This window comes from Oceanobacillus saliphilus, assembly GCF_023522835.1.
Taxonomy (GTDB): domain Bacteria; phylum Bacillota; class Bacilli; order Bacillales; family Amphibacillaceae; genus Oceanobacillus; species Oceanobacillus saliphilus.
This window is the reverse complement of sequence record NZ_JALCZU010000003.1, coordinates 1-115,343: the sequence shown is the minus strand read 5'-3', so window position 1 is coordinate 115,343 and position 115,343 is coordinate 1. Positions and strand designations below refer to the sequence as shown.

Here is a 115,343-nt window from a genome sequence, read left to right as displayed (position 1 = left end):
ATTTCACATCGAAATCACAACTGGAACAGCAAATTCAGTTACAGGACTACTCGGTTTCAAATCGGGGATTACGTCCAAACCTTGTTGGTACACCAGAGCAGATTGCTAAACGAATTTTGGAATTTGAAGAAGCAGGTGTTGATCAACTGCTTTTGCAATGTTCGCCACAGCTGGAGGAATTGGAACGTTTCTCAAAGCATGTCATGCCAAAAGTGGAAGAATTACGGAAAACTGCAACAAACATTTAACGAGGAGTGGTATTTATGAGTAAGATTTACGTCATACACGAAAACGAAGAATGGTCCAAGCATTTATTTAATCGTCTGGAGGAGCTGAACCTGCCTTATGAAGATTGGTATGTTGAAAATGGAATAGTCGATTTAGCTTCTGTTCCACCGGAGGGGATTTTCTACAACCGGATGAGTGCTTCGTCGCATACAAGAGGGCATCGTTTTTCACCAGAGTTAACAAATGCAATTCTTGCATGGCTGGAGCATCATGGCAGAACCGTGATTAACGGTTCACGAGCCTTGCAGCTTGAAGTAAGTAAGGTGCTTCAGTATTTGGAGTTGGAGAAATATGGGGTTCAGACGCCGAAAACGGTTGCGGCAGTCGGCAAAGATGAAATTTTGAAAGCTGCACAAAGATTCGAGGGAAGGAAGTTTATAACGAAGCATAATCGAGCTGGTAAGGGACTAGGGGTACAGCTGTTTAACTCTGCAACTGCACTAAAGAACTATGTAGAGGGAGACAGTTTTGAGGAACCTGTTGATGGGGTAACATTGCTCCAAGATTATATTGAATCACCGAATTCGTTCATCACACGTTGTGAATTCGTTGGAGGGAAATTTGTTTATGCGGTTCGGGTCGATACTTCTGAAGGTTTTGAATTATGCCCGGCAGATGCTTGCGCGATTGATGATCAGTTCTGTCCTGTCGGGGAAGAAAGCTCAAAACCGGCAAAATTCGAAGTCAGAGAAGGCTTTGATCATCCGGTTCTACAAAAGTACGAACGTGTTCTTGCCGAAAATGATATTCAAATTGCAGGTATTGAATTCATTGAGGATAAAGACGGCACTATATTTACGTATGATATTAATACAAACACCAACTACAATAGTGAAGCAGAAGCAAAAAGTGGGAAATACGGTATGCTCGAGATTGCCAAATTTTTAGGAAAAGAGCTTGAAAAATTAAGTGAGATTGTTCAAGTATAAGTGAGAAAGTGAAAATGAATGAAACCCCCTTCCTAATCAGGAAGGGGGTTTAACATTTTCTACATACGTGCAACTATAATTTTTGTCCATAATATTTGTCCAATGAAAATCCGCGTCCGAGAATTTCCGATGCATTGATAAATATGACGAACGATGCCGGTGCTTCTTTTTGCAGAATTTTTTTCAGCTGAACTGCCTCTGGCTGAGATGTTACACAAAGGATCATTGTTTTATCGAGATTCGAATAGCCTCCTACAGAACGTACCTTCGTCAATCCACGATCAATCCCATTATGGATCAGCGACTGAATTTTTTCCTCTTCTTCGGTAATGATTAATATGAGTTTTGTAGCCGAAGTCCGCAATTGAACAAAATCAATCGCTTTACCGGAAATGTAAATGGCCATTAATGCGAACAAAGTCAGTTCCAGATTAAAGACAATAATGGATGCAGTCACAACAAGTCCATCCACGATAAATTGGGAATAGCCGCTGGAGATCCCTGTGAATTTCTTTACAATTTGTGCGATTGCTGCCGTTCCGCCGGTAGAGCCATTACCTTTATAAACGATTCCAAGTCCTGCGCCAAGTAAGATTCCCCCATACAAAGCACCAAGGAAGGGGTTTGTAACTGTTAGCGGGATATCTGCGGAGAGAAAGATAATGAATGGAACCCAAAATGTACCGATCAATGTTTTGAAACTGAATTCTTTACCTAAAGCGATCCATCCAATGAAAAAGATTGGTATATTAAAAAGGAATTGGATGAGTGCCGGGCTTAATGCGTACACTTCAAACAGGATCGTACTGACCCCTGAAATGCCGCCTGCAGCCAGTCTTGCTGGTAGGAAAAATATATTATAGGATAAACCGACAAGTGTGGCACCTACAAGGATATAGATATATTCTGATGCAGTTTTATTGCGGATAATTTTATTCATGGTGTATTTCCTTTCAGTGTAAAGGTGCATCTTATACTTTATCACTGAGCAGGTTAGGAGTAAATAGCTGCTTGGTTATTGTGTATGTAGATAAAAATAAAAGCATGGATTTTAATAAAAAAATCCATGCATATAGAAGTCTATACGGTTACTCTTAGTTCTTCCTTTTCCATGATTTTTGCTGTTACTTTTTCTGTAAGATCCTTTCCAATCTTGGGTACGACTGTTTTTAAAAGTGGGTTCATCATTGGACCCATCATCCCTTTAACAGTTAAATTCAAACAGCCAGTAATTTTTGTTTTCTGATCGCTTAGCTCTGTTGCCAGGAAGTAACCATTTCCAACACATGTTTTATTTAAACTGCTTAGGTTGAAACGCACGTTTGAAGGTTCCATCCATTCGGTAATGTTTACTTTTAAATTTACCGTTCTATTCATAATTCCTATGTCACCATGTAATTTCCAAATGGATTCTGTACTGCTAAGAATTTCATGATCTGCATATCCTGGGATAAGGACAGCCCAATTATTCATGTCACTGATAAAATTCCAAATTTTATTTATAGAAATGTCCAGTTCCATATGATGGATGCTTTGCGCCATTATAAGTTTCTCCTCCTTATGTATCTTCTCTTGATAATTTTCATGCAAGGTTACTATATGTTAGAAAATAATTCTTTAGAACTTGTCTTTCCGATTTGAATAAAAAAACAAAACCTACAGATGATAAGTTGGAACAGAAATGATTCTGTTCCAATACACCGAGGAGTGATCTGAATGGCTGATAACAATCGAAATCAGTTGTTGGTGCCAGGTGCGGAAAATGCAGTGGACAAGATGAAAGAAGAGATTGCAAATGAATTTAATGTAGAACTTGGAGCTGACACAACTGCACGTGAAAACGGATCGGTGGGTGGCGAAATGGTCAAAAGAATGATTAAAATCGCCGAAGAAAGTATGGCAAACGGAAACAATCACTAGAGCAAGATGATATGGATACCTTCAAAGTGACTTTTACCGCTTTGGAGGTATCTTTTTAGGTTCTTTTCGTAATGTTTGTTGCTTTAAATACGACTTAACTTCTTTTTTGTTAAAAAAGCTAATAATTGAAAATAGCTTCTCAGACAACCGCTTCACTGCGCTTTTCGCGGGCGGCTGGTGAGCCAACTTGCGCTAAGGCGCTGCGCTGTCTCACCGATGCCTCTGCTCCCGCAGAAGTCTCCGTGAATTCCCCAGAGCTGGTTAGAAGGTTACTCAACTAATATCCATACAATAGCTGAAATATCGTCACATAGCTTCACCAGTACGGATAAGCAGCAGGCGGTGACTCCTCGCATATAAACCAATTTTCTTACGGAGATGTAAAAGCGAGTAAATTATTTTTCAGCGATGATGCTAAAGCAGTTCTCCTAAGGCGTGTGCATCCGCCACAGTCATCGAGGAACCCTGAAAAGGCCTTTGTAGCTTGTTATAAAAATGCTGTATGCAATCAAAGATAAATTCAAAAGTTTGGGCTTGTTCTTGCACAGATTTTTCATTTTCTTTTTGAAATAATTTCCAAACCAGCCGCTCGCGGGATGCCAAGTGTATACGGGCTGCTGTTGCCCAACAAACACTCTTCCATAACCAGCACTTCAGATCTAACAACGATAGCGGTTACGTCGCATTTTACAGATTCTGTACTAATAAAACAAAGAAACCCGACATAATCGCCGGGTTTCTGAATTATTTAACTTTTACTGCTTTCTTTGCTTCCACTTCTTCCACCCAACCAAATGGATCTTCTACTTTTCCGTATTGGATGCCTGTAATCGTATCATAAATCTTTTGGGAAATTTCGCCAGTTTTGCCATTATTGATGACCATATCTTTGCCTTCCCATGTCAATTGACCAATTGGAGAGATAACTGCTGCCGTCCCTGAACCGAAAGCTTCTTCTAACGTTCCGTCCTCATAAGCCTGGTTTAATTCTTCCATGGAAATTCTACGTTCTGAAACCGGTACATTCCAATGTTTCAAAAGCTCGATAACCGAACTTCTTGTTACTCCGGCAAGAATACTTCCATTCAACATTGGAGTCACAACTTCTCCGTTGATTTTGAAGAATACGTTCATGCTTCCAACTTCTTCGATATATTTCTTTTCAACACCGTCCAGCCAAAGAACCTGTGAAAACCCTTCTGCCGCAACCAATTCCTGTGCTTTTAGGCTTGCTGCGTAGTTACCGCCCGTTTTTGCTTCACCTGTTCCACCTTTTACCGTACGTACGTAATGATTTTCAACAGCAATTTTAACTGGGTTGATTCCCTCTTTGTAATATGCGCCAACAGGTGATAGAATTACAATTAATTTATAATGGCGCGCAGGCGCAACACCAATATATGGTTCGGTTGAAATAATGAACGGGCGGATATACAGTGATGTTCCATCTGCATCGGGTACCCATTCTTTCTCAACGGAAATTAATTGTTTGATTGCCTTTAATACGAATTCTTCATCAACAGGTGGTATAACAAGGCGATCATTAGACAGATTCAGGCGCTCCAAATTTTTTCTTGGTCTGAATAACTGAATATCTCCGTCTGCCGTACGGAAAGCCTTTAGTCCTTCGAAAACAGATTGACCATAATGGAAAACCATTGCAGATGGATCAATTGTAAGAGGTTGATATGGTACAATGCTCGCATTATGCCACCCTAAAGGATCAGAATAATCCATTACAAACATATGGTCCGTGAATGACCTGCCAAAAATGAGTTGATCTGATTTAGGTTTTTCTTTTTTAGTTTCGCTTAGTTGTACGCGAATAGTTTGTTCTGCCATATCAATTATCTCCTTGTGTATGTTAATAAATTTTCTATTAATCATAAGGTATATTTCATATTTACGCAAGACTTAATTTTTAATTAATTTTGTTAAATTAATATTACAGTAGTATGCTAGTAAGGGAAAATAAGTGTGGGGGAGTTGGAAAAATGATAAAAGCAGTCTTTTTTGATTTAGACGACACATTGCTTTGGGATGAAAAAAGTGTAAAAAACGCTTTTGAGAACACATGTAAAATCGCTGCAGGAAAATATGGGTTGGACCCGGATGAACTGGAAAAAAGCGTTAGGGAAAATGCCAGGAAGATATATGCTTCGTATGATACATATGAATTTACAAAAATGATAGGTATTAATCCTTTTGAGGGGTTATGGGCTAATTTCCTGGATGAAGGTGAAGCGTTTGGAAAATTAAAGGAAATCGCTCCGGAATATCGGATAAAAGCCTGGACAGCAGGCTTAAAAGATATCGGTATCGATGATCCGAAGTTTGGAGCGGAACTGGCAGAAACGTTTCCACGTGAACGGAAAAAAACAGCACTATTATTTGAAGACGCATTAGAGGTGCTGGATGAACTAAAAGGCAAGTATCGGTTGTTGATGCTGACAAATGGGTCACCTGATCTGCAAAATACCAAGCTTGATTTAACCCCGGAGCTCGTCCCTTATTTTGAACAAATCGTAATTTCGGGTGATTTTGGAAAAGGTAAACCTGACCCAACAATTTTTGAACATGCACTGGAACTGCTCTCATTAAAAAATCATGAAGTTATCATGGTTGGGGATAATCTCCATACAGACATACTAGGAGCGGAACGTGCAGGAATTGCATCTGTTTGGATTAATCGCCAGCAAAAAGAGAGTGGAAAACCGATACCGACATATGAGATTTCAAGCTTGCAGGAGCTACTCCCGATTATTGAAAGTCATCCATGAAATAAAGCACACCGTCCATGTTGGGCGGTGTGCTTCTAACGTTCGTTCTACAGGTCAATCGCTGTAACTTCTTTAATTTCATCCAGATTTTTTAATTCCTCCATCGCTTCTTTTTCCAGATGCTTATCAATTGTTAGTATCATGATGGCATTGCCTCCAACATCGGAGCGGTCCACCTGCATTGTCGCAATGTTAATATTATGCTTTGCGATTGTACTACCCATCCGTCCGATTACACCGGGCTGGTCGATATGCTGAATGACTACCATATGTCCTTGGGGCGTAACGTCCACACGATATTCATCCACTTTAACAAGTCTTGGTCCAAAACCGTTCAATAATGTACCGGAAACCTTTCTGGTCCCAGATTTGCTTTTAACGACTACGGTAATCAAATTCGTAAACCCTTTTGTGGAAGATGTTTTGCTTTCTTTAACCTTGATCCCTTTTTTATCCGCCAAATACAATGCATTCACATCATTGACATGACTTCCAAGATAGCGCTTGAGAATTCCCTTCACCGTATTTCTTGTTAATGGGGCCACTTCAATATCTGACAGGTCTCCAGAATAGGTGATGCTCACTTCTTCAGCGACTTCGTTTGTCAGGTCAATGAGGAATGTACCAAGCTTTTCTGCAAGATGGAAGTATGGTTCAATTTTATGCATAATTTCACTTGGAACAGATGGAAGATTAACTGGATTTTTGACGACATCGCCATTCAAAAAGCTAATTACATCATGACTCACATCGACAGCTACGATTTCCTGTGCCTCGATGGTGCTGGCACCCAAATGTGGCGTCGCGACGACTTGCTCCAATTCAAGCAATTTATGATCAATAAACGGTTCTTCCTCAAAAACATCGAGTGCAGCTCCTGCAACTTTTCCCGAAACAATAGCATCGTATAATGCATCTTCATCAATGATTCCACCACGCGCACAGTTAATGATCTGGACACCATCTTTCATGATTTCGAAAGATTGGGCATTGATCATATGTCTCGTTTCTTTCATAAGTGGTGTATGTACCGTTATGAAATCGGCTTTCTTTAAGACCTCTTCAAGTGTTCCATAGCCAATTCCCATTTGTTCTGCTTTCTCTTCTGTCAAAAATGGATCATAAGCAATTACATTCATTCGCTGGCCTTTAGCTCGTGCAGCCACCTCCGCTCCGATTCTTCCAAGACCTACAATACCCAATGTCTTATTTTTTATCTCGACACCAACATATTTTTTTCTGTCCCACTTGCGGTTTTTCAATGCATGGAAAGCCTGTGGTATATTCCTTGATAAAGCCATAATCATTGCCATCGTGTGCTCTGCGGCTGAATTGGTATTGCCATTCGGAGCATTTACAACAATAATGCCATTTTCAGTAGCAGCTTCCAGGTCTATATTGTCAACACCGACTCCAGCCCGACCAATTATTTTTAAATTGGTAGCTTTCGTGATCAAATCCCTGGTTACCTGTGTTTGACTGCGAACAATCCATGCATCAAAATCAGCAATTCGCTCTTCCAGTTCAATTGGACTTAAATTCGTTTCGATCACAATATTGATATTTTCCGTGTCGCGTAATGGCTGAATCCCTTCTTCGCTCAAGGGGTCACTGATTAGTACATGATAAGCCATGATTTATGCCTCCTTCGAATACTAACTCTCCTATGCAGTTAACGATAAGTAGTAATCTCCATTTGATATTCAATATAGCAATATCATAAATGTTGTCAATATATTTTGTAAAATTAAAATTGCAGTTGAAATATAGATTTTGCAGGAACATGATGTGTATCAATTAATAGTTTTGTTAGAAATTGATTGAAGTATTAAAAAATTAGCCTTATAATAGTGCGAAAGAAAGGTGGTTTTCTGTATGAGTAAAGATTTACGTATAAAAAGTAATGCATTTGACGGAACGATGAGAGCTCCAAACCGTGCGATGCTTCGGGCTGTTGGTGTATCGGATGAAGATTTCACGAAGCCGATGATTGGTGTTGCAAGCACTTGGGCAGAGGTAACTCCATGTAATATACATATTAATGACCTGGCTGTTAGTGCCAAAGGCGGCGTCAGGGAAGCTGGAGGAGTACCGCTCATTTTCAACACCATTACGGTATCGGACGGAATTTCCATGGGAACTCAAGGGATGAGATATTCCCTTCCCAGTCGTGATTTAATTGCCGATTCCATTGAAACTGTAGTTGGTGCGGAAAATCTGGATGGTCTTGTTGCAATTGGCGGATGTGATAAAAATATTCCTGGCTGTATGATCGCGATTGCCAATTCAAAAGTGCCGGCTGTATTCATATACGGAGGAACAATTGCTCCTGGTTCACATCGCGGAAAAGATATTGACATCGTATCTGTATTTGAAGGGGTAGGCCAACATAATGCAGGTGCTGTTGATGATGACGAATTAAGAGCAATCGAATGCAGTGCTTGTCCAGGAGCAGGCGCATGCGGTGGAATGTACACGGCTAATACAATGGCATCTGCTGTCGAAGCAATGGGTATGAGTCTTCCGGGAAGTTCTTCCAATCCAGCAGAATCAGCAGAAAAAGCTGAAGATGTAAAAGCTGCAGGTGAAGCAGTCTATAAAATGCTGGAAAATGATATTTATCCGAAAGACATTATGACAAAAGAAGCGTTTGAGAATGCAATTACTGTGGTTATGGCACTTGGTGGATCGACAAATGCAATCCTTCACCTGCTTGCCATTGCACATGCAATGGAGGTTGATTTGTCCATTGATGACTTCAATCGCATCCAGGAAAAAGTACCGCACTTGGCTGATTTAAAACCGAGTGGCCGTTTTGTTATGCAGGACTTGCATCGTGTAGGTGGTGTACAGGCAGTAATGAAACTTTTACTTGAAAATGGTTACCTTCATGGAGATTGTCTGACAGTAACAGGAAAGACTGTCGCTGAGAATCTTGCAGAAGCACCAGGCCTGAAAGAAGAACAGCAGGTTATCATGCCTTTTGGTAATCCAAAACGTAAGGATGGTCCGTTAATCGTGCTGAAGGGGAACCTTTCTCCAACAGGTGCAGTTGCGAAGCTTTCTGGCGTAAAAGTAAAACGACATACTGGTCCGGCACGTGTATTCAATACCGAAGCGGATGCGACTGCTGCTGTTATGGCGAATGAAATTAACGAAGGTGATGTAATTGTTATTCGTTATGTAGGTCCAAAAGGTGGACCGGGAATGCCAGAGATGCTTTCTATTTCAGGGATTCTTGTAGGAAAAGGGATGGATGAGTCTGTTGCATTGCTGACTGATGGCAGATTCTCCGGTGGGACCCATGGTTTAGTTGTGGGTCACATTTCTCCGGAAGCGCAGGATGGCGGCCCTATTGCGCTCTTGCAAGAAGGAGATCAAGTTACAATTGACTCAGAGAAAAGAGAAATTACGATGGATGTGTCCGACGAAGAGCTGGAAAACAGACGAAAAGAATGGGTTGCACCGCCATTGTATACAAAAGGTGTGCTTGGAAAATATGCACATAATGTTTCCTGTTCATCAAAAGGTGCAGTTACAGATTATTTAAACAAATAAAGATATTGCGAGCTCCAGTTTAAAAGCTGGAGCTTTTTTTAGTAACTAAGGTATCCGCCCAAAAGGCTTGGCGTATACCAAGTTTTTTAACAAAAAATTAATAAAATCTTTATCCGGAACATACCAAGGATGTAAACGCATTCAATAAGTTTAATTTTATGGAATTATTAATAAATTTCTAAAAACCTATTGACTCTTTTTCAAAAAAGTTATATGATTATCCGCAATATCAGAAATGATTCAAGACACTTACTTTTCTGATTAGATGGCTAACAATAACTCTTAAAATGTTGAAAATGAAATATAACTAACTCGATGACGGGAAAAAAGGAACATGTAACGTGTACTCACAGAGAGCTGGGGTTGCTGGAAGCCCAGAAGTACATATTGTTCCGACATCTTCCCTGAGTGCCCTTTTGAACGGAGGAAACTCCCATTAGATTTGGCCGGGTGCATTTTTGTACCTGTTATCAATAAAGGCTGCTTGTCAGCCTGCCAAGGTAGTATTCGCGAGGATGCTACGAACATGGGTGGTACCGTGAAAAGAGGACTCTTTTCTCCCCAATAATTCTGATGTAATGCAGATTATGGGGAGAGAAGGGTCCTTTTTTATATGCTGGGAAGAATACAATACTTTCTTAACCTCATAAGTGCAACTTAAGACATTCACACAAAAGGTTTGCGAACACCGAATTTTAAAAACTAAGATTTGAGGAGGTAGCAGTAGTGAAAGTTGATGCTAGTCATGAAGTGGAAGTAAAGGGGAAATTGGTAACAGGTGCTGACTTATTAATTAAAACGTTGATTGATGCTAATGTTGACACAGTATTTGGATATCCTGGTGGAGCTGTTTTACCAATTTATGATGCATTATATCGCAATGATACGCCATTTGAGCATGTGCTTTCCCGTCATGAACAGGGATCGATTCATGCTGCTGAAGGATATGCACGTGTTACTGGGAAACCTGGAGTCGTTATAGCAACATCAGGTCCAGGAGCAACTAATCTGATAACCGGTATTACAGATGCGATGATGGATTCATTACCACTCGTGATTTTCACGGGTCAGGTTGCAAAAAATGTAATTGGAACAGATGCTTTTCAGGAAGCAGATGTCATGGGGATAACAACACCAATTACAAAGTACAATTATCAGGTGAATGAGATTGCTGACTTGCCAAGAATTGTAAAAGAGGCATTCCATATTGCGACTACAGGGCGTCCAGGACCAGTTGTTGTCGATATTCCAAAAAATATTTCAGCAAATATAACACTGGATGATTATGAAGATGATTTTTATTTGCCAGGCTATCAGCCAACCATTAACCCTAATCCATTACAAATTATCAAACTCGCAGAAGCTTTAAGTCGCGCGGAGCGTCCACTGCTACTAGCGGGTGCTGGAACACTCTTCGCTGATGCTGCACAGGAACTAAAGGAATTTGCAGAAGCGTACCAGTTACCTGTAACGAATACGTTGCTCGGACTTGGAAGTTTTCCTGGTTCAAATGAACTTTCGTTGGGGATGGCAGGGATGCATGGAACGTATGCAGCGAATATGGCAATTTATGAATGTGATCTGCTGATTAATATAGGTGCAAGATTTGATGACCGGTTAACCGGAAACTTAAACCATTTTGCTCCTAACGCTAAAATAGCACATATCGATATTGATCCAGCTGAAATCGGGAAAAATATCGAGACACACATTCCGGTCGTTGCAGATGCAAAGAAAGCTCTTTTGGGCTTACTGAAAGCAAAGATAGAGATGCAGGATCATAAGGAATGGATGGATAAACTGCAGCATAATAAAAAGGATTATCCTTTGTGGTATGAACGGTCAGATACACTATTATCCCCTCAGTGGCTCATTGAGCAAGTGTACAACGTTTCGAAGGGTGAAGCGGTAGTAACAACGGATGTCGGACAGCATCAAATGTGGGCTGCGCAATTTTACACGTTTGATAAACCGAATAATTGGGTGACATCAGGAGGATTGGGAACAATGGGATTTGGTTTCCCAGCAGCTATCGGAGCCCAGCTCGGACGACCGGATGATTTAGTAATATCTATCGTAGGTGATGGCGGATTTCAAATGACGCTGCAGGAACTATCCATTGTGAAACAACGAAATCTTCCTGTTAAAATCATTATCGTCAACAATGAAGCTCTAGGAATGGTGAGACAATGGCAGGAAAGTTTTTATGAAGAGAGATATTCAGAATCACTATTATCAGAAAACCCTGATTTCGTGAAATTGGCTGAAAGTTATGGTGTTCGAGGAGTCAGAGTCGATAAGGAAGCAGAAGTTATCCAGACTTTGGAAGACATTTTTGCATATGACGGACCGGTCGTAGCTGATTTCAGGGTGGTACGGAACACATGCGTCTACCCAATGATTGCACCAGGGAAAGGAATTCAAGAGATGGTCGGGGTGAAGAAATGAGACGAATTATAATTGCAACTGTTCAGGATCGCGGAGGGGTTCTAAACCGAATTACCGGAATGCTCCATAAACGTCAGTTCAATATTGAAAGTATTTCGGTTGGTGCTTCAGAAGTAGAAGGTGTTTCCAAAATGACCTTTGTAGTCGAAATTAGTGATCGTCAAAAGCTAGAACAACTTACGAAGCAATTAAACAAGCAGATTGATGTGCTGAAGGTGTCCGATATAACGGATAAGGCGATGGTGGCAAGAGAACTGGCATTAATAAAAGTGGTGGCAACCGGCCATACGCGGAGTGAAATCCAGGGTATCATCGCACCGTTTCGTTCATCCGTCATTGACGTAAGCAAGGACAGCATGACGATTCAGGTCACCGGTCGTCCCGATAAAGTGGACGCACTGATTAGCTTGCTCAGACCTTATGGGATTAAGGAATTGACTAAAACCGGGGTGACTGCATTCCTGAGAGGACAGCAGCCGGATCAGGTAACAGAAATTAATTCAATGACCATCTAAAAATTCGTAAGCGAAAGCGTGTTATGGACCAGACGCCGCATTATGAGTTCTTAAACAAAAATCATACTAACTAATAATTGGAGAGGGAGATTTAAAATGGCTAAAGTACTTTATGAAAAAGATATTCAAAAAGAGGTATTGGAAGGTAAAAAAATTGCAGTAGTAGGATATGGATCACAAGGTCATGCACATGCACTGAACCTTCGTGAGAGCGGATATGATGTCGTTGTTGGGTTAAGAGCAGGGAAATCCCAGCAAAAAGCAGAAGAGGATGGTTTTGAAGTATACTCCGTAGCAGAGGCAGCAAAACAGGCTGATATTGTGATGATTCTTTTACCGGATGAAATGCAGCCAAAAGTTTACGAAGAAAGTATAAAGGATAATTTAGAAGCTGGAAACGCACTTGTTTTTGCACATGGATTTAACATTCATTTCAACCAAGTTGTACCACCATCAGACGTTGATGTATTCCTTGTTGCTCCAAAAGGACCGGGGCATCTTGTGAGAAGAACGTTTGAAGAGGGTGCAGGGGTACCGGCATTATATGGAGTTTATCAGGATGTTACAGGTAAAGCGAAAGAAATTGCCTTGGCATATGCACAAGGAATTGGTGCAGCAAGAGCAGGCGTCTTGGAAACATCATTCCAGGAAGAGACTGAAACCGATTTGTTCGGAGAGCAGGCAGTACTTTGCGGAGGTGTAACAAGCCTTATCAAAGCAGGTTTTGAAACATTGACAGAAGCGGGATATCAGCCTGAGGTTGCTTATTTCGAATGTATGCATGAAATGAAGCTAATTGTTGACCTTCTTTATGAAGGTGGCCTTGAAAATATGCGTTATTCCATCTCGGATACTGCACAATGGGGCGACTTCGTTTCAGGTCCGCGTGTAGTTGATGAAGATACAAAAGCAAGAATGAAAGATGTATTGACTGATATTCAGGATGGGAAGTTTGCCAAAGGATGGATCCTTGAAAATCAGGCTGGTCGTCCACAATTCAATGCAATTAATAATAGAGAAAATAAACATCAGATTGAAACTGTTGGAAGGGAGCTCCGTGAGTTAATGCCTTTTGTTAAACAGCCAGTAAAATCCAAGCAGAAGGATGTGAAACAACATGTCAAAAATTAAGATTTTTGATACGACACTTCGGGACGGGGAACAATCACCAGGGGTTAACCTGAATAAATTGGAAAAACTTGAAATCGCCAAACAGCTTGAGCGGTTTGGGGTTGACAGGATGGAAGCGGGATTCCCGGCTTCCTCCCAAGGTGATTTTGAAGCAGTTAAAGCAATCGCTGATACCATTAAAAACACTTCTATCATCGGGCTGGCAAGAACAATTAAATCGGATATCGATATAGCCTGGGATGCATTAAAAGGTGCAGAAAAGCCTGCCATTCATATATTTGTGGCAACATCTCCAATTCATATGACGTACAAATTGAAAAAAACACCTGAAGAAGTTATAGAGACAGCGGTAAGCATGGTCTCTTATGCGAAACAGAAATTTACCGATATCGAATGGTCTGCAGAAGATGCAACAAGATCGGATTGGGACTTCCTAGCCCAAATCATTGAAAAAGTAATTGATGCAGGGGCAACTGTCATTAATCTGCCTGATACAGTTGGCTATACAACACCGGCTGAGTACGGAAGATTATTCCGATATATCAAAGAAAATGTACCAAATATCGATCGTGTAGCACTTTCATGTCACTGTCATGATGATCTTGGAATGGCGGTAGCGAATTCGATTGCAGCAGTGGAAAATGGTGCAACACAAGTGGAAGGGACGATTAATGGGATTGGGGAGCGTGCAGGAAATGCTGCTCTCGAAGAAGTTGCGGTCGCATTGAAAATAAGATCTGACTATTATCCGTATGAGACTGGGCTTAAATTAAATGAAATCAAACGAACGAGTGACCTTGTTGCGAAATTGACAGGAATGTATGTGCAGGCCAATAAAGCAATTATTGGTAGAAATGCTTTCGCACATGAATCAGGTATCCATCAGGATGGAGTACTGAAAAATGCCGAAACCTATGAAATTATTACACCTGAATTGGTAGGGGTAACTTCCAACACGTTATTCCTAGGAAAACATTCTGGTCGTCATGCTTTCAAAGATAAGGTGAAGGAATTCGGTGTCGATCTGACAGAGAGTGAAGTGAAGGCAGCCTTTGATCAGTTCAAGAAATTAACCGACCATAAGAAAGAAGTCACGGATGATGATCTGTATACGATTGTCATGGAAATTAAAACCGATTCTTCTACTGTAAATAAATATCACTTGGAAAATTTCCAAGTACAATACGGAACCGAAAATGTTCCTACGGCTACAGTAGTTTTAACAACCCCGGAAGGAAAGACAGTAACAAATTCCTGTCCAGGTCAAGGTAGTGTCGAAGCATTGTATAAAACGATTGATAGTTTGATAGAAGAAAAAATTAATCTAGTAGATTATCAGCTGAATTCAGTTGGTGGTGGCCAAGATGCGCTTGCCGAGTCACATGTACAGTTAATTGTAAATGAAGAAACAGTAAATGGCAGAGGTTCAGCACAGGATGTTTTACAGGCATCTGCAAATGCATTTATAAATGCAGTCAATCGATATATGATTAAGACGAAAACAATAAACAAAAAAGAATTGGTGATTGAGTCCTGATTAATCACCAAGTGTAAGATTAGATTAGGAGGGACCCCAGCTATGGATAAGCAAATCATTCTTCTTCCTGGTGACGGAATCGGAAGAGAAATAATGGAATCTGCAAGACTTGTATTAACAGCAATAGCAGCGGAGTACAATCATCATTTTACGTTTCATGAACATGCAATTGGTGGGGATGCCATTGATAGGTATGGCGTCCCATTACCTGAGGATACAGTTAATGCCTGTCAAAACGCAGATGCTGTTTTGCTTGGTGCAGTTGGCGGACCGAAATGGGATTCCATTCCTGTACACTTACGACCGGAAAAAGGGCTGCTAGGTATCCGGAAATCACTTGGACTATTCGCGAATTTACGACCTGTAAAAGGATTTGCTCCTCTGCTCCATGCTTCTCCGTTAAAGGAAGAAGTCATAAAGGATAGCGACATTATGATTATCCGTGAGTTGACTGGTGGCCTTTACTTTGGCCGGCCGAGTGAACGCCGGGAAAACGGAAATGCGGTAGTTGATACGCTCTATTACCACAGAGAAGAAATGGAGCGAATTATTGATAAAGGTTTTCAAAGTGCACGGATTAGAAAAAAACATTTGACTTCTGTTGATAAAGCGAATGTTTTGGAATCAAGCAGAATGTGGCGTGAAATAGTCAATGAAAAGGCAAAAGAATATCCAGATGTGAAAGTGGAACATCTGTTGGTTGATGCTGCTGCAATGAAACTAATTACGCAACCGAGTAAATTTGATGTCATTGTAACTGAAAATCTGTTTGGTGACATTTTAAGTGATGAAGCATCCGTATTAACAGGATCATTGGGCATGCTTCCATCTGCAAGTGTAAGGTCAGATGGCGTGGGATTATATGAGCCGGTGCATGGCTCTGCGCCAGACATTGCCGGCAAGGGTGTAGCAAATCCACTGGGGATGATTTTATCTGCTGCAATGATGCTTCGTTATTCTTTCGGTATGGAAGAGGAAGCATCTGAAATTGAAGGAGCAGTTAATGAAACGTTGGAACAAGGGTATCATACTCCCGATTTGAAATTAAAAAACGGTACACAAGTAAGCACAGAGAAAATAACGAAAATTGTACTTGAGAATCTGACTGCAAAGAGTATTTCGGATTCAATATGCAATTCATATGTCTAGAGTGAGGTGTTAGAGAATGGGGAAGCCAGAAACAATTATCGAAAAAGTTTGGAACAAACATGTCGTACATCAGGAAGAAGGAAAACCTGATTTACTGTATATTGATCAGCATTTGATCCATGAAGTGACTTCACCGCAAGCTTTTGAGGGTTTGCGTTTGACGAATCGCAAAGTCCGTCGACCGGATTTGACTTATGCGACAATGGACCATAATGTTCCAACTAAAAACAGACATGTTGTAAAAGATGAAATTTCCAAAAAACAAATGGAAACATTAAGACAAAACTGTGAAGATTTTGGAATTAAACTTGCGGATATGTTTCACCCGGATCAAGGTATTGTTCACGTAATCGGCCCACAACTTGGCTTGACACAGCCCGGGAAGACAATTGTTTGTGGAGACAGTCATACATCAACACATGGTGCATTTGGTGCATTGGCATTTGGAATCGGTACGAGTGAAGTAGAACATGTTCTAGCAACACAAACGATTTGGCAGGAAAAGCCGAAAACATTGAATGTAAAAGTAGAAGGAAATCTTGGGCCAGGCGTAACAGCAAAGGATTTAATATTAGCGATCATCGGTAAGTTTGGAGTGCGTTTCGGTACAGGATATGTCATGGAATATACCGGTGAAGCAATCCGCAAGCTCTCGATGGAAGGTCGGATGACTATCTGTAATATGTCCATTGAAGCCGGGGCAAGGGCAGGTCTAATCAGTCCTGATCAGACAACTGTCGATTATTTGGAAGGCAGAGAGTATGTTCCAAAAGGGCAGGAATTTGAAAAAGCCGCTGCTGAGTGGCTGAACTTAGCCACAGATGAAGGTGCAACATATGATCAGACAGTTATCATCAATGCTGACGAAATTGAGCCCCAGGTAACGTGGGGAACAAATCCTGGTATGTGTGTTCCTGTTGGAGGAACTACACCGATTTTGGCTGAGGTTGATCACAAAGAAGATGTAAAACGTGCACTTGAATATATGGGGCTGGAAGAAAATCAGCCAATTACTTCTATAGAAATAGATCACGTATTTATCGGTTCGTGCACCAACTCACGATTAAGTGATTTGCAAAAGGCAGCATCAATCATACAAGGAAGAAAAGTGAAGGATAACGTAAAAGCAATTGTTGTTCCAGGATCTTTCAGTGTGAAACTTCAGGCAGAAGAACTTGGTTTGGATAAAGTATTTACAGAGGCAGGTTTTGAATGGCGTGATTCGGGTTGTAGTATGTGTCTTGGAATGAATGATGACATTGTTCCTCCTGGCGGTCGCTGTGCTTCTACCTCTAACCGTAATTTTGAGGGAAGACAAGGTAATGGAGCACGTACACATCTTGTAAGTCCTGAAATGGCTGCAGCAGCTGCAATTGAAGGACATTTCGTAGATGTGAGAAAAATGGCTGGAGTACTAAACTAGGAGGTGGCATGACATGGAAGCAATACAGAAGCATAAAGGACTGGTCTTTCCATTGGATCGTTCAAATATAGATACCGACCAAATCATACCGAAGCAATTTTTAAAACGCATTGAACGGACTGGATTTGGACAATATTTATTTTTTAACTGGCGCTTTGATGATGATGGAAATCAACGGGAAGATTTCGCATTAAACCAACCGCAATATAAAGAAGCTTCTATCTTAATAGCGGGAGAAAATTTTGGTTGTGGCTCTTCGAGAGAACATGCACCTTGGGCATTGACCGATTTCGGTTTTAAAGTCATAATTGCACCAAGCTTTGCAGATATTTTTTATAACAATGCATTGAAGAATGGGATTATACCGATTAAAATGGAAGAAGAACGATTAAGTAAATGGATGGAAGATGCCCAGAGGTCATCCTTGGAATTATCCATAGATTTGAAGAATCAGCAGATAACCGATGAAGAAGGAAATGTCATAAGCTTTGAGATTCCGGAATATCATAAGGAAAAGCTACTGAATGGCTGGGATGATATAGCATTGACATTGCTGCAAGAGGATAAAATTTTAGCATATGAGAATAGCAGAATTTAAGTTTTAACAATTAAAGGAGAGTGACTTGTCTTGGGGATCGCTTAACGGGTGATAAGGTATACCATGCAATGAAGCGGCTGGCACCGATTGTTCATCGTACACCATTATTAACATCACATACGACAAATAATATTGTAGGAAAGCATGTATATTGCAAAATGGAAAACCAGCAAAAAACAGGTGCATTCAAGTTTCGGGGAGCAAGCTTTAAACTCATGCAGTTATCTGAGGCAGAGCTATCCAAGGGAGTGATTACCGCTTCAGCGGGTAATCATGCGCAAGGAGTTGCACATGCAGCTGCCAAGTTAGGTGTGAAAGCAACTATATTTATGGCAGAAGGCACCCCACTTGCAAAAGTAAATGCAACCCGAAATTACGGTGCAGAAGTGGTACTGATAGGGGAAAGCTTTCAGGAAGCATATAACGCTTCCACTGAACATCAACGGGTTTCTGGTGCTACTTTTATTCATCCCTTTGATGACTATGATATTATGGCTGGTCAGGGAACAATTGCAATGGAAATGCTCAGGCAGGAAGACCGGATCGATACAATTCTAGTACCGATTGGCGGTGGTGGCTTAATCAGTGGAATCGCTGTTGCAGCCAAGCATGTGAACAGGAATATGAAAATAATCGGTGTTCAGGCTGAAGGTGCTTCTGCTATCTATGAAAGCTATCATACGAATACCTTGAAGAATCTTTCAAAGGTTTCTACGATAGCAGAAGGAATAGCGGTGAAAGAACCAGGGAAACTTACCTTGCCAATTATTCAGGAATATGTCGATGATATTGTGACGGTAAAGGATGAAGAAATTGCGTCGGCCATCGTCTACATGCTCGAGCGTAATAAGACATTGATGGAGGGAGCTGGAGCAGCAGCATTGGCAGCCTTATTTTCCCACAATGACAAGATAAAATCACGGCATTGCGGAGTAATCGTAAGTGGTGGCAACCTGGATATCGGTACAATGTCAAATATCCAGGACCTTGCCGAACGGATTAATCCTATAAGAGAAAAAGCCTATATGGCCCTATGAAAATAGTGAAAATCTCCCGTTTTTTAGGGAGATTTTTTATATGCAATTTTTCATGGATGCCGAAAAACAGAGAAGATAAGTGGAATAATATAGCACAGTATGTAAGGATAGTTAATAAAATCCAATGGAGCCATATGGTTGAATGATGATTAGAAAACCTCGATGTCACCAAGCGTTTTGGTGATATTCTTCGTTGCGAGAATGCAGATAGGTAAGTTTATACTTTCCTAACTGCCAAAAAACGCTAAAATCTCCGAAGATTTTCATAAATAAAGAAAAATAAACCAAGGGATAAGCAAAATTTTCCAAGTTACTAAAACCCTTTAAATACAATGTTTTTCGATCGTATATTAATCATTTAACGACAATTATTTGAATCTATTACTGTAAAATTTTGTGAAAACGTATTGCATTTATAAAATTCTTCACTTATAATTTGTAAGTATATTAAGTTTTTTTTACGTTTGCATTTCAGAGATGGTAGACTTAATAACTAGTTTGCAAAATTTCCGGGATAATATCGAGGCTGAGAAACAAAAACAGGAATTCTGTAGGGACAAATAAAAAAACTGTCATACATAGCAGACCATATCTTTACTTGGCAGTTAGTACAAGGAATGCCTGTCACCGAATAAGTATGTTTTCTAAACTTAAATTATCAGAAAAGTCACACATGAAACTGTTCATTTATTAGATATATATTTCATTCGCTCACTTTAAAAAGGTTAGTCTTATTTTTCTATATAAAAAGTTATCAGATTGTTCAGTTTTGAAAGTTGATATTTCATAGATGAATCAGATGCTTCCATACAGTCAGCAGTTTTTCCTGATGAAAAATTGTAACCTTCCATTAATTTAGAAGGCATTCCATCGTCGAATAAATAAATTCATTAGGGGGATTAATTTGGGTAACGAATTATTGGAAATTAAAAACCTAACTACATCATTTAGAATTGGTGACGGTTATTACGCTGCTGTTGATGATGTAACATTAACGATAAATAAAAATGAAGTTTTAGGTATTGTTGGAGAATCCGGTTCAGGTAAGAGCGCACTTGCATTTTCAATTATGGGGTTACATAACCGTGTAAAAATAGAAGGCAATATTATGTTGAATGGACAGGATCTTGTGAAAATGTCAAATTCAAAACTTAATAAACTGCGTGGAGACGATTTGGCGATGATATTCCAGGATCCGCTTACAGCGCTGAATCCATTGATGGAAATAGGTGACCAAATTGCCGAAACGTTACTCCTTCATAAACCTGATATGTCCCAGAAACAGCGGAGGACACGGGTAATTGAATTGTTAAACATGGTAGGAATTCCGAAACCGGAATATGTATATGGACAATTTCCGCATGAATTATCAGGTGGGATGAGGCAGCGTGTTGTCATTGCGATTGCAATTGCTAATAAACCGGAATTACTGATTGCGGACGAGCCTACTACCGCATTGGATGTTACCATTCAGGCGCAGATATTGGATTTGATCCGAGAGCTGAAAGAAGATATTCACGCCGGAATCATCCTTATTACACATGACCTCGGTGTTGTGGCTGAGATGGCAGATAGAGTTGCGGTAATGTATGCTGGACAAATTGTTGAAATTGCCGATGTTTACTCATTATTTGAAAATCCCCTGCATCCTTATACGAAATCATTATTGAATTCTGTGCCTGCAGAAGGACAGGATAAATTACATGTTATACAGGGTATCGTTCCATCACTAAAAAACCTACCGCGTACGGGTTGTCGTTTTGCTGCCAGAATTCCTTGGATTAATGAATCGGCGCATGAGGAAAATCCTGTATTGCATGAGGTTTCTCCTGGCCACTTTGTACGTTGCACATGCCATGAACATTTTTACATCCCAGAGGAAAGCAAGGAGGAACAATCAGATGGGGTTTCTTGATGTTGAAGATTTAAAAATACATTTTCCGATTAAAGGTGGAATTCTTAACCGTACGGTAGGTCACATAAAGGCAGTTGATGGCGTTTCCTTCTCTGTGGAACAGGGGAAAACATATGGACTAGTAGGTGAATCAGGATCAGGGAAAACAACTACAGGAAGAGCCATTATCGGCTTAAACGATATTACATCAGGCAGGATTTTATTTGAAGGTACGGATATAACGTCGAAAAAAAGTAAGACGAAGGATGTAAAGAAGGATATTCAAATGATTTTTCAGGATCCATATTCTTCTCTAAATCCAAGAAAACGTGTCCTTGATGTCATTGCAGAACCTCTTCGCAATTTTGAAAAGCTTTCCAAGCAGGAAGAGAAAAAACGTGTACAGGAATTGTTGGAGCTAGTCGGCTTAAGTCCGGAAAGTATTTTGAAATATCCACATGAATTCTCTGGCGGTCAGAGACAGCGTATCGGGGTTGCGAGAGCGATTGCATTAAAGCCGAAGCTAATTATTGCAGATGAACCGGTTTCAGCATTGGATGTTTCTGTACAGGCGCAAGTGTTGAATTTCATGCAGGATATTCAAAAAGAATTAAACTTAACCTATTTGTTTATAAGTCATGATCTGGGAATCGTCAAACATATGTGTGATGAGATAGCCATCATGTATAAAGGTCGATATGTCGAACAGGGCACAAAGGAAGATATTTTTAATCGGCCGCAGCATATTTATACGAAACGATTAATTGCCGCGATACCTGATATTAATCCAAGGAATCGTGCGGAACAGTTTAAATTCCGTAAAGAAGTACAGAGGGAATATGAACATTCCTACGATGATTACTTTGACAAAGAGGGTCTAGCATACGGTTTGCATCCAGTATCGGAAACACATCTGGTTGCTCTTCCAGGGAAAGGTTGATACGTATATGTGGAAATTTATTGTTAGAAGACTTTTAATCACACTTCCTCAAATTGTACTATTAAGCGTTTTAGTATTTCTGATGGCACAAATGATGCCAGGTGATGCTCTGACTGGACAGGTAGATCCGAATGTTAGTCCAGAGATTAAAGAACAAATTAGAGAAAGATTGGGACTTAATAATCCATGGTATGTTCAGTATTCCGATTGGGTAACAGGTATAGCACAGGGTGACTTTGGACAGTCCTTCCGATTTAAAATGCCGGTTACTGAATTATTAGGTCAACGTCTTGCAAATACATTTTGGTTATCGCTTGTTACGTTAATCTTTACATATATCATTGCGATCCCATTAGGAATTACAAGTGGACGTTATAATGATACATTGTTGGATCAGGCGATTACGGGGTACACGTACTTAGGTTTTGCAACACCATTGTTTATATTTGCATTGGTTATGGTTTGGGTGTTTGGCTACCAGCTTGGATGGTTTCCTACGAGCGGAAGTGTCCAGCCGGGATTGACACCGGGGTCGATGGATTATGTAATCAGTAAATTTAAACATTTACTACTGCCAGCATTATCAATGGCATTAATCGCAACGGTTTCTACCGTTCAGTATTTGCGAAGTGAGATTGTCGATACGAAACAAAAAGATTTTATTATTACCGCTAGAGCAAAAGGAGCTTCTGAATCAAGGGTCTACAACAGACATATTCTTAGAAACTCATTATTACCGATAGCAGCCTTTTTTGGATGGGAGATTACTTCCTTAATCTCGGGGACCATTTTCATCGAACAGATATTCGGATATCCAGGTATGGGTGCACTGTTTCTCGAAACCATTTTGTTACGTGATTATAGCGTTGTAACTGCACTCGTTCTTTTGTTCGGTACGGCATCCATTTTAGGAGCTTTATTATCTGATATTATATTAAGTCTAGTTGACCCAAGAATTCGTATTAAATAGAAACTCGATAGACTCTGATGAGGTGAATAATAATGGAAATCAATAATAGAATCGTGGGGGATCAGACGAAAAGTCCATCAGCAATGCTTATCCTCTGGCGTGAACTCGTTCGGGATAAACTAGCACTTCTGTCATTAATATTCTTAGTTTTAGTTACAGTTACAGTATTTGGTGTTTCTATGATTCTAGATCAGAAAGAGATTGTAAGGGTTGACTTGTTTGCGATTAATGAGCCACCTTCTGATGAATTTATATTAGGAACAGATTATGGCGGCAGGGATGTTTTCGGCCAGTTAATTATTGGAACAAGGAATTCCTTGTGGATAGGCTTTCTCGTAACATTACTTAGTGGAATAATTGGTGTAACCTATGGTCTTGTTGCTGGGTACTTTGGTGGGCATATAGATAATGTAATGATGCGTATATTGGATTTCTTCCTAATTTTACCGTTTATTATGATTATTATTGTATTTGTATCGATTGTACCATCTTATAATACGTTTACATTTTCATTAATTATGACGGCATTTTCGTGGATGGGAATAGCGAGACTAATACGATCGAAGGCGCTTCAGGAGAAAGAGCTGGATTATGCGCAAGCTTCGAAAACATTGGGCACATCTAACTTTAAAATTATCTTCACACAGGTACTACCAAATATAACGTCACTTATCATTGTGACGATGACGCTAAATCTAGCTGCAAATATCGGTTTGGAATCGGGGCTTTCTTTCCTAGGTTTTGGTTTTCCTGAAAGTACCCCAAGTTTAGGGACATTGCTCAGTTATGCAAGAAATCCACAAACGCTTGAATTCAGATGGTGGATTTGGGCACCAGCAGCAGTATTGATTTTAGTATTAATGCTTGCGGTAAGAAATGTCGGCGAAGCATTACGACGTGCAACCGATGCCCGTCAACGAAGGGGCTAGTTGCATTTTTTAACACTGGATGCTTGACCGGTAATTACATTGGTACCTACATCAATATATATTGATGTTGAGTATAGATATTACGCAAATTTTAATGCTTGCGTAATGTAAGAAAAAGAAGTAAAAAAAAAGGGAGGTTACAAGGATGAAGAAAGTTAGTTTTAGTAAGCTTCTACTAGCCCTAATGTTAGTTTTTCTACTAGTATTGGCTGCATGTAGTGGCGGTTCTGATGAAGAGACGGAAGGCACTGACTCTGGTACAGATACAGAAGAGGGTACAGAAGAAGGTACAGAAGATGGAGAAGAAGCTGAGGAGTCTGATGGGATATACTCCATTGACGACTTTAATGTCGATAAAACAAATGAAGGAGAAGCAATAGAAGGCGGTACATTAAACTATGGTTTAGTGTCCGATACGGTTTTTGAAGGTGTTTTAAACCGTGTTTTCTATGAAGGGAACCCTGACTATGAGGTGTTGAAGTTCTTTGATGAAAACCTATTGGCAATTGACAATAACTTCAACTACACGCAAGAAGGTGCAGCTGAATGGGACTTAACGGAGAATGAAGATGGAACTGTAACCATAACATTCAACATTCGTGATAATGTAAATTGGCACGATGGGGAACCTGTTACAGCGGAAGACTTATTATTTGCCTATGAAGTAATTGGTAGCCCAGAGTATGAAGGGGTACGTTATTACTATATTGAAAGTGTTGTAGGAATGGCAGATTATAATGCAGGAGAAGTGGATACGATTTCTGGTATCGAAATTGTTGATGAAAAAACATTAGCAGTTACTTTTGTAGAAGCAAATCCATCCCTTCTAGCAAGTGGATTGTGGTCTTCACCACTGCCAAAACATATCTTTGAAGAGATTCCTATCGAGGAGATGGCAGAATCAGATGCAGTACGTGTTAACCCGATTGGATTCGGGCCATTTAAAGTAGAAACAATTACTCCAGGTGAGTCAGTAACATACAGTGCAAATGAAGATTACTGGCGAGGTGCACCAAAGCTTGATGGTATTACACTTAAAGTTGTAGCACCACAAGTAGTAGCAAACGAGTTAGAAACAGGTGGCGTTGACGTTGTGGATAGTTTCCCAACAGATCAGTATCCTGATGTTGAAGAAAGCTTAACAAATGTGGAATTCTTAGGACAAATTGATAATGCATACACGTATATCGGGTTTAAATTAGGCTCATGGGACGCAGATGCTGGTGAAGTTGTAATGGATCCAGATGCGAAAATGGCTGATGTTAACTTGCGCCGTGCTATGTGGTATGCAGTTGATAATGATACAGTTGGTGAACGTTTCTATAATGGGCTTCGCTGGGCTGGTACAACATTAATTATTCCGTCATTCCCTGATTACCATGATCCAACAATTGAAACACCAAGCTATGATCTAGATGAAGCAAATCGTATATTAGATGAAGCAGGATATGAGGATGTAACTGGGGATGGCCTTCGTGAAAATCCTGATGGTGAAGAGCTTGTCATTAAATTTGCATCCATGTCTGGTGGCGACGTTGCCGAGCCGATTGCAAACTATTACATTCAAGCATGGGAACAAGCTGGACTTAACGTTGAACTTGTTGATGGACGTCTAATGGAATTCAACAGTTTCTATGATCGTGTAGAAGCAGATGATCCTGATATTGACATTTATCAAGGTGCTTGGGGTACTGGTACTGACGTAGACCAAAATGGTTTATATGGACGTACAGCAGCATATAACTATACGCGTTACGCTAGTGAAGAAAATGATGATCTTCTAGCAAGAGGTGCTTCTGCGGATTCAATGGATATTGAGTATCGTCAAGAGGTGTACAAAGATTGGCAGCAATTAATGGTTGATGAAATTCCTGTATTCCCAACTCTATACCGTTCGAAGTTAGTGCCGGTTAATAACCGCGTAACCGATTGGTCTATCCAAACAGAGTGGGCTTTGAATAATAAATTCCATGAAGTTGGATTAACTCAGGAAGATCCTGTATTACCAGAATAAAATTACATGGAAAGGGCTCGCTTTTGCGAGTCCTTTTTTCAATTCCTTTCATTTTCAATTTTGCTCACTTGGATCAATAGGCTATAATAGTGATAGATAAGAAGGAGGGGATTAGATGCTAACTGAACAGGAACAAATGAAAAAGGCGGTTGGAGAAAAGGCTGCAACGTTCGTGAAGGACGGAATGAAGGTAGGTCTAGGCTCTGGATCTACAGTCTATTGGATGATTCGTAAACTTGGAGAGCTCGTAGCGTCTGGGTTACATATCGAAGGAATTCCATCATCTAAACAAACAGAGAACTGGGCACATGAATTTGGCGTACCACTCACCGATTTTTCAGAAGTGAAGGTACTGGATATGACAATCGATGGTGCTGATGAAGTAGACCAAAATCATCAACTCATCAAAGGTGGCGGTGCAGCTTTATTTCGCGAAAAAATAATTGCCCAAGCTGCAAGAGAACTAATTATTATAGTTGATTCATCAAAAATGGTTACAAATTTAGGGAAGTATCCATTACCAATTGAAGTTCTACCTTTTGCTTGGGAACGCACTGCATACGAAATAGCCAAGCTTGGTTGTACACCACAGCTCAGAAAGAAGGATGGAGACATTCTAATGACGGACAATGGGAACTACCTACTTGATTGTCCGTTTGGTGTAATTGCTGATCCAGCTATGTTAAATGCAAGCATAAAAGAAATTGCTGGCGTAGTGGAAACCGGGTTATTTATCGGAATGGCAAATAAAATTATTGTTAGTGATGGAGAGAATATAAATATTATCGAGTAGAACGATGCTTATTCATTGAGAGGTGCTGCACGAAGCGGCCCTTCTTAAGAACCTTACTTTGAAAGCGATGTCATGTGTGGGGAGGCAGTTATGAACATTGTCATTGCACCAGATTCATATAAAGGAAGCCTTACATCTAGTGATGCATCTAGCATCATGAAGAAAGCTGTCATGGAGATTTACCCTGATGCCTTTGTACTTCTTAAACCGATGGCAGATGGCGGGGAAGGAACTTTGGAATCACTCGTAACTGCGACAAGCGCAGTAACTGTCACGACGAAATGCACAGGCCCATTAGGAAATCAAATCTCAACAACGTATGGAATAATTGATGGAAAGACTGCAGTCATTGAATATGCAAAAATAGCCGGGCTTTTCCAGGTTGCCAAAGCAAAACGCAATCCAGATCTCACAACTTCCTATGGACTTGGTGAAGTGATCCTGCACGCTTTAGATAAAGGGTGTACAGCGTTTATCGTCGGTCTCGGCGGAAGTGCAACAAATGATGGAGGACTTGGTATGCTCCAAGCTTTAGGAATGAAGTCAATCGATGCTAGTAACCGTCATACAGGCCCTTACGGCAAAGACTTGCTGCATATAAAAGAAGTTGATGTTACCGGTTTAGATAAACGCTTATCCAAGGTTCGTATCAACGTGGCGTGTGATGTTGATAATCCTCTTTGCGGGAATCGTGGGGCGAGTATCGTTTACGGACCACAAAAAGGGGCAACTAGTGAACAGGTTAAAAAATATGACGAAGCTCTTGATTTCTATTCGAATTTAATAGAGTCAAAGATTAATAAATCGGTTAAAGGGACTCCTGGTTCAGGGGCTGCAGGAGGGTTAGGCTTCGCATTTCTCGTTCTAGGTGCAGAACTTGTATCTGGAGCAGAACTTGTTGGGAACACAATGGACTTGGAGACAGCAATCCGAAACGCCGATTTTGTTCTTACAGGAGAAGGCCAGAGTGATGAACAAACGCTGTACGGGAAAGCTCCTGGTTATGTAGCAACACTTGCTAGAAAATATAATGTACCAGCAGTTCTGATTTCCGGCAGTTTAAAGGAAAACAGTGATGTGTTACGAGAAAGTTTTTCGGGTTGCTTTTCCATTATCAATAAACCAATTACATTGGAAGAAAGTATGGAAAAAGCAGATCAATACCTTTATGAACAAACAAAACAAATCTTCCATCTGATTTCTTCTATCAGAAAATAATAGATGATGTAACACCTTGGGGAACGCTTAGCTCTCTAGAGGTGTTTTTTCCGGTCTCTCGCTAGCCCTCCTATGTTTGGTAGGCTCACTATTGTTTTGTTCATAGAATTCACTTCCCGCCCAGTCTTTGCATACGATGAATGGTGACCTAGGTTGCATCAGAAAGGGTGATAGCAGTTGTGCGGAATTACTGGTTTTGTTGATTGGAACAGGAAGGCAGACACACAAAAGACAGTATTGGAAAAAATGACGGAAACATTGGCATTGCGGGGACCCGATGCAACGCAATATTGGCTGAATGGGCATACGGGTTTTGGACATAAGCGTCTATCGGTTATTGATCTAGAAGGCGGTAAACAACCGATGAGCAAGAAGCAGAATGGGACTACGTATACAATTGTCTACAATGGAGAGTTATATAATACGGATGATTTAAGACAAGTTCTTCTGCAAAAAGGCTATCATTTTTATACTACATCGGATACAGAAGTATTACTGACGTCCTATATCGAATGGAAGGAAGACTGTGTAGACCATCTGAACGGAATCTTCGCTTTCGGTATTTGGGATGAAGAAAAGAACCAGCTGTACATGTCACGAGACCGTCTCGGTGTGAAACCATTATTTTATCATGAAAAAGGTGGTCAATTTATTTTTGGATCCGAGCTGAAGGCAGTACTTGCACATTTCGATGTGGATGCTGAAATTGACCGGGATGGGCTTTCGGAAATTTTTGGGCTTGGTCCTTCCAGAACCCCTGGACATGGTTTGTTTAAAGGGATAAAAGAACTGCGTGGCGGTCATTCGTTAACTTTTTCAGCAAATGGTTTGAAGGTTTGGCGCTACTGGAATATGGTCAGCAAGCCACATCTTGATTCTGTGGAAGAAACAGCCGAAAAGGTAAGAGCGTTATTCGTTGATGCAGTTCAGCGTCAGTTAGTCGCAGATGTCCCAGTCTCTACATTTTTATCCGGTGGTTTGGATTCAAGTGCGATTACCGCGATAGCGTCTAACTATTTTAAAGAAAACGATACTGGTTCATTAGCGACATTTTCCATCGACTATGAAGGCAATGATGAACATTTTCAGTCAAGCAAATTTCAGCCTTCCAGTGATAGGCCATGGATTGAGAAAATGGTGAAGGATTTTGATACAGTTCATCACGATGAAATGATTACAGGAGATCAGCTTGCAGCATTTTTGAAAGAAGCTGTTGATGTGAGGGATCAGCCGGGCCAGGCTGATATTGACTCCTCCTTATTATGGTTTTGTAGGCGTATTAAGGAACATACTACCGTCGCATTATCTGGTGAATGTGCGGATGAAATTTTCGGTGGATATCCCTGGTTTCACGATCCAATTTGGGAAGGAGATGGATTTCCTTGGATGAGGTCCCTTGATTCGCGGATCGATTTACTGCTCCCCGAATGGCAAAGGAAGTTGGATCTCAAATCCTATGTACAAAAACGCTATGAAGAGACGATAACGGAAACACCAAAACTTGATGGTGAAAACCTAGAAGACGCAAGGCGAAGAGAAATTTTTTATTTGAATATCCAATGGTTTATGGCTCAACTGCTTGATCGTAAGGACCGGATGAGTATGGGCGCAAGCTTGGAAGTCCGTGTGCCGTATGCGGATCACCGACTTGTCGAATATGCATGGAATATGCCATGGGACATGAAAAACTTGGAAGGCAGGGAAAAAGGCATTTTAAGAAAAGCGATGGAAGGAATTTTACCAGAAGAAGTGCTTTATCGAAAGAAAAGTCCATATCCACGAACGTTTCAGCCCAATTATACCGAGCAAGTAGTAAAATGGATGGAAGAAATCTTGGTTGACCCTGGTGCAAGACTCTTTGAATTCATGAAGCGTGAAAAAGTGGAAGCTATTGTAAAAAGTGAAGGAAACGAGTTTAAAGATCCATGGTATGGTCAGCTTATGCGCGGACCACAACTTATTGCCCACCTCTGTCAAATCGATTACTGGCTTAGGAAATATGATATTAAGGTTAGTGAATAATGATGTGTTGAAGTCCTGCCTGGGTAGTGGCAGGGCTTTTGTTAGTTGGTGGGATGATGGCTGGAGGAGAGTTATGTGGGACATAGTAGCAGCAAAATAACTTCCGTAAGAAGCTATCATCAGCCACAGCCCCATAGACGACAATTTCCGACAAAGTTCAGGGAGTGACAGGCACCTGTTATCAGCGGTATAATGGGGGTATATTGTTAGAGGAGGAGAGGTTAGTACATATGAAATATTTTGCTGCGTTTTCACCGATGCTGGATGAGGGGAAAAGCCAGAAATATCGCCCAGACCATTTGGATTATTTGGAGAAACTTGGAAAAGAAGGTAAAGTCTTCGCTAAAGGCCGCTTTGCAGATGGGACTGGTGGTATGGTTATCTATATGGCTGAAAATTATGATGAGGTAGAAGCGATTGTGAAAAATGACCCGTATGTTGTTCAAGGTGCAAGAGGTTACGAGATTCATGAGTGGGTCATGACAACCGATGCGGTTTTGCCGGAAAAATAACTGTGGGACGAGCTACCAAACCAAAACAGCCTGAGAACTAACTCAGGCTGTTTTTCTTTATAAAACTTCTATTTAATATCTCCGTCGCATTTGCAACGCGTTCTTCTGTCGGTGGTTCTACGCCTTCAAGCGGATAGTCCAGTCCGAGAGCTTCCCATTTGTAGACGCCCATTTTATGATAGGGAAGGATTTCAATTTTTTCTACATTTGTTAGCGTACTTATAAACTCAGATAGCTGATTTAAATCTTCATCATTATCACTGTGACCGGGAACAAGAACATGGCGGATCCAGACAGGTATTTGTTTGTCACTCAAATAGGTTGCGAGTGAGAGTATTTGCTGATTGTCCATACCAGTAAGAATCTTATGTTTAGCCGGATTGATCTGCTTAATATCCATTAAAACTAAATCTGTCATATCTAACAGCTCATCCATCGACTTTAAAAAGGTTGGTGATTTGGAAAAACATCCACCGGCAGTATCGATTGCTGTGTGTATATTTAGCTTCTTGAGTTCTTTAAATAGTTCCACAAGAAATTTCACATGAAGGAGCGGCTCACCACCGCTTACGGTTACCCCGCCTCCAGAAGCTTGAAAGAAGGGGAGGTAATCTTTAATATCATCCACGAGTTCCTGAACGGTCATTTCTTCACCGTCACCCATTTTCCAAGTATCCGGGTTATGACAGAATTGGCAGCGCAGGGGACACCCTTGCATGAATATAATATAACGGAGACCGGGACCGTCCACAGTCCCGCATGTCTCGATGGAATGAATTCTACCTTTCATTCGAAAAACCTCCCCTTATCTTTCAGTTTCTGATAGTTACCTTCCTATAAGCTCTCATGGAACGTACGGTTAATTACATCGATTTGCTGTTCTCTTGTCAGTTTAATAAAGTTAACGGCATAACCGGAAACGCGAATTGTCAATTGTGGATATTGTTCCGGATGGTCCATCGCATCGAGTAATGTCTCTTTGTCAAATACGTTGACATTTAAATGATGTCCACCTTTAATGGTGTATCCATCAAGCATTCCAGCGAGATTGCTTTTTCTCGTGTCTTCCTCTTTACCTAAAGCTTTCGGGACAATGGAGAACGTATTGCTGATTCCGTCCAGTGCCTGATCATATGGTAATTTTGCAACAGAACTTAATGAGGCAAGCGCACCTTTTTGATCGCGGCCATGTAACGGGTTGGCACCTGGTGCAAATGGTTCTCCGGATTTCCTGCCATCAGGTGTATTACCTGTTTTCTTACCATAAACGACATTAGAAGTGATGGTTAATACAGAAAGTGTCGGTAATGAATTTCTGTATGTTTTATGCTGTCTGATTTTATTCATAAATGATTTAACAAGGTCTACAGCAATTTGGTCTACCCGGTCATCGTTGTTTCCGTATTTAGGGAAGTCGCCTTCGATTTCGTAATCAACAGCATAGCCATCTTTATTGCGTAAAACTTTCACATTTGCAAATTTAATAGCACTCAAGGCGTCTGCAGCAACAGATAATCCGGCAATACCGGTAGCCATCGTACGCAGTATTTTCTTGTCATGCAATGCCATTTCAATTCGTTCATAGCTATATTTATCATGCATAAAATGGATGACGTTCAAAGTATTGACATATAAACCAGCAAGCCAATCCATCATTTTATCGTATTTTTCCATTACTTCTTCATAGTTTAAATAGTCGGAAGTAATTGGATCGCTGACAGGTGCTATTTGTTCGAATGATTTTTCATCCACGCCACCATTGATTGCATAGAGCATTGCTTTAGCAAGGTTTGCACGGGCACCGAAAAATTGCATTTGCTTACCGATTTCCATTGCAGAAACACAGCAGGCAATCCCATAATCATCGCCAAATTGTTCTCGCATCAAATCATCATTTTCATATTGGATGGAACTTGTTTTTATCGACATTTTTGCACAATACTGTTTGAAATTCTGCGGTAATTTATCGGACCATAAGACAGTTAAGTTTGGTTCAGGTGCCGGTCCTAGATTATCCAGTGTATGCAGAAAACGGTAGGAGCTTTTTGTAACGAGTGGTGTTCCGTCATTGGCAATTCCACCGATGGATTCGGTTACCCATGTTGGATCTCCACTGAATAGTTCATTGTAGTCCGGTGTTCTAGCGAATTTCACAAGTCTCAGTTTCATGACAAAATGGTCGACCAGTTCCTGTGCGTCTTCTTCAGTCATCACGCCGTTTTGAAGGTCACGTTCAATATAAATATCTAAAAACGTGGAAACTCTTCCTAAACTCATTGCTGCACCGTTTTGCTCTTTGATTGCAGCCAAGTATCCAAAATATAGCCACTGAAAAGCTTCTGTCGCATTTCTTGCAGGTTTGGAAATATCAAATCCATAAGTTGCTCCCAGCTGTTTCAATTCCTTCAAAGCGCGAATCTGTTCGGATAATTCTTCACGGTCACGTATGATTTCCTCCGACATGACTCCATCATGACCTGTGGAAGCATGATCTTGTTTTTTGGCTTCAATCAAAGCATCTACACCATATAATGAAACGCGACGGTAGTCTCCGATAATTCTTCCTCGTCCGTATGCATCAGGCAGTCCTGTAATAATTCCCGCTTTTCTCGCAGCCCGCATTTCAGGAGTATATGCATCAAATACGCCCTGGTTGTGTGTCTTACGATAATCTGAGAAAATATGTTTTACTCTTTCATCGATTTTATACCCATATGCTTCAAGTGCATCTTCCGCCATCCGAATCCCACCAAATGGCTGAAGAGATCGTTTGAATGGTTCGTCTGTCTGAACACCGACAATTTTTTCCGTATCTTTATTCAAGTAGCCAGGCCCATGTGAAGTAATTGTAGATACGATGGAAGTATCCATATCCAAAACCCCACCATTTTCCCGTTCCTGTTTTGTTAATTCCATCACTTGATTCCAAAGTTGAGTAGTGTTTACTGTAGGTCCGGATAGAAAGCTTTCCTCCCCGGTATAAGGTGTTATGTTTTGCATGATAAAGTCACGTACATCAATCTCTTTTTCCCATTTTCCACTATTAAATTCTTTTTTTTGTTGAGTAGCTATATTCATCAATAACCCTCCTGTATAATTAATTGATACTATTAACTTTGTGAAACAATGAACATTTCCTGTGTTAATCATAACACATATATATTTGAAACAGATATATAAGTTGTTAACAAAGTGTGACAGTGAGTGCGCTTAACTGTACAAGCATAGGTAATTACATCTGTACTAGTATAGACTTGTAAAAAGACACAATTATACAACAGAAAAATAATAGGTAGAATAATTAAAAATAATCACTAAATAACGTATAATGGAAACAAGGTAACCTTGTACGACTGAAAAGGAGTGGCGATGATGGAAAAAAAGTACATCCTGTCCATTGACCAGGGTACAACAAGTTCAAGGGCAGTTATTGTTAATCATGATGGCATGATTGTTGAAACCGCCCAGCGAGAATTCGAGCAGTTCTTTCCAAAACCTGGCTGGGTTGAGCATGATGCGAATGAAATATGGAATTCTGTGCTTGCCTGTATTGCAGAAGTTTTGAGGAAATCGGATATTAACCCGAATGAGATAGCCGGAATCGGTATTACGAACCAGCGAGAAACAACGGTTGTATGGGATAAAACAACAGGTAAGCCGATTTATAAAGCTATCGTGTGGCAGTCACGTCAAACAGAGAATATCTGTAAGGAATTAAGGGAGAGTGGCCATGAGGAATTATTTCGTAAAAAGACCGGCCTTTTGATTGATCCGTATTTTTCCGGTACAAAAGTGAAGTGGATTCTGGACCATGTAGAAGGAGCTAGAGAAAAAGCTGACAACGGTGATCTCCTCTTCGGTACAATCGATTCTTGGTTGGTCTATATGTTTTCGGGTGGCTCCACCCATATTACAGATTATTCCAATGCTTCAAGAACATTAATGTATAATATATACGATTTGAAATGGGATGATGAACTACTGGAAATTCTAACTGTTCCAAAAAGCATGCTTCCGGAAGTCCGCGATTCCTCAGAAATTTATACAAATACAATGTCTTATCATTTCTTTGGTTACGAAGTGCCGATTGCAGGAATTGCGGGAGACCAGCAAGCGGCATTGTTTGGGCAAGCATGCTTTGAAAAAGGAATGGCAAAAAACACCTATGGAACAGGTTGTTTTATGCTGATGAATACTGGTGAAAAAGGGGTTGTTTCGGAGAATGGCTTGCTAACAACATTGGCCTGGGGAGTTAATGGAAAAGTGGAGTATGCTCTGGAAGGCAGTATATTTGTAGCTGGTTCAGCGGTACAGTGGCTACGTGATGGATTAAAGCTCATAGACAGTGCACCACAGGCTGAAGTTTTTGCATCTATTGTGGATTCAACGGACGGGGTATATATGGTGCCGGCATTTGTCGGACTCGGTACGCCATACTGGGACAGCGACGTGCGAGGTGCTGTATTTGGTCTCACCAGAGGAACAACAAAAAATCATTTTATTCGGGCAACTTTGGAAGCACTTGCATACCAGACGAAAGATGTTCTGGATGTAATGATAGCTGAATCGGGTATCGAATTGAAAACACTTCGGGTAGACGGTGGTGCCGTAAAAAATAACCTACTCATGCAATTTCAGAGTGATATTCTATCCGTCCCGGTGGAAAGGCCTGCAGTGCAAGAAACGACCGCATTGGGATCGGCTTATTTGGCCGGTTTGGCGGTAGGCTATTGGAAAGACAAAGCGGAAATTGCAAAACAATGGAAAAATGAGAGAACCTTCCATCAAGAAATGGAACAAGAAAAACGAGATCAGTTATATGCCGGGTGGCAGAAAGCTGTCGAGGCGACAAGGGTATTTAAATAGTTTGCCCGAGCAAGGTGAGTATGGTTCCTGTGAGGATACAGGGACAGGGGATTGGGAGAATTAGCAGGTGTTATTCATCAGACACCATCATAAATAAAACACATAGAAACAGAGGGGGAAATAAAATGTTTCGTACAAATCAATCAAATCCATATCCTATTTCACAAAAACCTGTTTATGCTAAAAATGGGATGGTAGCCACATCCCAGCCATTGGCTGCCCAGGCGGGGTTGGATATTTTAAAAAAAGGCGGAAATGCCATTGATGCAGCAATCGCAGCCGCTGCATGTCTTACTGTAGTAGAACCGACATCGAATGGAATTGGTAGTGATGCCTTTGCACTTGTTTGGACAAAAGGTAAGCTACATGGACTTAATGGGAGTGGAAAATCTCCAAAACGTATTTCCATTCATGCTCTTAAAGATAGAGGGCTCGAGGAAATTCCAACCCACGGATTAATTCCAGTAACGGTTCCAGGTGCACCGGGAACATGGGCAGAACTCTCTAAGCGGTTCGGGAAATTACCATTTAAGGAGCTTCTTGAGCCTGCAATTACATATGCAAGGGAAGGGTTTCCGATATCCCCTACACTCGCAAAGTATTGGAAAGCTTCCTATCGTTCGTTTAAAGAAAAATTAACAGATGCTGCGTTTGAAAGTTGGTTTAAGACATTCGCTCCCGAGGGAAGAGCACCTGAAGTTGGGGAAGTCTGGTCCTCTGAAGATCATGCAACTACATTACAGGAAATTGCAGACACAGCTGCCGAATCCTTTTACCGGGGAAGGCTTGCAGATAAAATCGCAGCTTTTTCATCTGAAAATGAGGGTTTTCTAGCAAAAGAAGATTTGGTAGATTATCAGCCTGAATGGGTCGATCCCATCCATATAAATTATCGTGGCTATGATGTGTGGGAAATTCCCCCGAACGGTCAGGGGATTGTGGCACTACAGGCATTGAATATTTTAAAAGGCTTTGAGTTTCCGGCAAAGGAATCGGTGGGTACCTATCATAAGCAGATTGAGGCAATGAAACTTGCTTATGCTGATGGGCTCAAGCATGTGACCGAAGAAAAACATATGAAACGATCTATAGAGGAAATCTTGAATGAATCCTACGCACAACAGCGCAGAACATTAATTGGAGATGAAGCGCTTCTTCCGGAAGCTGGAGATCCGTCGGCAAGTGGTACCGTTTATTTGGCAGCTGCAGACAAGGAAGGAAATATGGTTTCTTTTATCCAAAGTAATTATATGGGATTTGGTTCCGGAATTGTAGTGCCAGGGACTGGAATTGCATTACAAAACCGAGGCCATAACTTTTCAATGGATCCAGAACATGTTAATGCACTGTCAGGTGGAAAGAGAACGTTCCATACCATTATTCCTGGATTCCTTACGAAGGATAATCAGCCTGTCGGTCCGTTTGGGGTGATGGGTGGTTTCATGCAGCCACAGGGACATGTACAAGTTGTGATGAACACGGTGGATTTCAAATTAAATCCACAGGCTGCTCTTGATGCGCCAAGGTGGCAATGGATGAAAGGGAAAACCGTAGAAGTGGAAAATCGCTTCGCACATCATATTACCCAGGAATTGGCAGCCAAAGGACATGACGTTACCATACAGCATGAACCGAATAGCTTCGGTCGTGGCCAGATTATATGGCGAAATCCCGAAACCGGTGTATTGGTCGGTGGGACAGAATCTAGAACAGATGGTACCGTTGCAGCTTGGTAAGGACAGCTGACAGAATAACTTAAAAAGGTTTGTGACGAATGAAAACTCAATGGAATATATTTATCGCTTTTTTTCGGGTTGGTATGCTCGGGTTCGGTGGTGGACCTGCATCCATCCCACTTATTCAAAAAGAAGTAGTAGAAAAATATAAATGGATGGATAACGAGGAATTTGGTGATATCCTTGCGATTGGGAATACATTGCCTGGGCCAATAGCAACGAAATTGGCTGGGTACATAGGGTATCGGGTTTCAGGGGTGATTGGGATGATGAATGCCTTAATCGCTTCCGTTATTCCTACCATCCTATTGATGATTATTTTGCTGACTTCGCTTTCCGGTATTCGTGATTTTGACTGGGTACAAGGAATGACAGCAGCTGTAGTTCCGGTAGTGGGAATGATGATGGCTGTTCTTACGTGGCAATTTGCCAAAAAAGCAGGAAAAGGCTTCGGCTGGGGAAAAGCACTTTTGATGATTATCATTGTTTTTATATTGCTGCAAATGCTGAACATTCACCCCGGAATTGTAATTGCTGTGTTACTGATACTAGCTCTATCACTTCCGGTAAAGAATAGTAACGAAGATGTTGGTCGTAAAGAAGGTGACAAGTCATGATATATGTTCAACTCTTTCTAGCATTCTTTATACCTGGTATTCTCGGGTATGGGGGTGGACCTGCATCCATCCCGCTTGTTGAAAATGAAGTTGTAAAAAGATATGAATGGATGACCGTACAGGAATTTGGTGAAGTACTTGCTCTCGGAAATTCACTTCCAGGACCAATCGCTACAAAAATGGCCGGCTATATCGGCTATGAAGTTGGCGGGGTGCTAGGGTCAATTGTTAGTGTATTTGCAAATGTTGCCCCTTCCTTACTATTGATGATTCTTCTTGGCGGCATTCTATTAAAATATAAGCAGTCCCCGAAGGTAAAACGACTGACGCTTTTCGTTCAACCAGTTATTGCCATCTTGCTTGGTGTGATGGCATGGAACTTTTTGAGTGAATCCTATATTGGGATTGGGTTTGTTCCAACAGCAATTATTGTGGTACTCAGTTATTTTCTAATTGAAAGATTAAATGTCCATCCTGCCTTTGTCATTGCAGGTGCGCTTTTGTACGGTGGGTTCTTTCTGTAGGAACATTACTAACGGATATTTAGAGCATTTACAAAGACGAGCATAAAGGAGTGAGTAAACAAAAAAGCAAAGCCTTGTACCAATGGAGGCTTTGCTTTTTTAGCAGGTAGGAGATAATAAACTAAGTCTGTCACTCAAAGGTTGATAACACGGGATTCAGTGAATTTAACTCATATTAAAGCAGATTTACGTGTTTTTTCGTGAACCTTGAAATTACTCCGTTCATGAACTAAAGTGGTGCAATCTCTGCACCTCAACAATTTATTTTACTAGTCCGAGCTCTTTCAAACCATTGAATATACCGGAATCAGATACGGAGGTTGTTCGATGTTTTGCATAACGGAAAAGATCTGGATGGGCATTTTCCATTGCGAAACCTTCTCCGACTGCCTGCAGCATTTCTTTATCATTCATTCCGTCCCCAAATGCAATCGCCTGTTCTTTCGGTATATTCAATCGATCAAGGATCCTCGTGATGGCTTCTCCTTTATTCACATTTTTACGAATAATATCATACGCCATTGTTGCCCCTTCAATGTTCACTTGTGACATACGGATATTAGCTTCAATCTCATAGAAGGAGGCTTCTGAAGGTCCGATGTTCATGGCAGTCGCTCCGATAATCTCATCGGCAACATCATATGTGAACAATGCGTTTTGCTTTAGTTGAAATAGATCGTTAAATTGCTTTACATATGGATGGTCAAGTGATGTATAGTAGTTTCTGTCTTTCGTGTAAAGGACCATTTCATGATTGTTGTCTTTCGCTATGTCCAGAAATTTCCGGATAAGTAATTCGTCGATTGGCTCATTGATAATCGTTTGTTCCTGATAGACAGCATAGGCGCCATTGTAACCAATAAATGAATCGACATTTAATTCCCGGGCAAGGTCCTTTACTTCAATAAGAGGTCTGCCCGTGGCGATAAAAACTTCCATCCCATTCTCTTTAACTTGCTGGATGGCTGTCTTCGTTGTTTCGGTATATGTATGATCCGGTTTTAGTATCGTACCGTCTATATCCAAAAAAAGTGCTTTAAACGTCATGTTGATCTCCTTTATGTCAGCGATTTTAACCTCATTCTAGCATAAAAGGTACTGAGATTGTATTAATTCAGTATTAAGATTGCTTTCGACTGCCCCTTTTCGAGTATGGTCTGGATTGCTGGTGCTGTGTCGGAATAAATGAGGAGCACCCAAAGTTGGAGTGCTCCTCATTTATTACTTTATATTATAGAGCTGCATCATCCACTGATTCCAGCCAGGATTCGATTGTCTCGACGACTGTTTCAACCGAGCCTTCTTCAAAAGGTGAACGAAGATTGGCAGCTTCTACTAATCCAAGGAATGGTTTTGAGCCTCCGAGTTTACATAGGTTTAAATAATCTTCCCATGCATGTTTATAATCTTCAAGGGATTTTTTCCAAAATTGGAAGGCACAAATTTGGGCAAGCGTATAATCAATATAATAGAAAGGAACTTCATAAATATGTCCTTGGCGCTGCCAGTAAGCCCCGGAATCCAAATACGCATTGCCGTCATAATCCCGATGCGGCAAATAGATTTCTTCAAGCTTCTTCCAGGCTTCCTTCCGCTGTGCAGGCGTCCATTCCGGATTCTCGTAAATAAGATGCTGAAATTCATCGACTGCAACGCCATAAGGCAGAAACTGCAGGGCATCCGCCAAATGGGAGTATTTATATTTATCAGCGTCTTCTTGGAAGAAAAGTTCCATCCATGGCCATGTGAAAAACTCCATACTCATGGAATGAATTTCTGCTGATTCACTAGTAGGGAATATATATTCCGGAACACCGATGTTACGACTGGAATATGCTTGAAACGCATGGCCTGCCTCATGTGTCAGCACATCGACGTCACCTGAAGTCCCATTAAAGTTAGCGAAAATGAATGGTGCTTCATAGTCCTCTATAAACGTGCAATAGCCACCAGCTTCCTTGCCTTTTTTAGCTTCCAGATCTAATAGGTTTCTATCAAGCATGAATTGGAAAAATTCGTTTGTTTCCTCAGATAGTTCCTGATACATTTTCTTCCCGTTTTCTATAATCCATTCTGGTGACCCTTTAGGCTTCGCATTTCCACTTTTGAATTTAAAGTTCTCATCGTAAAATTTTAGTGAATCTACACCGATACGAGCTGCCTGTTTTTCATAAAGCTTTGTTGCTAGTGGGACAATAGATTCCCGGACCTGTTTGCGGAATACTTTAACCATTTCTGAATTATAATCGATCCGCAGCATACGTAGGTAACCGACTTCAACAAAGTTATTATAACCGAGTTTTACCGCAATTTCATGACGCGTTTTAACGAGTTGGTCATAAATGGAGTCAAACTTGTCCGTATGACTTGCAAAAAAACCTGCGCTAGCTGTTACAGCCTGCTTCCGGATATTTCTTTCTTCACTTTGAGCGAACGGTGCAAGCTGTGCAAGTGTATAGGTTTTACCCTGGAACTCAACTTCTGCAGAAGCAACTAGTTTGGAATATTCGGAAGAGAGCTTGTTTTCCTTCTGCAGCAAATGAATAATTTCTGGTGAAAATGATTTGATTTCAAAGTCCGCAATTTGAAATAATTGGGAACCAAATTGTACTTCCAGTTCCACACGGTAAGGTGATTTGATTAGTTCCTTATAAAATTCTGTGTTCATCGCTTTTATTTCGGGCTCAATTTCATCGAAATAATCCCTTTCCGCCTGATAATATTCATCTCTTGTATCAATAGATGCGCGAATATAAACGAGATTAAAAAGCGTCGACAGTCTGTTGCGGAAAGTATTAATCGCTTTTATTGCATCTGTGGCCTCGTTTAATGAATCCGCTTCCGTAAACGTGTTTAAAAGTTGCTTGAATTTAGTTTGTTCCTCTTGAAGTACAGGTCTTTCGTATGGATAATCTTGAAATTTCATTATTCTGATTCCCCCTCAATATTTATATCATACTATCATTAATTCGACTTACCAAGGGTTTATTCCAAAAATAAGTGCTATGTGGTTCCGGTATGCTCTAGTTTTAGCTAGGGCCTCAAGCTAGCCAAGACCTGAGCGCTCGCCAATTGAATTAACTACTCGCTCCCAAGGAGAGCGCTTTCCACTCGAATTAAGCACTCGTAACCAAGAATCAAGCGCTGCTTATTTTGAATCCATCTTAATCAATCGTGCTGGATATTATCTCCGTAAATAATGATTAAACAGGCTTGTAAACGATACAATAATTGAGTGCTACCTGTTATGATAGTAGTAATCCATAAAATGATAGGAGCCAGAAAATAATGATCGACGGAAGATACCGAAAAAATATTCATCCAGGACTGCAAGTTGAAATCGTACTGAAAAAAGATCAGCGAACCGGTAAGACAACGGAAGGAATAGTAAAAGACTTACTAACCAAATCTGAATTCCATCCACATGGAATAAAAGTTAGACTTGAGGATGGACAAGTTGGCAGAATCGCTGGAAAGTAACTGTTTTGTCAGTTCCAGGGGACTTTTGTCCAACGTCGTAACAATACGTTGAAAAGTGATAATTCGATTGACTTTGAAACTTTTCAATTGTAGACTATAAGTAGTGTAATTTAACTTAATTGGGGTGAAAGAAATGATACAGGCAGTTATTACAATTGGGGCAATTTTGACAGCAATAATCGTTGTTGCGAATATTATTCTTGTTAAAATGTCTACGAAAGAATCCTATTCTCCATACTATCCAAACATCTTTTTAGTAATTGTTGGATTATTGTTATTGGGAGTTGCTTCCATCGCTCCAAAAGTGGATTTGCTTGGAGCAGGATTTGGCGGTTGGGGAATCGCAGCCTTGTTCGCAGCGGCAATCGGATTTGTTATTACTTCCATTTTGGATGCTTACAGAAACGTAAATGCTTAACAAAAAACTGCAGAAGCTGGATAACAGCTTCTGCAGTTTTTTGTTGCTTGAAAGTCCCTTAAGCAGGCACAGTATGGTTGCTATTTTGAATACGTATTTCCATCACGTTGTTCAATTTTACCTTCTTTTAAAAGTCTACCCAATGCGCGTTTGAAGGCAGCTTTGCTCATTTGGAAAGTGCCGCGGATATCTTCAGGATCGCTTTTATCACTGAATGGGATTACGCCACCATTTACTTCTAGATGGTGCAGGATTGCTTCGGCATCTAAATCGATACTATCTTGTTTCAATGGACGAAGCGAAACGTTAATGGATCCATCATCTTTTACGTCAATAACTCTGCCTTCAACAAATTCTCCGATTCTCGGTTCCGATTTTCGCTCGGAATGGTGAATGAATCCTCTATGATTATCCGTTGTAATGATTGCAGATCCTTCCTTATCGGTAAGATAAACCGTTCCACTCACCTTTTTGTTAAGTAACTCTTCCGGAGCTGCGTCAACTTCTCTTGCAACAATACCTTCTGTTGCCGGTATTGCTAGCAACTTTCCTTTTTGGTCTCTGCCAAGGGTTACGAATAATTTATCCCCTTGCTTTGGCCAGACGGTTTCAAATAGCGGCAAATCGTCTTTGGAGACGAGCATATCCTTCGAAGTGCCAATCGATACGAATGCTCCCAATCGGGGAACGACCTCTACGACTTCAGCCCAGTCATATACATCCATCTGGATAGTTGGAAGCTTAGTTGTTGCAGCAATATTTCCTTTCTTATCATTGTATAGAAAGACTTCAATCTGCTGTTCAGTTTCCAGTTCACTTTCGGTTTCATTGTGGTGAAGCAATGCTTCATGACCATCTTTTACAAGTACATAGCCCGTATCGATTTTGCGGGAAACGGTCATTATCTCAACTGTTCCTGTTGCAAGTGTATTCATGTTTCAACCTTCTTTCTTTCATAGTTATATGTAGTTAACTAATTTAAAATCAGCCGTAAATTGGAAAAGGAGCACCCCTTACTAAAAGAGTACCCCTTTGTTTTAAAAGTAACACGTAAGATATTATTTTTTAATCCCGATTTTTTCGGGTGGGAAATTTTCTTTTCATCAATTTCACTTAACCGCGGTACATGTTCCACTGGGTGTCCAGCTTCAGTTCCGATCAACTTGCTTAGTCTGTGTCGCTAACCGGTCACTTAAACTTTTCACAGTTCTCTAACTTAAGCAACGTAAGCCCATCCTGCTCTTACGTCCTTGCGACCCCTTAGTCGCGCCAGTGTGAATAAGCATCTTCAAAAACATTGTAGAATGCCAGATCACTTATTGTTACTTTATTAACTTATCTATAATCTCATGCTTTCCTATATTTGTCAACTTTTTTTATTCGTTAAAACTATTGACGTACATGTTTTGATAATCTCTTAAACTAAAAATTAATTTCGAACGATGGAATCAATATGGTAAACTAATAGATAGTATACCTGTTTGGAGATGTTGAGATGAGTTTATTTTTGAATGTTATTCTACCTATCATGGCGGTTTTTGCTTCCGGATTCATTCTGCAGCGAATCAGACTGCTGGACGTAAAATCAGTATCGGCAGTTTGTCTGTATATATTATCTCCGGCACTGGTGTTTGTTACGTTACATGATGCACAGTTTGACAGTGGATTTTTAACGATCCTTATCTACATGTTTGTATTGTTCTATATAATGGTTTTATTGAATAAAATACTGGCAAAATTGTTAAAATGGAGCCCGAATACAGAGAGTGCCTCCATATTGGCAACCGGATTTATGAATTCAGGAAATTATGGGCTACCTGTTGTCCTTTTCAGTGTCGGAAGTGCCGCACTGCCGTATGCGATTTTTATTATGGTCGTTCAAGCATTGCAAAACAACTTTTTTGGGGTTTATTATGCATCGCGAAGCAGTAGTGGAATGAGACGTGCAGTGGAAAATGTCCTGAAAATGCCGACGACATATGCTGCGATTTTGGCATTTATTTTTCAGTTTTTTTCAATTGGAGTACCAGATTCAGTACATTCGACATTATCAATGGTCGGTGAAGCAGCAATTCCTGTGATGATGATTATGCTAGGCATGCAGCTTGGTTCGATAACAGGATTAAAGCTCAATTGGCAGGTAGTCATTTCAGCGGTCACTCTAAAAATGGTCGTTGCACCTCTAATTGCTTTTCTATTTGTATTTATTTTCGATGTCGATCCACTTATCGCTACCGTTCTTATTATTATTTCAGCCATGCCAACTGCTGCTACAACTACGATGTATGCAATCGAGTTTGATACAGAACCGGAGCTTGTTTCCAGTATTACATTTATATCTACGTTAATAAGTATTGTAACACTCACTATCCTTCTGAATCTGATTTCATAATCAATCGATGTTTCTGCGTCTGGCAATTTGGGTAACTTATATATATACCAATTGTGAGACATTTCAGCAGGAAGGGATGAACATTATGTTACGTACAATTTTAATGATTATCGGAGCGATTGTGGTTATCTCATTAATTCTTTCGCTAATCTAAATTAAAAAGCAACCATTATTCTACTAGTAAACCCGCAGATAACGCTGCGGGTTTACTATTTTCTCAATCATCACAAGGAAATAGAAGCGTAATTTAGTCAAAACCTTTAGAAGGAGAATTTTCATTATTTTTGCTATAATGGGCAAAAAGACAAGAAGTGAGGGAATAAAATGGATTTAGAGCTTAAAGGTAAATCTGTTATTGTAACAGCTGCAAGTAAAGGGCTTGGCAAGGCAACTGCAAAAGAATTCGCCAAGGAAGGGGCCCATGTCCTGATCAGCAGTCGAACAGAAGAGTCATTAATTGAAGCTGTTGAAGAAATCAAACAGGATACTGGAAATGAGCATGTTGATTTTGCCGTATGTAATATGAAAAGTGCGGAAGATATCGATCAGCTCGTTAAAAAGGCGGTTGCATGGAATGGCACGGTTGATGTGCTTATTAACAATGCAGGTGGTCCGCCAGCAGGAAGCTTTATGGATATGACCGATGATGACTGGTATCACGCGTTTGAACTGAATTTGCTCAGCTTTATCCGAACAACGAGAGCAGTTGTCCCTTATATGAAAAACCAAAATCGGGGTCATATAGTGAACCTTGCATCCTCATCCATTAAACAGAGTATCGACCAACTGGTGCTGTCCAATACCATGCGTCCGGGAATTGTTGGTCTTGCAAAAACACTGTCCCAGGAATTGAGTGCTGACAATATTCTGGTTAATACAGTCGGACCGGGAACGATTGAGACAGGGCGTATACTGGAGTTGACCAAGGTTAGAGCCCAGAAGCAAAACGTCTCTGTTGAAAGCTTGATTGCAGAAGCGGAGCAAAAGATACCAATGAAACGTTTCGGTCAGCCTGAAGAATTTGCCAAAGTTATTGTCTTTTTATCTTCCGGAGCAAATACATACATCACAGGTCAATCGTTCGTAGTGGATGGTGGACAGCTAAAAGCTTTATAAGGGAGGTCAGGCTGTGTAAAGCAGCCTGATTTCCTTATTTGACGGTAATAATTATCTTAAACTTAAATCAAATTCAATATTCCGATGCCAATTAATAATGCTGGTGGTACGAAGGTTAGACGTTGAAGTTTTTTATTTCGTGACAGAAAAATCCCTAAATTCATTCCGAAATTTAAAAAGAATCCACTCATGCATGCTGTCATAAAAGCAGTAATCAGTGGTGGATATCCAAGCATGGAAGCACCGATTCCAGCTCCGAATGCATCCAATGCCAAAGCAAGCCCGAGCAAAAACGCTTCACCTGCAGATATCGTTCCGGAACGGTCCAAATCAGCATTATCAGGTGTTGTTATAACTGTTTTAAAATCATGGATTCGAGTGGTGGGCATTTTCTCTTCAGGCTCATTCATCGGCTTTTTAAACCTGGAACGAATGATGTTTACAAGAGAAAACAGACCCAATGCTATTAAAATGGAACCTCCTAGGATTTTCGCCGATTCCTCAGAGATGAAAACGCTTATGAAGTCACCAACAACCATCGAAGTGTAAACAATAATCCCTGAACAGAGCATAATGATTAGTAATGGTATAGTCGGTACTTTTATTTTTCGTATTCCATACGTAATCCCAACACCAAAACTATCCAAACTTACTGCCGTAACTAATAATAGCAACCCAGTATAATACAGCATACGTAACATCCTCTTTATGAGATTCTAACTTATAGTATGGAACTTAGGCATGTCGTGTGCTTGTAAGTGAGGGTGGATGGAACCTGCACGCATACGTTCAAGTGTGATAAAGTAAAGAGTAGAAGTTTATAAGAGGTTGTTCAAAAAGTACCAAATGATAAGCGTCGAGTTTCTTCGTTGGCTTGCTTTCCCGCTACTCACGTATTAATAGCATACGTTCCGCCCGTCAAAGCTACGCCGCCTTGACCTTCTAGTTTCTAATTTGGCACCTTTTTGAACACATTCTATGAAGAGAGGATTTTTAAGAAATGAGCAAAATAGTTGTTTTAGCAGAAAAACCTTCTGTTGGCCGTGATATTGCAAGAGTTCTTGGCTGCAATCAAAAAGGAAATGGCTATCTCGAAGGTTCAAAATATATTGTAACGTGGGCACTAGGTCATCTCGTTACACTTGCAGATCCGGAAACATATGATGACAAATACATAACATGGCGTATGGAAGACTTGCCTATGCTCCCGACGGATTTAAGACTTGTTGTCATTAAAAAAACAGGGAAACAATTCAGTGCGGTTAAGACCCAGCTGAACCGCAGCGATGTGAAAGAAATCGTTATAGCAACAGATGCGGGGCGTGAAGGAGAACTCGTAGCAAGATGGATTCTCGAAAAAGCTCGTGTCAAAAAGCCAGTCAAACGACTGTGGATTTCCTCTGTTACCGATAAAGCAATTCGTGATGGATTCCAAAATCTAAAACCTGGAGCAAGCTATCTCAATCTGTATGAATCCGCTGTGGCTCGTTCTGAAGCAGACTGGTATGTCGGACTGAACGCGACGCGCGCGTTGACGACAAAGCATAATGCCCAGCTTTCCAGTGGCCGAGTACAGACTCCCACTCTTGCCATGATTGCAGCAAGGGAACAGGAAATTAAGGAATTCAAACCGAGAAAATTTTACGGATTGGAAGCACAAACAGATAAAGGATTCAAGCTCATATGGCAGGACGGAAAAAATAATTCACGCCTTTTTTCAAAGGATAAAGCCGATGCGCTGATTGATAAAGTGAAAAATAAATCTGCAGAAGTTATTCAAGTCGATAAAAATCATAAGAAAAAATTCGCACCTCAGCTATATGATCTTACTGAATTACAGCGCGATGCCAACCGGATATTTAATTTTTCCGGGAAACAGACATTGTCCATTATGCAAAAGCTGTATGAACAGCATAAGGTGCTGACCTATCCAAGAACAGATTCCCGTGTAATTACGAGCGACATTGTTCCGACTTTGAAAGATCGCGTTAAAGCTTGTGGTGTTGATGAATATTCAAAGACAGCAGCAACTATTTTAAGGAAAGATTTGAAGCTATCCAAAGCCATTGTTGATAATGCAAAAGTTTCCGATCACCATGCAATCATTCCAACGGAGGAACCTGTGATTTTAACTGATTTGGATGACAGGGAGCGAAAAATCTATGATCTCGTTGTAAAGCGATTCTTAGCTGTATTATCCGATCCTTATGAATTTGAGCAAACAACGATTACTGCTGAAATTGGAGCAGAGCGTTTTGTTGCGAAAGGAAAGGTAATTAAGAAACAAGGTTGGAAAGAAATTTATCATAACATTGCTGATGATGACAGTCATGATGACCAACGTTTACCTGTAATTAACAAAGGTGATCAATTTAAAAGTATTCGTATTTCCCTTACTGAGGGTGAAACGAAACCACTAGAGCGGTTTACGGAAGGTGCATTGCTTCATGCAATGGAAAATCCGGTTCGCTACATGAATTCTGAAGAAAAGCATTTGGCCAATACAATTAATAAAACAGGTGGTATTGGAACGGTCGCTACGAGAGCCGATATCATTGAAAAGCTGTTTAATAATATGTATATGGAACAAAAAGGAAAATACATTTACCTGACTTCAACAGGCCGCCAACTGCTTGAGCTTGTACCGGAAGATCTCCGCTCGCCGGCATTGACGGCAGAGTGGGAACAAAAGCTTGCGCTTATAGCAGAGGGCAAACTGAAAAAAGCAAAATTTATCGCTGAAATAAAAGATTATACGAAAGAAGCAGTAAACGAAATTAAAAATAGCGATGAGAAATTCAAGCATGATAATATGACAGGAACCAAATGTCCAACCTGCGGGAAACTCATGCTTGAAATCAATAACAAACATGGTCGTAAGCTTGTTTGCCAGGACCGCTCTTGCGGCACAAAGAAGAACATTGCCAAACAAACGAATGCCCGCTGTCCAAAATGTCATAAACGTCTGGAGCTCCGTGGCGAAGGAGAAGGTCAACTGTTTATGTGTAAATGTGGACACAGGGAGAAACTATCGACGTTCAACGCCCGCAAGCAGAAAGAGAAGAAACATAATGTATCGAAGAAGGATGTTAACCAGTATTTGAAGAAACAGGATGATGGCTTTACAAACAATGCCCTTGCCGAGGCATTGGCAAAATTGAAGAAATAATAAAGCAGGGAAAATCTTATCAGGTCGATGAGATTTTCCCTGTTTTTGCTGAAATGCCATAGTTTAATGGTGGAAAAGCCATAGTTCACAATTTAATTACCATAGTTCATATTTCAGCGACCTCACCGACCCTCAGCTCAGCTAACGAAAAAGGACGCCTCCACAGGCATCCTATAAACCTTTAAAATTTCTTTCTTCCATAACATGATGGTCTTCATCAAGTATTTCCACAATGCTTGGAGTGTTTTCCATTGCCATTTGTTCAGCAGCCTCGATAGCTTCAGATTTTGTATCGTAAACTTCCTCTGGCGCAACATCCTCTAGTTTCACAAACCATGCGGATGCATCTACATTTGGTGTAACACGATACGTTCTCATATGAAAACTCCTTCTTTTGATGATTTATACCTTAGCTTCAAGGGGGGTTCCCTTCTTTTATTTTCTTCCCGGCATGAATAAGAATAAAACGTAAATGTATTCCGATTAACTTACTGTAGATTTGATAGCAATTTTCTAAAAAAGTTATATACAAATAAAACATTTTTCTGTATAATCCCTTTTAAGGTATAATTAAGGAAAATTGCCGTTAATGGTAATTATCTTTTGGAGGTTTTAACATGCAACAAGAGCTGACAACTTATATAGATAATATTAAAGATGAAGTGATTGAAATGCGTCGTCACTTGCATCAATATCCTGAACTTAGCAATCAGGAAAAGGAGACATCTGTATATATTCAGCAAAAGCTAAGTGAATACGGTATACAATATGAAACTGGTTATGCAAAAAATGGAGTGCTTGGAATTATTAAAGGGAGAAAACCAGGTAGAATGGTAGCATTACGAGCAGATATCGACGCTTTGCCGATTCAGGAATTAAACGACCATGATTTTGTTTCCAAACATCCCAATGTGATGCATGCGTGTGGCCATGATGCACATACAGCAATGCTCCTTGGGGCGGGGAAAGTGCTGAAACAAATAGAGGATGAAATTCAAGGAACGGTATTGCTGGTGTTTCAACCTGCTGAGGAAGATGCGCCTGTTGGTGGTGCGAGTGTGATGATGGAGGATGGCGTTTTTGATACATACAAACCAGATGTTATATTCGCACAACACGTATGGCCGTACATGCCAGCAGGGGAAATCGGAGTTCATGACAGGGAAGTGATGGGAGCTTCTGATCGATTCAAAATCACCCTGCAAGGAAAAGGCGGTCATGCGAGCATGCCGCATCAGACGAGCGATGCTGTCGTAGCGGCGGGACATTTGATTACCGCACTTCAGACAATAGTGAGCAGGAATCTCGACCCGATGGAAGCATCTGTTGTTACGATTAGTATGATTGAGGCAGGAAGCGTGCCGAATATCATTCCTAGGGAAGTTACGCTAAAAGGCTCTATTCGTACGTACAAACCTGAAATCAGAGAGAAATTAAAAGAGCGCTTTTTCGGTCTTACGAATCAAATAGCTGAAGCGTTTGGAACGAAGGCAATCGTTGAATACACGGAAGGGTATCCAGCAACGATCAACACACCAAAGTGGGCGCAGCTTGCAAGGCAATCAGTCCGGAAAGCAATTGGTGAGGACGCAGCGCCTGCCTGCCAACCATCTCTTGCCGGCGAAGATTTTGGCCGCTTTTTGAAAAAGTACCCAGGTGCATTTATTTGGCTGGGATGCCAAATAGAAGATGCGGAAGCTCAGGCACCGCTCCATGATGCGAACTTTAAACTGAATGAACAGGCATTGCCCGATGGAACAAAGCTTCTCGTGCAAATCGCTGTTGACGCATTAAATGAACTGAATAAGGAGTGAGAACATGACTGATTTTGTGAAAAAAATCGAAGCACAGTTAGTTTCATGGCGCCAATCTTTTCACCAGTACCCGGAATTAGGATTTATGGAATATGTAACGACATATCGACTCGGTAAAGAACTGGAAAAGCTTGGGTTCAGCTTGCATATCGGTGATGATGCAATCGATCCAGATGCCAGATTGGGTATTCCAGAGGCAGAAGATCTCATTGCTCATGAACAAGAAGCTATCGATGCCGGTGTTGATGAATCATGGATGAAGAAAATGCAGGGAGGGCTAACAGGTTTGGTCGCAACCTTGGATACAGGGAGAACGGGTGACCATGTGGCTTTCCGGTTTGATATCGATGCATTGCCAATTAAGGAATCTACGGACGAATCCCACCTCCCATTCCATGATGCCTTTGCTTCAAAAAGCACTGGTGTCATGCATGCTTGCGGGCATGATGGGCATATGACGATTGGTCTTGGGGTAGCTGCCTATATTGCCTCCCATCAAACGTCATTAAAAGGACGATTCACTTTATTATTTCAACCTGCTGAAGAAGGTGGCAGGGGAGCCAAGGCGATGACGGCAAAGGGCTGGCTTGATGATGTGGACTACTTTTACAGTGGCCATATTGGAATCCAATCGTTACCTGTAGGCACGATTGCAGCTACAACGGAAGGTTTTCTCGCATCATCGAAACTAAACGTTTCATTCACAGGAGTCTCTTCCCATGCTGGAATGCGTCCGGAATTAGGAAGAAATGCTTTATTGGCAGCATCAGCTGCAGCAACGAATCTGTACGCTATTCCTCGTCATAGTGATGGGATTACACGTATAAATGTCGGTAAAATGATTGCTGGAAGTGGCAGGAATATTATTCCGGGTGAAGCTTATATGGAAATTGAAACCCGAGGAGAAACACAGGAAATCAATGACTATATGCTGACAGAAGCAAAGCGTATCATACAAGCGGCGGCAGCGATGCACCAGGTGTCATGTGAACTAACATCTGTTGGCGTTACAGAGGAAATGGTTTGTAATGAAGAACTTATTCAAAAAATTAAACATGCATGCATAGGCGGAGAATATGTTAAAGAAGTTCTCCCGAAAGCACAAGTGTCAGGCTCTGAAGATGCAAGCTTTATGATGAACCGGGTTCAGGAAAATGGCGGTAAAGCAACATACATGTTATTCGGAACAGAATTAAAATATCCCCATCATCATCCGGCATTTGATTTTCAGGAAGATGTTCTGCCAGTTGCACTGGAGACCTTTGTGAAAATTATTGAAGGGGGCTCGAAAATTGACTAGTTTAAGTTCCTGGATTGAAAATAAACTTCTTCAGTTGAATGTGACGGAAACGATGGATAAACAGAACGGTTTCAGCAGATTAAGTTTTACAAAAGAAGAAAAGGCCGCACATGTTCAATTTGAGAAAATTGCAAGTGAGCTGGGCTTGAACGTACATCAGGATGCTGCAGGGAATACATGGGCAGTATGGGAGGTCGATCATTCTGCTCCTACCATTGCTTTAGGATCCCATTTGGATACCGTTGATTCTGGTGGGGGTTATGATGGCACGGCTGGCGTATTGACTGCACTTGCAGCAATAAGAGAGCTGAAGCGAAGTAAGTTCATACCAAAGAAAAATATCGCTGTCATTTGTTTTATCTCTGAGGAATCGGCGCGCTTTGGCATTTCGACGATTGGCAGCAAAGCTATTACGGGAAAGTTGAATAAACAGGAATTATCCACAATGAAAGATCGTGACGGAGTTTCCGTACAACAAGCTATTACAGCGTATGGCATTGATTTTCATTCCATTGATCAGGCTGTCATTCCTATAGAATCTCTTGAATGCTTTATTGAACTGCATATTGAGCAAGGAACTACATTGGAAAATGCAGGAGCTTCGATTGGAATCGTTAAAGGTATCGCTTGTCCGGTAAGGCTGAAGGTAACGGCTGAAGGTATGGCGAATCACACCGGGACAACACCAATGAATCGTAGAAAAGATGCCTTTGTAGCGATTGCTCCACTCGTTACGTTTGTTCAGGCTGAAGCATTGAAGGTAAACGAAACGAGTGAACAGCCGCTCGTTGCAACAGTTAGCACCATTAGTCTGAAACCAAACGCGATGAATGTTATTCCCGGAAGAGTTGAACTTGGAATAGATATCCGCAGTGTCGACGATGAACTGAAACGAAATTTTGCTGAAAAAATTAAAAGCTATTGTTCTGAAATAAACAATAAAGACGGAGTAACGATTGAATTTACGACACTCGTAGATAACGATTCCGTCCTGCTTGAAGACACCATGCATGATAAATTATTGCAGGCAAGTGAATCGTTAGGGTATCAAACGATATCAATGAACAGTGGTGCAGGTCATGATGTGATGAATATGGCTGCAAACTGGCCTTCCGGATTGATTTTTATCCCCTGTAAGGACGGAATAAGTCATCATCCGGCTGAATATGCAGCAATTAACGATCTTGAAAAGGGTACAAGGGTCATCGCAAACTTCCTACAGGTGGAGGCGGGGAACTAATATGAAAGTGAAAATTGGGGTACTTGGCCCAGCTGACTCCGTAAAACAAATTATGACGGTAGCCGATGAATTTAAAGATACACGTATCGTGCCTTTCGTATATGAAAACCTGAAAGACATTGATCAGATTATTAAAAAGAATCTCCTCAAATACGATCAATGGTTTTTCTCCGGAATAATGAACTATTCCTACGCACTGGAAAAAAAGCTGATTTCTCCTGAATCCGCCATCTATCCGAATATGAATGGATCCACATTTTTTGGAACATTGCTGGAAGCCCAGCTGGAAGCAAATACGGTGTATAAAAAAATAAGCATGGATACAATCACAAATAAGGAAATTGAAAAAATCTTATCCTATTACAAGTTGGGTGATATAACCTATCGAAATCGTCCGTTTCAAAGCTACTCAGATTCCGAGGAACAAGTCGCTTTCCATCAACAACTGTATGAACAGGGAGAATCAGAAGTTGCCGTAACGTTTATCAATGCAACCTATGCCGCATTGAAAAAGATAGGGATTCCAGTCTACCGGGTGATTCCTTCCTATTTATCTATTGAGCAATCCTTTCGACTATTAATTGAGCGCGCACGTTCCTCACGTTATAAAAACGCGCAAATGGCAGTCATTGGATGTAAGGTAAAATTCAATACGAATGAAGACATACACTATTCATTTAAGATAAATTATAAAGAACTGGAATTAAGACGATCTCTGCTGCACGTGACGGAAAAGGTTAATGGCTCATTAATGCAAATGGGTGATGGTTTATTTTTCATATTCACGACTCGTGGGGAGATAGATGCCCATGTGGAATCTGAACTATTTACAAGTATAGATGAGATCAAGGAACAGGAAAATATTCAGCTGACGATCTCCATCGGGTTCGGTGAGACAGTATCACAGGCGGAACAAAATGTGAGAAATGGCTTCCATAATCAGCAAGAAGAAACAACATCAATCATCATCATTGATGAAGATCAGAAAATAACTACAAAGAATGCAAGCGATGAAACCATCTCTTTTAAAACGATTGAGCTTGGAGATGAGTGGAAGCAAAAAATACAGAGTAGTGGCGTCAGTCCAGGCGTAGTTTCAAAAATCACAGCTTACTCGAGGCAATACAACCGTCCAGAGTTCACGGCACAGGATGTATCCAGATGGCTGCAAAGTACAGATAGAAACGGTCGGAGGATTGTAACCCTTCTGGAAAGGGCTGGAATTATCGAACAATGCGGTGAAATACAATCCGGAATTCGTGGAAGGCCACGAAGAGTGTTTAGTTTTAAAGATTATTAAACTATTAGGGAAAGAAAGGGATGAAAAAAATGGCTGCAAAAGAAAAAAAGAATGGTATGACCCGATTTTTAAATGGAATTGAGACAGTAGGGAATAAACTTCCAGATCCATTTATGTTATTTATATTACTGGCGGGGCTTGTTATCGTCGCATCATGGATTATCTCACTTTTTGATGTGACTTTCACATTACCGGGAGAGACAGAAGAACTTGCCATCAAGAGTTTGATTTCTGCTGAAGGGCTGCAATATATTCTCACATCGATGCTCGATAATTTCGTAGGTTTCGCACCTTTGGGAGTTATCCTTGCGATGATGCTTGGAATCGGGCTTGCTGATAAAGTGGGACTACTGGAAACCGGGATTAAGAGTACGATATTAAGGGCTCCTAAATCACTTGTAACGTATGCGATCGTATTTACTGGTATTCTCGGAAACATAGCTTCAGATGCTGCATTTGTAATTGTACCACCACTTGCAGCCATGGTTTTCTATAATATTGGGCGTCATCCTTTAGCAGGTCTAGCTGCTGGATTTGGCGGTGTTGGTGCCGGATTTACTGCAAACTTCATGATTACTGGTACAGATGCATTGCTTTCAGGTGTATCTACCGAGGCAATCAAAACTGTCAACCCAGACCTTTTTGTTACTCCGGTTGACAACTGGTATTTTATGCTTGCCTGTGTTGTTCTATTAACCGTCATCGGAGGGTTAGTAACGGAAAAAATTGTCGAACCGAGACTTGGCAAATATGAAGGTGGCATTGGGGAAATTGTAAAAGATTCAACTGCAGTGGAGATGAGAGGGTTACGTAATGCTGTATTAGCAAGTCTACTATATATTGCAGTCCTGGTCGCAGCGATACTAATTCCTAATTCCCCACTAACAAATGAAGATGGGGGAATTGTACCGTCACCATTCTTATCTGGAATCGTTCCGCTCATTCTGCTTCTCTTTATTATTGCAGGTGTTACTTATGGGGTAACCGTAAAGAAAATTACAAGTTCTAAAGATATTGGTTCCTATATGGGAGAAGCGATGAAGGATTTATCCGGATTTATCGTACTCGTGTTTGCGGCTTCACAGTTTATTGCCTACTTTGGCTGGACCAATATGGGAGCATGGTTTGCCATCAGTGGAGCGAATATACTTGAATCCATAGGTTTGACAGGCATCGCTGTTATTATCGGTTTTGTGTTATTTACAGCAATTTTAAATCTATTTATTTTTAGTGGATCAGCTCAATGGGCACTGGAAGCACCAATATTTATCCCGATGTTTTACTATTTGGGTTACAGCCCTGCGTTTGTTCAGGCGGCTTATCGTATTGCGGATTCATCTACAAATGTTATCACACCGATGAACCCGTATCTGATTATTGTTCTTGGTGTTGTAAAACAGTACGATAAAAAGGCTGGTATTGGTACATTAATTGCCTTAATGCTGCCATACACCATTTTCTTCCTGATTGCTTTTACGACGATGCTATTGGTATTCTACTTCTTTGGAATTCCGTTTGGACCTGGCGTAAGTGTGCATGTATAAAAATTAATAAATATAAGTCAAATGGTTTACTTCCCAAAGCGAAAGCATTATCATTTAATAGAGTACTGTTTTAGCTTATAAGGAGGTAAATAATAGATGGCTTTTGTAATATTAGATCCGTGCCGTGGTGAAAAAGCTGGAGAATGTGTCAGCGTCTGCCCGGTTGATTGTATAGAAGAAGGTCCGGATCAGTTTTACATAGATCCCGATGTCTGTATCGACTGTGGTGCATGTAAAGCGGTTTGTCCTGTTTCAGCAATAGAGGAAGAATACGATCTGACTCCTTCCCAGGAGAAATACTTGGAAGAGGCAGAGGAATTCTTTGCGAATAGATAGTGTAAAGAAGGCTACCTTAATTTAATTAAGGTAGCCTTCTATTTTATTACAGGGTACAACACAATGTAATAATAGATGTTAATTTGGAGGTATTTAATTCCGCTATTATCAACTGATCTTTTTAACGGTACCATAAAAGGAATTACAGTTTTGGTGAAATACGATGAAGTTCGTTTCGATGAGTTATAGAAGAACGAGAAGGTTTCGTTTCACGTAGTTTAAAAATCATATAGCTTTTTTACAATTCCAATCTCCCGTTCATTTTTTGTAGATTTATCCCAAATGAGATCTTGATCGGCTTTCAGTATACTTAATTGTTCCATAACCTCCTGATGCCGGGTTTCATTTTCTACTTTCATAGAAGCTTGTCCATCTTTGATAGAGGTAATTTCATTTTTCATAGAAGTCTGTTCTTCCATGACATTTCCGACAGTATGAATAAGCTGTGCCATCATGTCTTCGAGCTTGTCGAAACGTTTTACTAACTGATTAAATTCCTCTTGACTCATTATTTCACCTCCTTTATTTATATAATATATCCTATTTAAACAGTTCGTGTTATACAAAAATGGTAGTGTTTAGTCGTTAATTTTCTTCCTTTATTTCTTCCGCTAATTTACTAGCAATCCAACGTTTTGCGATTGTTTCATCAATTTCATAAACTTTGCCTGCCCGAAGCAATTCTCCGTGATATGCAGTTTGCACGTTCATTTTTACTTTGATCATTTTGGGACTCCTTTTTATAGCATATTTTCCAATTAATTATAGCATACCTGATAAAAGTTGTTTGTATGGATTCATAGGTAAACAGTTAAAGTCTTTTAAATAAGGGTATAGAAATAAATAGGAATGGTAGGGGATATGTATTTGTATATTCCTGGTATAAGATATGGAATATCATCCTTCTTCCTTTACTAGTACATAATACGATACTGGAAAATAGATAAGGAGGATATCAATGCAATCAGCTACAGGAATAAACGGCTTAGACATTATTTTGGGAGGCGGCCTTCCTACAGGATCAGCAATCATTGTGGAAGGTGCTCCCGGGACAGGCAAAACGACACTCGGTATCCAATATCTTTACAATGGAATCCAGCAGTATAACGAAAATGGGATATTTATTACCTTCGAGGAATTTCCCGATCAGATTTATACTGACATGAAAAGATTTGGATGGGATTTACAAGCCTTGGAGAGGAACAACCAATTACGGGTTATCTCTCTTTCACCTGAAACGTTAATTCAACAAATGCGGGAAACAGATGGGTTGTTCGAAACGCTAATAAAAGAGATTGATTGCAGACGGATTGTCATTGACAGTATCAGTCTTCTAAAGTTTTTAAATAGGGATAGTGAGATAAAAGGACGTGAAATATTATATACATTACGAAATATTTTACGGAAATTCAAACTCACTTCACTACTTATTCAAGAGCAATCTGACCTCAATGCGGAGCATGTACCATTTGAGCATTTTATTTTTGATGGTCTTATTCGTTTATCTTTAAAAGAACATTTACAGTTATTTCGTCAACGAACAATGGAAGTATTAAAAATGAGAGGCAGCAGTATTCTTGAAGGGGAGCATATTTATCGGATTACCGAAGAAGGAATCTATGTCGTGCTTGCCAGTAGAACTGTTGCTGATATTCAGGATTCGGAATCAGAACTACGCTTAAAAACAGGTATCCAGTCGCTTGATGATATTTTAGGCGGTGGCTTGGATCGAGGAAACATCTATATGCTGGACACAAATAGTAAAGCTAATTATCGGAACATCATTACATCGATTCTTGCTGAAAGAATAAAAGCGGGGGACCAGTTATTAACGATTCTTTCTAGTATCCAATCTATTGAAGAACTGGCAGCACTTTTAAAACTTCATCAAGTAGACTTAAATAAGGTGATAGAAGAAAAGAAAATGTATTTTATTGAGCATTATAATCGTCCCCTCCCTGAAAGCTGGAGGAATTCGGTATTTCATGTAAATGATCTCGATAATGAAAAATATAATCATTTCTTGAAATACGAGCTATATCCAAAGATTCATTCTGATTTAAAAAATGAGAAAAACTGGTTTATTTATTATGATTTGAATGCAATTATTAATGAACGTGGAACAGATTATGTTTTAAGACATTTCGCAACAGAAACAGCAAGTGCAAGATCAAAAGGGATGACGGTACTGGTGCTGTGTAATTTCAAGGAAGTCGGAAACAATGTAGCTTCATTTCTGGAACGTTCATGTAACGGTGTGTTAAAAACATGGGTCGATGGGTCGTATCAATATTTGCAAATAACGAAAGCATCCAATGGTGATATCTCGAAGCCATACTTATTGGAAAACATGCAGGACTTCCCGTATATACGTTTAATATAGAAGGAGGTAAGACATATGGTCAGTAAAGAAAACATACCGCTTCAAATGGAATGTACTATGCTGTTTCAATCCAATCCATACATGATTGAAACGGTCGAAGGGTTAAGCATTAAACTGGGAAGAAAAGCAGATGACATTCTTCCAATTATCGAACAATTAGAGCAACAAGGGATTCTGGAAATGCTTGGCGATGAGATATCCCCATTGTACCGCTACAAGGAACCAAAGATTATACAGGATATCGACTTTGCAGAAGAAGTGGATAGCATATGAATGAAAATCTGGAACTCCTGGAGGAATTACAATCCGCATATGCAGCGAAGTATGGCTTCACGATATGGCTGACAGACGAAAACGGGGAAACTGTTCTACCTCCTGATGGTGACAATGAATTATGTAACGTGCTGCTAAATCTGGAACAGAATAATATAGGAACGAAACTAAAGCCTAGGACACAAAAAGCATGGTCCGCTCATACACCTGTTTTTTATGATATTTTTCCGGGTATCTATGTACTAACGACTTCCATCTCACTGGAGAATACAAAAAAATATGATTTATTTGCAGGTTTCATGATTGAGGATGAAACCCAGGATCTTCTAATCGAACAGTTGAACGCTACATATCCAGATGAGGATATACAATGGGGGACGATTTTGGTTAACACACCACACATTACCCCTTCTGCAAAAACGGTATGGAAAGATTGGATGAAAAAAGTCGGTAAGCTTATTACCCAAATACTTACGGAAACAACCGATAGTTCTATTTTTTCTCTGCAAAATGAACTGTTTCGTAGAGGTGTACAAGAGAGGGATCGCAGTATCGCCCATTTGTTGCATGATTTTTTCCAACATAAACAGGGAATTGATTTTCTCGGTCTGGCAGAAGAACAGGACAATTCATTGGTGGTAACCGAAGTAATTGGAGAAGGAATAGATGCTTTTCAGGGAGCTCCATTTTCTCCAGGAGAAGGATTTTTAGGAAGGGTGTTTTTAACGGGGGAGTTTGCCTTCTGGGAAAACATTGATAAGGACCCAAGATCAATCTTTTTCAAGAGACATCAATTTAAACCCAAATCCCTTCTATGTTATCCGATGAAGCAATATGATGGGTCAACGAAACTATTATTTGGCGGGAATATCCATAAGGGCGGATTTTCAAGTAGTGATTTGGAAATGGCAAAAACATTGGGAATCATGCTGGAAGCCCATTCGATTATCCATCATCTGCAACGTGAGAACGACGAGCAGCTTCGCCGATTATCATCCCTTATTGAAATCTCCAAACTAATGGTAGCTGCTCCCGATATAAAAAGAATCGTCTATATATTAGTAGATATCGGTTTAAATCTAGTAGATGGTACTTTTTCTTGCCTTGTTTTAAGAGATATCCAACATGATAAAGTGAAGCTCATTTCCCGAGGAAAAGCGACAATCGATATCGGAGCGTATGCAAAAGACGCTGCAGCACGCTTTTTTGATGGGGATTCTCGTGAGAAACAATCTTCAACGATTCAAGTAACTGAAGATGGAGATCGTGTCGTTGAATGTCCGTTATTTAATAGAGGAAAGACAGTTGGAATCCTAAGTGTCGGCATATCGAACCAATCGGAAGCACAGCTCCAGGAACATATCCATTATTTAGAGACGCTTTCCATTATTGGTGGAGTTTCGCTACAGCTTGCAGGTAACGAAGAGGAGCAATCCGAAGAAAAGCAAGTAAACGCGTTATTTCGGGCAATTGAACAATTCGACAAAGAAGCATATGCCAAAGCGGTGAATGCCGCAAACCTTGCTGGCAAGTATGCGATGCATCTTGGCTTGGATGCACCTGTAATAAAGGAAATTATCCATGCATGTCAATTAGCATCCTATACGCCGGAATTCATTCGGGATACCTTTCCAGAAAAAAGAATCGATTTGATTATCAAGGAAGGGAAAGCATTAATGGAAGGCAATACATTACAATGGGAAGAGGCAAGTATCGGGGGACAAGTAGTTGCATTGGTAATGAACTATATTCAAACGGAATCAATCGAGGCAATCCCGAAGCAAATTCTTGGCAATGAAACCGTCCAAACGTTTATATCGTTCGTCATGGAATTTCGAGTTGTTGAGGAAGAAATCAACTTGGATGAACTTCCAACAGAACGGAAGATTGACTCTGTGACAAGTACGATTAAGGAAATGGATCTGTCCCCAAGAGAGCAGGAAGTACTTGATCTTGTCATTCAAGGGTTAAATAACAAGGAAATTGCCCAGGAACTCTACATTAGCGGGCATACCGTTAAGAACCATGTAACGAAGATTTTTCAAAAGCTCGATGTGCCTGACAGGGCCCATGCTATTTCCAAAGTATATCAGCTAAAATATCACTCTAGTTAAACCTCTCAGGAATGAGGGGTTTTTCTAATGCATTCATTTTCGGTTGTTCCTATCAAACGATAAAAAAACGGTAGGAATAGGAATGCATTCCTATTAGAAACGGTCAAGGCATAACAGGAATGGTGGGGGATATTTTTTATGTCTAAAGCAATGCATAATAGGGATTGTAAGTTGGTCAACAAGTTACACCAAATCCAAAATAAGCAGGAGGTGCTGAAAATCAAACTGGTAAATATAGATACAGACGAAGCGATTGCTGAACGTGTAAAAGGAGCCTATACATTCTGGTCTCGTTTTAAAGGATTGATGCTGACAGAGAGCATGCCGGAAAACGAAGCCCTTCATATATCTCCTTGTACAGCGATTCATACGTTTTTTATGAAATACAGCATTGATATTATTTATCTTAATAAAGAAAAAGAAATCGTGGGGATCGAGGAATACCTGGAGCCGGGAAGAATAGGTAAGAAATTTATGAACGTAAAATCAGTCATTGAGCTTCCAGCCGGTACGATTCGAAACACCTCAACAGCAGTTGGACAAAAAGTCAACTTGGATGACTAGGATTTATGAGAAAGTCAATTAAAAAAATAATATAGATTAAAAGGAGAGATTTTGAATGTTAAACAAAATCAAAGGATTATTTATTGAAGAAAAAGGACAAGGGATGACGGAGTATGGGTTGATTTTGGGATTGATTGCTGTGGCTGCAATTGCAGTAATTGCTTTATTAAGTGACGGTGTAACAGATTTATTTACCGATCTTAAAACTAAACTTAGTGGCATTATGACAACTACCCAATAAGACATAAGTTTTTCTAGTAAGGACCCTGCTTAAGGGTCCTTTTATAAGATTTTATTTATCAAAACACGAATGAAAGGATGGACCCTATGATTAATATCTTCCTTATTATCGTTTTACTGATTTGTTTAATTACAGACATTAAAAACAGAATGATCTACAACAAAGTAATTTATCCTGCACTATTAATCACATTTATCTACCATTTTACAAAAGGCGGCTGGGAAGCACTTAACCATTCTTTCATTGGTTTTTTGATAGGTTTTGGATTATTACTTATACCCTATTTTATGGGTGGTATGGGAGCTGGTGATGTGAAGTTACTTGCTTTGATAGGTGCAATGAAAGGATCAGCTTTTGTATTCCAATCATTTTTATATATTGCAATCATTGGTGCACTAATGGCAATCGCTGTTATTATTTTCCGTCAAGGAATGTTGAAATCGGTAGTTTACTATATATCGAGTTTAAAGAGTGGTGTTGTACTCAAAGGCGGCATTTCCAGAGGCTCTTTAACGGCCACCTATCCATACGGTGTTGCAATCGCAGGAGGAGCATTTCTTGGGTTGCTCTTACAAGGCTGGAGTTTTCTATGATTAGGAAGCAAGACGGTCAATCATTGGTAGAATTCGCGTTGATTCTACCAATTTTATTAATGCTATTAGTGGGAATAGTCGATTTTGGAAGGATCCTTTACACCCATTTGCACCTTGAAATGGTTGCTCAGGAATCGGTCAGAATCGGTGGTTTGGGTCAAAGTGACAAGGAAATCCGGATATATGCGATGAATCAGTTTCATGGAGATGAATCTAAGCTGCAAGTAGCGATAACTCCTGGAGATAGTGTTCGTAAGGCTGGCGACTATATCACGGTAACATTAAGTTACCCAGAAGAATTTATGAACGTACTTGGCGATGCTGCCATTCCATATACCGTACGAACAAATTCTACCATCCGGGTGGAATGAGGTGTGTAGATGATATTATTTTATAAAAAATTAAACAAAAATGAAGATGGTAATGCAATTATTCTTATGGCATTAGCCATGAGTGCAATGATTGCTATGGTTGGCGTTGTTATTGATGGCGGCAATTTATTTGTATCAAAAAGCCACCTTCAAAAAACAGCCAATGCAGCTGCATTATCAGGAGCACAGGAAATCGTAAACTCAGAAGCTGCTGTCAATGAAGTCGTTAACCAGATACTGCTATCCCATGACGAAGAGAATAGCTTGTCACAGGTAAATATAGAAGCGAATCGACAACTTATTGTTGAACTTACTAAGGATGTCCCACTTTATTTCGCTACATTATTTGGAATTGATTCTGTACCAATTACAGTGGATGCCAAAGCAGGCGTCAATCCAATGGGAGAGGCAACGGGTGCTGTCCCGCTTGGTATCAATGAAACTGTAAACCTGGTTTATGGACAAACCTACGAACTGAAAGTAGATGCTGGTGATTCGATAAGCGGAAACTTTGGTGTACTCGCACTAGATGGACCGGGAGCTAAATCATATGAAGAAACTCTTACACATGGCTTTGATGAAAGCCTTAAGGTAGGAGATATTGTAAATACGCAAACCGGAAATATAGCTGGTCCCACTAGAAGAGGGATAGATTACCGAATTGCCAATTGCCCCTATCCTGAGGGGGATTATCAAGAGAGAGATTGTTCAAGGGTTATGCTGGTTGTCGTTTATACACCACATCTTATGCAAAATAACCAAATGAAAAGTGTTAAAATTACAGGTTTTGCTTATTTTTATGTCAATCAGCAGATGAGTAATACGGATGACACAGTTAAAGGGATTTTCATTAAACGCACCGGCCCTGGTGTTACCGGTGAGAACAGTCCGCGCGATCGCGGAGCATATGCAATAAAACTGGAAGAGTAGGTGTGTTTTATGAAACCAAAGAAAGTACTGCTGCTTGCAGTCCTATCAGGAATTATTACGACGGCATTATTTTATCTGTTTATAACGAATACCACTGCTGAAACAAGTGCTTCCGAACAGCCACCTGTAGAGATGGTAGAAGTTGTTGCGGCGACAGCAGAAATACCAAGTGACCAGCAAATCCTACACGAGCAGGTTGAGGTAAAAGAAATCCCTGCAGACCAGGTCCATCCGGAAATGGTGACAGACATAAACAGTGTGTTGAGTAAATACACAACTGCTGCTATCAAGCAGGGGGAAATTCTGATGAACCATCGAATACAAGAAAAAACAGAAGAGAAAGAAGTCCTATCCCGTAAGATTAATGAGGGGTATCGTGCTATATCTGCGGAAGTCACCTATGTTACCGGTATCTCTAATTTAATTCAACCGGAGGATTATGTGGATGTGGTCCTTACACCAACTGAAACACTCAAAACAGAAATTATTCATGAAAAGGTTCGTGTGCTTGCGGTTGGGGAACGGATAACCGAGAAAAAAGCAGAAGGTGCTGAACCGGTCGTGTATCAATCGGTCACATTGGAACTGAATCAGGATGACACGGTAAAGCTGGCCAATGCTAGAAACCGCGGGGAGCTGCAGCTGGCTCTCTATAGTAAATCAGATGTAACGGAAGAAAAAGCAGAAAAAGAAGTGAAAGCAACGGAAGAGAAAACTTCGCCAACTGAAGGTAAAGTCGTGACACTTCCAATTCAATCAGTTGTCCGAAAGTCACCGAGCCTCAAGGCTGACCCAATAGAAATCGTGAAAGAAGAAACGACACTATCTCTTATGGGAGACCAGAAAACAGATGAAGATGGACGAATTTGGCTTGAGATCGAGACAACAGATAAACAAAAAGGCTGGATCAGCAGCCGAATTATAAAAGGCGAACAGGAGTAGAAATGCGGAGGGATTAGTATGACAGAGACACATGACATCAAACGAATAGTAGTTTGCAGTGCTGTAGGTGGAGTTGGCAGAACAACGATAACAGTCAATCTTGCAGCACTTTTGGCAAAGGAAAATAGTAACGTTCGTGTCCTTGATGCAGACCTTCAATTTGGCGATATTTCCATGGCGTTCGATCTCCACCCAACACGTACACTAAAAGATGCGGCAGAGCGAAAGGATACAGAGAATATTCTTTTCTATTTGATGAACCATGAATCAGGTGTGAAGGTATTGCCAGCGCCGGACCGACCAGAATATGCAGAATTGATTACTCCGGATTTTCTTATTTCAGTTAGTGAAAAACTACAGGAAGACACAGATTTTTTAATAATGGAAACACAAGCAGGGCTGAATGATTTAACGATTCAGCTGATGGAAAAGGCGGATTTGATTTTAGTAGTCAGCACACCGAGAATGGCGGCATTAAAAAATTCTAAGCTGATGATTGAAACCCTTGAGTTACTGGGGTTGAAAGATAAAGCCCATTTATTAATCAATAAATTTACGGCACAAACGGTGATCAGCCAAAATGAAATACCAGAACTGACAAGCATGGAAAAGGCAATCTATTTATCTTTTACCGATAAGCAAATCGATCATTCACTGGACGTGGGAATCCCTTTTATAACAAGCCATCCGAAAGCGGCATTCTCCAAGGAACTGAAAAAAGCTGTTTCCCAATTGTTTGATTTAAGTACAAAAAAGAAACCAAAAGGCAAAACAGGCTTTTTTCCTCCCTTACGTTTAAAGGAAACAGGCCAAGGAGGATAAGGAATGAGCTTACTAGCCAGAATTCAATCGAAAAGTCAGGAAAACATGAAGGAACAAAAAACGGACAGTACCCCAAACGAAGAAATAATTCAAAAAGCAGAACTCATACCGGTGGAAGTTTCTTCACCTGAAACTGAGCCATTCTACACACCAGAACCTTCCGAGGACTATACCGAATTAAAAAATCTCATATTCAAGTACATTGTAAAGGAACGTAATGACGAGGAAGTAGGAGAAATCGTTTCCGACCTCGATTCCATCATTACTGAAATTTTGAACGAAAATGAAGGCATCAAGGATATCAAGGACTGGAAAATGCTGAAAGAAGAAATAAAAAACGACCTGACAGGGTATGGACCTATCAATCCTTTGCTGTTGGATGACAGTGTGACTGAGGTTATGGTCAATGGACCGAAACAAGTATATGCGGAGCGGAATGGGAAATTGTCGCTTACAGCTATACAGTTTCGTGACAATGATCATGTAATGGCAGTGCTGGAAAAGATTGTCGCTCCACTTGGCAGAAGAATTGATGAGAGCAGTCCGATGGTGGATGCAAGGTTAATGGATGGGTCAAGGGTAAATGCAATTATACCACCACTGGCATTAAATGGACCGACGATTACCATCCGTAAATTCTCGAAGGATCCTTTCACCATCCATGACTTAGTCCGTTTCGGTACGTTGACCGAAGAAATGGCTGATTTCATCAAGGCAAGTGTCGAAGCGAAATTAAATATTTTTGTAAGCGGGGGAACGGGTTCAGGTAAAACGACCACCTTGAATGTGCTTTCTTCGTTTATTTCCAATAAAGACCGAATCGTGACAATCGAGGATGCAGCTGAGCTTCAGCTTGGACAGGATCATGTCGTTTCACTTGAAACAAGACCTCCGAATATTGAAGGAAAAGGAGCAATATCGATTCGTGATCTCGTAAGAAACTCGCTTCGTATGCGCCCAGACCGGATTGTAATAGGGGAAGTTCGTGGCGGAGAAGCACTGGATATGCTGCAGGCAATGAATACCGGGCATGATGGATCACTTGCAACAGGACACTCCAACAGTCCAAGAGATATGGTCGCCAGACTGGAAACGATGGTACTGATGGCTGGGATGGAATTGCCCGTGAAAGCGATCCGTGAACAAGTTGCAGGGGCATTGGATTTGATTATCCAGCAATCAAGACTAAAGGATGGTACCCGCCGGATTACAAATATAACGGAAGTGCAAGGACTTGAAGGGGATATTATTGTGCTTCAGGACATCTTCAAGTTTAAGCAATCCGGTGTAGATCAGAATGGGAAAATTATCGGCAAACTCGTACCGACAGGCATCCGACCGAAGTTTTATGAGCGAATGGAAAACGAAGGGATTCATCTTCCTTCTTCTATCTTTACGGAAAAGGTGGAAATATAATGAAGTACGTCCTATTGATTACCATGTTTGTAACGATTTTCACTTTTCTCATTGCTGTTAGTCTTTTTCGCCAGTCACAAAAGGATAGTCAAGAGCAAGCCCAAAAGAAGAAAACATCTATTAAACAAGTGCTCAAAGATATGAACTATAAATTAACCCAGCTATTATTGAAAAATAAAAAACAGAGCAAGAAAAAGAACAATCTCGAACAAAAACTGAGTGTTGCCGGAATTCCTGTCAAACCAGAAGAATTCATTGCCTTTCAGTGGCTGGCAGCAATCTTCACTGGCGGACTGTTTCATTTGTTAACAGGTAATATACTTTTCTCCTTACTAGGTTTAATCTTGGGGTTTAAAATCCTATCTGTATGGCTGAAATCGAAAGAAAAGAAGCGGATAAAGGAATTTAATATGGGATTGCCCGGAATGATTACGTCGATGATCGGTTCCTTACGGGCAGGATTCAGTTTGCCACAATCATTAACGATGGTCGCTGAAGAATCCTATTCACCGATAAAGGAAGAAGTGGAGCTCGTATTAAAAAAAATGCGCTATGGCACTTCCCTTGAGGATGCACTGGTTGAATGGAAAGAAAGAATACCGAGTGAAGATTTGGAGCTGATGGTAGAAGCAATCAGCATCCAACGACAAGTAGGCGGAAATTTGGCATTTTTATTAAATAAGATTGTCGAGACCATCCGGGAAAGAACGAAAATTCAAAATCAGATTAAGACACTTACTGCACAAGGACGTTTATCGGGGATGATTATTAGTCTGTTGCCGGTAGCACTCGGCTTTATTATTTATTTAATGAACCCAGAATATATTGGAACACTTTTTACGAATCCTATTGGAATTGGTATGCTGATTGCCGGACTTATAGGTGGAATTATCGGCTTTATACTAATACGAAAAATTACAACAATCGAGGTGTGATCTGATGGCTTTATATGTTAGTTTTTTTATGTTTATTAGCTTGTTGACATACGGTGTAGTCGGAATCCGGTCTGAAAGAAAAGGACATATTCAAAAGAGAATACAGGCTTATTTTGTTAACAATAAACCACCCGATCATACAGATATGGAAGAAGAGCTTTCTTTCCATCAGCGAGTTGTTAAGCCGATGTGGATTTCATTTAAACGAAAATATACAAAAAGATTAGGAAAAGAAGAAGCATCCAAGCTTGAGCATTTGCTGCTACAGGCTGGTCAGCCATTTGGTCTGAGTCCAGTAGGCTTCAAAATGGTACAGACTTCCTTAATCGTTGGACTACCTGTACTTGGATTGGCGCTTGGGTTTCTCGCCAGCTTACAGACGACATATATGCTGCTGATTTTATTGCTTGCCATTGGAACAGCAATAATTGTCCCGAAACAATTCTTAAAAAAGAAAATCCAAAAAAGAAGCCAGTCTGCAGGAAAAGAGCTGCCAGATATTCTTGATTTATTAACGATCAGTCTGGAGGCGGGGCTAGGGTTTGATGCTGCGTTAAGTCAGGTTGTTTCCAAGAAAAATGGGGAAGTTATTAAGGAATTCAAGGTTGTATTAGAGGAAATGCGCCTTGGCAAAACAAGAAAAGAAGCATTGAATGCCATTAATGAACGACTTGTCTCTGATGAACTAAGAACATTGATTTATAATATTGTCCAAGCAGAAAAGCTGGGCATCGGAATGGTCTCTGTTTTACGTGTTCAGACAGAAGATATCCGGGAATTCAGGAGACAAAAGGCGGAAGAAGCTGCAATGAAAGCTCCAATCAAAATGATGTTTCCATTGGTATTATTTATTTTTCCGACGTTATTTATTATTTTATTGGGGCCTGCGATGATACAGCTTATGGGGTCGTTTTAATGGATTTTCATGAAGAAGTGCCATGGTGAATGTTTCGTTCATCCGGCACTATCATTAAAGCTGAGTGTATTAGAGGGTTAATAATTGATAATATATTCGATAAATTGTGCAAACGTTTTAACGGAATAGCATCAAAGATATTTGATGATGAAGCCTGATAATTTGTTTTCTGATAGATTACTAATTGATTATATAAACCTTGATATATAAGCTTTTTTGGAACGATAATTTATATTAAACTAATAATGATAACAATTATTTTTTAAAAATAAATTGCTCTTTAACTTTTTTTATGATACTATCAAATTAAGTTAATGCAAACGATTTCTCAGAAGTTTATAAGGATGCTTAATGCTTTAGTAGAATGGATTAATAGTATTTAAATGAATACGATTGCATTCAATTTTTTAAGATTATATGTAACCGATTTCATTTAAGGGAAAAACAAAAAAGGTGGGGTTAACAATGAGAAACAAATCATTTCTATCAAAAATTTTTATTATGTTTGTTCTATCCGGTATTTTAATAGTTGCGGGTTGCTCATCAAATGATGGTGGGGATTCCGGTGCTACAAGTGATCAAACGGTAGTCGATGTTTTTCAATTTAAAGTAGAGTTTAAAGATCAATTTGAGAATCTTGTAGCTCAGTACCAAGAGGAAAATCCTGATATTAAGATAAATGTTCAAACAGTCGGTGGAGGAAATGACTATGCAGCATCGTTGAAATCATCATTTGCTGCAGGAAATGAACCTGACATTTTCAATGTTGGCGGACCGACCGAAGTTGAAGAATATAGGGAATACTTAACGGATCTATCCGATACGGGTGCAGCTGAAGCAGCATTAGAAGGCACATTATCCGGTGTGACGGATGGTGATGAAATCTTAGGATTACCATATAGCCAGGAAGGATATGGCTATATCTACAACAAAGAAATATTCAATCAAGCTGGTATCAATGCAGAAGAGTTAACAACTTATGAAGCATTGGAAGAGGCTTTTGCAACACTGGACAGTCAAAAAGAGGAATTAGGTCTTGATGCTGTTATCGCACTACCCGCTAAAGAATTATGGGTTATGGGTAATCACTTAGCTAACACATATATCGCTTCAGACTTTAATGATGATATTTTAGAGGCGTACGAAGCTGGGACGATTCCATTTAGTAAAAGTGACGAGTTACAAAGAATGCTTGATTTGCAGAACGAGTATTCCGTTCAACCAGTTTTAAGTCTTGATTATTCACAACAAGTTGAACAGTTATTCTCAACAGGTAAGGTTGCATTAATTCAACAAGGAAACTGGATTTATCCTACTGTAGAACAAATGGATGCTGATTTTGCTGAAAATGGCATTGGAATGATCCCAATCCCTGTTGATGGACTTGAAGGCCACTTGCCTGTAGGTGTACCTCAATACTGGGTGGTCAACAGTAATGCAGATGATGCAACACAGCAGGCAGCAAAAGATTTCCTTGACTGGATGTATACATCTGATGCCGGTAAAGAGCTTGTATTAAATGAATTTAAATTTATTCCAGCATATGAAGGATACGATACAGAACAAATTTCGGATCCGCTTTCACAGGATGTTTATAAACATGCATCTGAAGGTAACACAATTGGTTGGGTTTTCATGGCTTCTCCGGTAGGATGGCAGGAAGATTCATTGGCAGTAGGCATGCAAAGGTATTTAAGTGGAGATATCACTTGGGAACAAGTTATCGAGCAATCCCGTGCAGATTGGGAAAACTCCAGAAAATAAATTATAAATAATTAGGAATGGTACAACCAATAAACTAAATCTATATTTTGTTGGTTGTATCTCTCGTTCTACCTCACTTTTACGGGCAGTAAGCTCCCTCTTAATAAGGTAACTAGGGTCTACTGCCTGTGAAAGATCTTTTACTTTATATCCAACAGGAGAAATAGTCCATTGAATGAAGTTTGGTTTATGGAAAATATTTTTGAAAGAGTGGAGGTGCTAGTATTGAAAAATAGAAGTTTATCATTCTGGTTATTTGTTACACCAACCCTACTAGCATTAGGGCTTGTAGTTTTTGTTCCGTTTATATATGGATTTATTTTCTCCTTCACGGATTGGAATGGCTTACGAGCTACTCAATTTTTGGGGATGGAACATTATATCAATTTATTTCAGGACAGGGAATTTCTCAATTCAATCTGGTTTACAATTAAGTTTGCCGTTGTTTCTATTATTCTGGTAAACGTTATTGGATTAGGTTTAGCTTTACTCGTTACACAGAAAATGAAGTCCAGCAACATTTTAAGAACAGTCTTCTTTATGCCTAACCTGATTGGTGGACTAATTCTAGGTTTTATCTGGCAGTTTATTTTCATCAGTGCGTTTGACAGTGTTGGCAGTCTGCTTGGCATCGAATGGCTGCAGGGCTGGTTATCGACAACCGGAACAGGCTTTTGGGGGCTCGTTATTCTAAATACATGGCAATACGGCGGTTATATAATGATTATATATATTGCTTATTTGGAAGGTGTACCAGGAGAACTAATTGAAGCGGCTGAAATCGATGGAGCAAATCCATTCCAAAGATTTTGGAATGTAACGTTCCCGCTTATTGCACCTGCTTTCACAATTAGTTTGTTTCTTACATTATCCAATGCATTCAAACTTTATGATCAGAACCTTGCATTAACTGGTGGGGGACCATATAACTCAACGCAGATGGTTGCGATGGATATATATAATACAGCTTTCAGTGATTACAACATGGCATATGCGCAGGCCAAGGCGGTAATTTTCTTTATTCTTGTTGCTGCTGTAGCATTGACGCAGGTTTATTACAACAAGAAAAGGGAGGTTGACCTATAATGAAGGAAAAAAAGCGAAATAAAATGTTGTTGCAAATAGTTGGAATCTTGCTTGCTTTATTGTGGTTATCCCCATTTTACTTGATGGTTGTAAATGCGTTTAAAACAAAGAATGGTATCTTTACAGATGTTTTAGGGTTGCCAACCGAATGGACATTTGACAATTTTAGACAGGCTTTCATCGATCTAGATTTTGCTAGTTCCTTATTTAACTCTGTCTTAATCTCAGTTGTAAGTGTTGGTATTATTATCATTTTCTCATCAATGGCTGGTTATGCTTTAGCTCGAAACACAAGCAAGCTAAGTGCGGGTATATTTATGATTTTTGTAGCTGCTATGCTCATTCCGTTTCAGGCTGTTATGATTCCGCTTGTATCGCTATTTGGCCAGGCAGATATGCTTAACCGATCAGGATTAATCTTTATGTATTTGGGATTTGGGTCAAGTTTATCGATATTCCTTTATCACGGAGCGATGACTGGAATACCAAAAACAATGGATGAAGCAGCAACAATCGATGGTGCAAATAGATGGCAATTATTCTGGAAAATTATCTTTCCAATGTTTAAACCAATATCTGTTACGGTAATGATTTTGAATTTAATTTGGATATGGAATGATTTTTTACTGCCTTCCCTTGTATTAAGTTCAGATCAGGCAACTATTCCATTGAAAATGTTCTTTTTCTTTGGACAGTACACAAAACAATGGCACTTAGCATTGGCGGGATTAACTATTGCGATTATACCGGTGATAATTATTTACTTCTTTGCACAAAAACATATTATTAAAGGGGTATCTGAAGGAGCTGTAAAATAATTTGCAGTTCCCTCAACCATTCGTTTTATAATTCATTTTTAGGAAGTTTAGCAAACTTAGACATATTGTTATAAAGATGATTAAAGTATTTCATGGAACACCCAATGAGCAAAGAATTCATCTTATTATCCCAACTGTGTAATTAAAGTGAGAGATTCATCTCTCATGTACAAAGGTGCATAAAGTACGTGTAATAACTCTTTTGCACGCTCAAATGCAAACGATTGCCCATATTTAACAATAAAGGAGAGTATAAAATGATGAACGTAGTCGTATGGAATGAGAACCGTCATGAAAAAACAAATTCAGCAGTTTCAGCTATTTATCCAACAGGAATTCACGGAGCTATTGCAGAATTTCTTCAAGAAGAAGATATTCAAGTGAAGACAGCAACCTTGGACGAGAAGGATCACGGATTGACCGACGATGTATTAAGTGAGACGGATGTATTAGTTTGGTGGGGCCATGTAGCCCATGATGAGGTGAAAGATGAGGTCGTTGAAAAGGTCCAGCAGCGTGTATTGGATGGTATGGGATTAATTGTATTGCATTCAGGGCATTTTTCCAAAGTTTTTAAAAAGCTAATGGGTACCAGTTGTGACCTTAAATGGCGTGAAGCAGGAGAAAAGGAACGAATTTGGGTAGTGGATCCAACACATGCGATTACCGAAGGACTTGGCGAATATATCGAGCTTGAGCAGGAAGAAATGTATGGTGAACATTTTGATATTCCTACACCTGATGAACTAGTCTTCGTAAGCTGGTTTGAAGGAGGAGAAGTGTTCCGAAGCGGTGCGACGTTCAAACGTGGTAGAGGGAAGATATTCTATTTCCGACCTGGGCATGAAACATATCCTACATACTATAACAAAGGTGTCCAACGCATTATTAAAAACGCAGTAAACTGGGCAAATACCAGTAATACTCCAAGACATGTTTACGGAAATGCACAAGCCTTGGAAAAAATTACGGAAAAATAATTGCTTCGGTAAAGGAGGATCTCTATTATGTCAAAACTTCGTGTAGCAGTGATTGGCTGTGGAAGCATCGCCAGACATCGTCATTTGGTGGAATATGCCAGCAATCCGGAAGTAAATATTGTTGCGGTATGCGATATTGTTGAATCAAGAGCGAAAGATGCTGCGGAAATTTATGATGCAAAATCTTATACAAACTATGAACAGCTATTGAAATCAGAGAGAATTGAAGCAGTAAGTGTTTGCCTTCCTAACTATTTGCATGCTCCTGTAAGTATCGCTGCTTTGAATGCGGGTTGTCATGTATTATGCGAAAAACCTATGGCTACATCAAAAACAGAGGCAGAAGAAATGATAAAAGCCGCTGAAGCAAATAATAAAAAGTTAATGATTGGTCATAATCAACGATTTGTAGCCTCACATCAAAAGGCTAGAAAACTGATTCAACAAGGGGAAGTAGGGAAAATCTACAGCTTTCGAACAACGTTTGGTCATGGGGGTCCCGAGGGCTGGAGCGCAGATGGAAAAGAAAGCTGGTTTTTCAAAAAAGATGAGGCCTTTATTGGAGCAATGGGCGACCTTGGAGTACATAAGGCTGACCTGCTTCGATATCTATTGAATGAAGAATTTGTTGAGGTTGGAGCTTTTGTAGAGACAAGTGCAAAAGAAAATACAGATGTTGATGATAATGCGACATTGATTTTGAAAACAGAAAAGGGAATTATCGGAACTTTGGCAGCAAGCTGGGCATATACGGCAAAAGAAGATAATTCAACCATCATATACGGGGAAAATGCAATAGTACGTTTGGAAGACCATCCAGATTATTCTCTTATTGTGCAATATAAAAATGGAGAAGTCGTCAACTATGAACTTGGTGGCATCCAGTCCAATGAAGAAGGCGGACAGACAACGACCCATGTAATTAATCACTTTGTAGATTCAATCCTTCATGACTCGGAACCTTTAATTAATGGAATTGAAGGTAAGAAATCATTGGAAGTAATTTTAGGTGCACTCGAATCTGTCAAAACCAATCGTATTTATCAGCTGGAGAAGGAATCAAAATGAAGAAATTAAAAATGGGAATGATCGGGGTAGGCGGCATTGCACAGAGCAGGCACATTCCAGCCTATCTCGCCATACCTGAAATAGTTGAAATAACCGCTGTACAGGACTTGGATCAAACCCGGGCAGAGGAAGTGGCAAAAAAGTTTCATATCCCAAACGTATTTGCAAATTACGAGGATCTTTTTGAGATGGTTGATGCTGTAACCATTTGTACTCCAAACAAGTTCCATGCAGAGATAGCGATTGCAGCTTTGGAAGCAGGGGTACATGTATTTTGTGAAAAACCAATGGCTATATCTGTAAGTGAATGTGAAGCGATGCTGGCTGCTTCGCAAAAAGCAAATAAAATCTTATCGATTGCCTACCATTATCGTTTTATGGAAACATCCCGAATTGCAAAGCAGGCGATGAGTAAAGTTGGAGACCCACTTGTAACACGGGTTCAGGCTCTAAGACGCCGGAAAGTTCCGGGGTGGGGAGTTTTTACAAACAAAGAACTGCAAGGTGGCGGCAGTTTGATCGATTGGGGATGTCACTTTCTTGACTTGTCACTTTGGTTGTTAAATGGACCGGAGCCTGTTGAGGTAATGGGTACTGCTTATAATAAATTAAGTAAAATCCCTAGTCAGATTAACGAGTGGGGAACCTTTAATCATGAAATATTTCAAGTCGACGATCATGTATCCGCGTATATTAAATTTAAAGATGGCAGTTCGATGTTATTTGAATGTTCATGGGCAGCAAATATAAAAGAAGATATAACAAATATAAGCATATCTGGAGTTGATGGAGGTCTTAATGTCTTCCCGCTTGAAATTTATCGGCCGGAGCATGGAGTTTTTATGACGACGACTACGGAGATAGAAGAAAATCCTCAGGACGTTGACGTTCTCCAGGCAAGGAATTTTGCAGAAAGCTGTCTCGGTGAAGCAGAATTACGCTGCAAACCAAAAGAGTCAATGAAGGTAACTAAATTAATAGAAGCAATCTATAGAAGCAGTGAAAAGGGTTCAAGCATAAAATTACAGTGAAGCGAGGTTATGAAAAATGAAACTTGGTGTATTTACGGTTTTATTTGCAAACAAGCCGTTTGAAGAAATGCTCGACCATGTCAGTGATGCAGGATTGAAGGCAGTAGAGATCGGTACAGGTGGAAATCCCGGCAACGCACATTGCAACGTAGATGAATTACTTGCAAGCAATGATAAGAGAAAAGCCTTTATGGAGAAAGTCGAGTCACGCGGTTTAACAATCAGCGCATTCAGCTGCCATGATAATCCAATCTCACCAAATAAAAAGCATGCTGAATCGTCCCATGATGCATTTACGAAAACGGTCAGGCTGGCTGAATTACTCGGTGTTCCAGTAGTAAATACCTTTTCGGGAACACCTGGGTCCAATGAAGATTCTAAATATCCGAATTGGCCGGTAACCCCTTGGCCAACGGAGTACGCTGATATTTTAGAATGGCAATGGGAAGAAAAACTAATCCCATATTGGAAAGAACAAGGACAATATGCCAAAGATCACGGTGTTAAAATTGGTTTGGAGCTTCATGCGGGATTTCTCGTACACACACCATATACATTGCTGAAACTAAGAGAAGCGACACATGATACCATTGGAGCAAATCTTGATCCAAGCCATTTATGGTGGCAGGGAATCGATCCGGTAGCGGCAATAAAAATTTTAGGTAAAGAAAATGCAATCCATCATTTTCATGCCAAAGACACATACATTGATCAGGATAATGTCAATATGTACGGTTTAACAGATATGCAGGCATATTCAAAGGTTCAGACTCGTGCATGGAGTTTTCGATCTGTTGGCTACGGTCATAGCATCCAGGAATGGTCGAATATTGTAAGTGCATTAAGGACTTACGGTTATGATTATGTTATAAGCATTGAACATGAAGATCCGATTATGTCAATCGATGAAGGATTTAAGGCAGCAGTCAAAAATCTCAAATCAGTCAATATCGAGGAATCACCTGCAGAGATGTGGTGGGCCTAATCCGGTGGATGGCTCTCTTTAAGAGAATTTTATGGTATTAACTTGAATGGAGAGAAACTGACTCTGCAAAAATAATCTTTAAATTGGCGGGAGATGAGAATAGGTTGAAAAACTCAGGATTAATAGGCGGCTTATATGTTCTAAGTGAATGGATCATGAGGTTTTCTGTTATTAATTTACTTTGGATTTTCTTCAATTTACCGATTGTTTTCATTGTAGTAAGTATTTTATTTGCTGAGCAAATGAGCAATGTGTCAATACTATTACCTCTACTTCTTGTGATAACGCCTTTTTTATTTTTTCCTGCTACAGCTGCAATTTTTGCCACAGTAAGGGACTGGATAATAGATAATGATAAAGAAAATGATGGACTTATTAGATCATACTGGCGCTATTATAAAGAAAACTACAGAAAAAGCTTATTGGGAGGAACCTTTTTAACCATTCTATGGCTTATATGGGGCGTGGATTATTATTATTTTAGTCAAGTAAGTATTATTCTCATGTTCGCCTTTGTCATTATGGGAGCAGTTTTATTTGTATATACAATCAATTTTTTCTCAGTAGCAGTTCATTATAATATGAAACTAGGGTCGATTTTGAAAAATACGCTGTATGTAACTATTGGCAGTCCTTTGTTATTTTTTACAATCCTTTTGGGAAATGGACTTCTATTGATTATGAGTTTTAATACAATTCATTTTTTATTACCTTTCTTCACCTGGTCATTGCTAGCATTCATCTCATTTTCTGCATTTTACCGATTATATTTAAGCTTGACGAGGAATCAGGGAAATAAAAGTTAATGTCTAATAGAAACTGAAGTCTAGGAGGATAAGTATGAAAAGAGTATGGTGGAAAGAGGCGGTTGCATATCAAGTCTATCCGCGGAGTTTTATGGATTCGAATGGAGATGGTATCGGTGATATCCAAGGAGTAATTTCAAAGCTGGATTATCTGAAAGAACTGGGAATTGATGTTATTTGGATCAGTCCAATCTATAAGTCACCAAACGATGATAATGGCTATGATATTAGTGATTACCAGGATATTATGGATGAGTTTGGAACGATGGATGACTTTAATCAACTATTGCAGGAAGTGCATCGCCGTGATATGAAATTGATCATGGATCTCGTAATTAATCATACATCTGATGAGCACCCTTGGTTCATTGAATCGCGTTCATCCAAAAATAATCCTTACCGGGATTACTATATATGGCATCCCGGAATAGCCGGCAAAGAGCCGAATAACTGGGAGTCCATTTTTGGTGGATCGGCATGGGAATATGATGAAAATACAAAAGAATATTTTCTTCATGTGTTTTCAAAAAAACAACCTGATCTGAACTGGGAAAATCCGGTTGTACGCAAAGAATTGTACAAAATGATTAACTGGTGGCTTGATAAAGGAATTGACGGCTTCAGGGTGGACGCCATTTCACATATTAAAAAAGTCAAAGGATTTCCGGATTTGCCTAATCCAAAAAATAAAAAATATGTCCCTTCTTTTAAAGGCCACATGAATCGCGAAGGCATTCAGGAATTTCTTGAGGAATTTAAAAATGAATCACTGGCCAAATACGACATTATGACTGTCGGAGAAGCAAATGGTGTCCATTTGGAAGAAGCCGATGAATGGGTAGGTGAAGAGAACGGGAAATTCAATATGATTTTCCAATTCGAGCATTTGGACCTTTGGGGAAAGGATACTGACAAAGGTCTGGATATTCATGCATTTAAAGCAACAATGACAAAATGGCAAAAAGGCTTGGATGGTATCGGCTGGAATGCCCTTTTTTTGGAAAATCATGATCAGCCTCGTTCTGTTTCCACTTGGGGTAACAGCGATGAATATCGCGTCGAATCTGCCAAATGTCTGGCAACAATGTACTTTCTAATGCAAGGAACTCCGTTTATTTACCAAGGTCAGGAAATCGGTATGACCAATGTGCAGTACCCTTCTATCGAGGATTACAACGATGTAGGAGCAAAAAATATGTATTACAATGAGGTTGGAGAAGGCACACCTGCTGAAGATATTATGGAAATCATTTGGAAAACAGGCCGTGACAATTCAAGAACTCCGATGCAGTGGAATAATGAGAAAAATGGAGGGTTTACAGAAGGTAAGCCGTGGCTGAAGGTAAACCCAAACTATACGGAAATTAATGTTGCTAAGGATGTGAAGAATCCTGACTCCATCTACCATTATTATAAAAAATTGATTCAACTTAGAAAGACTCATCTCGGTCTTGTTTATGGTAATTATAATATTATTTTGGAAGACGATGATCAAATTTATGCGTATACAAGAACATTCGAAAATGAGGAATTCTTAATAGTTGCTAATTTATTTGCTGAAGGGACGGCGTTCGTTCTTCCATCTGAATTACAGGCGACAGTAAGAGAACTACTACTTGGAAATTATGGTGAATATGAAGAGGTAACCCTTAAACCATATGAAGCAAGAGTTTACAGAATTAAAGCATAGTAATAGTAAAGAGAGGTCGAAATAAAAATATTTTGTCCTCTCTTTAATTCAGATTTGGTAAACAGTTGTATTGTTTAGCACTTCAAGAATACAGGTTCTTGTTGGGTTGAAACCACCTTTATACGACAATTTAATATATTCCTAGTTTTGACAATTATTTACAAGAGGGAGCGGCAGCAAGTTATACAAATACCGGAATATAGGTCTATTGGTGATTGATAGATTCTATGTTTCTGATTCTATTTGAACAAACGGTTGCGCAAATTGAATGATGTTATTCCGATTAAGATAGTCAATTATACTAAGTTAAATAAATCGGCCTTAGATTAATGTAAGCTCTAACAATATTGCGCCAACCATAATCTAATAAATTGATAAATTACTAAAATAAGTATTGTTTTAAATGGAAAAAGATGTATAATAAAAATGTAATAGTGCGCAAACGCTTTCATTATTTGTGTCTATTATCAAAATGAAAAACCTTGGGGAGGTTAATTAGATGAAAAAGTTTTTAATGTATGTATTCGCAACATTCTTTATAGTTGGCGTGTTAGCTGCTTGTGGACCAGACGATGCGGAGCCAGCAGAACCTAGTGAAGGTTCCAGTGAAGGGACAAGCGATGCTAGTGCAACAGATATGCCTGAGAAACCAGACTCACTTAAACTTTGGGTAAATGCCGAAGAAAAACAGGAAGAAGCTGTAAGAGAAATTACAGAGAAATATACGGAAGAAACAGGAATTGAAGTAGAAATGATTCCAGTTGACATGTTAGAGCAAGTAGAAAAGCTTGATGTTGAAGGACCGGCCGGAAATGGTCCAGATATTATTTTCCAGCCACATGACCGTATTGGCGATTTAGTATTGCGTGGGTTGGTCGATTCAGTAAACTTAGGTGATATGGAAGGCGATTACACAGAAACTGCTCTTGAAGCTGTACAGTTGGATGGCGAATACTGGGGTTATCCAGCTGTCATCGAGACATATGGTATGTTCTATAATAAGTCAATAGTTGAAGAGGCCCCGGGAACAATGGAAGAGTTAATGGCAATTGCTGAACGCGATACAAATGCCGCTAATGATGAATTTGGTTTCTTGATGGAAGCTGCCAACTTTTATTTTGTTTATCCATTCTTCTCCGGTAATGGTGCCTATGTATTTGCAAACGAAGAAGGAAATTATGATATTTCCGATGTAGGATTGGCAAATGAGGGATCTATTCAAGGTGGAGAGCTAGTTCAGTCATGGTTTGAAAACGGATACATCCCACAGGATTTGACACCTGATATAATGAATGGTCTTTTCCAAGAGGGCAAAGTATCTGCAGTTATTAATGGTCCATGGATGGTTCGTGAGTATTCAGAAGCATTAGGAGATGATCTTGGTGCTGCTCCACTGCCAGTATTGGATAATGGAGAAAATCCTAAATCATTTGTTGGTGTGAAATCTTACATGCTTTCCTACTACTCTGAGGACAAAGAGTGGGCAGAGGACTTAATGGCTTATATAACAAACTATGATAATTCAATGATATATTACGATGTTGCAGGAGAAATCCCACCGCGAGACGATGCAATGGAAAATCCAGTTATTGCGGAAGACCCAATCTTTTCGGCGTTTGCAGAGCAGACTACTTATGGCGAGCCAATGCCTAGTGTACCAGCAATGCAACAAGTATGGGATCCGATTAATGATGCATTAAACTTTATTTCAAAAGGCGAGCCAGTTGATGAAGTTTTGGAGGAAGCTGTACAGAGCATCCATGACCAGATTGAAGTATCTGGAGCAAATCAATAACTGTAAGTCAAGGATATATGGGAAGTGAAAGCTTCCCATATATCCATTTAAAAAGGGAAAGCTTTCTGAAACAGGAGGAAACGCAGATGTCTATTGATGAAAAACAACATAGGAAATCAGGTATTGGCCGTCCTCGTAATATAGCCACTGTTTTGTCTCTCTTCATTCCGGGGCTGGGTCAATTATATAATCGTCGTTTTCTTAAAGGAATTATTCTTTTAATTATTACGTTTTCATTTTTGGTTACAACTTGGAATTATATCGATATAGGAATTTGGGGAATAGTCACTCTAGGAACGATACCGCGCGAACATCATTCAATCCAGTTGCTGATCCAGGGCTTGATTTCTTTAATCGTTCTTGCGTTTGGGCTTGCCATTTATATTTTTAATATTAACGATGCTCGGAAAGATGCTATTGCACGGGAAAATGGGCTTCCAAAGCCAACGTTACTAAGAGGAATGACTGATTTTTATGATAAAGGTTTTCCTTATTTTATGATTTTGCCTGGATTGCTTATGCTTCTATTTGTTGTCGTGTTGCCACTGCTATTTATGCTTAGTCTGGCATTTACAGACTATAACCAATATAATGCACCGCCACGTAATTTACTGAGCTGGGTCGGATTTGATAATTTTCGTGCACTGGCAAGTGTTGATATGTGGAAAAATACATTCTTGAGTGTATTTACATGGACCGTTGTTTGGACCGTTGTCGCCACATCACTTCAAATAGGGCTTGGACTGTTCCTTGCGCTGTTGGTCAATGATAAACGAATAAAATTTAAACGGACAATTAGAACGGTTCTCATATTGCCATGGGCTGTACCGGCTTTTGTATCTATATTAATCTTTTCAGCACTATTTAACCCAACATTTGGGGCAATAAATCGAGATATCTTAAGTCAATTTGAGCTGATGATTCCTTGGTTGTCAGATCCATTCTGGGCAAAGGTTGCATTGATCATGATTCAAACATGGCTAGGCTTTCCATTTGTATTTGCCTTGTTTACAGGCGTATTGCAGAGTGTGCCACAGGATATGTATGAAGCAGCTGATGTTGATGGTGGATCAAGATTCCAGAAGTTTCGTCATATTACATTGCCACATTTGCTTTTCGCAACCGCACCATTATTGATTATGCAATATGCAGGAAACTTTAATAACTTTAATATTATTTATCTATTCAATGAGGGGAATCCTGCTGTACGTGGTCAAAATGCAGGTGGAACAGACATTTTAATTTCATGGGTATATAAATTAACGTTTGAAACAAACAACTACAATATGGCTGCGGCAATTACGATTATCATGGGGCTAGTCATCTCCATATTTGCCTTTTTTCAATTCAGAAAAACAGCGTCATTTAAAGAGGAGGGACGTTACTAATGGCTATGTCACGCAAAAGTAAATCACGAATAGAGGTAGCGTTCATATACTTATTCTTTCTCATCATGTTTATTATCATAGGCTATCCACTATTTTGGGCACTCATGATGAGTCTCAATCCGGGCTCAAACATGCTTGTAACAGATATGTTTCCAAGTAATCCGACATTGGAGCATTATAAGTGGTTATTTACAAGCCCAAACAGTAATTATTTGACATGGTATAAAAACAGCTTATACGTTGCAGTAGTTAATTCATTAGGGTCAGTTGTGATTACTTCACTAATTGCCTATGCATTTTCGCGTTATAAGTTTGTTGGCCGAAAGTATGGATTGTATATGTTCCTGCTGCTTCAAATGTTCCCTGCATTAATGGGAATGGTAGCACTATATATTCTATTGAATACGATCGGACTTACAGATTCACTATACGGATTAATGTTAATCTATTTAGGCGGACAAATCCCGTTTAATGCATGGCTGGTTAAAGGATATTTTGATACAATCCCGAAAGAATTGGATGAGGCTGCAAAAATGGATGGTGCTGGACATTTAAAGATTTTCTGGACAATTATGCTGCCACTTGCCAAGCCAATCCTGGCGGTCGTTGCATTATTCAACTTTATGGCTCCATTTATGGATTTTCTTTTACCGCGAATTGTATTGACAAGTCCGGATAATTTTACATTGGCGCTTGGTCTGTATAACTTTATAAATGATCAATTTTCAACTAACTTTACACGTTTTGCAGCTGGGTCCATTTTAATTGCAGTTCCGATTGCCCTTGTATTCCTGCTTCTTCAGCGTTATCTGATATCGGGGTTAACAGCGGGAGCAACGAAAGGTTAAATTCACTGCCTGGTCTTTAGAATATGTTTGATAAAAGAAAAGCACAATATGGTAATATGGTTACTAAGCCAAAGACAGGCTTGTGAAAATTGAGAGAATTAGTGGGTGAATAAAAATGGTCACAATAAAAGATGTAGCAAAAGCAACAGGTGTATCGCCCTCTACGGTATCCAGGGTTATTGCTGATAACCCAAGAATAAGTCCGGAAACGAAAAAAAAAGTCAGAAAGTCCATGAAGGAACTTGGTTATCATCCGAATATCAGTGCTCGCAATTTGGTGGCTAAATCGACGAAGACAATTGGTGTGATTCTACCATCATCTGCCGATAAAGCACTGCAAAATCCGTTTTTCCCAGAGATTTTACGGGGAATCGGTTCTGTGACACACAGCATGCAGTATTCGATGATGCTATCAAGCGGTCAGACTGAGGAAGAGATTATTGAAGAGGTTCAACGCATGGTTTATGGAAGCTATGTTGATGGAGTTATCTTACTTTATTCAAGAATTAACGACCGTGTGATGAATTTTCTACGGGATAACGAATTCCCATACGTAATTGTCGGTAAACCATATGAAAATATCAATGAAATTACACATGTGGATAACGATAACCACCGTGCAGGAAAAGAAATAACAAACTATCTGATCGATCAGGGTCACGAAAGAATCGCTTTTATTGGCGGTTCAAAAGATTTGTTTGTTACGTTGGACCGGGAAGCTGGCTATGAAGAGGCATTGAAGGAAGCAGGACTGGAAGTACTAGAGGAATATAAGATACACACTGAATTTTTGAAATCCGGGGGCAGGGAAGCAGTAGAGGATCTGATTGCATTGGAAAGTCGACCGACCGGTATTGTTGTCAGCGATGATTTAATGAGTCTGGGTGTGCTGAGCATGCTGGAGGAATCAGGGGTTAGCGTCCCACAGGACATTTCACTGGTAAGCTTTAATAATGTCTATTTATCAGAAATTACCCGCCCAGCACTTACTACAATTGATATACAAATCTATGAGTTAGGTGCGCAATCCGCGAAAGCACTAATTGAGAAAACAATAAATAAGGATGAACCCGCCAAGCGCATCATTATTCCACATAAGATTATATGTCGCGATTCGGTAAGCATGCGGAACCCAAAAAAGAGCCCAATCTAAGGCTCTTTTTATTTCGACAAAAATTGGGGAGTGATACCTAGTTCATTTGTACAAGTTTACAGGTTAATTTTTCCACTTAATTGAAAATGATTATCATTATCGGTAAAATAGAGATAGATAATGGTGAAGGTGGAGGTAGCAATGGCGATGAACAAGGTGCTTATACTTTATGCAAGTACAACGGGTAATACGGAGATGATGGCGGATGCGATGGTTTCCTATCTTGAAAATCGCTCCGATGAGGTCGTATCGAAATCATTTGAATTCGATACAATAGATGTGAAAGAGTTGCTTGAATATGATTTGGTTCTTATCGGAACACACTCTGGTGATGATGGGCAGATTCCATTTGAAGCAGAACATTTCTACGATGAATTGGATGATGTAAATCTTACCGGCCGATTAATGGGCGTATTTGGTTCAGGAGAGACTTTCTACGATGTTTTTTGTGAATCGATTGAACTTATGGGAGATCGACTTGAACAACTTGGAGTAACACTTGTGCCGCACAGGTTGAAAGTGGAACTTGAGCCAGACAAGAAGGACATAGAACGTTGTGAAGCATTTGCAGAGCAAGCATTGAGAATGATTATAAAATAGTATTTCAATATCAATACTATTTCCTCATGCTTTTATAGTCAATTTAAAATAAAATTTCAGTTAATGGATTGTTTATCAACATTAATTTATATAGTGTAGAAGCATGGCATAAAAATAGAGAGGGGACATAGGGTTGACATATGTATTGGGAATTGATGGTGGTGGCACTAAGACGATGGTTGCCGTGGCTGACAGCGAGGGGAAAATTGCAGCAAGCGCTAAAGTTGGAGCAACAAATCCAAATACCTTGACAGTAAATGAACTTGAGAATACGTTTCAGGAATTGTTTCAAAATCTGGAGGAGCAGTTAGGAAGCAATGTTACACATATAACCCATATATATGCCGGTATTGCAGGTGCAGGAAGTGAAGAAAACAGAAAACTACTAAAGGAAACGATTCTGCCTCATGTACCAACAGGTGCGGCGATTCGTGTTGAACCAGATTCGGTCAATGCGCTTTACTCCGGTACATACGGTGAGGCCGGGATTGTCCAAATATCCGGAACAGGGTCAATTACGTATGGTATTAACAACAACATGAAACATGACCGTGTTGGAGGCTGGGGGTATTTATTAGGGGATGAAGGCAGTGGGTATGATATAGGCAGACAGGGAATTGCACAAGTGTTAAAAGCATATGATGGAAGAGGACCTGATACGATCATGAGCCAACTGGTATTTTCCTATTTTGCTGTGAATGATGCACAGGCTTTAATTCGAAAAATATATGGATCACAAAGTCCGAAGAATGAAATCTCTGCCCTTTCGAAAATAGTTATTCAAGCATACCTAAACCAGGATGAAGTGGCAAAAAGAATTATCGGCAATGTTGTTCGTGAATTAAACCATCATATAGAAACATTACATCGGAAACTATTTCCAAAGAATGATAAAGTTAAGGTAGTTTTGTGCGGTGGATTGTTCAGTGAGAAATCCATATCGGAATTAGTTAAAGAGAGTTTGCACAACACTCCGGAATTGGATGTTATCCTACCGAAACTCCCTCCGGTCGGGGGCTCAGTGATTGGTGCTTATCTTATGAACGGTCAGAAGCCAACCAATGACATAATACAAAATCTGATTCATACAATCTAGTAGTTGAGAAGGTGAAATAATGTCGCATATTAAAGGTGGTCTCGTTATATTGAAGGAAATGGTGAATAGTTTGCCACCTTCCGAGAAAAAAATAGCTATGTATATCCTGAATAACCCTGAGGAATCGATTCTATTAACGGCATTGATGCTCGGTGAAAAAAGTAAAACGAGCAGCGCGGCTGTTATCCGTTTATGTAAATCATTGGGATTTAGTGGTTTTCAGGAGTTGAAAATAAGGGTAGCGGGTGATCTCCAAAAAGAGTCTGTAACGGAATACCGTGATATTGAACCGAATGAAGGGTTTAAAAATATTATTGATAAGGTTACCGCGAATACGATTCAGACACTTCAAGAGACTGCTGATATTATGAGTGAAACGAATCTTGAGAAAGCAGTTAAAGCTCTGGAATCAGCGCCGTCGATTATTTTCTTCGGAGTTGGAGCATCCTATATTGCTGCAAAAGACGCCGAACAAAAGTTTTTGAGAATAAACAAGAATGCATATGCCTTTTCTGATGTACATATGGCAGCAACATCTATTGCAAATAAAGGCCCGGATGATGTGGTCGTAGGCATTTCTTATTCAGGAAAGACCGAAGAAGTTGTCAGACTATTAAAGCTTGCCAAACATAATCATTCAACTGCAATCAGTATTACAAAATACGGTAATTCACCCGTAGCGAATTTTTCAGATATTCGATTGCATACATCTGCAGCAAAAGAAGCAAAGATAAGAAGCGGAGCAACTTCTTCGCGAATTGCTCAACTGCAGGTGATTGATATATTATTTATGTGTCTGGCATCTGTTCAATACGAGGAAACAGTTAAACATTTAGATAGAACAAGAGGAGCCATTTCATTTTTAAAAGACTGAAAGTGAAATGGCTTTTCACTTTATTTATGGGATACGATGCAATCATCTATAATAAAAAAAGAAAATAGAAATTAACCTGAATAAATGGGTCATAAAATGGTTATATGTACCCATTTTATTCCTGTTTTATAAGTTCCTGTTTTCATAGAAAAGTTTAAACTTACCAACCTGAATACGTGTAACTAAGCGACAATTGAAATATTATTTCTTAAATAAAATGAAATATTGACAAAATAGTTCAGTAAACCTATAATGAAGTAAAATTAAGAAAATTATTTTATTAGCCACTTTTCAGCTATTATTTTGTGACCAAATAGAATAAAATTAAAAAGATGAGGGAGAACCGCATACATATGGAACTATCCAATCTTACTACTGAGAAAAGAAATCCGAATAGTATGAACCTTGATCGCATGTCTACAATTGAAATCCTGAATTTAATTAATGAAGAAGATAAAAAGGTAGCTGACGCTGTTGAAATGGTCCTGCCAAAAGTGGAAACGGCTGTAGATCGAATTGTAAACGCTCTCTCTAATGGTGGTCGCCTTTTTTATGTTGGGGCCGGTACTAGTGGCAGACTGGGCGTTATGGATGCTTCGGAGTGTCCACCAACTTTTATGACATCGAAAGAAATGGTCCAAACAGTTATGGCAGGCGGAAATGATGCCTTTTTTGAAGCTGTAGAAGGTTCAGAAGATAATGAAGAGCAAGGGGCAGCAGATGTAAAGTTGAGAAATCTCACAAAAATGGATGTAGTCATTGGGATTACTGCAAGCGGAAGAACCCCATATCCAATCGGTGCTTTAAAATATGCACGCAATCTTGGAGCATATACCATCTCACTTTCATGCAATAAAGATTCTGTGATTAGTAAATTTGCAGATTGTGAGATTGAAGTAGTTGTCGGACCGGAAATTCTGACCGGATCAACAAGAATGAAGGCAGCGACATCGCATAAGATGATTTTAAATATGATCAGTACAACAACCATGGTAAAGCTTGGTAAAGTATATGAAAATCTGATGGTAGATGTTCATGCAAGTAACTATAAGCTTAAGGAACGAGCTAAGCAAAATATTATCGAGATTACAGGAGTTCCTTATGATGTTGCAGAAGAAGTATTAAAACAGACAAACCATGAAGTTAAACCGGCAATTGTGATGATTAAGGCTGGGGTAACCTTCGAGGAAGCAAAAGATGCGTTGGCCAACTGTCATGGTTATGCAAGAACCGCGATAGATTCTTTCCATGACCAATTAGATTAGGAAACTCCATTACTGGTTTAATTTGGCTAGTAATGTGTTTCATATAATATGAACAAAAATAAAAGGGGGTTACTATTTTGAACAAGTTATTTAAAAATCGTCGCTTTTTATGGATAGCCATGTTGTTGATGGTTGCACTTGTTGCTGCTGCATGCTCATCAGATGATAATGCAGATGGAGATGATGGAGTCGAAGAGGATGCAGCCGAAACAGGTGGAAGTCCTGAAACGGCTACAGAAGGTGGAATTTCAGGAGATCTTGAAATCCAATATTTTGTAGGTGGATATGGGGATTCCTGGTGGAAGGAAGTAATAGCCGACTTTAAAGAAGCTTATCCTGATGTCAATGTGATTGAACATGCAGGTCCGAATATTAACGATGAAATGCGTTCGCGCTGGATTTCAAATGATCCACCTGATGTCGTGTACATTGATGGAGCGGGATCAAGTGAAACACAAATGGTTGAAGATGGCCAATTAATGAATTTAACAGAATGGGTGGAAGGAATTGAACTAGAAGGCGGAGATAAGCTGGTTGATAGCTTTATCGTGCAGCCTGGTAAATTCGATGGGGAAATTTATTCACTGCCATTAGTATTTGATACATGGGGAACCTGGTATGACAGAGCCTTATTTCAAGAAAAAGGGTATGAAGTGCCAACTGACTTTGAAAGCTTTATGAGTTCGATGGAAGAAATTAAAGAAGGGGAAGGAATTGACCCGCTCGTAACTAGTGGGCAACATCCATACTACTTCCTTCGTGGAATGCTTTTCCCTGCATTTGCTGCAGCTGGTGGTGAAGAATTGCTGGCTGATCTCATAACTGGTGCGGAAGGGGCATGGACGAGTGATGCAACACTTGAAACAATGAAAAAAGTTGAGAGACTGCAGGAGGAAGGTATGTTTGATTCAGGATTGGGTGCATTAAACCATACACAATCCCAAATGAACTTCCTGTTACATGATAATGCATTTATTCCTGTTGGGTTCTGGTTACCAAATGAAATGGCCAATGATATTCCTGATGGATTCGATTTCGGATTTATTCCATCTCCAATGCAGGATCCTGGTGAGCCGTTTGCTATTGTTCCCGATTTGAGACCATTGGCCATAGCGGAAAATGCTGAGAATCCAGATGCTGCAAAAGCGTTTGTAGAATTTGCGTTCACAAGAGAATATGCAATGGCATTCTCTGAGCATACCGGTGCTATTATGAACATTACGGAGGTTGACTTAACAGAAAATGAGAATGTTCCAGGTTATTTAACAGAAGCAAATGCGATGATCAATGATCCGGAGCAAGTTCAGATTTACGAGAAACCACATCCAATGAGTGCAGATTTGGAAACACCGATTGGAAATGCATTAATGTCCCTCATGTTAGGGAATATGACTGCAGAAGAGTTTGTGGAAGAAGCTGAGAAAGCAGCAGCTGATTATCGTAATTAATTAACTGAAGTCAGTATGGAACATGATGGTATATTGACGCCATTATGTTCCATACGCCTATTTTAGAATGAACTTACCTAGATGCAAACGGGTACGGAAGACATTCTCCCAAAGGTTTAGGCATATGCCTCGTTTTCTAAAGAGAAAGGGTGATCGAATGGTACAGTCCAAAAAACAAAAATATACATTTCTGGCCTTTTGCCTCGTTCCGACGTTTATTATGTTCGCTATATTTACGCTTTATCCTTTGTTCAGTGGCTTGTACTATTCTTTTTTTAATTGGTCGGGATCCTCCCAAAATAAAGAATTTATAGGAATAGGTAATTACATAAGATTATTTAATGACGCAATAATCCCCAATACAATTATTCATGATTATTTTCTTGTTGTTACAAAGGTAATTGGAATAATGGTCTTAGCGTTATTTTTTGCAGTGGCATTAACCCAGCTAAAAATAAAAGAAGCTCCATTTTACCGAATTGTATTTTTCTTTCCGAATATAATGTCCGTCGTCGTTATCGGTATCCTTTGGACGTTTATTTATAATCCAAGTATGGGACTGATTAACTCGGGGTTGGAATTTATCGGATTGGAAAGTTGGACGAGGCCATGGCTCGGGAGTGAAACATGGGCATTGCCAAGTCTGGTGCTACCGTCTATTTGGGCAGGTATAGGTTTATTCATGTTAATGCTTATGGGTGGGATTTCGAACGTGTCAAAAAGCTATTATGAAGCCGCTGAAATAGATGGCGCAAATCAATGGCAGCAATTTTGGAAGGTTACGTTGCCGCTTGTATGGCCCCAAATAAAAATTTCCATCCTTTACATCGTTATTACAACATTGAATGGTTCTTTCGTAATTGTGCAGGTAATGACTGCAGGGGGACCTAATAATTCAACACATGTTATGGGTTCCTATCTCTATCAGCAGGCATTCGTTCAATATAACTTTGGTTACGGGGCAACAATTGGGGTTATGATTCTTGTACTTTCACTAATCACTGTACTACTTTTACAATTCTTAATGCGTAGGGATAAAGTAGAGTATTAGAGTCATCCAAACATAGGGAAATGTAAAGGAGGAATACGCTTGAAACGCAGTGTTGGTCAGATTTTAGGTAGGACAGGGATAAGGATTCCGCTAATTTTATGGACAATTGCCGTATTATATCCGATTTTTTGGATGTTCCTCGGTTCCTTTAAATCAAACGCAGAAATATACCGTAATCCATGGGGGTTCCCGGAAACACTCAATTGGCAAAACTTTGCCAACGCATGGACAAATTATAATATAGATACGAGTGTTTTCAATAGTTTAATAGTGACCGTAGTTGGCACGATATTAACGTTGGTGCTTGCCATTCCGACAGCTTATGCCATTGAGAGAATTAATTTCAAGGGCAGTAAACTATTATTTACGTTATATGTATCAGCCATGATGATTCCGATGGTATTGGGATGGATTCCGTTATTCTTCCTGTTGGCAGATTTGAATTTATTGGATAATATTTATGGATTGGCGATTGTGTATGCAGTCAGTCAGCTTCCATTTACGATTTTTGTGTTGACAAGCTTCATGAGTACGATCCCTAATTCACTCGAAGAAGCAGCAGCAATTGACGGACTGTCACCATATGGTGTGCTTTGGAAAATTATAACGCCGCTTACGATGTCCGGGATCATTACCGTCACAATCATGAACGCCATCCAATTCTGGAATGAATATTTTATGGCATTGATTTTCTTGCAATCGAGCGGTAATTATACATTAGCATTGGCAATCGACTATATTAGTAGCGAAGCACAGTATACGAATGCATGGGGAACCCTCTTTGCCAGTCTTGTAATTGCAATCCTACCTGTTATTATCCTCTATGCGATCTTCCAGAGACGGATTTCGCAGGGAATGACGGAGGGAGCTATCAAGGGTTAAAATGTATGTACAGATAAAATGACATCCCAGGTAATGTTGGGATGTCATTTTTAAATTGATTTGTAATTTAGACTATTTACTAGCAAGAGTGGATGGAGGTTACTCTGCGACGTAAGATAAATATCTTCAGCGACCGCTCAGGGAAAAATACACTTACGGTTCGCGGGCTGTGGCTGCCGAAGTAACTTGTTTCCATTACCAACTTAGAGATCTTGCAAAGATAGCAGTTACGTCTTTTTTAAATCAACTGTGAAACGTACAAATCAATAAATATGAAGTAAAGAACCTTAATAGATCAGATAATCTTTACGAACTTGGTTAAACGCTTTGAGTCCTTCTTTCCATTCTATCTCCATATCCTTAACAGATTCTCCATTTTCGATCGCTTCACGAATCCAGCCATTGCCTATCAGATTATCGAAGAATGAGATTCCTGCACTATTTTCTGGGCGGAATTCAAAGTCTTCCGGATACATATCATGTAATGTTTTTACAATATGAAGTCCAGTTTCAATTGGTTTGTAGGACTTCTTGTTTGTTACATGAATTTGGATACCATGACTAAGTGTGCCAGCATGTTTTGAGATGGAAGGTGTAAAGGATGCTGCACGGAATATTACGCCAGGCAATTCCAATTCATTTAAAGCTGCTGCAAATTCAGTACTATTGACAAATGGTGCTCCAATGAATTCAAATGGCTTCGTTGTTCCGCGCCCTTCCGATAAGTTTGTACCTTCAATCAAAGCGGCTCCTGGATACACAAGAGCTGTATCAAGTGTTGGCATGTTTGGTGATGGAAGAACAAATTCCAAGTCTGTGTCATCATAGTACATATTGCGTTTCCAACCGTCCATTTCGACGACAGTTAAATCTGCATGGATTTCAAATTCTTCATTGAAAAACGCTGCCAATTCTCCTACTGTCATGCCATGTCGTAAAGGTATTGGATAATTTCCTACAAAAGAGGCATAATCCGGGTCGAGCACAGGACCTTCCACTTTTTGGCCACCTAATGGGTTAGGACGGTCGAGTACGATGAATTCCTTTCCGTTTTCCTGTGCAGCTTCCATTGCATATGCCATTGTATAAATGTACGTATAGAAGCGCGTTCCTACATCCTGAATATCAAAAATGAGCACATCGACATCTTCCAGCATGTCAGGTGTTGGTTTTCTTGTGGAACCATATAAACTATAAACTGGTAACCCAGTTGTTTCATCCATATAAAATTCCACATATTCTCCTGCCTGGGCATCACCACGTACACCATGCTCAGGGCCATAGAGTGCTGTCAGTTCAACATCAGGGTCATTGTGCAGTAAATCTACAATACTGTTTAACTCGCGATCCACGCCAGTTGGATTTGTAATCAAACCGACCCGCTTTCCTTCAATCAAATCCTTTTGATCTTCCAGTAAAATATCGACACCTAGTTTCAGTTCTTGCTTTTCGTTGCCCTTGCCCTTGCCTTTACCATTGTTTTCCTTATCCGCGAATACCGCAGATAAGGAGCTTAGAACGAGTACAGCTGTCAACAACAGGATTAGAGATTTTTTCATTTATCACACACTCCTTATGATTAGTAGGATAGTCCGAAACCGTATTCAAATAATACATCACCAGATTGATCCGGGATTGTTACCGGCAAAATTCCGGTTGGATTGTTATCACCAAAAAGGGTTGCCGCTGATGCTTCGAAGCTAGCAGGTCTAAATCCATACTGTGCCAAATAACCATCTATCTCTGGAAATGCCATGATGTCATATGGGTTACGAATTCCTACACCAACGACAGGGACATCGGCATGTTCAATCAGTTGATTGATCATTTGCATTTGGGCACTTGTTGCTGATCTTCCATTTACATTGAAGGTATAGGATCCGACAATGATTGTACTTGCATCTTCGAGTTGATCCAACTGGCTTTCATTTAATGGGCCAGATGCAACCAAAAGATCAGTATTTTCGTGATAATTCCTTACTGCGTCATATAAACCGCTAATAAACGTATTACCGATTACTACGATTTTCTCTTCATCAGAAAAATGAAATGGTAATACATCATTGTTTTTAAGGAGTGTGATGGATTGGTTGGCAGCATTTGCTTCCACTTGCTTATGTTGGTCGGATCCGACAACTTGTTCAGCGTTTGCGATTACTTCATCGATTGGTTGGGGATTTTCCGATTTTATGATCCCGCGCTCTATTTTTAACGTTAAGATTCTATTTACAGATTCCTCGATCCGTTCTTCTGTTATTTCTCCTGTTTCCACTGCTTCAAGCAACCCCTCTGCAACCGCTTCCAGACCAACCGGCATTAGAATAATATCTGTTCCGGCTTTTACAGAGCGGATAACGGCATCAACCGGACCGAAATGTTCAGCAATGGCCGCCATATTAAGGGCATCTGTAATAATGACGCCATCATATTCCATTTCTTCACGCATCAAACCAGTTAAAACTTTATGCGAAAGAGTGGCTGGTAAAGAAATTTCTGTGCCATCTTTTTGGGAGATTACTTTCGTATCATCAATTTTTGGGAAGGTAACATGTGCAGTCATAACTGCATCGATATCTTCCTCCATTGCCTTTTGGAAAGGGTATAGCTCAACTTCTAATAAGCGTTCCTTGTCATGTGGCACTTCTGGTAAACCAAGATGAGAATCAACAGCTGTATCGCCATGACCAGGGAAATGCTTAGCGGTTGCTGCGACACCTGTACGCTGCAATCCTTTAATATAAGCGGTTCCTAATTCAGCGACAAGCTCTGGTGATTCGCCAAAAGAACGTACTCCTATAACCGGATTATCTGGATTGTTATTTACATCAAGTACCGGTGCAAGGTTCATGTTAATTCCCAAGGCGTTCAATTCTTCACCGATTACTTGTCCGACATTTTCGGCAGTTTCCGCTGAACGTGTTGCTCCAAGAGCCATGTTCCCGGGCATATGTGTGCCTGATTGAAGACGAGTAACGATTCCGCCCTCCTGGTCAATGGTCAGCAGCAGCCCATACTTCTCACTGGCTTCCTGATAATCTGCTACTAAACGAGCAGTTTGTTCAGTTGTGACAACATTTTCAGCGAATAAAATGACACCGCCCAAATGGTACTCTTGTACAAGCTGTTCAATCTCAGGAAGCATTTCAGTTACATTCTGTCCGTTCCAGTTTCTAAAATCAGGCATAAGCATTTGACCGATTTTTTCATTAATTGTCATGCCATCAATTGCATTCTCAATGACGTTGTAGCGATTTCCTTTTTCTTTTGTAACAAGATACTCAGAATGTTTCTTTTGCACTGCAATTTTATCTGATGAATGGCCGTCTGTTACGGTAATGAACGAGCGGCCGTTCTGTCCGGTGAAAGTAACGACACCATTCTCGTCGACTGTAGCGACATTTTTATTTTTTGATTCCCAACTTAAACCTTCCGATGTCTTTGTAAAATGCCCGTCACTATAGACTTTTAAAGCACTTAACGCTAGTTGTCCATCTTCTGGTTCACTTGCTGCTTCGGGTATGTTTTGAAAAATAATCAAGTCATCCTTATTATTCTCCTGCGCAAAGGTTGTTCCTCCAACTGTGAAAGTGAAACTGCTTAACGTAAGGATAACAATCGTCATTAAAATAAATGGAGCTTTTCGAAAAAATTTCATCATATTCCTCCTTCTCCTTCAATCGATTTTAATAATTCCGTTCAATCCATCCGTTGCTGGTAATTTCAAACGGCAGATTTTCGTTTGCAGAATTTGTGAGTTTGAGATTCGTTACATACCATCCGCGTTCATTACCTGCTGTATCGGTCTGGTATCGAAAGCGAATCTGTGTCGTTTCGGCTGGGATGGTAACTTGCTCTGTCAGCCAATTCGTGCTGCTTCCAGTATAGGCGTCCTTTACAGTATTCCAGTTATCCCCATCACTTGATACCTCTACAAAACCGAAATCCCAATTATTTTCAATTCGGTACCATGTATCGTAGGTAAGTGTCGCATCAGCTTCAAGGTTAACTTCTACCGTCAATGTACGGTTTTCCAAATTATCCCCATGGCCCGCATACCATGCATCTTCACCATTTGGAGTGGCAACAGGTATGGCATTTGCTACAAGCCTGGCCAACTCTCGTCTGGCAACATTTGTTGTCACCGTTTGACGGGATGGATGTACGCGGTTTGTTAACAGAATAGCAATTGTATCGTTTTCCAGGTTGACTACTAGTGAAGTTCCTGTATAACCTGTATGTCCTATTGACGTTGAACCGGACAACCCATCCATATACCACGCTTGTGAAAGCTCCCATCCTAACCCGTGATCATTTCCCGGGAATTCAGGAATTTGGTTCTCAACTAACAGTTCAACGGTTTCAGGCTGAAGGATTTGTTTTCCGCCATACCGTCCTTCATTAATAAACATATGCGCAAGTTTTCCGAGGTCACTCGCAGTTGAAAAAACACCGGCATGACCTGCAACACCATCTAGTGACCATGCGTTTTCATCATGAACTTCACCCCAGACTAGTCCTCTGTTCGTCCATGGCTGATATTCAGTGGCCGCAACCCGGTGTTTTAATGATGATTCGGGGTTGTACATTGTGTCGTCCATTTTTAATGGCTTTGTTATATTTTCATATACAAATTCATCAAGGCGTTGTCCAGACAGACGTTCGATGAGCGCTCCTAACGTAATCATATTTAAGTCACTGTATGTGTATGTAGATCCTGGTGTGTTGTTAAGTTGGTATTGAAAAACGTATTGCAGTCTTTCTTCACGATCATTTCCGATTGTATAAAGCGGAATCCAGGCAGTAAATCCTGATGTGTGGGTCATAAGCTGTTTAATCGTTACACTTTCTTTCCCATTCTCGGCAAATTCCGGAATGTATTCTGCGACAGGATCATCAAGTTCAAACATCCCTTGTTCATATAAAATCATCGCAGCAGTTGATGTGAAAATTTTACTGATGGATGCAAGGTCAAATATAGTATCTTCATACATTGCGATTGGATCATCGGTCATATTGCCTTGGTCATCCTCGTATAAATATGCGTGTCCATACGATTCGTGCTGTACAATATGGCCTTTTCTGGCTACAAAAGTGACAGCACCTGGGAATGTCCCATTTTCAATCATTGATTCCATTAAAGGGTTAATGTCCATTAAAGGTTCCTCTATCATTCCAGCCCCTTTTGCAGAGCCGGGATGCAATACAGGGGATGAGGCTCCGGGATCTCCCCAGGAAAAATTCGGATGGATATCTTTTTTGGCAAGTACCGGTGTTCCAGTGATAATCATAATTGCGATTACAAGTAAACCTGTAAACACAATGTAAACAAAACGTTTTTTCATCAGTAACCTCCTTTATATTTATTATCAGAATTCATCGTATATATTGAATTCTATCTTTCATTATAGCATTCTATTAAAATTGTCCATCACTCAAATAGACTATATTATGAAATAATATTTCAAACATATAGCAAAAATGAACTAGTGATAAAGTCGGATAAAAAGTGGTCTCTATTTGTCGAATATAGTGAAATATTTGATTGTTCAAGGAGTTAATATTTTAATAAAATGAAATTTTCAGTTATACTGTTATTAAATTTTCGTATGTATAAAGGAGAAGGATGAAAACAGAAAAATTAGGGGGTATAGTATGGGAGAATTTGTACTTGACGGCTGGACATTATTTTGGTTTGCAGTCCCGATGCCATTGCTGGTAGTCTGGGCAGTTATCACTTTCTTCACGGATAAGGAGGGTGATGAAACATGAATCCAACACTCATAACATTTATCGGATATTTAGCGGTTATGATAACCATTGGAATCATTACATACAGAATGACACATACGTTATCTGATTATGTGCTTGGCGGACGTAAGCTAAACAGCTGGGTCACCGCATTTTCTGCATCAGCAAGTGATTTTAGTGGCTGGTTATTGATAGGATTGCCGGGTGCGGCATATGCAGCAGGTCTTGGACAATGGAGTTTGTGGATTGCTGTTGGGTTGGCAGTTGGTGCCATGATTAACTGGCAATATGTTGCCAAACGATTGCGGATTTACACAGAGTATACGAATGATTCGATTACACTGCCGCAATTTTTTGAAAATCGGTTCCGTGATAATTCCCATTTATTAAGGGTTATTTCCGCATTATTTATATTGGCATTTTTTCTGTTCTACACAGCCTCTGGTCTTGTAGCAGGTGCAAAATTATTTCAGGGTACATTTGAAGTTGATTATCACCTGGCACTTGTGATTGGAGCAATTATCATTGTTGCATATACGTTTTTAGGTGGCTTTTTGGCAGTTAGTTATACGGACTTTATACAGGGTGCACTCATGTCTGCGGCCTTACTTTTCACTTCCATCTATGGGCTGATTCAAATCGGTGGTTTTGGGGAACTGTTTAATCAATTGGGTTCTATCAATACGAGTTTAATCGATGCATTTGCAGGTACATCCTATGATGAGCCTAATGGAGTGCTTTGGGAGTCTGCCGGTGCGATTGGCGCTGTAGGTATTATCTCGGCATTGGCTTGGGGACTTGGTTATTTTGGACAGCCGCATATATTGGCACGGTTTATGGCAATTCGTTCTCATAAAGAAGTCAGAAAAGCACGTCTCATCAGCGTTTCTCTAGGTCTTGTCATTCCGTTATATGGTGCATTGATCATTGGTATGCTGGGGATAGTCACCTTTGACCAGCCTTTGGCAGATTCAGAGCAGGTATTTATTCAGTTAGTTCAGGTTGTTTATAATCCGTGGGTTGCCGGGTTTCTGCTTGCAGCTGTATTGGCTGCCATTATGAGTACGGTTGATTCTCAATTGCTCGTTTCATCCAGTGCTTTATCAGAGGACTTTTACCGTAGATATTTAAGGAAAGAAGCAAGTGATAAAGAACTTGTATGGGTGGGAAGAATCTCGGTATTGGTAATTGCAATTATCGCACTGACAATTGCATGGAACGAAACCAGTTCTGTACTCGATCTTGTATCATATGCGTGGGCCGGTTTTGGTGCAACTTTCGGGCCAGCAATCTTATTTTCACTATTTTGGAGAAAAACAACCCGAAATGGAGTTCTGGCTGGAATCATTGTTGGTGGGGTCACTATATTTCTATGGCCACTAACAGGCTCAGAACTTTATGAAATGGTACCAGGATTTATTTTGTCAAGTATTGCAATTGTTGTGTTTAGTCTTGTTGGAAAAGGACCTACAAAAGAAATGCAGGATGAATACGACAAAGTTGCAGGTGTTTAATAATTATAGGAGTGAAATGTTATGACAGAAAAAATATACGGCAATACACCTTGTTACTTAGGCGGTAAGAAAGTCAGCCTAGTAGATAAAAATTACAGCGATAGGGACGTACTCGTTTATGGCGTACCATGGGAAGGAGCAGTCACTTGGGGTGACTATACCGGCTGTGAGCTTGGACCAAAAGTTATCCGGTTAAATTCTGCTCGTTATTCGGGCTATTTACCTGAGCTTAACCATATGGATGTACTGAGTCACTATCAGATTGGTGATCTCGGAGATGTTGATGTTGTTCCGGCTGATACGCTGGAAACAATGAAAAGAATAGAAAATTTTGCATCTGACGTATGGAAAACCGGCAAATTCTCTGTTGCATTTGGTGGGGACCATGGGATTACCTATCCGATTGTGAAAGCGTTAAGTGAGGAAGTTGATGGAAAAGTAGGTATTATTCATTTAGATGCCCATTACGATAATCACCCGGATTACGAAGGTGATCTTTATGCACGCAGTACACCGTTCCACCGCATCTATGAAAGTGAGAGTGTGCGGAATGAAAGCATTGTACACATGGGAATTCACGGGCCACGCAATAAGCCTGAAACAGGTAAATATGCAGATGAAGTCGGAGCAACAACGATTTCTGTCAGAGAGATTAGAAAAGCCGGAACCGATCTGACAGAACTTGCCCGCAAGGCATATGATATTGCCAGTGAAGATACCGAAGCAGTTTACTTAAGTATTTGCAGTGATGTACTGGATTTTGCTTTCAATCCAGGTGGGCCGGTAGACGGTAATGGAGTAACATCCTATGAACTTTTAGAGCTTGTTCACGAATTTGCAAAGCTAGGGATTCGTGGCATGGACTATGTGGAAGTTTATCCGCAACAAGATACGAATGATAACTCGTCCCACTTTGTTACGTATGCTGTTCTGTATGCTTTGGCTGGTAATATTTTGAGGGAACAAGCAGAAAATAAGTAGTCTTATGCCGCTCCTATTTAATAAAGGAGTGGCTTTTTACTGGATTTGGAATGTGACGGCTGACTGGACTTTTCGTGGATGGTTAACGATATACTTTTAAAAGAAGCAAAATAATATGTAAAAGCTAAACTTCTCCCCCATTGCAACCGATAAAAAGAGTATCGGTAAAATGGGGGAGAAGTATATTGTTTAAGATAAAGAAAAAGAAACAGGAAGTCACTTTAAGAGAAATTAGCAAGCAAATGAACCCGAAAATACGAGTTGAAGCTGGATCAGATTTGGAGAAACAACTAAAAATGCTCGCTTTTACGAATGACGATTTTGCGGTTGCTCAAGCTTTAAAAAGCTATGTGGAAGCTGGCAGTATAACGCTTGTGGCTGGTTTTTACAAAAATTTGGAGCATAACCCTGATCTGATAGATATGATCAAGGAAAACAGTTCTATTGATAGATTAAAGCAAACGTTAACAAAGCATATTATTGAAATGTTCGCCGGTGAAATGAATGAGGAATTTATTCAAAGAAGAAAAATAATAGCCCATGTTCATGTGGAAATCGGATTGACCCAAAAGTGGTACATTGCGTCTTTTCAAAAATTATTCGACGGGCTTGTAGATATTATCGAGGAAAACTTTCACAGTCAGGAAGATATAGCATTGGCTGTAAAGGTTGTCAATAAGCTGCTGAATCTCGAGCAGCAGGTCGTTCTAGAAGCTTATGATGATCATGTATCCGACCTTAGGAATCAGGAAACAGCGGGGAAACTGTCAATGATCCACTCTCTTGAACAAACCTCAGCGCAATTGGCAACATTGACGGAAGATACAAATGCATCGATCGAAGAGATGACTGCTCAGGTAGAGACAGTTATTGTGAATTCCGAACAAGGGACAGCGTTGGCAGAAGTAGCCAAAGGTGCAGCCGAACAAGGGAAATCACAACTTAATATGATGAATAACTCATTGGATGACATGCAAGCAAGCACAACAAAGGTTAACGATGATATGTCCCGTTTGGAAGTGATGTCAACAGAAATTAAGGATATTGTAGGTATGGTGAAGTCGATTGCGGATCAAACCAACCTACTGGCATTAAATGCATCGATTGAAGCAGCGCGGGCGGGTGAACATGGACGAGGCTTTGCGGTAGTGGCTGAAGAAGTTCGTAAATTGGCAGAGCAGACGGGTCACTCTGTAACAAATGTAACAAATCTGGTCAATCAAACAAATGAACAAATATTCAACAGTTCCTCATCCTTGCAAGAGGTTCAGGGATTTTTAACCGATGTTAAGGATCAAATGTCACATACGGAAACGGTATTCCAGGAGATTAATGAAATGATGGAAAAAACAAAAATAAGTAATGAGAATATAAAGGAAGACTTACAGGTGTTTGGGCAGGCAATTCATAGTATTGAACATTCCACCTCAACAATCACACAATCGGCCGAGAACCTAAATCGAATGATCGAGGAAACCGAGTAAAGATAGGGCTAACTAGTTAAGAGTAATCGCTTTTTTTCAATAGGAAAAAACGATTACTTTTTTGATTGGATAAGACAAAAAGAACCAAAAAAAATAAGCCTGCCATAGCACGCTTAGCTGATTGCTTTATAGTCTGTGATCTCTTCTTTCGCCCTACTCATGACACATTCCAATACTTGGGATAATTTTTCATTAAGATTTTGTGCATTTTGTTCCAATCCAAGTATATTTATCTCCACATCATTGACACGTAATTCCAGCTGATTCATTAATTCATCCATATGATAGCTGTTTTCCTGTATATCTTTAAGGTCATCCAGTAATATTGTGATGGCATCCAGCAACTCGTCAATTATTTCCTGAGTCAACACGTCCCCTCCTATAACCTTATCATAAAATAATCGTGCACCGATTCACAAGTGTAAATAGTACGAAAATAAGATATTTCATAGGTCTAATTATCTGTATGATTCTTAGTAAATAGTACTGTAAAAAGAAAAGATTATGCACCCCCATTGTCAGGAACATCTTTTAGAGCATTTTTATAAACAATCTACAGTCCGACTTAGAGAAATTATAGTATAGATTCGTTTCAAAGGATGGTGAGGCAGAGAAGAACTTCATCCCTGTTAATCGAAAAATTAGCCTTTTTTGCCTACAAAAGATATTCAATGATAAAACTAAAAAGTCCCCGACTCCTTTAACAGAATCGGGGATAATTTGGTTTAAAATAATAGAAGACCAATGGAAATAGGGATAAAACTGAAAAACAAAATCATGAGGCAGAATCCCATAATATCGCGAACCTTCAGCCCGGCGATTGCCAATGCCGGAAGTGCCCAAAACGGCTGGATCATATTTGTCCATGCATCTCCCCACGCAACAGCCATTGCAGTTTTGGCTGTATCCGCGCCAATTTCAAGAGCTGCCTGAATCATGATTGGACCCTGCACGGCCCATTGTCCACCACCGGAAGGCACGAAAAAGTTCACGATACCGGCACTGATAAAGGAAAAAAATGGCAGGGTATATTCAGATGAAAAGCTTACAAAGCCTAATGACATTTGTGCAGATAGACCAGAAGCTACCATCATCCCCATAATTCCGGCATAAAACGGAAATTGAATGATGATACCGCCTGCATTTTTAACGCCTTTACTTACTGTATCCAGGAAACGTCTTGGCGTTTTATGAAGAATAATCCCCATAAATAAAAAGATAAAGTTAACAATATTCAGATTTAAATCGAAGCCATTTGTGGCGAAATGAGACAAAATGAATGCAAGCCCCATAAATCCGATAACGAAGGAAACGATTCGGCTATTTTCCAATTTTTCAGCTGGCGTTGCAGGTTGCACATTTTCTTGTTCTGTTTCGTCTTCAACATCAGTCTTCCACAAAGAAACATCCGTATTACGGAGAGGGTCCGTACCTTTCAGTAAATAGCGATTAAACAGAGGCAAAGTAATTACTAATGCAAGGACAACAAAAATATTAAAAGGACTGAATAACGTCTCTACAACAGGAATTGTTCCTCCCATTGATTCCTCAAGAAAATGCCCCGGTGTAGCAATCGTTAATGGAATAGATCCGGAAAACCCCCCATGCCAGACAAGCATACCACTGTATCCACTGGCGATTAACAAACGGTAATCGACGGATGGGACTCTTTTCGCTACATGGATGGCAAAGAGCGCCCCAACGACAAGGCCGAAACCGTAGTTGATTAAGCATGCAATAATGGCAACAAAGCTGACTAACATAATTGCCTGACTAGGTGTGTTGGCAAGTGTACTAAGTTTTGCCAAAATGTTTTTAATAAATGGCGTATTGGCTAGAATGTATCCTGTAACAACAACGAGTGACATCTGCATTGCAAAAGCTAGTAAATCCCAAAATCCGGTTCCCCAGTGTTCGATCATTTGGACAGGACCACTGTCTGTAAAAAACACACCTAACAGAAAGACTACAAATGTTAAAATAATGGCAAATAAAAATGCATCCGGCAAGTACCTTTGAACCATCCGGTCAAAAAAAGAAGTTAATACTTTCAAGTGAATGCCCCCCTTTGAATGTCTGTAAACGCTTTCTAATATATTATCACAAAATTTGATACTTTTAAAATCTAATAAATTGTATGCTTGTCATCAAGTAGAAAGTACAGTAGGTAAATAATTATTTTAATCATGTCATTCTTACAAAATGTAAAAGGAAAGAAGCGTTTTAAAATAGTAAAGTTGTCGGATTGTTTTAATAATTTCGTATTGATAATCTGTTATTGAAGAAGTTTGTCAAAAAAATGCGAGGAGGAAGATAATGAGCAACCGGAAAAGAATATGGTTTGAAGAAGCTGAAAGAAAGCTGGACCCTGGTCTGGTACAGCAATTGCGGTCGAACCGAAAAGTTGACCCGGATGATACGAGCACGAATGAAATCCCCATCATCGTTTATTTGAAGAAGAATTGTGACAAAGACAAAAAAGACGATCTCCTTAAAACCTGCAATCATGATTCCCACAACAAGCTGGAAAAAGAACTACCTAGTATAAACGGTATGAAAGGTTATTTAACTCCTGGAATGATTAAACAGATAAAAGATCATGAAGCAGTAGATCGAATCTTTTATGACAGGATTGTAAGTGCCTATCTTGATATCGCCAGCGATCACATTGGAGCCGTAAATGTACACACACACCATAATCTAACAGGGAAGGGCGTTACAATAGCCGTAATCGATACGGGTATATATCCGCATGAAGACTTAACCAATCCAATAGATAGAATTGTAGCTTTTCAGGATTTTGTCAATGGACAGAGCGAACCATATGATGATAACGGACATGGAACCCATTGTGCTGGTGATGCAGCAGGTAATGGCTTTCTATCCAATGGAAAATACATTGGACCGGCAATAGAAGCGTCTGTTATTGGGATAAAAGTATTGGACGAGCAGGGAAGTGGTAGATTATCCACAATTATAGAAGGATTGGAATGGTGTATGGAACATAAAGAAAAGTATAATATACGCATTATCTCCCTTTCCCTTGGTGCACCAGCCTATGAATCTTTTAGGGAAGATCCGATGTCACTGGCTGCTCAGATGGCATGGCATCATGGGATTGTTGTATGTGCTGCTGCAGGAAACAGTGGCCCTGCTAAATCGACAATCAGTACACCGGCTATCGACCCATTTATCATTACAGTTGGATCTACAGATGATCAAGGAACATTGGAACGGACGGACGATACGATTGCAGACTACTCCAGTAGAGGGCCAACCATCGATTCTTTTGTAAAACCGGATATTTATGCACCTGGAACAAATATCATTTCCCTGTTGGCTTCAGGATCTGCAGTTGAGTCAGAATTCCAGGAGCTGATAGTTGATGGCGATTATATACAGCTATCCGGTACTTCGATGGCAACACCGATTTGCGCCGGCGTTATTGCCCTCATGCTTGAAGCTAATCCAAGCCTCAGCCCGAATGATGTAAAAAGCATTTTAAAGGCTACTTCCAAACCAACTTTAGATGATTTATGGGGATATATTGAAGCAGAAAATGCAGTTGAGATGGCAAAAAAATATATGCTACCACTTTCAGCAGAAAAATTAGGGAAGGTTAATGGTTAATAGTGAACAAAGTGGAGAGGGGGAAACAGTTAATTGTTCCCCCTTTCCATTTGCCTAAACATTTATTTAAATTCATTATTTGAGAAAGCAGTATGTTGAAGCCTGTACAATTTGGCTGAAAGGAGAGACAGATTAGTGTTTTATAAAGGAGATTAGGCAGAGGCTCTCCCCCACATATAAAGTGGGGGGCGTATCGTTAATGAATACTCGGCGGCTATCGTATTTATGTAGCCGTTCTCTTTTGAAAGAGAACGGAAAATACTGGAGTATTTCATTTTAGTACGGAAGAATACTGGGTAGTTTGTAGATGATGTAATATGTGGTTTCCTCCCTCATTCTAAATGTTATTGTCATTCTTAGTATCATCTGGAAAATATTATTTCGATTTAGCATAAACGAAAGGATATTGCTCCTTGATTTTATCCGTGAATTCCCAGAATCCGTATGTCTTACTGAGGTCGTACTGCCGGACAATTTCAATCGTTCTTATTTTTAATTCCTGGTATAAGTCATCCCGCTCCTGAGGAGAAGTTTGCTTCAAAGAGACTCTGATTTTAGGCTCAAACAAACGAAGAACAATTTCCAATGATTCCATATCATTTTGTTTTTGTACTTTTTTGGTTAAATCGATTAGTCGAGTCATGAAATATCCCTCCTTAAATCTTTGATAACGTTTGTTAAGTTTTCCGAATGCTTTTCCAATTTTTCGATTCTAACTTCATAACGAATCAATAAAAACAAGGTAACAAGAACTGGGAATCCGACATCCTGCAACAGTTGAGTTAAATATGTGAAAGTGGCAATTTCATTCATGTTTACCCTCCTTTTCTAATAGTTGCTTTTTTATATTGGATAATGCAGTTTTTCGTGTTTTCGAAATGGCTTGCTGGGAGACACCTTCTTTTGTAGCAATTTCCGTATCTGTCATATTGAAGAGATACGATAATTCCAATATATATTTCTGTCTAGGTGTTAGGGAACGAATAGCATGATATAGAGCAGGATTTTCAATGTTACTTTCCAAGTGTTTTTCATTTTCAAATGCTATTTGATCAAGTGGCAGTGCATGCTGATCGGCAATAAGATCCACCATCGAAGTATTGCTGTTATCTTCATCCAGTATTGGCTGATCCAAAATTAACAATTGCCGTTTCCTGTCACGTTTAAATTTTTGATCATAACGAATTGCATACCTTCTCAGTTCATTGGATAATTGACTAATTAATCTTATTTCTGCCAGATGTTCCTGGAAAGCCTTATCCAAATCCTTCTTTGCATCAGCTGTAGAACAACGAATGGAGTGTTCCAATAGAAGCCAGTTTTCTTTCTTGTGCAGAAATGATTGCAGCAGATTGTTACGGAAAATCAGCTCATTCTCATCAATATACTTCTTAGCCCGCGTGTATTCACTTTGAACCCCATCAGGAATTGTATTTTCTTTCATCCTAATTTTCCTCCCTTCTATTTATTAAAGGCAAAATTAACGGCGTTTACACAACCTGAAAGAACGTCTGTTTCCTACATTATAGTAAAAATTTACAATAATTTCTATATAATTTATATTTTGATATTTTAAATAAAGGGGTTGTAATTCGGGATGTTTAACTGCCTTTATATAAGAAATAGGGAAAAAATAACCGGCTATATGTACTAGTTATAGGAGGAAAATTATGAAAGTTGTGTTTAAAAAAGAAACTACCTAAATTTTTTTATATAAATAAGTCAAAGTAACCATGTAAAAAATATCAGGAAAATTTACAAAAATAATTTTTATTTGTGTTTATTGAAAAGCAAAAAACTTACGAAAAGAGACTTTCAAAAAAAGGAAGGGATGGAACATTTAATTGTTCCTTATCCCTCAATTACTTTTACTGTATACTTTCTATTTTTTCTCGGCCCATCAAATTCGCAGAAATAGACACCTTGCCAAGTTCCAAGGACAAGTTTCCCTTCTGAAATAATCAATGTCTGGGCATGTCCGACGGTGCTGACCTTCATATGTGATGCTGTATTTCCTTCCATGTGCCTGTCTTCTGGATGCTCCCATGGATATAATTCTTCCAGCCTCCTCAACATATCCCGTTTAACATCTGGGTCTGCATTTTCATTCACTGTAATTCCAGCGGTTGTATGAAGAGAGGATACCACAGCAATCCCATTAGATATGCCCTGGCCACGAATCCACTTCTCGATTTCTGAAGTAATCTCAATCATCTCGGCATGACTGCTTGTGTTAAGTTCAAATGTATGTAGCATGTCGTCCATCCTTTCTACTCGTCATGTAATATTTTACTGGGAATTTTGGTGCCTGTCACTCCCCGAATTTTATCAAATGATATGCTGCTAATAATCAAAATATTTCACATTCAGAAGAAGTACTTCATACCTTCCTAAATGTACCGATAAATATAATAGAAATTATGAATTTACACGTATCAAAGTAAGGTGATTTCTAACGATCAGGGGGGTAGCATATGGATAGAACATCAATTATTGGATTAATTTTAGGAATTATTGCGGTTGGAGCAGGGATGGTGCTTAAAGGAGTCAATGTAATGGCGCTTGTGAATCCAGCTGCAATTTTAATCATACTCTTGGGAACGGTTGCGGCAGTGACGATTGCTTTTCCATCAAGCACATTGAAGAAAGTACCGGCACTATTTAAAATTTTGTTTACAGAGCAAAATCAGACAGATACAAAGGACCTTATTGAAATGTTCAGTGAATGGGCCGACCAGACAAGAAAAGAGGGAATACTTACGTTGGAGCAAAAAGTGGCAGACGTAAAAGACCCATTCTTGTCTTCAGGATTACAGCTTGCAATAGACGGCCAGCCCCCGGATTTTATTAAAGACATTATGCTGGAGAAAATCGATGCAATGGAACAAAGGCACGAAGAGGGTGCTTCCATTTTTTCTCAAGCTGGTACATATGCACCGACATTGGGAGTGCTAGGAGCAGTAATTGGGCTAATTGCTGCCCTCAGTGATATGTCAGATATTGATGCCCTTGGAAATGCCATCTCGGCAGCTTTTATAGCTACATTACTGGGAATATTTACTGGGTATGTTCTTTGGCATCCATTCGCAAATAAATTACGTGAGAAATCCAAGAAGGAAGTGCTCCAAAAAGAAATTATGGTAGAGGGGATTCTTTCCATTACCACTGGCGATTCCAAAATGATTGTCAGGGAGAAACTCGGATCATTGCTATCCACGAAAGAGTTGGCAGCAATGAAACAGAGGGATTTCGATGAGTAGACGGAAGAAGAAAAAGCATTCACACATCGATGAATCTTGGCTGCTTCCCTATTCCGATTTGCTTACACTTCTGGTAGCACTCTTCATTGTGTTATTTGCAATGAGTGATATCAATGTCCAGAAATATGAACAACTTGCGAGTTTTTTTCGCAGTGAATTTTCAAGCAGTGGTACAGGAATTCTCGAACATAATGATAACCCTGTCGAATCTCCATTAGAACCTGGAGATGAGCAGAAAGATGATAATATGGATGAGTATGAAGAAGAAGAGGCACAGGGAGAACTCCTTCGACTGGAGCAGTTGCAATCCATGATTCAACATTATATATATGAAAATAGCCTAACAGATAAATTTGGCACTGAATTAACGGATGAAGGCTTATTAATTACAATCGTCAACGACGTATTCTTTGATTCCGGTAGTGCCCAGGTTAAAGCAGAAGGAAGGGAAGTTGCCGGCGATGTTGCCAGACTCCTCTATACAGAACCGCCACACCAAATTGTAATTAGCGGCCATGCTGATGATATTCCGATTGGCACGTCCGAATTCAGCTCTAATTGGGAACTCAGTGTGACTCGAGCCTTGAACTTTATGAGTCTTGTTCTCGAGAATGAAGAACTAGATCCGACAGTTTTTAGTGCGAAGGGGTTTGGTGAGCATAAACCGCTTGTTCCAAATACGAGTGATGAGAACCGGGCTAAAAACAGACGGGTCGAAGTACTCATTTTGCCTAATTATGAAATTAATGTAAGTGAATAATAATATGTCCTATAGAACTGATTATTAAGGGAGCATGGTTAAAGCCAGCTCTCTTTTTGTTGATAACTAGGAAAGTATTAAACTTTCCTGTCTGTATATACATTTGCCGAGTTTTTTAATTATGATAAGAAATATTAGGAGTAACTGTAATCACTTTCAATAATTACAATTGCAAAACAATTTATGAACTCCTACATTTCTTTGTCAATGCGGTCGATATAGATAGCATACATATAAGTGCATGGTACGAAAATTAAATTAATTTAAATCAGTTCTGAATACTTATATAAGTTATCTATTGTTATGAGGAGGTTTTTTTATTGCCGTTATCTACAGAAGCACGAAATCGTTCGGTTACCATCTTGCTGAACGGCACCAACGCATCATTGAAATCTATTGTTCCATTGGATTATCAGCTTTCAAAGCCTAAATTGCTTGGACAATCATTGAGTCTCCAATTTGGGGTGCTAATAGGATTCACGGGTGATCTAAAAGGTAAATTAATTTTGAGTGGAGAACATACCGTATTTGGCACAATTGGGGAAGCTATGTTTGGAATGGCGGTTGAAGGAGAAATGCTCGCATCATTCAGTGGAGAACTAGGGAATATGCTAGCGGGGAACCTTTCAACAAATATAGTACAAAATGGTATTAAGACAGATATTACTGCACCAACGATTATGCAGGGGAATACGACATTATCGGGATATGATAAGGCAATTCATTTAACAGCGATTTTTGAAAGTGCCGGTGATTTGAACTTATTTTTATTGTTGGATTGAAGCGAATATAACATACAGTTACAGCAGGAAACAGGATAGCTATTCTGTTTTCTGTTTTTCTTTTGTTATCCTATTTGGAATTGAAAAATAGTTGTATTGTATTGAGACAGCGGTTACTCGTCCTGCATAAAATACTTTAGTATGTAACCACAATATATGTTAAATGCGAAGTAACTGTTATTTACGATAGACTTGTAACTGATGATGGAAGCAAGTTACTTCGGCTACCGCTCTGGGGAATAAACTACGCATTTTCGCGGGCGGCTGGTGAGCCAACTTGCGCTAAAGCGCTGCGTTGACTCAACGATGCCTCTGCTCCCACAGAAGTCTCCGTGTATTCCCCAGAGCTGGTAAGAAGATTGCTGCTAATTACTATCTTGAATATTAATGATTACGGGAGGTTTTAAAAATGTGGATGCGTAGAGAGCAAATCAAATGTAAAAGATTATTCTTACGCAGAATTTTTTTGGAAAATAACTTCATACTAGCAGCCCGTATACACGGAGACTCCTACGGGAAGAGAGGCATAGGTGAGACACTGAAATGCGTAGCATGAAGGGGCTCACCAGCCGCCCGTGGAAAGCGGAGTGTATACAAGGCTGCGGTTGCCGAAGTCCATTACGAGTGCTACAGTTTTAACATAAATAGAAGTTATATCGCACTTTATATTGACGACGAGAGAAATAGAACAATTACAAACAGCATCTAAATATTAATCTTCACAATTACCATCCTCAAGCCGATATAAAAATTAGGAAATTTAACCTACATATATAAGTGATAGCAATTGTTTCATAAAGGTTAATCAGCTATTCTTAAAATAGCTTTTCATCGGACATAGCATACAAAGAAAAATAGGAAATGAGAAAGGAAATGCCATATGGATACAGATCAATATTTAGAAGTGTTTTTGGATGAAAGCCGTGAACATTTACAGGCAGTAAATGATAATATTCTAAAATTGGAAAAACAGCCCCAAGACCTTAATCTGGTTAATGATATATTTCGATCAGCCCATACTTTAAAAGGAATGGCTGCCACAATGGGATATGAAGATATTGCTTCACTAACTCATAAGATGGAGAACGTACTCGATCTTATTCGTAATCATAAATTAACTGTTTCAACAGATATTATTGATATTATATTCCAAGCTATAGAATATTTGGAGGCTATGGTAAGCTCCATCAGTGAAGGAAATGATGGGAAAAAGGATGTTACAGGCCTCGTTCAGCGACTTGATCAAATTGAAAAAGGAGAGCCGGTTAATCCCATCGTACAGATAGATAATGTAAATGAAAGTAATTTTATCCATTCGAATGAACTTGATCTTGATGAATTCCAAATTACAATTGTGGACCAGGCAAAAGAGCAAGGTTTCTTTCCATATCAAATAACTGTTGAACTGACGGATGACTGTATTCTAAAAGGCGCACGTGCCTATATGGTTTTTGAATCACTGGAAGGTCGTGGGGAGATTATCCGTACAAATCCTTCGGTGGAAGAAATTGAAGAAGGTAATTTCGCACAGAGTTTTTCAATGGTTTTTCTGTCCAAAGTGGCAGCGGATAGTATCAAAGAAATCATCGGTAAAGTTTCTGAAGTTAAAAATGTGGAAATCGTCAATCTCGTAACTATCTCAAATTCTGATAAACAGCAGGAGACGTCGGTTGATTTTGAAAACACCGTTTCTGCAGTAAAAGAAGAGACAGCAGCAACTGCTGAAGCGGAATCAAAGCCAGTTACAAGCAGTACTACTGCTTCCAAAACTATTCGGGTAAATCTTGAAAAAATAGATGATTTGCTGAATCTGTTTGAAGAGGTAGTTATTGATCGAAGCAGGCTTGAGGTTATTGCGGAAAATCTTGACAACCATGACCTTACGGATACGGTTGAACATTTGAGCAGGGTATCCACAGATATGCAAAGCCTTATATTGGCAATGCGGATGGTTCCGATTGAACAGGTATTTAATCGATTTCCGCGAATGATCCGTGGACTTGCCAGGGACTTGAATAAGCAAATAAATCTGGAAATTATTGGGGCGGAAACAGAACTTGATAGAACGGTTATCGATGAAATCGGAGATCCGCTCGTCCATTTAATCCGAAACTCTGTCGATCATGGTATTGAATTACCGGAGGCCCGAAAACAGGCAGGCAAACCTGAAGAAGGCAATCTTATATTAAGAGCATTTCATAGTGGAAATCATGTTTTTATCGAAATTGAAGATGATGGTGCAGGAATAAATCGTAAGAAAGTAAAGGCTAAGGCGATTGAAAATGGAGTTATATCTGCTTCCGAAGCAGATTTGTTGGACGATAATCAAGTAGCTCGTTTAATTTTGTCTTCAGGGTTCAGTACGGCGGACAAAGTATCGGATATATCCGGCCGTGGGGTAGGTCTTGATGTGGTCAAAAATAAAATTGAATCACTGGGTGGACAGATTTCGATAGAATCAAAAGTTGGCAAGGGGAGCATATTTTCGATTCAATTGCCGTTAACACTTTCAATTATCGCAACATTGCTTGTTAAGGTTAAGAAAGAAACATATGCGATTCCATTATCTTCTATTATTGAAACGGTAATATTGGAGAAAGACCAGATCATGTACGCGCATGGTAACAAGGTTATGGATTTCAGAGGTAAGGTCATTCCGCTTGTTTCCATGGCAAAAGTATTTGAAATTCCTGCGAATGAAGTAGTTGAGGAGCAGGAATACTCGGTTGTAATTGTAAAAAAAGGAGAAAAACTTACCGGATTGATAGTTGATTCATTTATTGGACAAAAAGAAGTAGTTTTAAAATCACTTGGCAACTATCTGAAAGATGTCTTTGCAATATCTGGAGCAACAATACTGGGAGACGGTGAAGTAGCCCTCATTATCGATCCGAATGCATTGGTCAAATAAAGTTTGGAGGCTTGTATAATGGCAGAACTGACAAAGTTTATCGTATTTAAGTTAAAGGATCAATCCTTTGGGGTTGATGTCCAGCAGGTTATTTCCATTGAGAGATTACAGGAAATTACGGAGGTACCAAGAACTTCTGAGTTTATAAAAGGAGTAACTGAACTGCGTGGAGAAACTACCCCAATTATTGATTTGAAAGAACGTCTGCGTATTGCAGAAACGGAAAATACAGATGACAGTAGAATCCTTGTCGTTTCTGTTCAGGATATGCAGGTTGGTTTAATAGTTGATGCAGCAACTGAAGTAAAAGATATTTCAAGTGACGTGATACAGCCAGCACCAAGACTTATTGGTGGAGTAAGAGATACGTTCATAAGAGGGGTAGCTAATATCGATGGTAATCTCTTAATGTTGCTAGATTTACAGCGGATTGTTGATCTTGAGGAAACGAAAAAACTTTATGAAGCAATTACAGAAGAATAAGTTAAAAAAAGAAATTAAACGAAGGGCATCCATATTTTTGGACTGCCTTTTTTGGCAAGTAAGAAAGTAAAACTTTCTTACTTACATAAGTGCAACTAAGGCATTTGTCCTAAAGGCTTGGCGTATGCCGAGTTTTCTAAGCAGATAAGAATGTATAAAATTTTGGCGGCAATTAATTCATACACCTAAACGGTCACGTCCAGCTCCAGCGCCCAGGGACTAGCGAGACTTCCTTCGCCTCCGTACGATAAGTCAACATCGAGTCTCTACGTTCGTCGTGTTTCCTTTATCTCCTACGTAGGAATGTTCGACAAGTCGAACCACCCCACAGGACGGGGCGCAGTCCGTACGTCCCTTCACGGGCGCTTGCGCTTTTGTTCGCATCTAAACAATCTTATTTGTATAAGTGCAACTAATTAATCCGAACAAAGCTTTACATGACACCCTACGTTTTTGACAAACTTATGTTATAAGCAATGGACATTCCAAGTGTCATTCGTACTAGTATAAAAGCAGAGGTGATGGCTGAAACTTCCGGTATTCCCAGAAATATATTTCCTGGGAAATACCGTAGAATCGAGTAAAAGATTGTAGAATAAAAGCGAAAACAGGGTTGAAAGATTATTTTCGTCGTCAGTACAGCTCTATTAATAGCTGAAATTATTATGCTATAGTAAAGATAGAAGAAATTTTTCTTACATAATCTTATAGGAAGTGTACTCGATGGAAGAACAGCAGAAATATAGTATGAAAGACTTTCAATTTTGGAAGATTACGTTCAGTTTAGCTTTCGCATCCTTTTTTGTGTTTGCGAGCATGTATGTTGTCCAACCGCTACTACCATTATTCGTCAGTGAGTTTAATATTTCTGTTTCCGAATCGACATTGGCATTATCAATGACGATTGTCGGTCTAATCATTGGATTAGTAATTCTTGGATTTTTTTCAGACAGGGTTGGCAGGACATTTTTCATCAAGATCTCGTTAATAGGTTCTGTCATTCCTTTCTTCCTCATTCCAATAGCTGATTCATTTTACCTCATTGTGCTATTACGCTTTATACAGGGATTTGCGCTTGCCGGATTGCCTGCAGCATCACTTGCATACCTTAATGAGGAAATTGATCGACGAAGTGTCGGTGTTGCGACAGCGTTATACATATCAAGCAATGCCCTTGGTGGAATGGCAGGAAGAGTCGTTACAGGGTACGTAACAGACCATTACTCATGGGAGACGGCTTTTTATGTGTTTGCCGTCATTGGGTTGTTGATTTTAGTTGTAGTGCTTTTTCTATTGCCAAAATCTAACTTTTTTGAAGCCAGCAAACTACCATTTAAAAAGGATATAGAAGGAATGGCCTTTCATTTGAAAAATCCCGCTATTCTTCTCGTAATTGGGATTGGAGTCGTACTTCAGTTTTCATTTACCTCCATATGGACTTATTTGCCTTTTCATCTTGAGGCAGAACCTTTCTCACTGTCACTGGAGAGCATTTCCTATACGTTTTTTGCATATGGGCTTGGAGTGATTGGAGCCCCTCTTGGAGGCTGGCTGGCAGCGCGTCTTGGTTTAAAGAAAGTACGTATCTCGGGCATGATTGTTCTCTCACTCGGTGCATTTATCACCTTCAGTTTGTCAGTAACGATAATCATTATTGGATTATGTGTATTATGTCTCGGTTTCTTTACCGCGCATGCATTAACAGCTGCATCTGTTACGGAGCAGGCAACCCATCATAAAGGAAGTGCATCGAGCCTGTACCTGGTTGCTTATTATATTGGGGTAACACTGGGCAGTTCTGCTGTTGGACCGATATGGGACAGTGCGGGCTGGAATGGGATTGTATTATTTGCCGGTTTATTGCCGCTTGTGTATCTAGCTTTTGTCATCCTGATGCAAAAGCGATTAAGAAAGAAAAGCATATAACAAAAGCGCAAGCGCCCGTTTAGGGACGTACAGACTGGACCGGACCGCAGGAGATAAAGGAAACACGGTGAGGAACGAACCGATGTTGACTTATCGTACGGAGGTACGGGAAGTCTGATAGTCCCTGGGCGCTGGAGCTGGACGTAGCCGTTCCAATAAAAAAATTATCGACAACCGAATAAATCTATAATTTCCTGGTGTATGAAATAATGTATTTAGGACACAAAAAGTCCCATTGACTATGCTACGATTGAAATACTTAACCAAGTTTACTCAATC

Annotated in this window: 102 protein-coding genes (1 of these 102 running past the window's edge); 80 read left to right on the top strand and 22 right to left on the bottom strand. The window is 39.8% G+C overall.

Annotated features, from left to right (window positions below):
• On the top strand, window positions 1-248 hold the 3' portion of the coding sequence (locus MN204_RS06815; RefSeq protein WP_249870354.1) for an LLM class flavin-dependent oxidoreductase. Its footprint begins 805 nt before the window's first position; only the last 248 of its 1,053 coding nucleotides appear in the window; its start codon lies off the left edge, out of view; the stop codon is at window positions 246-248.
• A 15-nt stretch (window positions 249-263) separates the two neighbouring features.
• Window positions 264-1,217, top strand: coding sequence for an ATP-grasp domain-containing protein (locus MN204_RS06810; RefSeq protein WP_249870353.1), 954 nt, complete (start codon window positions 264-266; stop codon window positions 1,215-1,217).
• A 73-nt stretch (window positions 1,218-1,290) separates the two neighbouring features.
• Here MN204_RS06810 and MN204_RS06805 read toward each other — a convergent pair whose 3' ends face one another.
• Both MN204_RS06805 and MN204_RS06800 read right to left on the bottom strand, forming a co-directional pair.
• The gene (locus MN204_RS06805; protein ID WP_249870352.1) at window positions 1,291-2,157 is read right to left on the bottom strand and encodes a YitT family protein; all 867 of its coding nucleotides are present in this window, start codon (window positions 2,155-2,157) and stop codon (window positions 1,291-1,293) included.
• A gap of 140 nt (window positions 2,158-2,297) precedes the next feature.
• Complete coding sequence (locus MN204_RS06800; protein ID WP_249870351.1) at window positions 2,298-2,759, bottom strand: SRPBCC family protein; 462 nt, start codon at window positions 2,757-2,759, stop codon at window positions 2,298-2,300.
• A 174-nt stretch (window positions 2,760-2,933) separates the two neighbouring features.
• On the opposite strand from MN204_RS06800, the gene MN204_RS06795 reads away from it, so the two are divergent.
• Window positions 2,934-3,137, top strand: a complete 204-nt coding sequence (locus MN204_RS06795) for an alpha/beta-type small acid-soluble spore protein (protein WP_249870350.1) — start codon at window positions 2,934-2,936, stop codon at window positions 3,135-3,137.
• Window positions 3,138-3,881: 744 nt separating this feature from the next.
• Here the strand turns inward: MN204_RS06795 and MN204_RS06790 are convergent.
• The gene (locus tag MN204_RS06790) at window positions 3,882-4,979 is read right to left on the bottom strand and encodes a branched-chain amino acid aminotransferase (protein WP_249870349.1); all 1,098 of its coding nucleotides are present in this window, start codon (window positions 4,977-4,979) and stop codon (window positions 3,882-3,884) included.
• 152 nt (window positions 4,980-5,131) lie between these two features.
• On the opposite strand from MN204_RS06790, the gene MN204_RS06785 reads away from it, so the two are divergent.
• The gene (locus MN204_RS06785) at window positions 5,132-5,917 is read left to right on the top strand and encodes an HAD family hydrolase (RefSeq protein ID WP_249870348.1); all 786 of its coding nucleotides are present in this window, start codon (window positions 5,132-5,134) and stop codon (window positions 5,915-5,917) included.
• 47 nt (window positions 5,918-5,964) lie between these two features.
• Here MN204_RS06785 and serA read toward each other — a convergent pair whose 3' ends face one another.
• The gene (serA, locus tag MN204_RS06780) at window positions 5,965-7,551 is read right to left on the bottom strand and encodes a phosphoglycerate dehydrogenase (RefSeq protein ID WP_249870347.1); all 1,587 of its coding nucleotides are present in this window, start codon (window positions 7,549-7,551) and stop codon (window positions 5,965-5,967) included.
• A gap of 241 nt (window positions 7,552-7,792) precedes the next feature.
• Between serA and ilvD the strand changes: the two genes are divergently transcribed.
• The 18 genes from ilvD to MN204_RS06690 all read left to right on the top strand — a co-directional run bounded on the left by ilvD (window position 7,793) and on the right by MN204_RS06690 (window position 30,605).
• On the top strand, window positions 7,793-9,475 hold the full coding sequence (gene ilvD, locus MN204_RS06775; RefSeq protein ID WP_249870346.1) for a dihydroxy-acid dehydratase: 1,683 nt from the start codon (window positions 7,793-7,795) through the stop codon (window positions 9,473-9,475).
• Between the two features lie 726 nt (window positions 9,476-10,201).
• A complete protein-coding gene (ilvB, locus tag MN204_RS06770; RefSeq protein ID WP_249870345.1) occupies window positions 10,202-11,923 on the top strand; it encodes a biosynthetic-type acetolactate synthase large subunit in 1,722 nt (573 codons plus the stop codon).
• Window positions 11,920-12,438: an acetolactate synthase small subunit gene (gene ilvN, locus MN204_RS06765; protein ID WP_249870344.1), complete on the top strand. Its 519-nt coding sequence runs from the start codon at window positions 11,920-11,922 to the stop codon at window positions 12,436-12,438. Before ilvB ends, ilvN begins: the two co-directional genes overlap by 4 nt.
• Before the next feature lie 96 nt (window positions 12,439-12,534).
• Window positions 12,535-13,569: a ketol-acid reductoisomerase gene (gene ilvC, locus MN204_RS06760; protein WP_249870343.1), complete on the top strand. Its 1,035-nt coding sequence runs from the start codon at window positions 12,535-12,537 to the stop codon at window positions 13,567-13,569.
• Window positions 13,556-15,106: a 2-isopropylmalate synthase gene (locus MN204_RS06755; RefSeq protein WP_249870342.1), complete on the top strand. Its 1,551-nt coding sequence runs from the start codon at window positions 13,556-13,558 to the stop codon at window positions 15,104-15,106. The genes ilvC and MN204_RS06755 overlap by 14 nt, the downstream gene beginning before the upstream one ends.
• Window positions 15,107-15,148: 42 nt before the next feature.
• The gene (leuB, locus tag MN204_RS06750; RefSeq protein ID WP_249870341.1) at window positions 15,149-16,255 is read left to right on the top strand and encodes a 3-isopropylmalate dehydrogenase; all 1,107 of its coding nucleotides are present in this window, start codon (window positions 15,149-15,151) and stop codon (window positions 16,253-16,255) included.
• 16 nt (window positions 16,256-16,271) lie between these two features.
• Window positions 16,272-17,678 (top strand): 3-isopropylmalate dehydratase large subunit, encoded by a 1,407-nt coding sequence (leuC, locus tag MN204_RS06745; RefSeq protein WP_249870340.1) that lies wholly within the window; start codon window positions 16,272-16,274, stop codon window positions 17,676-17,678.
• A 13-nt stretch (window positions 17,679-17,691) separates the two neighbouring features.
• Window positions 17,692-18,276 carry a 3-isopropylmalate dehydratase small subunit gene (gene leuD, locus MN204_RS06740; protein WP_249870339.1) on the top strand — a complete coding sequence of 195 codons (585 nt, stop codon included), beginning with the start codon at window positions 17,692-17,694 and terminating at the stop codon, window positions 18,274-18,276.
• Between the two features lie 20 nt (window positions 18,277-18,296).
• Window positions 18,297-19,313, top strand: coding sequence for a threonine ammonia-lyase (gene ilvA / locus MN204_RS06735; RefSeq protein ID WP_249870338.1), 1,017 nt, complete (start codon window positions 18,297-18,299; stop codon window positions 19,311-19,313).
• A gap of 904 nt (window positions 19,314-20,217) precedes the next feature.
• Window positions 20,218-21,228, top strand: coding sequence for an ABC transporter ATP-binding protein (locus MN204_RS06730; RefSeq protein ID WP_249870337.1), 1,011 nt, complete (start codon window positions 20,218-20,220; stop codon window positions 21,226-21,228).
• A complete protein-coding gene (locus MN204_RS06725) occupies window positions 21,215-22,147 on the top strand; it encodes an ABC transporter ATP-binding protein (RefSeq protein ID WP_249870336.1) in 933 nt (310 codons plus the stop codon). The genes MN204_RS06730 and MN204_RS06725 overlap by 14 nt, the downstream gene beginning before the upstream one ends.
• A gap of 7 nt (window positions 22,148-22,154) precedes the next feature.
• Window positions 22,155-23,117, top strand: coding sequence for an oligopeptide ABC transporter permease (gene opp4B / locus MN204_RS06720; RefSeq protein ID WP_249870335.1), 963 nt, complete (start codon window positions 22,155-22,157; stop codon window positions 23,115-23,117).
• Window positions 23,118-23,149: 32 nt separating this feature from the next.
• Window positions 23,150-24,046 (top strand): ABC transporter permease, encoded by an 897-nt coding sequence (locus tag MN204_RS06715; protein ID WP_249870334.1) that lies wholly within the window; start codon window positions 23,150-23,152, stop codon window positions 24,044-24,046.
• A 145-nt stretch (window positions 24,047-24,191) separates the two neighbouring features.
• Window positions 24,192-26,060 (top strand): oligopeptide ABC transporter substrate-binding protein, encoded by a 1,869-nt coding sequence (gene opp4A, locus MN204_RS06710; protein WP_249870333.1) that lies wholly within the window; start codon window positions 24,192-24,194, stop codon window positions 26,058-26,060.
• Window positions 26,061-26,175: 115 nt separating this feature from the next.
• Window positions 26,176-26,853: a ribose-5-phosphate isomerase RpiA gene (gene rpiA, locus MN204_RS06705; RefSeq protein WP_249870332.1), complete on the top strand. Its 678-nt coding sequence runs from the start codon at window positions 26,176-26,178 to the stop codon at window positions 26,851-26,853.
• Between the two features lie 90 nt (window positions 26,854-26,943).
• Complete coding sequence (locus MN204_RS06700) at window positions 26,944-28,071, top strand: glycerate kinase (protein ID WP_249870331.1); 1,128 nt, start codon at window positions 26,944-26,946, stop codon at window positions 28,069-28,071.
• A gap of 177 nt (window positions 28,072-28,248) precedes the next feature.
• Complete coding sequence (gene asnB / locus MN204_RS06695) at window positions 28,249-30,093, top strand: asparagine synthase (glutamine-hydrolyzing) (RefSeq protein WP_249870330.1); 1,845 nt, start codon at window positions 28,249-28,251, stop codon at window positions 30,091-30,093.
• Window positions 30,094-30,323: 230 nt separating this feature from the next.
• A complete protein-coding gene (locus MN204_RS06690) occupies window positions 30,324-30,605 on the top strand; it encodes a YciI family protein (RefSeq protein WP_249870329.1) in 282 nt (93 codons plus the stop codon).
• Between the two features lie 37 nt (window positions 30,606-30,642).
• On the opposite strand, the gene pflA is transcribed toward MN204_RS06690, so the two are convergent.
• The gene (pflA, locus tag MN204_RS06685) at window positions 30,643-31,395 is read right to left on the bottom strand and encodes a pyruvate formate-lyase-activating protein (protein ID WP_249870328.1); all 753 of its coding nucleotides are present in this window, start codon (window positions 31,393-31,395) and stop codon (window positions 30,643-30,645) included.
• 44 nt (window positions 31,396-31,439) lie between these two features.
• Complete coding sequence (gene pflB, locus MN204_RS06680) at window positions 31,440-33,683, bottom strand: formate C-acetyltransferase (protein WP_249870327.1); 2,244 nt, start codon at window positions 33,681-33,683, stop codon at window positions 31,440-31,442.
• 294 nt (window positions 33,684-33,977) lie between these two features.
• On the opposite strand from pflB, the gene glpK reads away from it, so the two are divergent.
• The 4 genes from glpK to MN204_RS06660 all read left to right on the top strand — a co-directional run bounded on the left by glpK (window position 33,978) and on the right by MN204_RS06660 (window position 38,348).
• On the top strand, window positions 33,978-35,471 hold the full coding sequence (gene glpK / locus MN204_RS06675) for a glycerol kinase GlpK (protein ID WP_249870326.1): 1,494 nt from the start codon (window positions 33,978-33,980) through the stop codon (window positions 35,469-35,471).
• Between the two features lie 125 nt (window positions 35,472-35,596).
• Window positions 35,597-37,207, top strand: a complete 1,611-nt coding sequence (gene ggt, locus MN204_RS06670) for a gamma-glutamyltransferase (RefSeq protein WP_249870325.1) — start codon at window positions 35,597-35,599, stop codon at window positions 37,205-37,207.
• A 38-nt stretch (window positions 37,208-37,245) separates the two neighbouring features.
• Entirely contained in the window at window positions 37,246-37,824 is a 579-nt protein-coding gene (locus tag MN204_RS06665; protein WP_249870324.1) for a chromate transporter, read from the top strand.
• Complete coding sequence (locus MN204_RS06660) at window positions 37,821-38,348, top strand: chromate transporter (RefSeq protein ID WP_249870323.1); 528 nt, start codon at window positions 37,821-37,823, stop codon at window positions 38,346-38,348. Before MN204_RS06665 ends, MN204_RS06660 begins: the two co-directional genes overlap by 4 nt.
• Before the next feature lie 261 nt (window positions 38,349-38,609).
• Here the strand turns inward: MN204_RS06660 and MN204_RS06655 are convergent, their stop codons facing one another.
• Complete coding sequence (locus tag MN204_RS06655; protein WP_249870322.1) at window positions 38,610-39,395, bottom strand: HAD family hydrolase; 786 nt, start codon at window positions 39,393-39,395, stop codon at window positions 38,610-38,612.
• Between the two features lie 184 nt (window positions 39,396-39,579).
• On the bottom strand, window positions 39,580-41,274 hold the full coding sequence (locus MN204_RS06650; RefSeq protein WP_306798614.1) for a M3 family oligoendopeptidase: 1,695 nt from the start codon (window positions 41,272-41,274) through the stop codon (window positions 39,580-39,582).
• 362 nt (window positions 41,275-41,636) lie between these two features.
• On the opposite strand from MN204_RS06650, the gene MN204_RS06645 reads away from it, so the two are divergent.
• The gene (locus MN204_RS06645) at window positions 41,637-41,828 is read left to right on the top strand and encodes a YwbE family protein (protein WP_249870321.1); all 192 of its coding nucleotides are present in this window, start codon (window positions 41,637-41,639) and stop codon (window positions 41,826-41,828) included.
• 133 nt (window positions 41,829-41,961) lie between these two features.
• Window positions 41,962-42,246 carry a hypothetical protein gene (locus MN204_RS06640; RefSeq protein WP_249870320.1) on the top strand — a complete coding sequence of 95 codons (285 nt, stop codon included), beginning with the start codon at window positions 41,962-41,964 and terminating at the stop codon, window positions 42,244-42,246.
• 80 nt (window positions 42,247-42,326) lie between these two features.
• Here the strand turns inward: MN204_RS06640 and MN204_RS06635 are convergent, their stop codons facing one another.
• Complete coding sequence (locus MN204_RS06635) at window positions 42,327-43,181, bottom strand: CvfB family protein (RefSeq protein WP_249870319.1); 855 nt, start codon at window positions 43,179-43,181, stop codon at window positions 42,327-42,329.
• 560 nt (window positions 43,182-43,741) lie between these two features.
• On the opposite strand from MN204_RS06635, the gene MN204_RS06630 reads away from it, so the two are divergent.
• Both MN204_RS06630 and MN204_RS06625 read left to right on the top strand, forming a co-directional pair.
• Complete coding sequence (locus tag MN204_RS06630) at window positions 43,742-44,638, top strand: AEC family transporter (protein ID WP_249870318.1); 897 nt, start codon at window positions 43,742-43,744, stop codon at window positions 44,636-44,638.
• A 324-nt stretch (window positions 44,639-44,962) separates the two neighbouring features.
• A complete protein-coding gene (locus tag MN204_RS06625; RefSeq protein WP_249870317.1) occupies window positions 44,963-45,754 on the top strand; it encodes an SDR family oxidoreductase in 792 nt (263 codons plus the stop codon).
• A gap of 62 nt (window positions 45,755-45,816) precedes the next feature.
• Here the strand turns inward: MN204_RS06625 and ytaF are convergent, their stop codons facing one another.
• Window positions 45,817-46,446, bottom strand: coding sequence for a sporulation membrane protein YtaF (gene ytaF / locus MN204_RS06620; protein WP_249870316.1), 630 nt, complete (start codon window positions 46,444-46,446; stop codon window positions 45,817-45,819).
• A gap of 308 nt (window positions 46,447-46,754) precedes the next feature.
• Here ytaF and MN204_RS06615 point away from each other — a divergent pair, with 308 nt between their 5' ends.
• Window positions 46,755-48,923 (top strand): DNA topoisomerase III, encoded by a 2,169-nt coding sequence (locus MN204_RS06615; RefSeq protein ID WP_249870315.1) that lies wholly within the window; start codon window positions 46,755-46,757, stop codon window positions 48,921-48,923.
• A gap of 171 nt (window positions 48,924-49,094) precedes the next feature.
• Here MN204_RS06615 and MN204_RS06610 read toward each other — a convergent pair whose 3' ends face one another.
• Window positions 49,095-49,301: a DUF2188 domain-containing protein gene (locus tag MN204_RS06610; RefSeq protein WP_249870314.1), complete on the bottom strand. Its 207-nt coding sequence runs from the start codon at window positions 49,299-49,301 to the stop codon at window positions 49,095-49,097.
• Window positions 49,302-49,540: 239 nt separating this feature from the next.
• Between MN204_RS06610 and MN204_RS06605 the strand changes: the two genes are divergently transcribed.
• The 6 genes from MN204_RS06605 (at window position 49,541) to MN204_RS06580 (ending at window position 56,457) form a co-directional block, all read left to right on the top strand.
• The gene (locus tag MN204_RS06605; RefSeq protein ID WP_249870313.1) at window positions 49,541-50,737 is read left to right on the top strand and encodes a M20 metallopeptidase family protein; all 1,197 of its coding nucleotides are present in this window, start codon (window positions 49,541-49,543) and stop codon (window positions 50,735-50,737) included.
• 4 nt (window positions 50,738-50,741) lie between these two features.
• Complete coding sequence (locus MN204_RS06600; RefSeq protein WP_249870312.1) at window positions 50,742-52,037, top strand: amidohydrolase; 1,296 nt, start codon at window positions 50,742-50,744, stop codon at window positions 52,035-52,037.
• A complete protein-coding gene (locus MN204_RS06595; RefSeq protein WP_249870311.1) occupies window positions 52,030-53,277 on the top strand; it encodes a M20 family metallo-hydrolase in 1,248 nt (415 codons plus the stop codon). Before MN204_RS06600 ends, MN204_RS06595 begins: the two co-directional genes overlap by 8 nt.
• A 1-nt stretch (window position 53,278) precedes the next feature.
• Window positions 53,279-54,577, top strand: coding sequence for a hypothetical protein (locus MN204_RS06590; protein ID WP_249870310.1), 1,299 nt, complete (start codon window positions 53,279-53,281; stop codon window positions 54,575-54,577).
• Between the two features lie 29 nt (window positions 54,578-54,606).
• Window positions 54,607-56,121, top strand: a complete 1,515-nt coding sequence (locus MN204_RS06585) for an AbgT family transporter (RefSeq protein ID WP_249870309.1) — start codon at window positions 54,607-54,609, stop codon at window positions 56,119-56,121.
• 96 nt (window positions 56,122-56,217) lie between these two features.
• Window positions 56,218-56,457 carry a ferredoxin family protein gene (locus MN204_RS06580; protein WP_249870308.1) on the top strand — a complete coding sequence of 80 codons (240 nt, stop codon included), beginning with the start codon at window positions 56,218-56,220 and terminating at the stop codon, window positions 56,455-56,457.
• A 218-nt stretch (window positions 56,458-56,675) separates the two neighbouring features.
• Here MN204_RS06580 and MN204_RS06575 read toward each other — a convergent pair whose 3' ends face one another.
• Together MN204_RS06575 and MN204_RS06570 are read right to left on the bottom strand one after the other, a co-directional pair.
• On the bottom strand, window positions 56,676-56,966 hold the full coding sequence (locus tag MN204_RS06575) for a hypothetical protein (RefSeq protein WP_249870307.1): 291 nt from the start codon (window positions 56,964-56,966) through the stop codon (window positions 56,676-56,678).
• 76 nt (window positions 56,967-57,042) lie between these two features.
• Window positions 57,043-57,183 carry a hypothetical protein gene (locus tag MN204_RS06570; RefSeq protein ID WP_249870306.1) on the bottom strand — a complete coding sequence of 47 codons (141 nt, stop codon included), beginning with the start codon at window positions 57,181-57,183 and terminating at the stop codon, window positions 57,043-57,045.
• 232 nt (window positions 57,184-57,415) lie between these two features.
• Here MN204_RS06570 and MN204_RS06565 point away from each other — a divergent pair, with 232 nt between their 5' ends.
• The 33 genes from MN204_RS06565 to MN204_RS06405 all read left to right on the top strand — a co-directional run bounded on the left by MN204_RS06565 (window position 57,416) and on the right by MN204_RS06405 (window position 91,585).
• Complete coding sequence (locus MN204_RS06565; protein ID WP_249870305.1) at window positions 57,416-58,840, top strand: ATPase domain-containing protein; 1,425 nt, start codon at window positions 57,416-57,418, stop codon at window positions 58,838-58,840.
• A 15-nt stretch (window positions 58,841-58,855) separates the two neighbouring features.
• Window positions 58,856-59,113 (top strand): hypothetical protein, encoded by a 258-nt coding sequence (locus tag MN204_RS06560; protein WP_249870304.1) that lies wholly within the window; start codon window positions 58,856-58,858, stop codon window positions 59,111-59,113.
• On the top strand, window positions 59,110-61,227 hold the full coding sequence (locus tag MN204_RS06555) for a LuxR C-terminal-related transcriptional regulator (RefSeq protein ID WP_249870303.1): 2,118 nt from the start codon (window positions 59,110-59,112) through the stop codon (window positions 61,225-61,227). The genes MN204_RS06560 and MN204_RS06555 overlap by 4 nt, the downstream gene beginning before the upstream one ends.
• A 138-nt stretch (window positions 61,228-61,365) precedes the next feature.
• Window positions 61,366-61,791 (top strand): DUF192 domain-containing protein, encoded by a 426-nt coding sequence (locus tag MN204_RS06550; protein ID WP_249870302.1) that lies wholly within the window; start codon window positions 61,366-61,368, stop codon window positions 61,789-61,791.
• Window positions 61,792-61,846: 55 nt separating this feature from the next.
• On the top strand, window positions 61,847-62,032 hold the full coding sequence (locus tag MN204_RS06545) for a Flp family type IVb pilin (RefSeq protein ID WP_249870301.1): 186 nt from the start codon (window positions 61,847-61,849) through the stop codon (window positions 62,030-62,032).
• Between the two features lie 86 nt (window positions 62,033-62,118).
• Window positions 62,119-62,625 carry an A24 family peptidase gene (locus MN204_RS06540; RefSeq protein ID WP_249870300.1) on the top strand — a complete coding sequence of 169 codons (507 nt, stop codon included), beginning with the start codon at window positions 62,119-62,121 and terminating at the stop codon, window positions 62,623-62,625.
• Complete coding sequence (locus MN204_RS06535; RefSeq protein WP_249870299.1) at window positions 62,622-62,996, top strand: TadE/TadG family type IV pilus assembly protein; 375 nt, start codon at window positions 62,622-62,624, stop codon at window positions 62,994-62,996. The genes MN204_RS06540 and MN204_RS06535 overlap by 4 nt, the downstream gene beginning before the upstream one ends.
• 9 nt (window positions 62,997-63,005) lie before the next feature.
• The gene (locus tag MN204_RS06530; RefSeq protein ID WP_249870298.1) at window positions 63,006-63,926 is read left to right on the top strand and encodes a pilus assembly protein TadG-related protein; all 921 of its coding nucleotides are present in this window, start codon (window positions 63,006-63,008) and stop codon (window positions 63,924-63,926) included.
• 9 nt (window positions 63,927-63,935) lie between these two features.
• A complete protein-coding gene (gene cpaB / locus MN204_RS06525) occupies window positions 63,936-64,868 on the top strand; it encodes a Flp pilus assembly protein CpaB (RefSeq protein WP_249870297.1) in 933 nt (310 codons plus the stop codon).
• An 18-nt stretch (window positions 64,869-64,886) separates the two neighbouring features.
• Entirely contained in the window at window positions 64,887-65,690 is an 804-nt protein-coding gene (locus MN204_RS06520; RefSeq protein ID WP_249870296.1) for a CpaE/TadZ family protein, read from the top strand.
• Between the two features lie 3 nt (window positions 65,691-65,693).
• The gene (locus tag MN204_RS06515) at window positions 65,694-67,106 is read left to right on the top strand and encodes a TadA family conjugal transfer-associated ATPase (RefSeq protein ID WP_249870295.1); all 1,413 of its coding nucleotides are present in this window, start codon (window positions 65,694-65,696) and stop codon (window positions 67,104-67,106) included.
• Entirely contained in the window at window positions 67,106-68,041 is a 936-nt protein-coding gene (locus tag MN204_RS06510; protein ID WP_249870294.1) for a type II secretion system F family protein, read from the top strand. The genes MN204_RS06515 and MN204_RS06510 overlap by 1 nt, the downstream gene beginning before the upstream one ends.
• 4 nt (window positions 68,042-68,045) lie before the next feature.
• Window positions 68,046-68,957, top strand: coding sequence for a type II secretion system F family protein (locus MN204_RS06505; protein WP_249870293.1), 912 nt, complete (start codon window positions 68,046-68,048; stop codon window positions 68,955-68,957).
• A 465-nt stretch (window positions 68,958-69,422) separates the two neighbouring features.
• Complete coding sequence (locus MN204_RS06500) at window positions 69,423-70,721, top strand: ABC transporter substrate-binding protein (protein WP_249870292.1); 1,299 nt, start codon at window positions 69,423-69,425, stop codon at window positions 70,719-70,721.
• Between the two features lie 225 nt (window positions 70,722-70,946).
• Window positions 70,947-71,807, top strand: a complete 861-nt coding sequence (locus tag MN204_RS06495) for a carbohydrate ABC transporter permease (RefSeq protein ID WP_249870568.1) — start codon at window positions 70,947-70,949, stop codon at window positions 71,805-71,807.
• Window positions 71,807-72,625, top strand: a complete 819-nt coding sequence (locus MN204_RS06490) for a carbohydrate ABC transporter permease (RefSeq protein ID WP_249870291.1) — start codon at window positions 71,807-71,809, stop codon at window positions 72,623-72,625. Before MN204_RS06495 ends, MN204_RS06490 begins: the two co-directional genes overlap by 1 nt.
• Window positions 72,626-72,885: 260 nt before the next feature.
• Entirely contained in the window at window positions 72,886-73,605 is a 720-nt protein-coding gene (locus MN204_RS06485; RefSeq protein ID WP_249870567.1) for a ThuA domain-containing protein, read from the top strand.
• A 27-nt stretch (window positions 73,606-73,632) separates the two neighbouring features.
• Complete coding sequence (locus MN204_RS06480; protein WP_249870290.1) at window positions 73,633-74,673, top strand: Gfo/Idh/MocA family protein; 1,041 nt, start codon at window positions 73,633-73,635, stop codon at window positions 74,671-74,673.
• Complete coding sequence (locus tag MN204_RS06475) at window positions 74,670-75,704, top strand: Gfo/Idh/MocA family protein (protein ID WP_249870289.1); 1,035 nt, start codon at window positions 74,670-74,672, stop codon at window positions 75,702-75,704. Before MN204_RS06480 ends, MN204_RS06475 begins: the two co-directional genes overlap by 4 nt.
• A 16-nt stretch (window positions 75,705-75,720) precedes the next feature.
• The gene (locus MN204_RS06470) at window positions 75,721-76,689 is read left to right on the top strand and encodes a sugar phosphate isomerase/epimerase family protein (RefSeq protein WP_249870288.1); all 969 of its coding nucleotides are present in this window, start codon (window positions 75,721-75,723) and stop codon (window positions 76,687-76,689) included.
• Between the two features lie 104 nt (window positions 76,690-76,793).
• On the top strand, window positions 76,794-77,495 hold the full coding sequence (locus MN204_RS06465; protein WP_249870287.1) for a YesL family protein: 702 nt from the start codon (window positions 76,794-76,796) through the stop codon (window positions 77,493-77,495).
• Between the two features lie 34 nt (window positions 77,496-77,529).
• Complete coding sequence (locus MN204_RS06460) at window positions 77,530-79,185, top strand: glycoside hydrolase family 13 protein (protein WP_249870286.1); 1,656 nt, start codon at window positions 77,530-77,532, stop codon at window positions 79,183-79,185.
• A 499-nt stretch (window positions 79,186-79,684) separates the two neighbouring features.
• A complete protein-coding gene (locus MN204_RS06455) occupies window positions 79,685-80,980 on the top strand; it encodes a sugar ABC transporter substrate-binding protein (protein ID WP_249870285.1) in 1,296 nt (431 codons plus the stop codon).
• 86 nt (window positions 80,981-81,066) lie between these two features.
• Window positions 81,067-82,368, top strand: a complete 1,302-nt coding sequence (locus MN204_RS06450; protein ID WP_249870284.1) for a carbohydrate ABC transporter permease — start codon at window positions 81,067-81,069, stop codon at window positions 82,366-82,368.
• Between the two features lie 5 nt (window positions 82,369-82,373).
• A complete protein-coding gene (locus MN204_RS06445; protein ID WP_249870566.1) occupies window positions 82,374-83,216 on the top strand; it encodes a sugar ABC transporter permease in 843 nt (280 codons plus the stop codon).
• 115 nt (window positions 83,217-83,331) lie between these two features.
• Window positions 83,332-84,369: a LacI family DNA-binding transcriptional regulator gene (locus MN204_RS06440; RefSeq protein WP_249870283.1), complete on the top strand. Its 1,038-nt coding sequence runs from the start codon at window positions 83,332-83,334 to the stop codon at window positions 84,367-84,369.
• 141 nt (window positions 84,370-84,510) lie between these two features.
• Window positions 84,511-84,969 (top strand): flavodoxin domain-containing protein, encoded by a 459-nt coding sequence (locus MN204_RS06435; protein ID WP_249870282.1) that lies wholly within the window; start codon window positions 84,511-84,513, stop codon window positions 84,967-84,969.
• A gap of 133 nt (window positions 84,970-85,102) precedes the next feature.
• Window positions 85,103-86,065 (top strand): N-acetylglucosamine kinase, encoded by a 963-nt coding sequence (locus tag MN204_RS06430; protein WP_249870281.1) that lies wholly within the window; start codon window positions 85,103-85,105, stop codon window positions 86,063-86,065.
• A gap of 19 nt (window positions 86,066-86,084) precedes the next feature.
• The gene (locus MN204_RS06425; RefSeq protein WP_249870280.1) at window positions 86,085-86,939 is read left to right on the top strand and encodes a MurR/RpiR family transcriptional regulator; all 855 of its coding nucleotides are present in this window, start codon (window positions 86,085-86,087) and stop codon (window positions 86,937-86,939) included.
• 332 nt (window positions 86,940-87,271) lie between these two features.
• The gene (gene murQ / locus MN204_RS06420) at window positions 87,272-88,204 is read left to right on the top strand and encodes an N-acetylmuramic acid 6-phosphate etherase (RefSeq protein WP_306798613.1); all 933 of its coding nucleotides are present in this window, start codon (window positions 87,272-87,274) and stop codon (window positions 88,202-88,204) included.
• Window positions 88,205-88,281: 77 nt separating this feature from the next.
• The gene (locus MN204_RS06415) at window positions 88,282-89,652 is read left to right on the top strand and encodes an ABC transporter substrate-binding protein (protein WP_438804687.1); all 1,371 of its coding nucleotides are present in this window, start codon (window positions 88,282-88,284) and stop codon (window positions 89,650-89,652) included.
• A gap of 157 nt (window positions 89,653-89,809) precedes the next feature.
• A complete protein-coding gene (locus tag MN204_RS06410; RefSeq protein WP_249870278.1) occupies window positions 89,810-90,703 on the top strand; it encodes a carbohydrate ABC transporter permease in 894 nt (297 codons plus the stop codon).
• A 39-nt stretch (window positions 90,704-90,742) separates the two neighbouring features.
• Window positions 90,743-91,585 (top strand): carbohydrate ABC transporter permease, encoded by an 843-nt coding sequence (locus tag MN204_RS06405; protein ID WP_249870277.1) that lies wholly within the window; start codon window positions 90,743-90,745, stop codon window positions 91,583-91,585.
• Window positions 91,586-91,872: 287 nt separating this feature from the next.
• Here the strand turns inward: MN204_RS06405 and MN204_RS06400 are convergent, their stop codons facing one another.
• Genes MN204_RS06400 through MN204_RS06390 form a run of 3 tightly spaced genes read right to left on the bottom strand, consistent with a single transcriptional unit; the run spans window position 91,873 to window position 96,927 of the window.
• Window positions 91,873-93,144, bottom strand: coding sequence for an exo-beta-N-acetylmuramidase NamZ family protein (locus MN204_RS06400; RefSeq protein WP_249870276.1), 1,272 nt, complete (start codon window positions 93,142-93,144; stop codon window positions 91,873-91,875).
• 20 nt (window positions 93,145-93,164) lie between these two features.
• A complete protein-coding gene (gene nagZ / locus MN204_RS06395; protein WP_249870275.1) occupies window positions 93,165-95,243 on the bottom strand; it encodes a beta-N-acetylhexosaminidase in 2,079 nt (692 codons plus the stop codon).
• A 25-nt stretch (window positions 95,244-95,268) separates the two neighbouring features.
• A complete protein-coding gene (locus MN204_RS06390; protein ID WP_249870274.1) occupies window positions 95,269-96,927 on the bottom strand; it encodes a serine hydrolase domain-containing protein in 1,659 nt (552 codons plus the stop codon).
• 423 nt (window positions 96,928-97,350) lie between these two features.
• Between MN204_RS06390 and putP the strand changes: the two genes are divergently transcribed.
• The 3 genes from putP (at window position 97,351) to MN204_RS06375 (ending at window position 101,312) form a co-directional block, all read left to right on the top strand.
• Window positions 97,351-98,847, top strand: coding sequence for a sodium/proline symporter PutP (gene putP, locus MN204_RS06385; RefSeq protein ID WP_249870273.1), 1,497 nt, complete (start codon window positions 97,351-97,353; stop codon window positions 98,845-98,847).
• 21 nt (window positions 98,848-98,868) lie between these two features.
• A complete protein-coding gene (locus MN204_RS06380; RefSeq protein ID WP_249870272.1) occupies window positions 98,869-99,828 on the top strand; it encodes an agmatinase family protein in 960 nt (319 codons plus the stop codon).
• Window positions 99,829-100,013: 185 nt separating this feature from the next.
• On the top strand, window positions 100,014-101,312 hold the full coding sequence (locus tag MN204_RS06375) for a globin-coupled sensor protein (RefSeq protein ID WP_249870271.1): 1,299 nt from the start codon (window positions 100,014-100,016) through the stop codon (window positions 101,310-101,312).
• A 113-nt stretch (window positions 101,313-101,425) separates the two neighbouring features.
• Here the strand turns inward: MN204_RS06375 and MN204_RS06370 are convergent, their stop codons facing one another.
• Together MN204_RS06370 and MN204_RS06365 are read right to left on the bottom strand one after the other, a co-directional pair.
• A complete protein-coding gene (locus tag MN204_RS06370) occupies window positions 101,426-101,680 on the bottom strand; it encodes a hypothetical protein (protein ID WP_249870270.1) in 255 nt (84 codons plus the stop codon).
• Window positions 101,681-102,037: 357 nt separating this feature from the next.
• A complete protein-coding gene (locus tag MN204_RS06365; RefSeq protein ID WP_249870269.1) occupies window positions 102,038-103,366 on the bottom strand; it encodes a short-chain fatty acid transporter in 1,329 nt (442 codons plus the stop codon).
• 262 nt (window positions 103,367-103,628) lie between these two features.
• On the opposite strand from MN204_RS06365, the gene MN204_RS06360 reads away from it, so the two are divergent.
• On the top strand, window positions 103,629-104,942 hold the full coding sequence (locus MN204_RS06360; RefSeq protein ID WP_249870268.1) for a S8 family peptidase: 1,314 nt from the start codon (window positions 103,629-103,631) through the stop codon (window positions 104,940-104,942).
• Window positions 104,943-105,318: 376 nt separating this feature from the next.
• Here the strand turns inward: MN204_RS06360 and MN204_RS06355 are convergent, their stop codons facing one another.
• The 4 genes from MN204_RS06355 to MN204_RS06340 form a co-directional block, all read right to left on the bottom strand.
• Window positions 105,319-105,585, bottom strand: a complete 267-nt coding sequence (locus MN204_RS06355) for a helix-turn-helix domain-containing protein (RefSeq protein ID WP_249870267.1) — start codon at window positions 105,583-105,585, stop codon at window positions 105,319-105,321.
• On the bottom strand, window positions 105,582-105,755 hold the full coding sequence (locus MN204_RS06350; protein WP_249870266.1) for a YvrJ family protein: 174 nt from the start codon (window positions 105,753-105,755) through the stop codon (window positions 105,582-105,584). Before MN204_RS06350 ends, MN204_RS06355 begins: the two co-directional genes overlap by 4 nt.
• On the bottom strand, window positions 105,748-106,386 hold the full coding sequence (locus tag MN204_RS06345) for a sigma-70 family RNA polymerase sigma factor (protein WP_249870265.1): 639 nt from the start codon (window positions 106,384-106,386) through the stop codon (window positions 105,748-105,750). Before MN204_RS06345 ends, MN204_RS06350 begins: the two co-directional genes overlap by 8 nt.
• A 407-nt stretch (window positions 106,387-106,793) precedes the next feature.
• A complete protein-coding gene (locus MN204_RS06340) occupies window positions 106,794-107,198 on the bottom strand; it encodes a secondary thiamine-phosphate synthase enzyme YjbQ (RefSeq protein WP_249870264.1) in 405 nt (134 codons plus the stop codon).
• A 218-nt stretch (window positions 107,199-107,416) separates the two neighbouring features.
• On the opposite strand from MN204_RS06340, the gene motA reads away from it, so the two are divergent.
• From motA to MN204_RS06310, 6 genes are all read left to right on the top strand, one after another.
• Window positions 107,417-108,202, top strand: coding sequence for a flagellar motor stator protein MotA (motA, locus tag MN204_RS06335; protein WP_249870263.1), 786 nt, complete (start codon window positions 107,417-107,419; stop codon window positions 108,200-108,202).
• Window positions 108,195-108,962 (top strand): flagellar motor protein MotB, encoded by a 768-nt coding sequence (gene motB, locus MN204_RS06330; protein WP_249870262.1) that lies wholly within the window; start codon window positions 108,195-108,197, stop codon window positions 108,960-108,962. The genes motA and motB overlap by 8 nt, the downstream gene beginning before the upstream one ends.
• 320 nt (window positions 108,963-109,282) lie before the next feature.
• Entirely contained in the window at window positions 109,283-109,744 is a 462-nt protein-coding gene (locus MN204_RS06325) for a chemotaxis protein CheX (protein WP_249870261.1), read from the top strand.
• A gap of 880 nt (window positions 109,745-110,624) precedes the next feature.
• Window positions 110,625-112,655 (top strand): chemotaxis protein CheA, encoded by a 2,031-nt coding sequence (locus tag MN204_RS06320; protein ID WP_249870260.1) that lies wholly within the window; start codon window positions 110,625-110,627, stop codon window positions 112,653-112,655.
• A gap of 18 nt (window positions 112,656-112,673) precedes the next feature.
• Window positions 112,674-113,138: a chemotaxis protein CheW gene (locus tag MN204_RS06315; protein ID WP_249870259.1), complete on the top strand. Its 465-nt coding sequence runs from the start codon at window positions 112,674-112,676 to the stop codon at window positions 113,136-113,138.
• A gap of 723 nt (window positions 113,139-113,861) precedes the next feature.
• Window positions 113,862-115,064: an MFS transporter gene (locus tag MN204_RS06310; RefSeq protein WP_249870258.1), complete on the top strand. Its 1,203-nt coding sequence runs from the start codon at window positions 113,862-113,864 to the stop codon at window positions 115,062-115,064.
• Window positions 115,065-115,343: the final 279 nt, after the last annotated feature.

Bases quoted from the DNA above. Each gene is read 5' to 3' on its own strand.
- MN204_RS06810 (WP_249870353.1), top strand. From the start codon at position 264: ATGAGTAAGATTTACGTCATACACGAAAACGAAGAATGGTCCAAGCAT.
- MN204_RS06805 (WP_249870352.1), bottom strand. From the start codon at position 2,157: ATGAATAAAATTATCCGCAATAAAACTGCATCAGAATATATCTATATC.
- MN204_RS06800 (WP_249870351.1), bottom strand. From the start codon at position 2,759: ATGGCGCAAAGCATCCATCATATGGAACTGGACATTTCTATAAATAAA.
- MN204_RS06795 (WP_249870350.1), top strand. From the start codon at position 2,934: ATGGCTGATAACAATCGAAATCAGTTGTTGGTGCCAGGTGCGGAAAAT.
- MN204_RS06790 (WP_249870349.1), bottom strand. From the start codon at position 4,979: ATGGCAGAACAAACTATTCGCGTACAACTAAGCGAAACTAAAAAAGAA.
- MN204_RS06785 (WP_249870348.1), top strand. From the start codon at position 5,132: ATGATAAAAGCAGTCTTTTTTGATTTAGACGACACATTGCTTTGGGAT.
- serA (WP_249870347.1), bottom strand. From the start codon at position 7,551: ATGGCTTATCATGTACTAATCAGTGACCCCTTGAGCGAAGAAGGGATT.
- ilvD (WP_249870346.1), top strand. From the start codon at position 7,793: ATGAGTAAAGATTTACGTATAAAAAGTAATGCATTTGACGGAACGATG.
- ilvN (WP_249870344.1), top strand. From the start codon at position 11,920: ATGAGACGAATTATAATTGCAACTGTTCAGGATCGCGGAGGGGTTCTA.
- ilvC (WP_249870343.1), top strand. From the start codon at position 12,535: ATGGCTAAAGTACTTTATGAAAAAGATATTCAAAAAGAGGTATTGGAA.
- MN204_RS06755 (WP_249870342.1), top strand. From the start codon at position 13,556: ATGTCAAAAATTAAGATTTTTGATACGACACTTCGGGACGGGGAACAA.
- leuB (WP_249870341.1), top strand. From the start codon at position 15,149: ATGGATAAGCAAATCATTCTTCTTCCTGGTGACGGAATCGGAAGAGAA.
- leuC (WP_249870340.1), top strand. From the start codon at position 16,272: ATGGGGAAGCCAGAAACAATTATCGAAAAAGTTTGGAACAAACATGTC.
- leuD (WP_249870339.1), top strand. From the start codon at position 17,692: ATGGAAGCAATACAGAAGCATAAAGGACTGGTCTTTCCATTGGATCGT.
- MN204_RS06725 (WP_249870336.1), top strand. From the start codon at position 21,215: ATGGGGTTTCTTGATGTTGAAGATTTAAAAATACATTTTCCGATTAAA.
- opp4B (WP_249870335.1), top strand. From the start codon at position 22,155: ATGTGGAAATTTATTGTTAGAAGACTTTTAATCACACTTCCTCAAATT.
- MN204_RS06715 (WP_249870334.1), top strand. From the start codon at position 23,150: ATGGAAATCAATAATAGAATCGTGGGGGATCAGACGAAAAGTCCATCA.
- opp4A (WP_249870333.1), top strand. From the start codon at position 24,192: ATGAAGAAAGTTAGTTTTAGTAAGCTTCTACTAGCCCTAATGTTAGTT.
- rpiA (WP_249870332.1), top strand. From the start codon at position 26,176: ATGCTAACTGAACAGGAACAAATGAAAAAGGCGGTTGGAGAAAAGGCT.
- MN204_RS06700 (WP_249870331.1), top strand. From the start codon at position 26,944: ATGAACATTGTCATTGCACCAGATTCATATAAAGGAAGCCTTACATCT.
- MN204_RS06690 (WP_249870329.1), top strand. From the start codon at position 30,324: ATGAAATATTTTGCTGCGTTTTCACCGATGCTGGATGAGGGGAAAAGC.
- pflA (WP_249870328.1), bottom strand. From the start codon at position 31,395: ATGAAAGGTAGAATTCATTCCATCGAGACATGCGGGACTGTGGACGGT.
- pflB (WP_249870327.1), bottom strand. From the start codon at position 33,683: ATGAATATAGCTACTCAACAAAAAAAAGAATTTAATAGTGGAAAATGG.
- glpK (WP_249870326.1), top strand. From the start codon at position 33,978: ATGGAAAAAAAGTACATCCTGTCCATTGACCAGGGTACAACAAGTTCA.
- ggt (WP_249870325.1), top strand. From the start codon at position 35,597: ATGTTTCGTACAAATCAATCAAATCCATATCCTATTTCACAAAAACCT.
- MN204_RS06665 (WP_249870324.1), top strand. From the start codon at position 37,246: ATGAAAACTCAATGGAATATATTTATCGCTTTTTTTCGGGTTGGTATG.
- MN204_RS06660 (WP_249870323.1), top strand. From the start codon at position 37,821: ATGATATATGTTCAACTCTTTCTAGCATTCTTTATACCTGGTATTCTC.
- MN204_RS06655 (WP_249870322.1), bottom strand. From the start codon at position 39,395: ATGACGTTTAAAGCACTTTTTTTGGATATAGACGGTACGATACTAAAA.
- MN204_RS06650 (WP_306798614.1), bottom strand. From the start codon at position 41,274: ATGAAATTTCAAGATTATCCATACGAAAGACCTGTACTTCAAGAGGAA.
- MN204_RS06645 (WP_249870321.1), top strand. From the start codon at position 41,637: ATGATCGACGGAAGATACCGAAAAAATATTCATCCAGGACTGCAAGTT.
- MN204_RS06640 (WP_249870320.1), top strand. From the start codon at position 41,962: ATGATACAGGCAGTTATTACAATTGGGGCAATTTTGACAGCAATAATC.
- MN204_RS06635 (WP_249870319.1), bottom strand. From the start codon at position 43,181: ATGAATACACTTGCAACAGGAACAGTTGAGATAATGACCGTTTCCCGC.
- MN204_RS06630 (WP_249870318.1), top strand. From the start codon at position 43,742: ATGAGTTTATTTTTGAATGTTATTCTACCTATCATGGCGGTTTTTGCT.
- MN204_RS06625 (WP_249870317.1), top strand. From the start codon at position 44,963: ATGGATTTAGAGCTTAAAGGTAAATCTGTTATTGTAACAGCTGCAAGT.
- ytaF (WP_249870316.1), bottom strand. From the start codon at position 46,446: ATGCTGTATTATACTGGGTTGCTATTATTAGTTACGGCAGTAAGTTTG.
- MN204_RS06615 (WP_249870315.1), top strand. From the start codon at position 46,755: ATGAGCAAAATAGTTGTTTTAGCAGAAAAACCTTCTGTTGGCCGTGAT.
- MN204_RS06610 (WP_249870314.1), bottom strand. From the start codon at position 49,301: ATGAGAACGTATCGTGTTACACCAAATGTAGATGCATCCGCATGGTTT.
- MN204_RS06605 (WP_249870313.1), top strand. From the start codon at position 49,541: ATGCAACAAGAGCTGACAACTTATATAGATAATATTAAAGATGAAGTG.
- MN204_RS06600 (WP_249870312.1), top strand. From the start codon at position 50,742: ATGACTGATTTTGTGAAAAAAATCGAAGCACAGTTAGTTTCATGGCGC.
- MN204_RS06590 (WP_249870310.1), top strand. From the start codon at position 53,279: ATGAAAGTGAAAATTGGGGTACTTGGCCCAGCTGACTCCGTAAAACAA.
- MN204_RS06585 (WP_249870309.1), top strand. From the start codon at position 54,607: ATGGCTGCAAAAGAAAAAAAGAATGGTATGACCCGATTTTTAAATGGA.
- MN204_RS06580 (WP_249870308.1), top strand. From the start codon at position 56,218: ATGGCTTTTGTAATATTAGATCCGTGCCGTGGTGAAAAAGCTGGAGAA.
- MN204_RS06575 (WP_249870307.1), bottom strand. From the start codon at position 56,966: ATGAGTCAAGAGGAATTTAATCAGTTAGTAAAACGTTTCGACAAGCTC.
- MN204_RS06570 (WP_249870306.1), bottom strand. From the start codon at position 57,183: ATGATCAAAGTAAAAATGAACGTGCAAACTGCATATCACGGAGAATTG.
- MN204_RS06565 (WP_249870305.1), top strand. From the start codon at position 57,416: ATGCAATCAGCTACAGGAATAAACGGCTTAGACATTATTTTGGGAGGC.
- MN204_RS06560 (WP_249870304.1), top strand. From the start codon at position 58,856: ATGGTCAGTAAAGAAAACATACCGCTTCAAATGGAATGTACTATGCTG.
- MN204_RS06555 (WP_249870303.1), top strand. From the start codon at position 59,110: ATGAATGAAAATCTGGAACTCCTGGAGGAATTACAATCCGCATATGCA.
- MN204_RS06550 (WP_249870302.1), top strand. From the start codon at position 61,366: ATGTCTAAAGCAATGCATAATAGGGATTGTAAGTTGGTCAACAAGTTA.
- MN204_RS06545 (WP_249870301.1), top strand. From the start codon at position 61,847: ATGTTAAACAAAATCAAAGGATTATTTATTGAAGAAAAAGGACAAGGG.
- MN204_RS06540 (WP_249870300.1), top strand. From the start codon at position 62,119: ATGATTAATATCTTCCTTATTATCGTTTTACTGATTTGTTTAATTACA.
- MN204_RS06535 (WP_249870299.1), top strand. From the start codon at position 62,622: ATGATTAGGAAGCAAGACGGTCAATCATTGGTAGAATTCGCGTTGATT.
- MN204_RS06530 (WP_249870298.1), top strand. From the start codon at position 63,006: ATGATATTATTTTATAAAAAATTAAACAAAAATGAAGATGGTAATGCA.
- cpaB (WP_249870297.1), top strand. From the start codon at position 63,936: ATGAAACCAAAGAAAGTACTGCTGCTTGCAGTCCTATCAGGAATTATT.
- MN204_RS06520 (WP_249870296.1), top strand. From the start codon at position 64,887: ATGACAGAGACACATGACATCAAACGAATAGTAGTTTGCAGTGCTGTA.
- MN204_RS06515 (WP_249870295.1), top strand. From the start codon at position 65,694: ATGAGCTTACTAGCCAGAATTCAATCGAAAAGTCAGGAAAACATGAAG.
- MN204_RS06510 (WP_249870294.1), top strand. From the start codon at position 67,106: ATGAAGTACGTCCTATTGATTACCATGTTTGTAACGATTTTCACTTTT.
- MN204_RS06505 (WP_249870293.1), top strand. From the start codon at position 68,046: ATGGCTTTATATGTTAGTTTTTTTATGTTTATTAGCTTGTTGACATAC.
- MN204_RS06500 (WP_249870292.1), top strand. From the start codon at position 69,423: ATGAGAAACAAATCATTTCTATCAAAAATTTTTATTATGTTTGTTCTA.
- MN204_RS06490 (WP_249870291.1), top strand. From the start codon at position 71,807: ATGAAGGAAAAAAAGCGAAATAAAATGTTGTTGCAAATAGTTGGAATC.
- MN204_RS06485 (WP_249870567.1), top strand. From the start codon at position 72,886: ATGAACGTAGTCGTATGGAATGAGAACCGTCATGAAAAAACAAATTCA.
- MN204_RS06480 (WP_249870290.1), top strand. From the start codon at position 73,633: ATGTCAAAACTTCGTGTAGCAGTGATTGGCTGTGGAAGCATCGCCAGA.
- MN204_RS06475 (WP_249870289.1), top strand. From the start codon at position 74,670: ATGAAGAAATTAAAAATGGGAATGATCGGGGTAGGCGGCATTGCACAG.
- MN204_RS06470 (WP_249870288.1), top strand. From the start codon at position 75,721: ATGAAACTTGGTGTATTTACGGTTTTATTTGCAAACAAGCCGTTTGAA.
- MN204_RS06460 (WP_249870286.1), top strand. From the start codon at position 77,530: ATGAAAAGAGTATGGTGGAAAGAGGCGGTTGCATATCAAGTCTATCCG.
- MN204_RS06455 (WP_249870285.1), top strand. From the start codon at position 79,685: ATGAAAAAGTTTTTAATGTATGTATTCGCAACATTCTTTATAGTTGGC.
- MN204_RS06450 (WP_249870284.1), top strand. From the start codon at position 81,067: ATGTCTATTGATGAAAAACAACATAGGAAATCAGGTATTGGCCGTCCT.
- MN204_RS06445 (WP_249870566.1), top strand. From the start codon at position 82,374: ATGTCACGCAAAAGTAAATCACGAATAGAGGTAGCGTTCATATACTTA.
- MN204_RS06440 (WP_249870283.1), top strand. From the start codon at position 83,332: ATGGTCACAATAAAAGATGTAGCAAAAGCAACAGGTGTATCGCCCTCT.
- MN204_RS06435 (WP_249870282.1), top strand. From the start codon at position 84,511: ATGGCGATGAACAAGGTGCTTATACTTTATGCAAGTACAACGGGTAAT.
- MN204_RS06425 (WP_249870280.1), top strand. From the start codon at position 86,085: ATGTCGCATATTAAAGGTGGTCTCGTTATATTGAAGGAAATGGTGAAT.
- murQ (WP_306798613.1), top strand. From the start codon at position 87,272: ATGAGGGAGAACCGCATACATATGGAACTATCCAATCTTACTACTGAG.
- MN204_RS06410 (WP_249870278.1), top strand. From the start codon at position 89,810: ATGGTACAGTCCAAAAAACAAAAATATACATTTCTGGCCTTTTGCCTC.
- MN204_RS06400 (WP_249870276.1), bottom strand. From the start codon at position 93,144: ATGAAAAAATCTCTAATCCTGTTGTTGACAGCTGTACTCGTTCTAAGC.
- nagZ (WP_249870275.1), bottom strand. From the start codon at position 95,243: ATGATGAAATTTTTTCGAAAAGCTCCATTTATTTTAATGACGATTGTT.
- MN204_RS06390 (WP_249870274.1), bottom strand. From the start codon at position 96,927: ATGAAAAAACGTTTTGTTTACATTGTGTTTACAGGTTTACTTGTAATC.
- putP (WP_249870273.1), top strand. From the start codon at position 97,351: ATGAATCCAACACTCATAACATTTATCGGATATTTAGCGGTTATGATA.
- MN204_RS06380 (WP_249870272.1), top strand. From the start codon at position 98,869: ATGACAGAAAAAATATACGGCAATACACCTTGTTACTTAGGCGGTAAG.
- MN204_RS06360 (WP_249870268.1), top strand. From the start codon at position 103,629: ATGAGCAACCGGAAAAGAATATGGTTTGAAGAAGCTGAAAGAAAGCTG.
- MN204_RS06355 (WP_249870267.1), bottom strand. From the start codon at position 105,585: ATGACTCGACTAATCGATTTAACCAAAAAAGTACAAAAACAAAATGAT.
- MN204_RS06350 (WP_249870266.1), bottom strand. From the start codon at position 105,755: ATGAATGAAATTGCCACTTTCACATATTTAACTCAACTGTTGCAGGAT.
- MN204_RS06345 (WP_249870265.1), bottom strand. From the start codon at position 106,386: ATGAAAGAAAATACAATTCCTGATGGGGTTCAAAGTGAATACACGCGG.
- MN204_RS06340 (WP_249870264.1), bottom strand. From the start codon at position 107,198: ATGCTACATACATTTGAACTTAACACAAGCAGTCATGCCGAGATGATT.
- motA (WP_249870263.1), top strand. From the start codon at position 107,417: ATGGATAGAACATCAATTATTGGATTAATTTTAGGAATTATTGCGGTT.
- motB (WP_249870262.1), top strand. From the start codon at position 108,195: ATGAGTAGACGGAAGAAGAAAAAGCATTCACACATCGATGAATCTTGG.
- MN204_RS06320 (WP_249870260.1), top strand. From the start codon at position 110,625: ATGGATACAGATCAATATTTAGAAGTGTTTTTGGATGAAAGCCGTGAA.
- MN204_RS06315 (WP_249870259.1), top strand. From the start codon at position 112,674: ATGGCAGAACTGACAAAGTTTATCGTATTTAAGTTAAAGGATCAATCC.
- MN204_RS06310 (WP_249870258.1), top strand. From the start codon at position 113,862: ATGGAAGAACAGCAGAAATATAGTATGAAAGACTTTCAATTTTGGAAG.